Origin of the sequence: Natronosalvus vescus (assembly GCF_023973145.1) — an archaeon.
In the GTDB taxonomy this organism is placed as follows: domain Archaea; phylum Halobacteriota; class Halobacteria; order Halobacteriales; family Natrialbaceae; genus Natronosalvus; species Natronosalvus vescus.
Window position 1 is genome coordinate 3699329 of the sequence record NZ_CP099546.1, and the last position, 115062, is coordinate 3814390.

At 62.3% G+C, this 115062-nt stretch carries 108 protein-coding genes and 2 tRNA genes (2 of these 110 only partly in view); 51 read left to right on the forward strand and 59 right to left on the reverse strand.

The window, feature by feature from the left end; genetic code table 11:
• Positions 1 to 217: the 5' portion of an RNA polymerase Rpb4 family protein gene (locus NGM68_RS17480; RefSeq protein ID WP_252699496.1), read on the reverse strand. The gene continues 140 nt to the left of window position 1, outside the view; the window shows 217 of its 357 coding nt (coding positions 1-217); it begins with the start codon at positions 215 to 217; the stop codon falls past the left edge of the window.
• 2 nt (positions 218 to 219) lie between these two features.
• Positions 220 to 510, reverse strand: coding sequence for a 50S ribosomal protein L21e (locus NGM68_RS17485; RefSeq protein ID WP_252699497.1), 291 nt, complete (start codon positions 508 to 510; stop codon positions 220 to 222).
• Positions 511 to 809: 299 nt separating this feature from the next.
• Between NGM68_RS17485 and NGM68_RS17490 the strand changes: the two genes are divergently transcribed.
• Together NGM68_RS17490 and NGM68_RS17495 are read left to right on the forward strand one after the other, a co-directional pair.
• A complete protein-coding gene (locus NGM68_RS17490) occupies positions 810 to 1982 on the forward strand; it encodes a cystathionine gamma-synthase (protein ID WP_252699498.1) in 1173 nt (390 codons plus the stop codon).
• Between the two features lie 62 nt (positions 1983 to 2044).
• The gene (locus tag NGM68_RS17495) at positions 2045 to 2284 is read left to right on the forward strand and encodes a DUF202 domain-containing protein (protein WP_252699499.1); all 240 of its coding nucleotides are present in this window, start codon (positions 2045 to 2047) and stop codon (positions 2282 to 2284) included.
• Positions 2285 to 2385: 101 nt separating this feature from the next.
• Here the strand turns inward: NGM68_RS17495 and NGM68_RS17500 are convergent, their stop codons facing one another.
• From NGM68_RS17500 to NGM68_RS17535, 8 genes are all read right to left on the reverse strand, one after another.
• Positions 2386 to 2652 carry an elongation factor 1-beta gene (locus NGM68_RS17500; RefSeq protein WP_252699500.1) on the reverse strand — a complete coding sequence of 89 codons (267 nt, stop codon included), beginning with the start codon at positions 2650 to 2652 and terminating at the stop codon, positions 2386 to 2388.
• Positions 2653 to 2657: 5 nt separating this feature from the next.
• The gene (locus NGM68_RS17505) at positions 2658 to 2837 is read right to left on the reverse strand and encodes an HVO_2753 family zinc finger protein (protein WP_252699501.1); all 180 of its coding nucleotides are present in this window, start codon (positions 2835 to 2837) and stop codon (positions 2658 to 2660) included.
• Between the two features lie 177 nt (positions 2838 to 3014).
• Positions 3015 to 3164: a hypothetical protein gene (locus NGM68_RS17510; protein WP_252699502.1), complete on the reverse strand. Its 150-nt coding sequence runs from the start codon at positions 3162 to 3164 to the stop codon at positions 3015 to 3017.
• Between the two features lie 227 nt (positions 3165 to 3391).
• A complete protein-coding gene (locus NGM68_RS17515; protein WP_252699503.1) occupies positions 3392 to 4048 on the reverse strand; it encodes a DUF8159 domain-containing protein in 657 nt (218 codons plus the stop codon).
• 177 nt (positions 4049 to 4225) lie between these two features.
• Positions 4226 to 5467: a tripartite tricarboxylate transporter permease gene (locus NGM68_RS17520; RefSeq protein ID WP_252699504.1), complete on the reverse strand. Its 1242-nt coding sequence runs from the start codon at positions 5465 to 5467 to the stop codon at positions 4226 to 4228.
• Between the two features lie 358 nt (positions 5468 to 5825).
• Positions 5826 to 6161: a 50S ribosomal protein P1 gene (gene rpl12p, locus NGM68_RS17525; RefSeq protein WP_252699505.1), complete on the reverse strand. Its 336-nt coding sequence runs from the start codon at positions 6159 to 6161 to the stop codon at positions 5826 to 5828.
• A gap of 21 nt (positions 6162 to 6182) precedes the next feature.
• Positions 6183 to 7217, reverse strand: coding sequence for a 50S ribosomal protein L10 (locus NGM68_RS17530; protein ID WP_252699506.1), 1035 nt, complete (start codon positions 7215 to 7217; stop codon positions 6183 to 6185).
• A gap of 1 nt (position 7218) precedes the next feature.
• Entirely contained in the window at positions 7219 to 7851 is a 633-nt protein-coding gene (locus NGM68_RS17535) for a 50S ribosomal protein L1 (RefSeq protein ID WP_252699507.1), read from the reverse strand.
• 449 nt (positions 7852 to 8300) lie between these two features.
• On the opposite strand from NGM68_RS17535, the gene NGM68_RS18425 reads away from it, so the two are divergent.
• A complete protein-coding gene (locus NGM68_RS18425) occupies positions 8301 to 8909 on the forward strand; it encodes a DUF8173 domain-containing protein (RefSeq protein WP_484549498.1) in 609 nt (202 codons plus the stop codon).
• 400 nt (positions 8910 to 9309) lie between these two features.
• Here the strand turns inward: NGM68_RS18425 and NGM68_RS17545 are convergent, their stop codons facing one another.
• From NGM68_RS17545 to NGM68_RS17565, 5 genes are all read right to left on the reverse strand, one after another.
• Positions 9310 to 9786: a 50S ribosomal protein L11 gene (locus NGM68_RS17545; RefSeq protein WP_252699509.1), complete on the reverse strand. Its 477-nt coding sequence runs from the start codon at positions 9784 to 9786 to the stop codon at positions 9310 to 9312.
• Between the two features lie 143 nt (positions 9787 to 9929).
• Complete coding sequence (gene cutA / locus NGM68_RS17550) at positions 9930 to 10232, reverse strand: divalent-cation tolerance protein CutA (RefSeq protein WP_252699510.1); 303 nt, start codon at positions 10230 to 10232, stop codon at positions 9930 to 9932.
• 397 nt (positions 10233 to 10629) lie between these two features.
• On the reverse strand, positions 10630 to 11856 hold the full coding sequence (locus NGM68_RS17555) for an orc1/cdc6 family replication initiation protein (RefSeq protein WP_252699511.1): 1227 nt from the start codon (positions 11854 to 11856) through the stop codon (positions 10630 to 10632).
• Between the two features lie 811 nt (positions 11857 to 12667).
• Positions 12668 to 12853 carry an HEWD family protein gene (locus NGM68_RS17560; RefSeq protein ID WP_252699512.1) on the reverse strand — a complete coding sequence of 62 codons (186 nt, stop codon included), beginning with the start codon at positions 12851 to 12853 and terminating at the stop codon, positions 12668 to 12670.
• A gap of 161 nt (positions 12854 to 13014) precedes the next feature.
• Positions 13015 to 14778, reverse strand: coding sequence for a phosphoenolpyruvate carboxykinase (ATP) (locus NGM68_RS17565; RefSeq protein ID WP_252699513.1), 1764 nt, complete (start codon positions 14776 to 14778; stop codon positions 13015 to 13017).
• A gap of 265 nt (positions 14779 to 15043) precedes the next feature.
• Between NGM68_RS17565 and NGM68_RS17570 the strand changes: the two genes are divergently transcribed.
• From NGM68_RS17570 to NGM68_RS17605, 8 genes are all read left to right on the forward strand, one after another.
• Positions 15044 to 15373 carry an EthD family reductase gene (locus tag NGM68_RS17570; protein ID WP_252699514.1) on the forward strand — a complete coding sequence of 110 codons (330 nt, stop codon included), beginning with the start codon at positions 15044 to 15046 and terminating at the stop codon, positions 15371 to 15373.
• Between the two features lie 18 nt (positions 15374 to 15391).
• Positions 15392 to 17158 carry a thiamine pyrophosphate-binding protein gene (locus NGM68_RS17575; protein WP_252699515.1) on the forward strand — a complete coding sequence of 589 codons (1767 nt, stop codon included), beginning with the start codon at positions 15392 to 15394 and terminating at the stop codon, positions 17156 to 17158.
• A gap of 120 nt (positions 17159 to 17278) precedes the next feature.
• Positions 17279 to 18085 carry an MOSC domain-containing protein gene (locus tag NGM68_RS17580; protein WP_252699516.1) on the forward strand — a complete coding sequence of 269 codons (807 nt, stop codon included), beginning with the start codon at positions 17279 to 17281 and terminating at the stop codon, positions 18083 to 18085.
• A 375-nt stretch (positions 18086 to 18460) separates the two neighbouring features.
• On the forward strand, positions 18461 to 19429 hold the full coding sequence (locus tag NGM68_RS17585) for an NAD-dependent epimerase/dehydratase family protein (RefSeq protein ID WP_252699517.1): 969 nt from the start codon (positions 18461 to 18463) through the stop codon (positions 19427 to 19429).
• A gap of 119 nt (positions 19430 to 19548) precedes the next feature.
• Positions 19549 to 23112, forward strand: a complete 3564-nt coding sequence (locus NGM68_RS17590; protein WP_252699518.1) for a disk-shape morphogenesis protein volactin — start codon at positions 19549 to 19551, stop codon at positions 23110 to 23112.
• Positions 23113 to 23238: 126 nt separating this feature from the next.
• On the forward strand, positions 23239 to 25242 hold the full coding sequence (gene acs / locus NGM68_RS17595; protein WP_252699519.1) for an acetate--CoA ligase: 2004 nt from the start codon (positions 23239 to 23241) through the stop codon (positions 25240 to 25242).
• Positions 25243 to 25427: 185 nt separating this feature from the next.
• The gene (locus tag NGM68_RS17600) at positions 25428 to 25679 is read left to right on the forward strand and encodes an MTH865 family protein (RefSeq protein WP_252699520.1); all 252 of its coding nucleotides are present in this window, start codon (positions 25428 to 25430) and stop codon (positions 25677 to 25679) included.
• A gap of 927 nt (positions 25680 to 26606) precedes the next feature.
• Entirely contained in the window at positions 26607 to 28631 is a 2025-nt protein-coding gene (locus tag NGM68_RS17605) for a bacterio-opsin activator domain-containing protein (protein ID WP_252699521.1), read from the forward strand.
• 24 nt (positions 28632 to 28655) lie between these two features.
• Here the strand turns inward: NGM68_RS17605 and hutH are convergent, their stop codons facing one another.
• Entirely contained in the window at positions 28656 to 30320 is a 1665-nt protein-coding gene (hutH, locus tag NGM68_RS17610; RefSeq protein WP_252699522.1) for a histidine ammonia-lyase, read from the reverse strand.
• Positions 30321 to 30430: 110 nt separating this feature from the next.
• Between hutH and NGM68_RS17615 the strand changes: the two genes are divergently transcribed.
• Positions 30431 to 30784, forward strand: a complete 354-nt coding sequence (locus tag NGM68_RS17615; protein ID WP_252699523.1) for a hypothetical protein — start codon at positions 30431 to 30433, stop codon at positions 30782 to 30784.
• A 50-nt stretch (positions 30785 to 30834) separates the two neighbouring features.
• Here the strand turns inward: NGM68_RS17615 and hutI are convergent, their stop codons facing one another.
• From hutI to hutU, 3 genes are read right to left on the reverse strand one after another with little or no spacing between them, the layout of a single operon-like run.
• Positions 30835 to 32121 (reverse strand): imidazolonepropionase, encoded by a 1287-nt coding sequence (hutI, locus tag NGM68_RS17620; protein WP_252699524.1) that lies wholly within the window; start codon positions 32119 to 32121, stop codon positions 30835 to 30837.
• Positions 32118 to 33089, reverse strand: coding sequence for a formimidoylglutamase (gene hutG / locus NGM68_RS17625; RefSeq protein ID WP_252699525.1), 972 nt, complete (start codon positions 33087 to 33089; stop codon positions 32118 to 32120). Before hutG ends, hutI begins: the two co-directional genes overlap by 4 nt.
• On the reverse strand, positions 33086 to 34855 hold the full coding sequence (gene hutU, locus NGM68_RS17630; RefSeq protein WP_252699526.1) for a urocanate hydratase: 1770 nt from the start codon (positions 34853 to 34855) through the stop codon (positions 33086 to 33088). The genes hutG and hutU overlap by 4 nt, the downstream gene beginning before the upstream one ends.
• A gap of 83 nt (positions 34856 to 34938) precedes the next feature.
• On the opposite strand from hutU, the gene NGM68_RS17635 reads away from it, so the two are divergent.
• The 3 genes from NGM68_RS17635 to NGM68_RS17645 all read left to right on the forward strand — a co-directional run bounded on the left by NGM68_RS17635 (position 34939) and on the right by NGM68_RS17645 (position 36901).
• A complete protein-coding gene (locus NGM68_RS17635) occupies positions 34939 to 35601 on the forward strand; it encodes a helix-turn-helix domain-containing protein (RefSeq protein ID WP_252699527.1) in 663 nt (220 codons plus the stop codon).
• Between the two features lie 177 nt (positions 35602 to 35778).
• The gene (locus NGM68_RS17640) at positions 35779 to 36099 is read left to right on the forward strand and encodes a hypothetical protein (protein WP_252699528.1); all 321 of its coding nucleotides are present in this window, start codon (positions 35779 to 35781) and stop codon (positions 36097 to 36099) included.
• Between the two features lie 64 nt (positions 36100 to 36163).
• Complete coding sequence (locus tag NGM68_RS17645; RefSeq protein ID WP_252699529.1) at positions 36164 to 36901, forward strand: zinc metalloprotease; 738 nt, start codon at positions 36164 to 36166, stop codon at positions 36899 to 36901.
• Positions 36902 to 36909: 8 nt separating this feature from the next.
• On the opposite strand, the gene otsB is transcribed toward NGM68_RS17645, so the two are convergent.
• Both otsB and NGM68_RS17655 read right to left on the reverse strand, forming a co-directional pair.
• On the reverse strand, positions 36910 to 37782 hold the full coding sequence (gene otsB, locus NGM68_RS17650) for a trehalose-phosphatase (protein WP_252699530.1): 873 nt from the start codon (positions 37780 to 37782) through the stop codon (positions 36910 to 36912).
• A 5-nt stretch (positions 37783 to 37787) separates the two neighbouring features.
• On the reverse strand, positions 37788 to 39380 hold the full coding sequence (locus tag NGM68_RS17655) for an alpha,alpha-trehalose-phosphate synthase (UDP-forming) (protein ID WP_252699531.1): 1593 nt from the start codon (positions 39378 to 39380) through the stop codon (positions 37788 to 37790).
• A 308-nt stretch (positions 39381 to 39688) separates the two neighbouring features.
• Between NGM68_RS17655 and NGM68_RS17660 the strand changes: the two genes are divergently transcribed.
• From NGM68_RS17660 to NGM68_RS17670, 3 genes are all read left to right on the forward strand, one after another.
• Complete coding sequence (locus NGM68_RS17660; protein WP_252699532.1) at positions 39689 to 40834, forward strand: aminopeptidase P family protein; 1146 nt, start codon at positions 39689 to 39691, stop codon at positions 40832 to 40834.
• A gap of 164 nt (positions 40835 to 40998) precedes the next feature.
• Positions 40999 to 41784, forward strand: coding sequence for an Ntn hydrolase family protein (locus NGM68_RS17665; RefSeq protein ID WP_252699533.1), 786 nt, complete (start codon positions 40999 to 41001; stop codon positions 41782 to 41784).
• Positions 41781 to 42548 carry an archaeal proteasome endopeptidase complex subunit alpha gene (locus NGM68_RS17670; RefSeq protein WP_252699534.1) on the forward strand — a complete coding sequence of 256 codons (768 nt, stop codon included), beginning with the start codon at positions 41781 to 41783 and terminating at the stop codon, positions 42546 to 42548. The genes NGM68_RS17665 and NGM68_RS17670 overlap by 4 nt, the downstream gene beginning before the upstream one ends.
• Positions 42549 to 42573: 25 nt before the next feature.
• Here the strand turns inward: NGM68_RS17670 and NGM68_RS17675 are convergent, their stop codons facing one another.
• The gene (locus NGM68_RS17675) at positions 42574 to 43785 is read right to left on the reverse strand and encodes a DUF7351 domain-containing protein (RefSeq protein ID WP_252699535.1); all 1212 of its coding nucleotides are present in this window, start codon (positions 43783 to 43785) and stop codon (positions 42574 to 42576) included.
• Positions 43786 to 43846: 61 nt separating this feature from the next.
• Positions 43847 to 45352, reverse strand: coding sequence for a DUF790 family protein (locus NGM68_RS17680; RefSeq protein WP_252699536.1), 1506 nt, complete (start codon positions 45350 to 45352; stop codon positions 43847 to 43849).
• A gap of 301 nt (positions 45353 to 45653) precedes the next feature.
• Between NGM68_RS17680 and NGM68_RS17685 the strand changes: the two genes are divergently transcribed.
• Positions 45654 to 46280, forward strand: a complete 627-nt coding sequence (locus tag NGM68_RS17685; RefSeq protein WP_252699537.1) for a hypothetical protein — start codon at positions 45654 to 45656, stop codon at positions 46278 to 46280.
• 59 nt (positions 46281 to 46339) lie between these two features.
• Here the strand turns inward: NGM68_RS17685 and NGM68_RS17690 are convergent, their stop codons facing one another.
• The 4 genes from NGM68_RS17690 to NGM68_RS17705 form a co-directional block, all read right to left on the reverse strand.
• Complete coding sequence (locus NGM68_RS17690) at positions 46340 to 46768, reverse strand: universal stress protein (RefSeq protein ID WP_252699538.1); 429 nt, start codon at positions 46766 to 46768, stop codon at positions 46340 to 46342.
• Positions 46769 to 46905: 137 nt separating this feature from the next.
• Positions 46906 to 48078 carry an inorganic phosphate transporter gene (locus NGM68_RS17695; protein ID WP_252699539.1) on the reverse strand — a complete coding sequence of 391 codons (1173 nt, stop codon included), beginning with the start codon at positions 48076 to 48078 and terminating at the stop codon, positions 46906 to 46908.
• 222 nt (positions 48079 to 48300) lie between these two features.
• The gene (locus tag NGM68_RS17700) at positions 48301 to 49026 is read right to left on the reverse strand and encodes a helix-turn-helix domain-containing protein (protein ID WP_252699540.1); all 726 of its coding nucleotides are present in this window, start codon (positions 49024 to 49026) and stop codon (positions 48301 to 48303) included.
• A 129-nt stretch (positions 49027 to 49155) separates the two neighbouring features.
• Positions 49156 to 50235, reverse strand: coding sequence for a glutamate--cysteine ligase (locus tag NGM68_RS17705; RefSeq protein ID WP_252699541.1), 1080 nt, complete (start codon positions 50233 to 50235; stop codon positions 49156 to 49158).
• A 106-nt stretch (positions 50236 to 50341) separates the two neighbouring features.
• On the opposite strand from NGM68_RS17705, the gene NGM68_RS17710 reads away from it, so the two are divergent.
• Positions 50342 to 52132, forward strand: a complete 1791-nt coding sequence (locus NGM68_RS17710; RefSeq protein ID WP_252699542.1) for an NAD(+)/NADH kinase — start codon at positions 50342 to 50344, stop codon at positions 52130 to 52132.
• A 15-nt stretch (positions 52133 to 52147) separates the two neighbouring features.
• Here NGM68_RS17710 and NGM68_RS17715 read toward each other — a convergent pair whose 3' ends face one another.
• Together NGM68_RS17715 and NGM68_RS17720 are read right to left on the reverse strand one after the other, a co-directional pair.
• Positions 52148 to 52792 (reverse strand): fibrillarin-like rRNA/tRNA 2'-O-methyltransferase, encoded by a 645-nt coding sequence (locus NGM68_RS17715; protein ID WP_252699543.1) that lies wholly within the window; start codon positions 52790 to 52792, stop codon positions 52148 to 52150.
• A complete protein-coding gene (locus NGM68_RS17720; RefSeq protein ID WP_252699544.1) occupies positions 52785 to 53693 on the reverse strand; it encodes an NOP5/NOP56 family protein in 909 nt (302 codons plus the stop codon). The genes NGM68_RS17715 and NGM68_RS17720 overlap by 8 nt, the downstream gene beginning before the upstream one ends.
• 175 nt (positions 53694 to 53868) lie before the next feature.
• Here NGM68_RS17720 and NGM68_RS17725 point away from each other — a divergent pair, with 175 nt between their 5' ends.
• Positions 53869 to 54657 carry a TrmB family transcriptional regulator gene (locus tag NGM68_RS17725; protein WP_252699545.1) on the forward strand — a complete coding sequence of 263 codons (789 nt, stop codon included), beginning with the start codon at positions 53869 to 53871 and terminating at the stop codon, positions 54655 to 54657.
• 48 nt (positions 54658 to 54705) lie between these two features.
• On the opposite strand, the gene NGM68_RS17730 is transcribed toward NGM68_RS17725, so the two are convergent.
• The 5 genes from NGM68_RS17730 to NGM68_RS17750 form a co-directional block, all read right to left on the reverse strand.
• Positions 54706 to 55821 (reverse strand): DUF63 family protein, encoded by a 1116-nt coding sequence (locus NGM68_RS17730; RefSeq protein ID WP_252699546.1) that lies wholly within the window; start codon positions 55819 to 55821, stop codon positions 54706 to 54708.
• 253 nt (positions 55822 to 56074) lie between these two features.
• Positions 56075 to 56524: an Lrp/AsnC family transcriptional regulator gene (locus NGM68_RS17735; protein WP_252699547.1), complete on the reverse strand. Its 450-nt coding sequence runs from the start codon at positions 56522 to 56524 to the stop codon at positions 56075 to 56077.
• 57 nt (positions 56525 to 56581) lie between these two features.
• A complete protein-coding gene (locus NGM68_RS17740; protein ID WP_252699548.1) occupies positions 56582 to 57418 on the reverse strand; it encodes an inositol monophosphatase family protein in 837 nt (278 codons plus the stop codon).
• An 89-nt stretch (positions 57419 to 57507) separates the two neighbouring features.
• On the reverse strand, positions 57508 to 59247 hold the full coding sequence (gene ligA, locus NGM68_RS17745) for an ATP-dependent DNA ligase LigA (protein ID WP_252699549.1): 1740 nt from the start codon (positions 59245 to 59247) through the stop codon (positions 57508 to 57510).
• A gap of 56 nt (positions 59248 to 59303) precedes the next feature.
• On the reverse strand, positions 59304 to 59531 hold the full coding sequence (locus NGM68_RS17750) for a DUF7385 family protein (protein ID WP_252699550.1): 228 nt from the start codon (positions 59529 to 59531) through the stop codon (positions 59304 to 59306).
• Between the two features lie 118 nt (positions 59532 to 59649).
• Here NGM68_RS17750 and NGM68_RS17755 point away from each other — a divergent pair, with 118 nt between their 5' ends.
• From NGM68_RS17755 to NGM68_RS17765, 3 genes are read left to right on the forward strand one after another with little or no spacing between them, the layout of a single operon-like run.
• Entirely contained in the window at positions 59650 to 61254 is a 1605-nt protein-coding gene (locus NGM68_RS17755; protein WP_252699551.1) for a glutamate-cysteine ligase family protein, read from the forward strand.
• A gap of 48 nt (positions 61255 to 61302) precedes the next feature.
• Entirely contained in the window at positions 61303 to 62295 is a 993-nt protein-coding gene (cofD, locus tag NGM68_RS17760; RefSeq protein WP_252699552.1) for a 2-phospho-L-lactate transferase, read from the forward strand.
• A gap of 5 nt (positions 62296 to 62300) precedes the next feature.
• Positions 62301 to 63044, forward strand: coding sequence for a tRNA-dihydrouridine synthase (locus NGM68_RS17765; protein ID WP_252699553.1), 744 nt, complete (start codon positions 62301 to 62303; stop codon positions 63042 to 63044).
• Here NGM68_RS17765 and NGM68_RS17770 read toward each other — a convergent pair.
• The 3 genes from NGM68_RS17770 to NGM68_RS17780 are packed head-to-tail and all read right to left on the reverse strand — an operon-like array spanning position 63041 to position 66788.
• The gene (locus tag NGM68_RS17770; RefSeq protein WP_252699554.1) at positions 63041 to 63871 is read right to left on the reverse strand and encodes a metallophosphoesterase; all 831 of its coding nucleotides are present in this window, start codon (positions 63869 to 63871) and stop codon (positions 63041 to 63043) included. The two genes, NGM68_RS17765 and NGM68_RS17770, sit on opposite strands and share 4 nt — an antisense overlap.
• A gap of 8 nt (positions 63872 to 63879) precedes the next feature.
• The gene (locus NGM68_RS17775) at positions 63880 to 65502 is read right to left on the reverse strand and encodes an RPA family protein (protein ID WP_252699555.1); all 1623 of its coding nucleotides are present in this window, start codon (positions 65500 to 65502) and stop codon (positions 63880 to 63882) included.
• A complete protein-coding gene (locus NGM68_RS17780; RefSeq protein WP_252699556.1) occupies positions 65499 to 66788 on the reverse strand; it encodes a Single-stranded DNA binding protein in 1290 nt (429 codons plus the stop codon). Before NGM68_RS17780 ends, NGM68_RS17775 begins: the two co-directional genes overlap by 4 nt.
• Positions 66789 to 66924: 136 nt before the next feature.
• On the opposite strand from NGM68_RS17780, the gene NGM68_RS17785 reads away from it, so the two are divergent.
• Both NGM68_RS17785 and NGM68_RS17790 read left to right on the forward strand, forming a co-directional pair.
• Entirely contained in the window at positions 66925 to 67584 is a 660-nt protein-coding gene (locus NGM68_RS17785) for a 2,5-diamino-6-(ribosylamino)-4(3H)-pyrimidinone 5'-phosphate reductase (RefSeq protein ID WP_252699557.1), read from the forward strand.
• A gap of 217 nt (positions 67585 to 67801) precedes the next feature.
• Positions 67802 to 68236 (forward strand): hypothetical protein, encoded by a 435-nt coding sequence (locus NGM68_RS17790; RefSeq protein WP_252699558.1) that lies wholly within the window; start codon positions 67802 to 67804, stop codon positions 68234 to 68236.
• A gap of 129 nt (positions 68237 to 68365) precedes the next feature.
• On the opposite strand, the gene NGM68_RS17795 is transcribed toward NGM68_RS17790, so the two are convergent.
• On the reverse strand, positions 68366 to 69034 hold the full coding sequence (locus NGM68_RS17795; RefSeq protein ID WP_252699559.1) for an O-methyltransferase: 669 nt from the start codon (positions 69032 to 69034) through the stop codon (positions 68366 to 68368).
• A gap of 160 nt (positions 69035 to 69194) precedes the next feature.
• Entirely contained in the window at positions 69195 to 70262 is a 1068-nt protein-coding gene (locus tag NGM68_RS17800; RefSeq protein WP_252699560.1) for a polyprenyl synthetase family protein, read from the reverse strand.
• 109 nt (positions 70263 to 70371) lie between these two features.
• Here NGM68_RS17800 and NGM68_RS17805 point away from each other — a divergent pair, with 109 nt between their 5' ends.
• The gene (locus NGM68_RS17805; protein ID WP_252699561.1) at positions 70372 to 70626 is read left to right on the forward strand and encodes an MTH865 family protein; all 255 of its coding nucleotides are present in this window, start codon (positions 70372 to 70374) and stop codon (positions 70624 to 70626) included.
• Between the two features lie 232 nt (positions 70627 to 70858).
• On the opposite strand, the gene NGM68_RS17810 is transcribed toward NGM68_RS17805, so the two are convergent.
• Positions 70859 to 71347 carry a DUF309 domain-containing protein gene (locus tag NGM68_RS17810; protein WP_252699562.1) on the reverse strand — a complete coding sequence of 163 codons (489 nt, stop codon included), beginning with the start codon at positions 71345 to 71347 and terminating at the stop codon, positions 70859 to 70861.
• A 140-nt stretch (positions 71348 to 71487) separates the two neighbouring features.
• Here NGM68_RS17810 and NGM68_RS17815 point away from each other — a divergent pair, with 140 nt between their 5' ends.
• Positions 71488 to 71688, forward strand: coding sequence for a DUF2318 domain-containing protein (locus NGM68_RS17815; RefSeq protein WP_252701460.1), 201 nt, complete (start codon positions 71488 to 71490; stop codon positions 71686 to 71688).
• 99 nt (positions 71689 to 71787) lie between these two features.
• Here NGM68_RS17815 and NGM68_RS17820 read toward each other — a convergent pair whose 3' ends face one another.
• Positions 71788 to 73695, reverse strand: coding sequence for a glycoside hydrolase family 15 protein (locus NGM68_RS17820; protein ID WP_252699563.1), 1908 nt, complete (start codon positions 73693 to 73695; stop codon positions 71788 to 71790).
• A 309-nt stretch (positions 73696 to 74004) separates the two neighbouring features.
• Between NGM68_RS17820 and NGM68_RS17825 the strand changes: the two genes are divergently transcribed.
• Positions 74005 to 74973: a TIGR03885 family FMN-dependent LLM class oxidoreductase gene (locus NGM68_RS17825; RefSeq protein WP_252699564.1), complete on the forward strand. Its 969-nt coding sequence runs from the start codon at positions 74005 to 74007 to the stop codon at positions 74971 to 74973.
• 97 nt (positions 74974 to 75070) lie between these two features.
• On the opposite strand, the gene NGM68_RS17830 is transcribed toward NGM68_RS17825, so the two are convergent.
• On the reverse strand, positions 75071 to 75730 hold the full coding sequence (locus NGM68_RS17830; protein ID WP_252699565.1) for a type 1 glutamine amidotransferase: 660 nt from the start codon (positions 75728 to 75730) through the stop codon (positions 75071 to 75073).
• Between the two features lie 287 nt (positions 75731 to 76017).
• On the opposite strand from NGM68_RS17830, the gene NGM68_RS17835 reads away from it, so the two are divergent.
• The 3 genes from NGM68_RS17835 to NGM68_RS17845 are packed head-to-tail and all read left to right on the forward strand — an operon-like array spanning position 76018 to position 79116.
• On the forward strand, positions 76018 to 77148 hold the full coding sequence (locus NGM68_RS17835) for an ABC transporter ATP-binding protein (protein WP_252699566.1): 1131 nt from the start codon (positions 76018 to 76020) through the stop codon (positions 77146 to 77148).
• Between the two features lie 27 nt (positions 77149 to 77175).
• A complete protein-coding gene (locus tag NGM68_RS17840) occupies positions 77176 to 78135 on the forward strand; it encodes a carbohydrate ABC transporter permease (protein WP_252699567.1) in 960 nt (319 codons plus the stop codon).
• A 6-nt stretch (positions 78136 to 78141) separates the two neighbouring features.
• A complete protein-coding gene (locus tag NGM68_RS17845) occupies positions 78142 to 79116 on the forward strand; it encodes a carbohydrate ABC transporter permease (RefSeq protein ID WP_252699568.1) in 975 nt (324 codons plus the stop codon).
• A gap of 156 nt (positions 79117 to 79272) precedes the next feature.
• Here the strand turns inward: NGM68_RS17845 and NGM68_RS17850 are convergent, their stop codons facing one another.
• A complete protein-coding gene (locus NGM68_RS17850; protein WP_252699569.1) occupies positions 79273 to 79575 on the reverse strand; it encodes a hypothetical protein in 303 nt (100 codons plus the stop codon).
• Between the two features lies 1 nt (position 79576).
• Complete coding sequence (locus NGM68_RS17855; RefSeq protein WP_252699570.1) at positions 79577 to 80842, reverse strand: ABC transporter substrate-binding protein; 1266 nt, start codon at positions 80840 to 80842, stop codon at positions 79577 to 79579.
• A 572-nt stretch (positions 80843 to 81414) separates the two neighbouring features.
• Between NGM68_RS17855 and NGM68_RS17860 the strand changes: the two genes are divergently transcribed.
• From NGM68_RS17860 to NGM68_RS17895, 8 genes are all read left to right on the forward strand, one after another.
• Positions 81415 to 81497: transfer RNA gene (locus tag NGM68_RS17860), tRNA-Leu, on the forward strand.
• A 291-nt stretch (positions 81498 to 81788) separates the two neighbouring features.
• Positions 81789 to 82922, forward strand: coding sequence for a histidinol-phosphate transaminase (gene hisC / locus NGM68_RS17865; RefSeq protein WP_252699571.1), 1134 nt, complete (start codon positions 81789 to 81791; stop codon positions 82920 to 82922).
• 3 nt (positions 82923 to 82925) lie between these two features.
• Entirely contained in the window at positions 82926 to 83444 is a 519-nt protein-coding gene (locus NGM68_RS17870) for an adenylate kinase family protein (protein WP_252699572.1), read from the forward strand.
• Positions 83441 to 84055, forward strand: a complete 615-nt coding sequence (locus NGM68_RS17875; RefSeq protein WP_252699573.1) for a CDP-alcohol phosphatidyltransferase family protein — start codon at positions 83441 to 83443, stop codon at positions 84053 to 84055. The genes NGM68_RS17870 and NGM68_RS17875 overlap by 4 nt, the downstream gene beginning before the upstream one ends.
• A gap of 80 nt (positions 84056 to 84135) precedes the next feature.
• The gene (locus tag NGM68_RS17880; RefSeq protein WP_425493585.1) at positions 84136 to 84678 is read left to right on the forward strand and encodes a multiprotein bridging factor aMBF1; all 543 of its coding nucleotides are present in this window, start codon (positions 84136 to 84138) and stop codon (positions 84676 to 84678) included.
• 162 nt (positions 84679 to 84840) lie between these two features.
• Entirely contained in the window at positions 84841 to 85485 is a 645-nt protein-coding gene (tpiA, locus tag NGM68_RS17885; protein ID WP_252699574.1) for a triose-phosphate isomerase, read from the forward strand.
• A gap of 5 nt (positions 85486 to 85490) precedes the next feature.
• Positions 85491 to 85856, forward strand: coding sequence for a DUF8159 domain-containing protein (locus NGM68_RS17890; RefSeq protein ID WP_252699575.1), 366 nt, complete (start codon positions 85491 to 85493; stop codon positions 85854 to 85856).
• A gap of 45 nt (positions 85857 to 85901) precedes the next feature.
• A complete protein-coding gene (locus NGM68_RS17895) occupies positions 85902 to 86513 on the forward strand; it encodes a toll/interleukin-1 receptor domain-containing protein (RefSeq protein WP_252699576.1) in 612 nt (203 codons plus the stop codon).
• Positions 86514 to 86527: 14 nt separating this feature from the next.
• On the opposite strand, the gene NGM68_RS17900 is transcribed toward NGM68_RS17895, so the two are convergent.
• Positions 86528 to 87235 carry a J domain-containing protein gene (locus NGM68_RS17900; protein WP_252699577.1) on the reverse strand — a complete coding sequence of 236 codons (708 nt, stop codon included), beginning with the start codon at positions 87233 to 87235 and terminating at the stop codon, positions 86528 to 86530.
• Between the two features lie 534 nt (positions 87236 to 87769).
• Between NGM68_RS17900 and NGM68_RS17905 the strand changes: the two genes are divergently transcribed.
• Entirely contained in the window at positions 87770 to 87985 is a 216-nt protein-coding gene (locus NGM68_RS17905) for a DUF8015 family protein (RefSeq protein WP_252699578.1), read from the forward strand.
• A 52-nt stretch (positions 87986 to 88037) separates the two neighbouring features.
• Positions 88038 to 89042 carry an ornithine cyclodeaminase family protein gene (locus NGM68_RS17910; protein ID WP_252699579.1) on the forward strand — a complete coding sequence of 335 codons (1005 nt, stop codon included), beginning with the start codon at positions 88038 to 88040 and terminating at the stop codon, positions 89040 to 89042.
• Positions 89043 to 89159: 117 nt separating this feature from the next.
• On the opposite strand, the gene NGM68_RS17915 is transcribed toward NGM68_RS17910, so the two are convergent.
• From NGM68_RS17915 to NGM68_RS17935, 5 genes are all read right to left on the reverse strand, one after another.
• A complete protein-coding gene (locus tag NGM68_RS17915) occupies positions 89160 to 90692 on the reverse strand; it encodes a DUF7289 family protein (RefSeq protein WP_252699580.1) in 1533 nt (510 codons plus the stop codon).
• A 268-nt stretch (positions 90693 to 90960) separates the two neighbouring features.
• Complete coding sequence (locus NGM68_RS17920) at positions 90961 to 91740, reverse strand: enoyl-CoA hydratase/isomerase family protein (protein WP_425493628.1); 780 nt, start codon at positions 91738 to 91740, stop codon at positions 90961 to 90963.
• 47 nt (positions 91741 to 91787) lie between these two features.
• Complete coding sequence (locus NGM68_RS17925) at positions 91788 to 92690, reverse strand: 3-hydroxyacyl-CoA dehydrogenase family protein (RefSeq protein ID WP_252699582.1); 903 nt, start codon at positions 92688 to 92690, stop codon at positions 91788 to 91790.
• Between the two features lie 96 nt (positions 92691 to 92786).
• Positions 92787 to 94313, reverse strand: a complete 1527-nt coding sequence (locus NGM68_RS17930) for a zinc ribbon domain-containing protein (protein ID WP_252699583.1) — start codon at positions 94311 to 94313, stop codon at positions 92787 to 92789.
• Entirely contained in the window at positions 94310 to 95494 is a 1185-nt protein-coding gene (locus NGM68_RS17935) for a thiolase domain-containing protein (protein ID WP_252699584.1), read from the reverse strand. The genes NGM68_RS17930 and NGM68_RS17935 overlap by 4 nt, the downstream gene beginning before the upstream one ends.
• Positions 95495 to 95785: 291 nt before the next feature.
• Here NGM68_RS17935 and NGM68_RS17940 point away from each other — a divergent pair, with 291 nt between their 5' ends.
• The gene (locus tag NGM68_RS17940; RefSeq protein WP_252699585.1) at positions 95786 to 96196 is read left to right on the forward strand and encodes a hypothetical protein; all 411 of its coding nucleotides are present in this window, start codon (positions 95786 to 95788) and stop codon (positions 96194 to 96196) included.
• Between the two features lie 97 nt (positions 96197 to 96293).
• On the opposite strand, the gene NGM68_RS17945 is transcribed toward NGM68_RS17940, so the two are convergent.
• The 5 genes from NGM68_RS17945 to NGM68_RS17965 form a co-directional block, all read right to left on the reverse strand.
• Positions 96294 to 97037 carry an acyl-CoA synthetase family protein gene (locus NGM68_RS17945; protein ID WP_252699586.1) on the reverse strand — a complete coding sequence of 248 codons (744 nt, stop codon included), beginning with the start codon at positions 97035 to 97037 and terminating at the stop codon, positions 96294 to 96296.
• Between the two features lie 102 nt (positions 97038 to 97139).
• Complete coding sequence (dnaJ, locus tag NGM68_RS17950) at positions 97140 to 98291, reverse strand: molecular chaperone DnaJ (RefSeq protein ID WP_252699587.1); 1152 nt, start codon at positions 98289 to 98291, stop codon at positions 97140 to 97142.
• Between the two features lie 208 nt (positions 98292 to 98499).
• A complete protein-coding gene (gene grpE / locus NGM68_RS17955) occupies positions 98500 to 99936 on the reverse strand; it encodes a nucleotide exchange factor GrpE (RefSeq protein WP_252699588.1) in 1437 nt (478 codons plus the stop codon).
• A 142-nt stretch (positions 99937 to 100078) separates the two neighbouring features.
• Positions 100079 to 101989, reverse strand: a complete 1911-nt coding sequence (gene dnaK / locus NGM68_RS17960; protein WP_252699589.1) for a molecular chaperone DnaK — start codon at positions 101987 to 101989, stop codon at positions 100079 to 100081.
• 168 nt (positions 101990 to 102157) lie between these two features.
• On the reverse strand, positions 102158 to 102823 hold the full coding sequence (locus NGM68_RS17965) for an MBL fold metallo-hydrolase (RefSeq protein ID WP_252699590.1): 666 nt from the start codon (positions 102821 to 102823) through the stop codon (positions 102158 to 102160).
• A gap of 127 nt (positions 102824 to 102950) precedes the next feature.
• Between NGM68_RS17965 and NGM68_RS17970 the strand changes: the two genes are divergently transcribed.
• Both NGM68_RS17970 and NGM68_RS17975 read left to right on the forward strand, forming a co-directional pair.
• Positions 102951 to 103610, forward strand: a complete 660-nt coding sequence (locus tag NGM68_RS17970) for a helix-turn-helix domain-containing protein (protein ID WP_252699591.1) — start codon at positions 102951 to 102953, stop codon at positions 103608 to 103610.
• 77 nt (positions 103611 to 103687) lie between these two features.
• The gene (locus tag NGM68_RS17975) at positions 103688 to 104083 is read left to right on the forward strand and encodes a DUF7344 domain-containing protein (RefSeq protein ID WP_252699592.1); all 396 of its coding nucleotides are present in this window, start codon (positions 103688 to 103690) and stop codon (positions 104081 to 104083) included.
• 177 nt (positions 104084 to 104260) lie between these two features.
• Here NGM68_RS17975 and ddfA read toward each other — a convergent pair whose 3' ends face one another.
• On the reverse strand, positions 104261 to 104569 hold the full coding sequence (ddfA, locus tag NGM68_RS17980) for a DdfA family disk-determining factor (protein WP_311136044.1): 309 nt from the start codon (positions 104567 to 104569) through the stop codon (positions 104261 to 104263).
• A 367-nt stretch (positions 104570 to 104936) separates the two neighbouring features.
• On the opposite strand from ddfA, the gene NGM68_RS17985 reads away from it, so the two are divergent.
• Positions 104937 to 105602, forward strand: coding sequence for a DUF7344 domain-containing protein (locus NGM68_RS17985; RefSeq protein WP_252699593.1), 666 nt, complete (start codon positions 104937 to 104939; stop codon positions 105600 to 105602).
• 93 nt (positions 105603 to 105695) lie between these two features.
• Here the strand turns inward: NGM68_RS17985 and NGM68_RS17990 are convergent, their stop codons facing one another.
• Positions 105696 to 105971, reverse strand: coding sequence for a PadR family transcriptional regulator (locus NGM68_RS17990; protein ID WP_252699594.1), 276 nt, complete (start codon positions 105969 to 105971; stop codon positions 105696 to 105698).
• Between the two features lie 720 nt (positions 105972 to 106691).
• Here NGM68_RS17990 and NGM68_RS17995 point away from each other — a divergent pair.
• The 3 genes from NGM68_RS17995 (at position 106692) to NGM68_RS18005 (ending at position 112558) form a co-directional block, all read left to right on the forward strand.
• Positions 106692 to 108155 carry a flippase gene (locus NGM68_RS17995; protein ID WP_252699595.1) on the forward strand — a complete coding sequence of 488 codons (1464 nt, stop codon included), beginning with the start codon at positions 106692 to 106694 and terminating at the stop codon, positions 108153 to 108155.
• A gap of 149 nt (positions 108156 to 108304) precedes the next feature.
• Positions 108305 to 110176, forward strand: coding sequence for a class I SAM-dependent methyltransferase (locus tag NGM68_RS18000; RefSeq protein ID WP_252699596.1), 1872 nt, complete (start codon positions 108305 to 108307; stop codon positions 110174 to 110176).
• A gap of 210 nt (positions 110177 to 110386) precedes the next feature.
• Positions 110387 to 112558, forward strand: a complete 2172-nt coding sequence (locus tag NGM68_RS18005) for a hypothetical protein (protein WP_252699597.1) — start codon at positions 110387 to 110389, stop codon at positions 112556 to 112558.
• Between the two features lie 241 nt (positions 112559 to 112799).
• On the opposite strand, the gene NGM68_RS18010 is transcribed toward NGM68_RS18005, so the two are convergent.
• A tRNA-Lys gene (locus tag NGM68_RS18010) sits at positions 112800 to 112873 on the reverse strand.
• A 160-nt stretch (positions 112874 to 113033) separates the two neighbouring features.
• Between NGM68_RS18010 and NGM68_RS18015 the strand changes: the two genes are divergently transcribed.
• Positions 113034 to 114485 carry a DHH family phosphoesterase gene (locus tag NGM68_RS18015; protein ID WP_252699598.1) on the forward strand — a complete coding sequence of 484 codons (1452 nt, stop codon included), beginning with the start codon at positions 113034 to 113036 and terminating at the stop codon, positions 114483 to 114485.
• 87 nt (positions 114486 to 114572) lie between these two features.
• Here NGM68_RS18015 and NGM68_RS18020 read toward each other — a convergent pair whose 3' ends face one another.
• Complete coding sequence (locus NGM68_RS18020; RefSeq protein ID WP_252699599.1) at positions 114573 to 114866, reverse strand: PRC-barrel domain-containing protein; 294 nt, start codon at positions 114864 to 114866, stop codon at positions 114573 to 114575.
• Between the two features lie 170 nt (positions 114867 to 115036).
• Between NGM68_RS18020 and NGM68_RS18025 the strand changes: the two genes are divergently transcribed.
• Positions 115037 to 115062, forward strand: the start of a protein-coding gene (locus NGM68_RS18025; RefSeq protein ID WP_252701457.1) for an HD domain-containing protein. The gene runs 652 nt beyond the window's last position; the window shows 26 of its 678 coding nt (coding positions 1-26); its start codon is at positions 115037 to 115039; its stop codon lies beyond the right edge, outside the window.

Consider the following 115062-nt stretch of genomic DNA (forward strand, 5'->3'; position numbering starts at 1 on the left):
CGATCTTCTCGAGTTCCTGCAGGTCGTCGACGAGGGCCTGTGCGTCGTCGGTATCGAGGATAGCAAAGCGGTTGACGTGCTCGATTGCACGAGCGAGTTCGTACCGGAGCTCGCGGTCTTCATCAAGCGCTCGTTCGGCCTCGATGTCGGCGAGCAAGTCCTTCGTCTCCGAGACCGTCAGATACTCCTCGTCAACGATCTCTTTGAAGATAGTCATCGCTATTTCTGAGCGCGGAGGTGTGCGGCGGTGGCGATGAGCGTCTTCTCGACTCGCCCGTCAGTGATCTGGACTTTGAACGCGGTTCCCTGCTTGCCAACCACTTCACCGGTGTGGCCGTCAAAGCGCGGGTGGAAGCGTCCTTTCGGCACACTTGGGTCGATTTTGAGGTGGACTTTCTGGCCCACGTCGTACTCCTGAATCGCCCGCTGTGGTGGAGAGGTTCCGCGCTCTCGTGGTTTGTTCGCGAGTTTCCGCCGGGTTCCCTGTCGAGGTCCATTCGAGTTCGGCATAGTCGTACGACGCTCTTGATCGGTGACGGTTATAAAACGCACGTTATGGACTCGTGACAAGGCACGGTATGGACTTGCGACGTTCCTTCACGTGCGTGCCGCGCGGATTTCATGATGGGATCGCCTCAGTCACGTACCGGCGATCGCCGACTGCGGGGTAGTCAAACGACGGTACTAGTCAAACGACGGTACATTGGCACAACGTTCCCGATGAGGGTGCATTGGTACGACGTCTCCATGAGAGAACACCGCCTCGAGAAGTCGGCACCTATAATGAACTACCCCTACTTCACCCCAGTATGGAGAACGATCAGTTCCGGATCGAAACTCGCTCGATCCACGCTGGCCAGGAGCCCGACGACGAAACCGGGGCGCTCATGACCCCGATTTTCGCCAACTCGACGTACGAACAGGACGCACCCGGCGACCATCGTGGCTACGAGTACTCACGAACCGGGAACCCCACCCGAACCGACCTCGAGGAGAACCTCGCCAGTCTCGAGTCCGCCGACTACGGCCGCTGTTTCGCCAGCGGCATGGGATCGATCAACACCGTGCTCAACCTGCTCGAATCGGGCGACCACGTCGTCACCGGTAACGATGTCTACGGCGGCACCCACCGGATCTTCACCCAGGTGTACGACCAGTACGAGATCGAGTTCACGTTCGTCGATATGACCGACCTGGAGGCGATCGAGGCCGCCTTCCAGGACAACACCGAACTCCTGTGGCTCGAGACGCCCACCAACCCTCTCATGTCGATCGTCGACATCGAGGGTGCGACGGCGATCGCCGACGAACACGACGCCATCTCGGTCATCGACAACACCTTCGCCACGCCCTACCTCCAGCGCCCGCTCGAGCTCGGTGCCGACGTCGTCAGTCACTCGCTCACCAAGTACCTCGGCGGTCACTCCGACGTCGTTGGGGGTGCTTTGCTGACGAACGATCCGGACCTCGACGAGCGCTTTGGCTTCTACCAGAACGCCGTTGGCGCGACCCCCGGCCCGTTCGACTGTTTCCTCGTCCTCCGGGGAACGAAGACGCTCCCCGTCCGAATGGATCGACATTGCGAGAACGCCCGCACCATCGCCGACTGGCTGAACGACCACCCGGACGTCGAGCGCGTCTACTATCCGGGCCTCGAGGATCATCCCGGACACGACGTTGCGGCCAGCCAGATGGACGACTTCGGCGGCATGTTGAGTTTCGAACTCGACGGCACGCTCGAGCAAGCCTCTACCGTGGTCGAAGAAACAGCGGTTTTCACTCTCGCCGAAAGCCTGGGCGGCGTCGAGAGCCTGATCGAACAGCCCGCCCCGATGACTCACGCCGCTATTCCCCGCGAGGAACGACTCGAGGCCGGATTGACAGACAGCCTGATTCGCGTCTCGGTGGGCATCGAACACGTCGACGACCTGATCGGGGATCTCGAGCAAGCGATCGACGCGGCGCTCGAGGCCACCGACTAACCTGGTCTCGATTCTCATCGTTTAACCGAAACCGGTATCAAATATCCATCTGTGTTGATAGCATGGCAAATTCACTTTCCGACGACCAGCGGGTCATCGAACTCGAGGCGGTTCGTCTCGTCCTGTCGGCACTGGTGCTGGCGGTTCTCGCTGTCGCACTGATGCAGTTTCCGGACGGGCACGACCTCGGATTCGGTCTCGTAGTGATGGCCATCCTGGTGCTCTGCTACGCCTGGGTGAAGGCTCGGTATCGAAGCCGGGTCGCTCGAAGCCGGGCTGGTATCGACGTCGAAAATCGATAGGTGCGGGATAACTACTACGGATTGCAAGAAGCGACCAGTATCGATAGTCGAGTAGCAACCGCTCCTCGAGCAGGGATGTTCGAAAGAATCGAGTCGACGCCTCAGATACGGCCGACGTTCTCGACGGTGACGCTCTCGACGCCTTCGACCTCCGAGAAGGTCTCTTCGACGCCTTCGGTACCGCCCGCGCCGTCAGGGACGATCACGGTCGGGTAGAGCGCAACGAGGCCGAACGCGACTTCCTCGCGCTCGACGCCGTTGATCTTTGCGCCCTCGACGAGGGCGTTCTCGAGGCGCTCCTGGAGCGCGTCGAGGTCGATCTCAGGACTTTGCGGCATGACCTTGATTTTGGCTGCAACTTTTCCCATGGTATCTAGGGGCCGGTGAACCCGCAGTCGGGGCACTCATAGAGGTTGCTCTGTTTGCGACACTTGGCACACCGGTAGATCTGTGCGCCACAGTCTGGGCATTTGAACGACGCGGCGTTCGTGCCCGCGATGTTGATCCCACAGGAGACACAGGAACGAGTCTCCCGTCGATCCGTGGAACTCATACTCCTCACTTCCCGCCCGTCGCTTTTAACGGTTGTCTTTCGAATATGGAGGGTGGGACGGTTTGACAACCGAACTGGAAACCTTAGCTGGTGCAATCTGGGAGTCGTTATAGAAGCCGCTGCACGTCATTGCACACTTGATCGCCAGACGTGCCGGCGAGCAGTGTGCAAATCGTTTCAGTTGTCACGATAGCGTTCTCCCTCGAGTTCCTCGGCCCGGTCGACTTGCTGCTGAATCGACTGAACCTCCTTTGCGGCCGTGAACTGGCCGTTGTACACCTCGTCGATGATCGGATTTCCGGAGCCATCGATCTGTCGTGCGTCCAAATCGTCTTTCGGATCAGATTGACACTCACTCGGGTCATCAGGACTCGAACCCCGACCGATCAATTGGCAAACTCGAGTGCACAGTCGCTTAATCATCCGTGTTGGACATTGCGTGCCCCTCACAAAAAACTGGCTCGAACGCCAACCCCCGAGGAGGTCGGATCTGTGGTGTGGTTACCCTCAACAGCGCGGGATCGGTGGGTTGGGTCAAATCGACACATCGCAACTCAACCGAGGCTAGCCGTCTCTTGAATGCGATCGGCTAACTCGTCCTCCGAGAGTTCTCCCTCCATATAGGCCTCGGCCCATGCCTGTTCGACGTGCCACGAAGCCACCGTCGGCCCATTGCTGCTGGGCATCACCGAAACCGCCATTCGGTCGACGTCGTACCCATCTTGAATCAGATCACCGTAGGCTGCTGTGATCTCTCGGGCGTCTTCAGCGTAGGCATTCTGTGAACGGGTGTCAGTAACGTGTTCGACCTCGATCACCCCACGTTCGGTGTCGTAGACCGCCTGAATCTCGATTCCGTGTTCGTCGGCGAGCGTCGTCTCCATGGCGTCGAGACGTACTGACAGCTCGGACGTATCCTGCGATTGGGTCATTCCGTCCGCCGATTCCGATTCGTTTTCACCGCCCTCGGGTTCGGACTCCTGCTGGTGACTCGAGTTCGATGTCCGTTCGTCGTCGGAACTGGAACCTGGACTGGGGCTGGCACCATCGTCGATACCAGGCCCGGCAACGCCGAGGCCGATCCAAAGAAGCACTCCGACCAGAGCGAACACGACGCCGAGAACGATTACCAGACCGAACAGCTGGAGGGGTGTCGTCGTCGCTCGCGTCAGGCAGCTATCGGTACGTGAATCCGAGGCTGGAGGGCGCATCGCTCGAGGGCACGACGAACGGCGGTGAAAAAGGCGCATACCGATACAGTCCCAACCGGAGATTGTCCGTGTGGTAACCAGGACACACTGGTAGTACGTATCCGGAATCCGTTCGACTGAGTGTTTCCCCACCAAACCTCTCGTGAACAGCACCGTGGTGCCAATCTCGCCGACTACTCACAATCCGGCAAGTGTTAAGGGGCCGATTAACACTCCCATGAGGTGCACCCGCCGAGCTCTCAGCCGAACGGGAACGAGTCCAACGACCGCCGCGATCACAAAGACCCCGACACCGGTCAGCCCGGTGAACAGGTAGGAAAGACAGAGCAACAACGTCAACACGACCGCAGAGATTTTCCAGTACGCGATCCGTCCGACCAACTCGAGGTAGGCGTCGCCAATCAAAATCACCAGCGCGAAGCCAATTATTCCAGCGATGACGACCCCCGAGACGAGGATCGGCAACTCGAGCGGGGCGTTGGCGTTCTGAAAGGCGACCATCACCCCGGATCGTGGCTGGCCGATGGCGACGAGTGCGAACAGGGCGAAGATTGTGTTGGAGGTATCGACACCGCTGGTGGCCACGATGTAGCCACGGTCGTTCGCACCGCCAGGGAGGACGACGAGGACGGCCACCGCGGCGATTGCGGCCGAAATCCCCGGGAGGTAGCCGACGATTGCTCCCGCCAGTGCACCCGCAATAGCGGTGATCGTCAAGATTGGTCGTGTCATTCGGAGTTCTCGCCCACCCTGTGGTGGCACGCCGCCACCTCTGATCGCGTCGATCAATACGGGTGCGCCGAACAGGCCGGCAAACAACGGGGCGAGCATCCCTCCGGCCTCGAGCGGGGCGTCGGGCGATATGTCGAGGGTTGCCCAGCCGAGGACGGCTGCCAGCAGAAACGAGAGTGCTCCGGCGACACGTCTGAACCAGGTGTACTCGGATGCCACGAGCGCGAGGACGATCACCAGCAGAATAATCGAGAGGTTCGCCCGCAGCTGTGGATACACGGCGGTGACCGCCACAGTGACGGGGATGGCGAGCGGAATCGCGATCAGCACCGCCAGTAGGCTGCCCACCGCAGAGAGCCGAATCGCCTCGAACCCGCGGCCCTCGAGTACCATCCGATGACCGGGCAGGGCGGTCACGGCCATCTCGGCGTCCGGTACCCCCAGTGCCATCGCCGGGACGGCGTTCAGGAAGGTGTGGACGACGCCAGCCGAGAGCATGGCACAACCGACGAACAGCGGTGGGCCGGGCATCGACGGCACGACGCCTGCCAGCAGCAGGGCGAAGTTGTTGGCGTGCAGGCCGGGAATCAACCCGCTGATCGATCCGAGAGCAGCCCCGCCGAGGATCCAGCACAGTAGCGCCGCCGTAAACGACGGATCGACGCTCACCTCGACGAGAGCCAGCATTGGCCATTTTGGCTGCGTGCTGGTACTTAAACTCGAGTAACCTACGGTTTGCAACCAGACACCCACCGGTTGTACGATCCGAACTGGATGAGGTCAGTGTGGTATGAGCATTTTGCTGGGCGAACGTCGAGAAGTGGTCGTAATAGGTGGAATAGGTACAATAGGAGAGGTGGGGGAATTGGGTATGACGGCCAGATCGGTCGAAGCCAGCAGGTGAATGGACAGGCGCTGTCGAGTGTTTTCGATCGTTGAACCGACCAGGAAAAGGATAGTCAATGGGTGGTGACTATCGATAGTTCCGTGGCTCTCGCTCTCGAGCTACCATAAAAAAGTGGTGTGTGAAACGGCGAAACCCGACTTAACCGAAGAGTTCGCCGAGACCCTCGCCGCTGGCCTCTTCCTCTTCGTCATCGTCGTCGTCCGTCGTGTCCGGGACGTCGCTGGTCTCTTCGACCTCTTCGTCGCCCTCGTCGGCTGCGGCTGCAGCGCCACCGGCGGCGGCTCCAGCTGCGGGGACGGCGGCCGCCTCGGCGACGGCCTCGTCGATGTCGACGTCCTCGAGTGCTGCGACGAGCGCCTTCACACGGGATTCCTCGACTTCGACACCAGCGGCCTCGAGCACGCCGGTCAGGTTGTCTTCGTTGATCTCTTCGTCCGTCTCGTTCAGGATGAGTGCTGCGTAGACGTATTCCATTGTTGTGTTCCTCGTAAGTTGTTATCCGAACATCGCACCGAGTCCTTCCGCGCCGTCGCCGTCATCGTCTTCGTCGTCTTCGTCATCGTCGCCGTCGTCTGCGTCGGACTCGTCTTGGTCATCGGCCGATTCCGCTTCGTCGGACGCCGCCGCAGGGGCGGGCGCTTCGACGCCCTGGAGTTCCTCCGGGAGCGCGTCCTCGTCGTCGATCTGGGCCGCAATTGCGCGCAGTTGCGCGTCGGCTTTGCGGACGAGATCGGGCATGAGTTCCTCATCTTCGATCGCCGCGTGCAGGCCGAGGCTCTTTGCCTCGCCCGTCGCTTTGGCGATGATCGTCGGCACGGTCTGTGCCGTCGGGTAGCCCGCGTTGATCGAGAGGTTTCGTGCGAAGGCGACAGCCGTCTGCACGTCGCTCTCGTAGGCCTCGACGTCGATGTCGAGATCCTCGGGGTCGAACAGCACGCCCTCGGAGAAGACGGCGCGCAGGTCGAGACCCACTTCCTTGGGCTCGATTTCGAGCTCGTTGAGGACGTTCGCGAGATCCGCGGATACCTCCTCACCGGCTTCGAGGACGGTCGAGTCCTCCATGACCTTGATCGAACCCTCGTCGATCCGGGCGTTAGCACCGACCTGCTGGAGTTCGCCAACGAACGGGCCGGGGTCGACCCCCGTGTCACCTTCTGGGATGACGATGTCGTTCGGGGCGATTTCGCCAGCGTTGATCGGTGCGGGCGTCTTCGACGCCTCGAGCTCCTTGTAGAGCGCGAACGGGTTGGCGTTCGTCGCGACGATGCCAACCTGCCCGTCGACGTGCTCGACGAGGTCGTCGAGATCGGCCGTCTCGAGCGCACGCGTCTGCAGGGTGTTCCGACTGACGCGTACGACGGCCGTGCCGTGCAATCCGCGTCGCATGTCCTGGAGCTGTTTCGACGGAATCCCGGTGATGCCGACGACGCCGATGCTCTCGTAGTCCTCGATGAGGGCTTCGAGCTCGGCAACCTCTTCGCGCTTCCACTCTGGAAGGTTTTCGGTCTTGCGCTCTGCTTCAGCACTCATCTCAGGCCACCTCCACGGACGGCCCCATCGTCGTTTTCACGTAGACGGAGTCGATGTTCTGGGGGCCTTTCTCGAGGTCGGCGTGTAGCCGCCGAAGGATCACGTCGATGTTGTCGGCGATATCCTCGGCGGTCATGTCCTCGGCACCGACGCGCGTGTGGAACGTACGCCGGTCACGGGATCGGATCTGCACGGTGTTCTTCAGCCGGTTGACCGTCTCCACGACGTCGTCGTCGGGTGAGAGCGGATCCGGCATCTTCCCTCGGGGGCCCAGGATCGTACCCAGGTGCCGAGCGATGTCTTGCATCATCGCCTCTTCGGCAATGAAGAAGTCTGTCGCGTCTGCCAAATCTTTGGCATCGTCGTCCTCCAGATCGGCCACGTCGCTCCCCGAAAGCACCTGATCCGCAACCTCTTCGGCGCGGACGGCGGTTTCGCCTTCGGCGATCACGACGATCTGTGTTTCCTGGCCGGTTCCGGACGGCAACACGACGGACTCATCGACACGATTCGACGGTTCGTTTAGGTCAAGGTCGCGCAGGTTGATTGCGAGGTCGACCGTCTCGGTAAAGTTCCGATCGGGTGCGTCCTCGAGTGCGCGAGTGACTGCGTTTTCAATATCCGAATTTGCCATCGTTCACCTCCGTAGTACGCAGGGTGTGCTCCTACGGGTCAGTGAAACAGGCCATGCCTGTCTCGGTTTGAGAAAGTGTCATGGTGAACTTAAACCCGTCGAACTACGTGTCTGCGTTGCCACCACAGCACCTCGAGTGGGCATCGCCGACCGATGGTTGATCGAATTCCGTCCGCCCGAAGGCCATTTGTGTCGGTGAGAACCTCACAAATCGCTTGCATTGTGAAATATCCAGTACGTATACGTGACTCGACTACGGAACGTTTTGTTGGCGTGACTCGGGCGTCGAATCCGCCACCGAAACGGTGTCGCCTACGAGTAGTGCCACTCACGGGATTGTATCACTTGCGAGACGGTGGCCAGAATGTCACACCGACCCAATAAATTCCGTAGTGAAAATGATAGAAATACCGAAATATACATTATGCTTGATGTAGTTGGATGGGAGTATGGGGCCAGAAGATTTATACGTGGTGTCCAGCGAGGTGGGTGTCGAACAGGGAGACTCAATTGCGGTATACGAAGAGGTGTACACGCAATTTGCTGGACTCTCAGCGACCGAACAAGCCGTCGCACAGGGTGTTGGTACGGTACTGCTGGGCCTCCTTTTACTCGGACTGCTCAGACGGTTCGGTTTCCAAACTGTCGATACCTCCCACCGGAGCCCAATCATTTCTCTGTGTATCGGCGTACCAGCCGCACTGGTCGTGGCAGGACTGTTTTATACGGGATTGCTCCTGAGTGGATCAGGACTCGGAATTTTCTTCGCTATACCACTCGTCGTGACCGGCGTGCTCGTCCTCCCCGCTGGTGTGGCGCTCGGATACGTGAGCATCGGCGGCGTGATCGCATCTCGCTTCGGTTCGACCCATCGATCTCACTGGATTCTCGTCGGCGGACTGCTCAGCGGTCTCACGGCACTCGTCCCGGTTGTCGGTTTTTCACTGACGGCCATCGCGCTTGCCCTGGGGATCGGATCCGGGGCGCGCGTCCTCTTCGCCGGTGGGGGCATCTGGCGAGAGGACGAGCGAGTCGTTCCTCCCGCGAACAAGGTGTAAGTGGGACGCTGACTCGAGGAGCTATTTCATTCCCCACCCATCCTGTTTTTGAAGCGGCATGACGCGAGAGGTCGGGACGTTCGTCTACTATCGGACAACAGTATACCGTACACCGTACGTGACTGCTATCGGACAGCGAGGTGCTCGAGGCAATCACCACTGGAGAAGGAAACAGACGAAATAGCGGAGTCTGAGCGACGGGGTGAGAAGAGACCGGCCATGGAACAACGAGGCGGAGAGAAAAAGAGACTAGTATTGAGGCGGGAGGGGGTAGAGAAACGAAATGGATTGGACGTGAATCGGACAGGTGAACGATTCAGATCACACTATCGCTCGAGACAGACGGAACGAGGGCTATTACTCAAACCGTAAAGACAGAAAAGCGACCAGCGCAGTCGCGTTATTCGACGAGAACGTCGTCGTATTCGCCGTCGTCGACTTTCGCCTTGAATTCACGAGCGTCGACGCCTTCGATGGTGACGCCCATCGAGGCACAGGTGCCGACGACTTCCTTCGCCGCGTTTTTCGTGTCGTACGCGAGCAGGTCGGGTTTCTTCTGCTCGGCGATCGTTTTCACTTGCTCAATCGAGAGATCAGCGACGAAGTCCTTCTGGGGTTCGCCGCTGCCGGTATCAAATCCGGCCTCATCTTTGACGAGGGCAGCCGTCGGTGGGACACCGACGTCGATCGTGTAAGAGCCGTCCTCTTCGTACTCGACGGTAACCGGCACTTCGGTGCCGTCGAACGCTGCCGTCTGCTCGTTGATATCGCTGACGACCGCCTGTACGTCGACGGGCGTCGGTCCGAGCTCGGGGCCGAGTGGTGGGCCAGGGTTGGCCTGGCCACCCGGTACGAGCACTTCGATGGTTCCAGCCATACCCGAATGAATCCTCGCTCGAGTTTTAAGGGTTGCCATTCGGGTTAGTCGAGTCCTGTGACAGTGTGACGTGGTACCAGTCGAGAAACGGTCACGGAATTTCCTGTTCAGTCCGGAACCGAATCAGCCGGCAGTTAGTGGACTCAATGTGTAACGTCGTCACGCCACTCACTGAACGCCTCGAGGATGTCGTCTTCGTCGAAGCGCTCGATGCAAGGAACGTCGTGTGGATGGATATCGAGCACGCGGTCGACCAGATCGTCGTATCGGTCGGCACTCGTTTTGGCGAGCAATACGGTCTCATCCTCGCGATGGATGGTACCTTCCCACCGGTACGTTGACGTCGTAGCCAGCTGGTTGACACAGGCCGCGAGTCGCTCGGAAACGAGCGTTTCTGCGATTTCGGAAGCGGCGTCTGTGGGCACGGTGATGTAGACAGTTGGCATACGCGTTGATTGGCACTGCTCGAGGAAAAACGTACGCTGCCTCGCAACTGTGTCGGACTGATGGACGTCCAAACTGTACTTTCGGAAGGGGGCAGGGGATGACCCGTTCAGTGTTGCCAGGCCATTCGCGTACGTCTGTAAGTCACCCCCACCCCACTGCGTCGAGTGTTCTTGCTTAAAGATGAGAGATGATCAAATCGAGATATCTGACCGACCAAAATTCGACGTGATGTCACCCACACCCCACCATGTCGAGTGTTCGAGTACGAGGGTGGACGATAGGTAATTCGAGGTGTCTGACCGACCGAAACTCGACGTGTTGGTACCCTCACCCCACCGTGTCGAGTGTTCTGGCCCGTACCGAACCGTTGGAAAATCACGTGAGCGAAGATGAGCGTCAGTGGAGCCCGCGCTGACGAGCCTTGCGTACCGCCTCGTGCGAAATATCGACGTCCTCGAGTTCGTCGACCACGTCGAGGGCCAACTCGAGTGTCACGTCGAGATCGTACTCGTAGTATTGCCCGCCGGATCGACCGTGGTTACGAGCGTATCGTTTGAGAATTCCCTGCATTGCCAGATCCGAGAGGTGGTCGTGCATCCGCCGTCGCACGAGTGGCTTGGTACCAAACCGTTCAGCGATCGCGGAGTACTGTGGATAGATTTCCCGAACGCGAGCGGGCGTCTCCTCACCAATTGCGATGCTCAACACCGCGGCCAGCGCCAGATGACCGTGTCTGGTCAACTCCATCATTCCCTGACGGATCTGGCCGCGCTCGAGCGCTTGTTGGGCGTCCCGCACGTGTGCTTCCGTGATCGTCCCTTCGTCGGCTGCCCGCGCGATATCACCGGCCTTGTAGAGGAGATCCAGTGCCTGACGCGCACTGCCGGTATCCTGAGCCGCAAGGGCAGCACACAGCGAGAGAACGTTCGTCTCGTAGGCCGCATCGTACAGCGCGTTTTCTGCTCGCTGTTCGAGGATACTTCGCAACTCTCCAGCCGTGTACGGTGGAAAGTGAACTTCCTCCTCACAGAGGGTGTCCTTGACTTTCGGTGAAAGACTATCGTGAAAACTGAGATCGTTACTGATGCCGATGATCCCGGGTTTAACGGACGAAAGATAGCCGTTCGCTCGAGCACGTGGCAGCTCGTACAGAATACCGTCGTCGTCACCGATGTGATCGATCTCGTCGAGGACAATCAGGACGGTACCGCCAATTTTCTCGAGTTCGGTGTAGAGCATATCGAAGACGGTCTGTCGCGGGTAGCCAGTGGTGCTGATCTGTCGGTTCGCCGGCCGCAGTTCGTTAACGAGGTTCGCCGCGACCTGATAGGAGGAGGAGAGATTGTTACAGTTGAGCCAGACGACGGTCAGTTCGACGTCGTCGTAGGCGTCGACGTCCTGCTCGAGATGTGAGAGGAGATAGCGAGTGACGGCGGTTTTCCCCACACCCGCTTTGCCGTACAGAAAGAGGTTGCGTGGTTGTGCACCGTTGATGACGGGCTGAAGCGAGGCCATGTACGTGTCGATCTCTTCGTCTCGTTCCTGGATCGACTCCGGCTGATAGTCCTCGCGTAGCACGTCCTCATCGGAAAAAATCGACGTGTCCCGGTCGAACAGCGGCATGCCTTCTACTCCTCACCCAATCATATATAAAACCACCGTGTCGTGTGCGTCCAGTGTTTGTTGTTTCTGGGTAAAAACACACCCCACTATGTCGAGTGTTCGGAACGGTATGGTGAGTCAGCAGTCTCCCGAAGGGAGATTTGGAAGGGAACCCAGATTGCTCCAGCCACATTGGAAGCATCGATCCCATCGTCGTCTCAGATTTGCAAACGCGGTTTCACACGCCGATAGTACCCACGTCAACGCCGATCGTATCCATACCACGACGGAACATGCATACGACAGTAGCGAACCGTACTCGAACGGGTCGAACGGAACGATGCCATCCCCCACTCAACACGTCTATCCCCTCGAGTAGACTCTCCTTCAAACTCATCAATCACTATCTTTTCGATGTTGACTCGGCGTTTAGTCTCAGACGTATTCGTGATCTATTCTTACAATTGGACGCGTTCGTGGTTCTTCCTTACGTCCGAACGTGTCTGTGTCTCGAGTTTCATCACCCACCACCCACACAACCTACACAACTCACACACCCACCATCTGCACGAGCACACACCCACCATCTGCACGAGCACACACCCACCATCCGCACGAACATACTTCCTCCCATGCACCTGCCTACTGCCTGCTACCAACAATGCACTCGACTCCTCACCCCACCCCACCCGTACCCGACGGAACACTCGACACAGTGGGGTCTCTCTCCCCATTCCGACTCACCACTTCTATATACAACACTCGACACGGTGGGGTGGGTCACTCCTTTTCCGTTATACCGTTCCGTTGAACCGGTCATTCGAAGGCACGGTTACCGGGAGTTCCCCTCCTCGAATGGATAAAACGTCCCGTTGATATCCCACTCGTGGATACAGTGGGGACTCCCACAATCTCCACCGTCGGCAAGTTGCCAGGCCGACCGCCGCGTCGCCCACCGTTCCGTACGACCACAGCGCTCACAGGTTCGCTCGGTTGGTTTTCGTAGCTGTGCGCTCATTGGCTCCTCTTTGGCCTATTCGCATATAACGGTGCTCGAGACCGGCAAGACCTGCCCATCACTACACCGTCGAGCCCCTCGGCGTGTCGATCCGCCTACCATGTCGCTCCGCGTGTATTGTCGGTGCTATCGTCAAACAAGACCAGAATACAGAACCTAGATCAGTACACAGCGTTGATGATCGCCTCGTCTAGATGGTCGAACGACTCGAGATACGCGCGGCGTTCGGCCCGTAACGACTCGAGCGCCCGCTCGTACTCAGTGACGTAATCCGCTACCCGGTAGTCTTCGATTGCCAGTCCGGGAACCGCTGTAGGAACGGCGAGTCCCAACTGGTCATCACGTTCCCATTCAACTCGGTCGCGCGCGAGTTCCGTGAGGATCGTGACCGATTCTTTCACACCGATATCCTTTGACCCACCGAGCTCCGAGTCACCGATATCACCACAATCCGAAGAATCGACCATATCGCCACAATCCCGATTGCCAATCGATCCAGTGTTCAACACGAAACATTCGAGATCCAACGATTCGACGAGTGCTCGGAACCGATTTCCTTCGTCACCCTCCGGGCCGATAATGAAGGGATTCGTCCCAACGACGCGGATGTGTTCGCCGGCGCGTTCCGGGTCGCCGGCGCTGGTTTCGATCGATTCCCCCAGCATGAACGCAACGGCGGCCTGTTCGGGATCGAGTTTCGCAACCGGCGGCATCAACGGATTCCGTGTGATGAAAAAGAGGTGATCGACACCTTCGAGGTCGATATCGTCGCTCGCACTCGGTAACTCGGATCGTCGAATTACTGCCCGGGTGTTTCGCGTGTAACGATCGTCGGTGAAATCTACACTACCACCTTCCCCAACACCGACGTTCTCGAGAACGGCCGAGTCGTCGGTGACAGCGGCGTGGAGTCCGGGTTGCTCGGCCGCGTCGAGATCGATGGTTTTGACGTAGAGACCGCCGCCCTCGCTCCCGGCCACGGAGCCATCCGGCAACAGCGCACAGACGTCGTCCTGTACCATCTCGGCTCCCTCCGGTTCCTCGAGCCAGCACCCGTGAGCGGTGAGCGTTGACTTGCCAGTTGCGGAGAGTCCCATGAATAGCTGTCCGACCGTCCGGAGTTTTGACGACGGGTCGGAGATTATCTCCCCACTCGAGTCCGTTGGGTCGGTGGCGCTCGAGGCAGTCGTATCCGAGTCAGAATCAGTCGAACCACAGTCAGAATCAGCCGGATCCGAGTCAGATGCAGTCAAACCCGAGCCAGTCTGAACACACACGCGCTTGCTCCCGGCGTGGAGGCCAAGACCACCAGCTTGCTTGAGCCGATACATAAACAGCCGGAGGAAGGATTTCTTGGCTTCGCCCGTGTAATCACTGCCGAGAACCGCGGTGAACCCGTCGTCGGGGAGAATACGAATCGCCGTCTCCTGCTCGTCTGGGAGCTGGACGGTGACGAAATCGGGTTCGCGACCATCGGTCGGTTCGAACAACTTCGCCCACGCGTGGGCGATTCGGGCGTATGACGGTGGGACGTACAGTCGACAGCAAAACGTCGCACCAGGGTGGGTACCGACGAGCCGGTCGATACAGAGCAGTTGGCGGTTCTCCACGGCGGAAACCGCTCGATCGATGTGGGCGTAATCGGTGTCGTCGAACTGGTCATCGACCGCGTTTGCCGTCTTCTCGGCGGTCCGTGATCGGAACTCGCTTACGTACGCCGCAGATCCGAATTCGGTCGTCGTCTCGTCGTCGATAGCGAGTCGGCGCAAATCGTCGAATAGTGCCGTATCGGTCGAATGTGTCTCCGGATGCGGTGATTTCGGTTGTTCGCTGCCAACGCCACCAAAGTACTGGATGTTCGACGCCGTCGTCGGATCCGGAAGTGAGGTGCGTATCGGTCGAGGCTCCGACCCGGTTTCTGACATGGGTGAACGATCACTGTTCTGAGGTATAAACGTACCTGCTTCGTCATCCCGTGTGACACTACCTAACTCGAACACGACTCAGTGTGGCGGTTCCTACTAAAACACTCCGTTCAAAAAACGGTTATATTTGCATGCGAATATGTGTCCGTTTCATTATCAATTGTGGATATTTACTCGAGTTCGAAACAACATACTGTTTGACAGAGTGGCACGTTTTGTGAACCGACAGAGCAAAGGGACAACCCGAAGAGAGAACGCACGGAACATGATTACGTTCGTTAACCTCCTCGTTCGCAAGGAGGGGCTAACCCACGCGGACTTTCTCGAGCGCTGGCAGGGCGACCACATCGACCTCGCGACGGAACTCCCTGGACTCGAGCGGTATGCGACCTCGACGCCAACCGATCCGGCAAAGTCGCCGTACGACGGGATTGTCCGGTTGTCGTTTCCGGATCAACAGACGATGTCGGAAGCGTTCGACTCCGAGGTGGGCAAGGAGGTGCAGGCCGATGCCGCCACGTTTGCAGATATGGGGGCAAGCGAGATTCTCATCGTCGAGGAGACGACCCACGTCGAACGCGAGACAACCGAATAACCAACTATCGACGCTACAATGGACGACACACCTGCTTCGACAGCGGAGACGCAATCGACCACCGACCGCATCGTGGATACCCTCGAGGCCCTGGACGTCGAGTACATCTTCGGCTATCCCGGCGGTCGCATCATCGAACTGTTCGAGACTGTTGGCCACCGCGAGACGGACGTGACCGTCGTTCGCCCGCGCGACGAGCGCGAGGCGAGCGTCATGGCTGAGGCCTACGGTCGCATGACCGGTTCACCCGCCGTACTCGCCGGACAGGGCCCCTGGATTGGAAGCCTCGGAACGATCGGACAGATGGAGGCTCGACTCGGCTCCTCGCCGATGGTCGTCCTGACCGAAGCCTCGGAACGCGGCGATTACTCCACCCTCGCACCGTACCAGCAATCTCGAGGCGACTACGGCGGCCTGTCGCTTCCGAAGATACTGGACGGGGTGACCAAGGAGTGGTGGTTCCCGAGAACGCCCACCGAAACCGTCCGGACGGTGCAACTGGCGTTCAAACACGCCACTGCCGGTCGAAATGGCCCGTGTGCCGTCATCTTCGACGGGTCGGCGATTACCGACGACCTACCCGCCGACAGCACCCCAGCCGTTTGGAACGACGAGGCACAGGTCGAAAACTGGTCGTCAGCCCCAACCGACAGTGACGTCGAAGCGGCCGCGGACGCGCTCGCGAGCGCCGATCGACCGGTTATCCTGGCGGGTAACGGCGTCCACGCCAGTGCTGGAAAGGCCGATTCCACCGAAGACACCGCCTACGACCGCCTCGAGGCCGTCGCCGAGGCCTACGATGCCGTCGTTGCGACCTCCTATCTGGGGAAGTCGACGATTCCGGAAACCCACGAGCGAGCGGCCGGTGTGATCGGATCGTTCGGACACGAGGGAGCCAACCGAGTCGTGAGCGAGGCCGACGCCCTCCTCATCGTCGGCTGTCGAATGAACCCGATGGACACCAACTGGCAGGCGAAGTCGTTCATCCGACCCGACGAGCAAACGATTATTCACGCGGATATCGATTCGCGCAACGCCGGCTGGGTCTACCCGGCCGACATCGGTCTCATCGGGGATGCCAACGAAACGCTCGGTGCATTACTCGAGGCCGCCGACGACCGGGAACCGTCGACCCTGTCGAACGACTGGGCGCTCGAGCGGGCGGCGACCGCGCGCGAAGACTTCCACGCCTCGGCCTGCGACGACGACAGCACGCCGATCAAACCCCAGCGCGTCTGTGCGGCGATCCAGTCCATCGTCGACGAGGAGACGGTCGTGACGGCCGATTCGGGGAACAACCGCTTCTGGCTCCTGAACTACCTGCAGATGCCGACAACTGGAAGCTACTACGGCAGCGGTGGTGTCGGCGCAATGGGCTGGGCCGCCCCCGCTGCGGTCACGGCGGCCTTGCTCGGAAACGATGCGATCTGTGTCGCTGGAGACGGCGGTTTTGCGATGACGATGACGGCGCTCGAGACCGCCGTCGACTGCGACGTCGCCCCGACGTTCGTCATCCTCAACGACACCTCCCTCGGAATGGTTCGCCAGATGGACGACGCAATCCCCGGCGCGACGTTCCACGACACCGATTTCGTCGGCATCGCGGAAGCACTGGGCGGGGATGGCGTACGGGTCACCGATCCGACCGACCTCGAGGCGACGCTCACCGGTGCGAAAGCCGCGGACGTTCCGACGGTGGTCGACGTTCGGATCGATCCCGATGAAGAGATGGCCGACCAACTTTCGTCGTCGTTTTACGACGAGGTCGGCGGGCTCCACGAGTAACTTCCCTGGGTGAGACCCGGGTTTTCGTTTCGATTACCAGTTACACCAGCATCTCGAGGGTCGCTGTTGTCAGCATCGGTTGATGAAACGTTATTGCATCGGAGACCCACCTCCTTTCCAATGGAGCAGGTTCAGCTCGAGCGGCTCTCGGTCTATCCGATCAAGTCACTCGACGCGGCGTCCGTCTCGACGGCCAGGCTCATCGAAAATGGCGCGCTCGAGTGGGATCGCCGCTACGCGATTCTCGACGCTGCTGGGGAGTACGTCAACGGGAAGCGAGAACAACGAATCCACCGAATACGAACCGATTACGACCTCGAACGCGCAACCGTCACGATAAGGGAGAACGGGGGACGTCGGGAACGAACGTATCACCTCGATGCCGACCGCAGTGCCCTCGAGTCGTGGCTAGCCGAGTTCTTCGGGTACGAGGTACAGGTCGTCCGCAACGACGAAGGCGGATATCCTGACGATACGGATGCCTCGGGGCCGACGGTCATCAGCACTGCGACGCTCGAGGCGGTCGCCTTGTGGTTCGAAGAGATCGACACGGTGGAGATGCGCCGCCGATTGCGTTCGAACGTCGAACTCGACGTTCCGAACCCGTTTTGGGAGGATCGACTGTACGGGCCACCTGGTGAAACCGTTGGGTTCGACATCGGTTCCGTCACGTTCCACGGAAACAACCCATGTCAACGGTGTGTCGTCCCCACTCGAGATCCAGACACCGGCGAGCAAACCGCCGGATTTCGGGAAACGTTCATCGAGAACCGAGAGCGGACGCTGCCGTCGTGGGCGAACACGGACTGGTTCGATCACTACTTTCGACTCATGGTCAACACGCACATACCCGAATCCGAATGGGGCAAGCAGCTTGCTATCGGCGACCAAGTCGCCGTCGGTGCGGAAAGGTACCCAGAGAATTGAGTATCATCGAAAGGAAGACACTGTGGCGTGATTTTCGTCTTCGGGCGAGACGTTACCGTCCCATGCAATTTCCGTCCATTCGGTCAACTCCCGGATTAACCACGTTCGGCCCCCTGGATCCGTCTCACTCGATGCGCACGTCCTCTCTCGTTTGCTACCACCATACTCTCCGTCTGCAACCACCATACTCTCCCGTTTGCAACCACCATAATCTCCCATCTTTCGCCACTTCACTCCCAACTTTTCGAGCACCCCTCCAGTCACCAGATCGAACTACTGCACCACGAACTCAGGCGGTGGTGCTGCCTGCACGTCAGTCAGGTCGTTCGTCTCGTGTCAGAACGTTTTTAGCGTCGTCGATGGACGTTCGTGATAATGTCTGGAGCTACAGTGCTCGTTACAGGTGGTACGGGATTCATCGGGTCGTACGTGGTCGAAGATCTGGTCGCTGAGGGCCACGAGGTGGTCGCGTTCGACCTCTCGACTAACCCGCGCATTCTCGAGAAACTCGAGGTGGTCGACGACGTGGAGATCCGTCGTGGCGACGTCTCCGAGGTCACGGACGTCATCGGGGCCGTCCGCGAGACAGGAGCGACCCACATCGTTCACCTCGCTGCACTCCTGACAACGACCGCACGCGAGAACCCACGGGCGGCGATGCAAGTCAACATCGAGGGAACGAACAACGTCTTCGAGACCGCTCGTATCCTCGACGATCAGGTCGAACGCGTCGCCTGGGCGTCCTCGGCCGCGGTGTTCGCGCCGCCAACGAACTACACCGACAACGATGGCTGGGTCACCGAGGACGACCTCGTCTACCCGGATACGCTGTACGGCGCGACCAAGGAGTACAACGAGCACCAGGCTCGCGTCTACTACGACGATCATGACGTCTCCCACGTCGCCTTGCGCCCAACGGTCGCGTACGGCCCGTACCGGGAAACCGGCGGCTCCGCGTTCCTCGCCAACATCATCGAAAAGCCCGCTCTCGGCGAGTCTTTCGCGGTCGAGTACGGCGATCAGGTAATCGACTGGCAGTACGTTCGTGACATTGCGCAGGCGTTCCGGAAGGCGACGTTCGCCCCCGATGCACGACTCTCCCGTCGAGTGTACAACGTCCGTGGCACCGTCGCGACCATCCGGGAGGCTGCCGAAGCCGTCGAAGCGATCGTTCCGGACGCCGATCTCGAGGTCTCCGACGAGGGCGAACTCCCCTGGACACAGAAACTCGACATGACCGCGGCGAAGGACGACCTGGGCTACGAACCCGAGTACGACCTCGAGTCGGGCTTCCGGGAGTACATCGACGTGCTTCGAGCGGAGAACGGGCTCGAGCCGCTGTAAGGTAGCCCGGCCAGCCGCAGACGTCGTCAATCCGAAGCCGACCACTCCGTTCCCGCGCTGATTTTCACTTCTGGTATTCGGAGCCAAAAGGCAAAGAGCCCGCCACGTCATCCGGTCGCATGGACTTCGGTCTCGATATTGGAACGGGGGCCCTCCGGTCGGCACGCGGTGGCCACTCTGAATTGGTGGTGACGACACAGCCGGCGGTCGTTCTCTCGGTTGATAGCGACACTGACATCGACGAATACGACGCCGACATCGACGATCACGGCGTCGAAACCGGAACCGACGACTCGACGCTACGGTTCGAGCACGACGGGACGACGTACCTCGTCGGCGACGCCGCAGCGTCGACAGCCCGAGCGCTCGAGACGGAACCGATGCCACTGTTCTCGAACGGCGTCCTCGAGGTTGCGGAGTACGCTGAACCGGCCCTCGAGATCCTGATCGACGCGGTAACTGCGGACGCTGAGGGCGACTCCCTCTGGTATACGACGCCCGGGACGCTCGTCGATGCCTCGGAGCCGACGGCCGCTCACCGGGACGTCGTCGCCACGGCGATCGACGACCTCGGGTTCGAGGGAACCCCGATCAGCAAGGGGTTTGCCGTCGTGTACGACCAGCTCGAGGAAGACAACTATACGGGTCTCGGGGTGTGTATCGAATCTCAGTCGACGAGTCTCGCGCTGTCGTACTACGGCGTTCCCGTGCTCGTTTGCTCGCTCGCGAAAGGAAGTGAGTGGATCGTCGAGCAGGCCGCCGCCCAGACGGGTCATTCCCCCGACCAGGTTGCATCGGTGCTCGATGATTTCGCGCTCGACCCGAGTGCAGCCGCTGGTGGCATCGAGAGCGCACTGGCTCAGGCACACGATTCCCTCGCGGCAGCTCTCGTGGCAGCCATCGAACGCCAGGCCGTTGAGGCCGACCTCAAGCAAGGGATCAGCGTGCCGGTAGCCGTCGCCGGCGACGAGGCCATCGAGGGGATCGAGTTTCTCCTCGGCGGTCGGTTCGATGCCGCAGAGCTTCCGTTTTCCATCCGCGGAGTCCGTCTCGCTTCGGATCCTGCCGAGAGTCCAGTTCGTGGCGCACTCGCCGCGGCGAAAGACGATGTCGACGCGTACGAATCCGTTACGTGGAGTGACGTCGAGTCGGCGACCGACGCCCCCTCGAACGGTTCGGGTGGATCCACCGTCGTTCAGTCGTCGGCTCGAACCACCACCGCAGGTCAGGACGGCTCTGGTGGAACGGACGGCGACACAGGTGCGGCGTTCGAGTTCGACGAGACCGAAGCGAATGGCAGCGGTGGCCGAACCGACGACGCGATCACACAGTTGTTCGACCGTCTCGGGTCGCGAGACGAACGGGTCGACGCGTTACGGACGGAACTCGAGACGCTGTCCGACGACGTGGATGCCGTGGCCGAAGAGGTCGCCACCGTCGCCGATGCGAGCGCACCGATCGAGGACGTCGATGCACTCGCGGCGACCGTCGAATCGATTACCGACGACCTCACAGACCTTGGAGACGACCTGACCACCGTCACCGATACCCTCGAGACGCACGCCGATCGGATCGAGACGCGTGCGGCCGCCGAGACAGTCGCGGCTCTCGAGGAGTCACGTGACACCCTGCAAGCATCGGTCTCGGCACTCGAGTCGACCCTCGAGACGCTTTCGGAACGTGTCGACGACAATAGCGTCGATATCGAGTCCGTCGAGGAGTCGCTCACGGAGACGGCTAGCGACGTCGAGACCCTCAAAGCAGATCGGGATGCTCTCGAGGGGAGTATCGACGCCCTCGAGGCCGATCTCGGTGACCTCGATACGACGGTCTCGAGGATTGACGAGACTGTTACCGGTATCGACACGACTGTCGACGAAATCGACGACGACGTCCGTGCCCTCGAAGCCACCGCGGCAACCGAGGCAGCGCTCGAGACAGCGCTCGGGGCAGTCAACGAGGATGTCGAGGAGGTGTCGACGGATGTCGATGCGGTCACCTCGGAAGTCGAAGTGGTCACATCGAATGTCGAAGCCGTAACGACGGCAGTGGACGACGTCACAGCGACCGTTGACGACGTTTCAGGTACGCTCGAGGTGACGAGCGAGGAATTCGACGAGCGTATGACGAACATTTCGGCCCGGCTCGAGGAACAACGAACCGATCTCGAGACGCGACTTGCCGACGTCGAAACCCATCTCGATGATCGTGAGGAGGCGATAACGGATCGGGTTGACACCGTGGAGACCGACCTCGAGACGGTTCGATCCGAACTGCAAGCGACCATCCACGACCTGGATGCACTCGAGGAGACCGTTGTCGAGGTTTCGACACTCGAGGAGGCCGTCGACGGCGTTTCAGCACAACTGCAACGCTCACGGGAGGAACGCGAAACCGCGATTTCCACGCTCGAGGCGGATGTCACGGCCATCGAGGAGCACCAGGACTCGATCACCGACCGACTGGACGAACAGGGTACGACCCAGAAAGAACAGGGTGAGCGCCTCGAGGTGACCGCCGCAGCCCTCGAGAAACGAGGGGATGTTCTCGAGGAACAGGGCGAAACCCTCGACGTGCACGGCGAAACCCTCGACGAACAGGGCCAGACGCTCGAGGAACTGGAAGAAACGCTCGACGATCAGGGCGAGACGACAACAGCACTCGAAACAACCCTCGCCGAACAATTCGAATCGACCGAGACGCTACGAACGACGATCGAGGCGGTGCAATCCGATCTCGAGTCGATCCGAGCCGACCTCGAACAGGTGTCCGACGTCGACGAGTCCGAGACGGTTCAAACCGATCTGTTTTCGGTACGAGAGACGGTCGACCAGGCGTCTGGCACCGACGAACCCGCACCGAATCCTGACGAGTACGCGACCCGCACAGCACTCGACGCCCTCGAAACGACCGTACTGGAACTCGAGTCGACCCTCGAGACGGTCGAATCCGACCTGGCAACCCTCGAGACGCCCAACGACGACCCATCGGAAGACGCCGTGCTCGAGGCGACGATAACTGAGGAACTCGCCACGGTGGAGCGACGACTCGAGGAGACACGGGACGAACTCCAGTCGGTTCGGGATGAAACCAAAACGGCAGTGACAACGATCGAAACGAAGGTAACAGACGCGACCGACGACCTCGAGCACATCGACGAACTGGCGACGAACGCGGTCGACAGAACGGACACGCTCGAAGCCGAGGTCGAGTCGCTGACTGAAACGGTCGATTCGCTCGAGCACGAGCCAGCGCTATCCGCTGACGAACAGGCGCTGACGGCTGTCGAATCAACACTCGACGAACTCGACGCGGAGACGGCTACTCTCGAAACGAAACTCGCCGAACTCGAGGACGACGTAACCCAGCTCGACGTCGAGGGAACCGGCGACACCGACACGTCACTCGAGTCGGTTCGCGAGACGCTCTCGACACTCGAGTCCCGAGTGCAGTCGCTGGAACACGCCGAGAGCGGAACCACAGACGAATCCGAATCGGCAACGACGACACCAGCAGAGGGGGATCACTCGAGTTCCTTCGTCCCCGTTGCAGCGATCGGTGGTGGAAGCGCCGGGGTCGTCGCCGGCGCGACCGTTGTGTTGACGGAGGCGACCGTCACGGGTTCGATCGCGATCGCACTTGGTGTCGTTCTGCTCGTACTGGGCTTCGTCACGGCCGAGTGAGGGCGTTTCGAAACGTAAACGGATCGCCATCTCCACCTCGTTCGACGTTCGTGTCTCCGAAACCGTGGCACGATACGATGCTGAGGCGAAAGCTTATCCCCTTCATGACCATTGTTCCCGCTAACCATGCCAGACGAGTCATCAGAGCGTGAATCCGGGGATGACACCGAATCGGCACTCGAGGCGCGGCTAGCTGCGGGCGAAACGTACGAGCCGCCGGCATCGTTCGTCGAACAGGCGAACGTGAGCGACCCCGGCATCTACGACGATTTCGAGGAGAACTGGCCCGATTGCTGGGAGCAGGCGGCCGACCTGGTGAGCTGGTTCGACGAGTACGACACGGTGCTCGAGGACGAGGACGCGCCGTTCTATCGGTGGTTCACCGGTGGGACGCTCAACGCCTCGTACAACTGCCTCGACCGCCACGTCGAAGACGGCGCGAAAAACCGTGCGGCGATCAAGTGGGAGGGCGAACTCGGCGAGACGCGCACTTACACCTACGGCGACCTGTTGAACGAGGTCGAAGCGTTCGCCGCCGCCCTCCAGGAGCTTGGCGTCGAGGAAGACGACGTCGTCACGCTGTACATGCCGATGATTCCCGAGTTGCCAATTGCGATGCTCGCGTGTGCGCGCATCGGGGCGCCCCACTCGGTCGTCTTCGCCGGTTTCTCCGCGGACGCGCTCGCGACGCGGATGAACGCGGCCGAGAGCGAGTACCTCGTCACCTGCGACGGCTACTACCGCCGCGGTGATCCGCTGAACCACAAGGAAAAAGCCGACAAGGGGCTTCGCGGGGTCGACCACGACGTCGAAACGGTCGTCGTCGATCGACTCGGTGATGAACTCGAACACTTCCTCGGCGCAAACGCACACGACTACGACGAACTGGTGAGCGACCACGCGGGCGCCTCCGTCGAGCCGGTCGAGCGAGACGCCGAGGACATGCTGTTCCTGATGTACACCTCGGGGACGACGGGCCAGCCCAAAGGGGTCAAACACACCACGGGTGGCTACCTCTCGTATGCGGCGTGGACGTCTCACGCCGTCCTGGACGTGAAACCCGAGGACACCTACTGGTGTGCGGCCGACATCGGCTGGATCACCGGCCACTCCTACATCGTCTACGGGCCGCTCACGCTGGGCACGACGACGATGATGTACGAGGGAACCCCCGACTACCCCGACAAAGACCGACTGTGGGAACTTATCGAGACGAACACGGTCGACATCTTCTACACCGCGCCAACGGCGATTCGCGCGTTCATGAAGTGGGGCACCGGCTACCCTGACGCCCACGACCTCTCGAGTCTCCGCCTGCTCGGAACCGTGGGCGAACCGATCAACCCCAGAGCGTGGACGTGGTACTACGAACACATCGGCGGTGAGTCCTGCCCGGTCGTCGACACCTGGTGGCAGACCGAAACCGGCGGGATGATGATCACCACCCTGCCAGGGATCGGCGAGATGAAACCCGGATCGGCCGGCCCGCCCCTTCCGGGTATCGACGCGAAGATCGTCGACGCCGCTGGCGAGGAGGTCGGTGCGGGGAACGCTGGCTACCTCACGGTGCAGAACCCGTGGCCGGGGATGTTGCGCACGCTGTACAACAACGACGACCGCTTCCTGAACGAGTACTGGCAGGAGTACTCCGATCCGGACGCCGACGAGTGGGTCTACTTCCCCGAGGACGGCGCGAAGATCGACGAGGACGGCTCCATCACCGTGCTCGGGCGGGTCGACGACGTGATCAACGTCTCGGGCCACCGACTGGGAACGATGGAGATCGAGTCCGCCATCGTCGGTGTTGAGGGCGTCGCCGAGGCCGCCGTCGTCGGCGGTGACCACGAGGTGAAAGGCCAGGCCGTCTACGCCTACGTCATCCTCGAGGACGGCCAGGAGGCAACGGACGGAATGCACGACCGCATCGTCGAGGGCGTCGAGGACAGCATCGGGCCGATCGCCCGCCCCGAGGAGGTGCTGTTCACGCCCGAACTGCCGAAAACGCGCTCGGGCAAGATCATGCGTCGCTTGCTCGAGGACATCGCCTCGGGCGAGGAGTTGGGTGACACCTCCACCCTGCGAAATCCGGAGATCGTCGAAGAGATTGCCGATCAAGTCGGCGAGAACTAATAGGGAACGTTGTACGTCCTACCGATCGTCCGCCACAAAGTAGACGATCGGCGGTACATCGTCACAACATCCCCTATGAGGATTTGGTTCTTCGATCGGATGGCCGTCCGACGCATCGACTCTCGACGACCCTGGTGTTCGTAGTAAACAGGTTTATTATTTATCCGCTATAATATCCTGCTGGTATGGCAGACGAAGCTGAACTCCGCGAGCAGTTTACCGAGGCGTTCGAAGGCGCAGACTACCCCATCTCGAGTCCGATGGATCTCGTTCCAGCCCTGCCGAACGGGCCGGGGACGAAATTCGAGTCGGGGGACTTCTCGATGACGGCGATGGAACTGAACACGAAGCTGTCCGGTGGTGAGTTCCCGTACGAGAGCGTCGACGCGTTCGTCGACGACGTCATCGACGAGCTAAAAGACCAGGATCATATCTGAACACCCGGCGAGACGACGGTTCTCGTCTCGGATTGTGAACCGTTTTCGGTGCCGTTTCTCGGAGTACACGTCAGCCCCCGTGTGACCGATGGGTATCACGCTGATCGCCGCCGACAATCGGTTGGGTCACATCGTTCGCCGCACAGGTTTTCGGATGTTGCAACGAAGCGTCGTCTGCGCCACAACAGACGCCGCTCACAGTGCGAGAGTACGATTCCGACTGTGCGATCGAGACGCCACAGCAGTCGAGACCGTGGTCTCGGGGTGACGAGTGTCTGTGTCCGAGGGTGAGTGTGTGGACTCGCTATCGCTGCAGATGGAAGCGAACGATATCGTCGTTCCCACAGGCAGGACAGTCCGTCGTCGGCGAATCGACGTCAGTTCCACACTGTCGACACTCGTAGATCGTGGCTGTTCCGTGATCACGAAACAGCAGTGACTTAACGGTCTTAATCATCCCATCCCCACCACTTCGGTTGTAACCAACGACCATAAGTCCTGTTGACTGTTCACATAGACAGAGATAGTCGTTCTCGTCTGTTGTCGGCCGGATACTGGGCCGACTCGACGGGGGCTCGATCGAGGCGGGAAGGCGCCGTACACCCGGCTGTGTCACGGTGCTACAGGGGTACGGGTGAAGCGGCCTAGTGACTTATTTATTTGTAGATGCCATAACTAGTGGACACATACAGGCGGAGACACGCCCGACAGCCTGTTCGAACGGAGGGTGAACGGAAGTGGGACGCTGTTGGAGTATACATCCACGTTCACGCCCCGGCTTGATATCGCTGGTAACTGGGTCTTCACCGATCGTAGCTGCCGACTACGCTATCGTCGACTGTACCACTCAACTACACCGTCGTCGACCATAGCCACCGACTGCGCCATCGTCGATCGTACCTGCTGACTACGCCAACACCGATTACAATGTCATCGCCCCCTGGACGCGAGAAACCGCTCGTACTCGTTATGCAGCCCGCTCGAGCGACGGCATCGATCGAGCAACTCACCGAACACCTCACCGAGTACCAAGTTCGAGTCGCGAGTGCTAGGGTCGAAACCCGTCGGATTCTCGGCGACTACGAGGACGTCGTGGCGCTCTGTCACTCGAGTGAGCCCTCGTGGGTTCGATCCTGCCTCAAGACGCTCGCAGGGGAGTTCCCGGACAGACGGATTCCGACCATCGTCGTGCCACCGAGTGGGAGTGGAAGTGAGCGGTTGGCAACCATCACGGTGCGAGCGGGCGGCGACGACTACGTCTCACCGACGGCTCTCGAGGAGTTACCAGAACGGATAGACTCGTTATGGGCAGGAGTTGGCCAGACCGAACCGAGAGAGACAAAACCGGCCACAGACACCTTGGTCGATCTCCTGTCGACGACGTTCCCGGACGAAGTGTTCGTCCTCGGGGCAGATGGTACGTACCTGGATACGGAAGTGCGTCCGGATTCCGCCGATCTGTACACCGTCAGGCCCGACGAATTCGTCGGTCGGACGTTGTGGGATGCGTTTTCCGACCGGGAAGCCGATCGATTTCACGACCACATACAGCACGTTCTCGAGAGCAGAGAGATTGCACACGTGGAGTACGACGTCGAGACGACCGAAGGCACCCGTCAGTATCTGGGTCGCGTCGTCCCCATCGGTTCCTCGACATACGATCAGGAGGCCGTGTTGTGGCTCGCACGGGATACAACCGAACTCGAGAGCCGGGAAGCGGCACTCCAGCAACGACGAGAGCAACTCGAGTTGCTCAACCGGGTTAATGCGGTCGTCAGGCGGGTAATCAAGACCCTCGTGGAAGCGCCCACCCAGTCGGCAGTCGAGGAGGAAGCCTGCGAGCTACTCGTGGCCTCCGATCTGTACTGTGGGTCGTGGATTTCCCGCCCCACCGGCGATGGCAGTGTCGTGTACCAGACCGGCTGTGGTGACGTGTCGTCATACCTCGAAGCGATCAAAGCGATCGATTACGACGCCGACGACGACCGGCCGATTATCCATGCACTCCAGGAGAATACCATCCACTCGAGCACCGAGTTGCAGTCGATGCCGGAGATGCCGCCCGACCTCGCGGAAGCTGCTCGCGAACACGATATCAAATCAGCGATCGCGGTGCCGCTGTCACACGGCGATAGCGTCTACGGCGTGTTGACGGTGCTGGCTCGTCGGGAGGACGCATTCGGCTCCCGAGAAGAGGAGGCGTTTCGATTGCTCGGGGAAACGATCGGATTCGCGATCAATGCGATCAAGAACCGACGGCTGTTGTTCGCCGACGCCGTGACGGTACTCGAGTTCCGCATCGAGGGAGGGAACTCCTTTTCGTTCGATCTCTCGACGAAGTACGACTGTCAGTGTGCCCTCGAGTGGTCGGGGACGACGGCGAACGGACGCACCTACCAGTACGTCACGATCGATGGCGTCGACGGTCAGACGGTGTACGAGGAGGCGACAGCGCACGAGACCGTCGAGGAATGTCGGCTCGTCCACGACGGCGAGAACGAGGCAACGATCGAGATCCGACTCGCGGAATCCGCGGTTCGAACGCTCAAAGGGTACGGTGCAACGATTCGTGACGTCACCGTCGATGACGGCGTCGGACACATCACGGTCGAATTCTCACGCGAAACTGACACACGGGCGATCGTCGAAGCGCTACAGCGCGTCTACGAGGAGGCCGAACTCGTCGCGAAACGGGAGGTCGACCGACCAGTGACGACGGCGAGCGAACGGCGCAACCGGATCGCAGATCGATTGACCGAACGACAGCTCACCGCCCTTCGGTTGGCGTACTACGGCGGATATTTCGACTGGCCACGCGGCAGTACCGGTGAAGACATCGCCGAATCGATGGGCATCTCGCCACCCACGATGCACCAGCACCTGCGGCGTGGGCTCGAGGAGATTCTGGGGGACTTCTTCGAGGTCGGGCCAGAACCAACGTCCACGAAGTGAGCGCGGTCGATCGATAGCAGCACGTTACGAGGGGAGCCACTCGGAGAGTGAAGTGTCTACGCTGCCGTTCTCGATGGCCGTGGCAACTGCATCGAGTTCCGCATCGAGCACGCGGTCGTCCTCGAGCGGTGGAACGCGTTCTCGTACGCAATCGTAGAGCGACCCGGTGCCGCCACCGAGGCCGAGATGGTGTGGCTGGTCGCCGTCGGCGCTAGTCGACGATTCCTCATCCACGCCCAGTTCCTCGTCGAAGGCGTCCTCGACGTACTCGGCCGCCTGAGTCGCACAGATGGCTTCTGTCGCGACGATTCGGCGAACGTTCTCGAGAGTACGCCTGGCGTTGAGTGCCGCCTGGGCACTCATACTGACGTGGTCTTCCTGGCCGCCGCTCACGGGCGTGTTGTCGCTCGAGGCGGCCCCGATCGATCGACACTCGTTGAGGAGGGCAGCGGCCGTATACTGCGCGATCATGTACCCGGACTGCAATCCACTTTCGGGGGCGAGAAACGGTGGCAAGTGTGGTTCCTGCAGGTTCGGATTCAGTATTCGATCGACCCGGCGCTCGGAAATCGCCCCCAGGTCGATGAGCGCGAGGCGCGCGTACTCGAGGCGGAGGGCCAACGGTTGCCCGTGGAAGTTGCCGCCGGAGATGACGGCGGCGCTGTCGGTACCCGAGGCCCGATCGTCGACGCTGTCGGCGGGGAAGACGAGCGGGTTGTCGGTCGCGCTGTTTAGCTCGATTTCGACGCCCGCACGGAGGTGTGAGAGGGCGTCGCGAACCGCACCGTGAACCTGTGGGAGACACCGAAGCGAGTAGGCGTCCTGGACGCGGTCACAGTTCCGATGGGCGTCGACGATTTCGCTCTCGCTCGTCAGCGCTCGAACGGTCGCCGCACTCTCCTGTTGCCCGGAGTGAGGGCGAACGTCGTGGATCGCGGTATCCGAGGTGGCCGTCGTCCCGAGCGTGACCTCGGTCGTCAACGCGCCAGCAGCGTCCGCAGCGTCGATCACGCGTTCGCCGTCGACGACGAGCAGCGATGCCAGCCCGACCGTCAGCTGGGTGCCGTTGATGAGGGCGAGGCCCTCCTTCGGAGCCAGCGAGAGCGGCTCGAGACCGACCGCCTCGAGGGCGACGTCGCCGGAGACGCGAACCCGTTCGTCGCCCGCACCGTGTACCGCCTCGCCCTCACCGATGAGCACCAGCGACATGTGCGCGAGGGGAGCGAGGTCGCCGCTGGCACCGAGACTGCCGCGGGATCGAACGACGGGGGTGACCCCCTCGTTGAGCATGGTGAGCAGATTGTCGATCACGACCTCACGAACCCCTGAATAGCCCTTGACGAGGGCGTTGATGCGTGAAACCATCATGGCCCGGGTCTCCTCCGTGGTGAGTTCCCGGCCCGCCCCGGCCGCGTGACTGCGAAGCAGGTTCGTCTGCAGGCGCTGGATCTGGTCGGCCGGAATTCGCTCGTCGACGAGTTCGCCGAACCCGGTGTTCAGCCCGTAGACGGGTTCGCCGCTGTCGACGACGTCTCGAACGCGCTCGCGAGAGGCCCGAACTCGTTCTCGCGCGTCGTCGGTGACAGCGACGGGAGTGCCCGCTCGAGCGACGGCGACGACGTCCTCGGGCCTGAGCGTTTCGCCGTCGAGTTCGATCGGGTTTGTTCGCTTGACGTCCTCTGCGGTCATTGGATTTCACCACCGCTTACCGGCGTGTAACGGTGTCGATCCAGCGCTTGTGGATGGACCATGCACGATCGCACAACTCGGGTACCTCTCCGGGAACTACGGGTGATCGTATGCCAGATGCAGCAATCGTCGTCCTCGCTGGAACCGACGCCCCAAGTGACCTCGGCCGCGTCGTCAACGCCTTGCAGACGACGAAAGAGTTCGCCGATAATGGGGACAACGTCGAACTGATCTTCGACGGTGCCGGAACGCAGTGGATCCCCACCCTCGCCGACGAGGATCACGACTACCACGCCCTCTACGCCGCCGTCGAGGAACACGCGCAGGCGTGTGACTACTGCGCCGACGTCTACGGTGTCGAGGAGGAGATCGAAGAGGAAGGCGTGGATCAGGCGGCGTCCTTCGAAGGCCACCCGAGCATCCGGTCGCTCGTCGTTGAGGGTTACGAAATTATCACCTACTGACGGACGCTTGGTCGAATTTCCGCGATTCGAAGCCGGCATCGTCGCGACAGTCATCTCGACTGACCCTCCGCCATCGAATCGACGCGGCCGTCCCGGGCAACGATCCGTCCGTCTTTGACCACCGTCTCGATTGCCGTCGTGTCGAATCGATAGGCCAGGTGAGCGTATCGCGGTGCGTCGAGCACCAGGAAGTCGGCGGGTGAACCGGGATCGAGCGCGCCCGTTCCGTCGGCTTTCCCGATCGCCGCCGCCGCGTTGGTCGTCGATCCCAGCAGCGCCTCCGCAGGGGTCATCCCCATCTCGACGCACGCCAGCGTCTGGACGAACTCCATACTCCGCGAGTGACAGTTCGGATTGAAGTCCGTCGCGAGTGCGACGGGGACGCCGGCCTCCAGCATCATCCGTGCGTCGGCGTACTCCTCGCCGAGTCCGAACGCGGTTCCCGGGAGCAGGACGGGAACGGTGCCGGATTCCTTCATCGCCTCGACGTCGTCGTCGGTCGCGTACAGGAGGTGATCGGCGCTCGCCGCGCCGACCTCGGCCCCGAGTTTCGTCCCGCCCAGGTGTGAGAGTTCCTCGGCGTGCACCTTGGGCGTCAGACCGTGGTCGAGGCCGGCCTCGAGCACCCGTCTGGACTGCTCGACCGAGAACGCGCCCTCCTCACAGAAAACGTCACAGAACTCGGCGAATCCCTGATCGGCGACGGCCGGAAGCTGTTCGTCGACGATTGCGTCGACGTAGTCGTCCGCGTCGGCCCCCTCGGGTACGGCGTGGGCACCCAGGAAGGTCGCCACGAGGTCGACCGGATGGCGCTCGTTCGCAATTTCGATCGCCTCGAGCATCCGCAGTTCGGTCTCGGTATCGAGTCCGTAGCCGGATTTGACCTCGACTGTCGTCGAGCCGTGGGCGAGCATGACGTCGAGGTGAGACAGCAGGTTTGCCACCAGCCGATCGGTGGACGCTTCCCGCGTCGACCGGACCGTTCTGAGGATTCCGCCACCCTGGGCGAGCAACTCCTGGTAGGTCGCCCCCTCGAGTTTGGCCTCGAACTCGTCAGATCGGTCGCCGGCGAAGACCGCGTGGGTGTGTGGGTCGACGAACCCCGGGACGACCGCCCGTCCGTCGGCGTCGATAGCCGTCTCGGCGTTTTCGGGCGGGTGTTTTCGCGTAATCTCGTCGCTCGGGCCGACCTCGCGTACCTCACCGTCGACGGAGACGAGCGCCCCGTCCTCGAGTACTGAAAGCGTGGAGTCGCCACCGTTCTCGTCGACCTCGGGGCCGACGACCAGTTCGCTCGAGTTGTAGACGACCGTTTTCTCGCTATCGTCGTGACTCATCGCGACCACCCCGCGAGGACGTGTGCGATTGCCCTCGCGGCAGCGTCGCTCGTCCGTCCGTCGATGTCCAGCGGTGGTGCACACTCGACGACCTCGAAGCCGACGACCCGTTCGTCGGCCGCGACGCGCCGCAGCATCGCGTACAGTTCCGTCGTCGTGACGCCGCCCGGGGTCGGTGCGCTCACGCCTGGTACCGCCGACGCATCGAGCACGTCGATATCCAGGCTGACGAATATCTGGTCGACGCCGGCCATCGCCTCGAGTGCGCGCTCGACACTCGCCTCGACGTTCTGGCGAACGGCTTCGGCCGTCACAATCGTGCCGCCCTGCTCGTGGATGTACTCGGCGTAGGTGCTCGATGTTTCGAAGTGGCGGGCCCCGGCGACGGCGAACGCGTCCAGCCCGCGTTCGTGGAGCTGGTAGTATGGGGTGCCACTCGAGGGACCGTCGATCGGTTGCCGGCAGTCGAGGTGGGCGTCGAAGCTGACGACGCCGACCGTACCGTCCTCGAGTAGCGGTGAGACGTTGGGGACGGTCAGCGAATTATCCCCGCCGAGGAAGATGGGGCGTGCGCCAGCGTCGTACACCGCCGTCGTCGACTCCTCGAGGTCGGATTGCACGGTCGAAACGTCGCCCTCGGGTACCTCGAGGTCGCCGAGGTCACCGAACGTCGACTCATGAACCCTCGCAGGATTTTCCGCGCTCGTCGAACCGGCGGCAGCCGATCCGACCGGCCCGGCGTCGAAGTGATGGGTTTTCACGCCCGCCAACGCCGTCCGGATTTCTCGAGGCCCATCGCGAGCACCGCGGCGACCGATGACCGCCCCGTCGTAGGGCTCGCCGACGAACACGGCCAGGTGATCGGCTGCGTCCTCGAGCGTCGTCGCCGACACCACGTCGCCAAACGTCTCGTCGTTCGGGTCGCTCGAGGGGCTCTTCCAGCCGGGTGGCGAGGCGAACCGGCTCACTGTCCATCACGCTCCATCGGAATCGTGACGTTCGATTCGCGGGCGGTCTCGAGGGCTTCCTCGTAGCCGGCGTCTGCGTGGCGAATCACGCCCATCCCGGGGTCGGTGGTGAAGACTCGGCGAGCCTTCTCGGCGGCCAGGTCGGTTCCGTCGAGGACGACGTGGTTGTTTGCGTGCAACGAGTTTCCGATCCCGACGCCGCCGCCGTCGTGAACGCTGACGATGTCCGCCCCCGCGGCGGTGTTGAGCAGGGCGTTCAGGATCGGCCAATCGGCGACGGCGTCCGTCCCGTCGCGCATCGCTTCGGTCTCGCGGTTCGGACTGGCGACCGAGCCGGCGTCGAGGTGGTCTCGTGTAACGACAATCGGTGCCGAAATCTCGCCGGCTGCCACGAGTTCGTTGATCCGCAGGGCGAAGCGAGCGCGTTCGGTCAGCCCGTCCTCGTCTCGTTCGAACCCGAGCCAGCAGACCCGAGCAGGGAGCCCCTGAAATGCGACCTGTTCCTGTGCGAGGTCGATCCAGCGTGCGAGATGTTCCTTTTCGGGGAACAGTTCGCGAACGGCGTCGTCGGTACGGTGAATGTCGGCCGGATCGCCCGAGAGGGCCGCCCAGCGGAAGGGCCCTTTGCCCGCACAGAACAGCGGTCGGATATACGCCGGCACGAAACCGGGGAAGTCGAACGCGCTCTCGTGGCCGCGGTGTTCGACGACCTGGCCGCGAATGTTGTTGCCGTATTCGAACGCGATGGCCCCGGCGTCCTGCATCGCCAGAATCCCGTCGACGTGGCGTTCCATCGTGTCGAGGCTCTCATCGACGTAGGTCTCGGGGTCGCGTTCCCGAAGGTCGTCGGCCTCCGCGACGGTGTACCCCGATGGGTAGTACCCCTCGAGTTCGTCGTGGGCGCTCGTCTGGTCGGTGATCACGTCCGGGACGAACCCCATCTCTTGCATCGACTCGAGCATGTCGGCGGCGTTCACGTGGACGCCGACGCTGTAGGCCTCGCCCGCTTGGGCTGCCGCTTCGGCGCGTTCGATCGCGGTCTCGAGATCGGAGACCTTCTCCTGGCAATAGCCGGTCTCGAGCCGGCGATCGATGCGGGTTTCGTCGACTTCGGCGGCGATACAGACGCCGTGGTTCATCGTGACGGCGAGCGGTTGAGCACCGCCCATCCCGCCGAGGCCGCCGGTGACGACGATTTTTCCCTCGAGGCCCTTCGCGTCGGGGAAGTGCTGACGGCCGAGTTCGGCCAGCGTCTCGTAGGTGCCCTGGATGATCCCCTGGGTGCCGATGTAGGCCCACGATCCGGCGGTCATCTGGCCGTACATGATCTTCCCCTGGGCCTCGAGTTCGTGGAAGTGTTCCCACGAATCCCAGCGCCCGACGAGATTCGAGTTCGCGATCAAGACGCGGGGTGCGCGCTCGTGTGTGGTGAACGTCCCGACGGGTTTCCCGCTCTGAACGAGCAGCGTTTCCTCGTCGCCCAGTTCGCGAAGCTGGGTACAGATCGCGTCGTAGGCGTCCCACGACCGGGCCGCGCGTCCGGTTCCGCCGTAGACCACCAGCGATTCGGGCTCCTCGGCGACCTCGGGGTCGAGGTTGTTGTTCAACATTCTGAACGCCGCCTCCTGTCGCCAGCCCTGACACTCGAGGTCGATCCCGGTCGGTGCGCCTCGGTAGGACTGCCACTGCTCGCTTGGGTCGCCGACACCGTCCCAGTCGGCTACCGATTCGTCCCGGCATTCTTCGGTTTCGGAGAGATCTGACATACACACGCATTCGTGACGTACCGGCAAGTGTTTCCAGCAGCCGTGTGGTGGGTATTATATATACCCGGGCCGATTAGCTGGCCGTGCACGAAGCGACGTTTCGACTTTCGGGGTCGACATCGTACGACGCCATCACCGACGAGTTCGAGGCATACATCTCGCTGTGGTGTAACGATCACAGCGACCTGTTGCTCGTCGAATGCGCACCGGATCGCCTCGAAGCCGCGCTCGAGCGAATCGATTCGTTCGCCGGGGTCGAAGACGCCATCGTCGACGGCGAGACGGCCGTCGTCGTCACCGGAAGCTGCGTGAAAGCCCACGATACGTCCGCCGTCGACGCCGATCTGGACGAGACTGGCTGTCTGCTGTTGCCGCCGATTCGGTACCACGACGGCAACCGTTCCATCCGGGTTCTCGCCCTCGAGAGCGAACAGCTTACCCGATTCTACCACGCGCTGCTCGATGATTTCGAGGTAATCGTCGAGTCGAAACGTGATCTCTCGCTCGCACGGTTCGACCGCGACCGAACGCCCGACGGAATTCGCGAACCGTTTCCAACCCTCTCGCGTCGCCAGCGCCAGGTGTTTTCGACTGCCTACGAACTGGGTTACTACGAGGTACCTCGAGGGACGTCGATGGAGTCAGTCGCCTCGGTCGTCGGAATCGATCGGCGCACGGCAGACGAACACCGTCGACAGGCCGAACGGAAGCTACTGGGGGCGATTGCGGGCCAATATCTCGGGTAGGGCGGCGGTGGCACGAGCGTACCACTGCACTTCGAAGAGCATGGAGTGAGTGACCGCCACCGTCACTCACAGAGACTGGTCTCCCAGCCGGACTCTCACCCCCGGGTGACGTTTAAATGAGCACTATATTCACCCGAGCGTGGATGTTCGGGCGGTACAGATCCATGGTAGACGCGAATGAGCGAACTCGATTCGGGTGGGTTTGGAACGGTGTACGCGGGATCGAACGGTCGCTTTTACACCAGCTGGGAGGTACTGGTGAAACTCCGGCGACGCACCTGGCGGGCGTGTCTCCGTCACGACGACGGGAGGCGACTGGTGGGCGTCGGGGATCAACTGTTGTTATTGACGCCAATCACCGTCGCAGAACTGCCCGACTGGATCGAAATTCGCGTCCACACCGGACGGCTACAGACACACACCCCAAAGACGCGGGCCATCGATACCCGAAGACGGACTACTTCCAGGACGGCGGCTTCACCCGTTTCAGGACGGTAAACGACTAAATGGGTGTGTATATGAAGGCATTCCCTCTCGAGACCACCGTCCTAACGGTGGGGATGTGAAGCGACGGGCGTTCATCGCTGGTGTCGGTTCGGTCGGGACACTCGGTGGGATCAGGTACGCTACTCGCGACCCCGTCACCGAACTCGAGGTAGGGTTCTGGATGAGCGAGGGGGCAGCACAGTACGACACCGTCGTCGACCGCGTCACCGAGTATCTCGAGCTCGCGCTGGGGCTCGACTTCTGGACGGTGACGATCACCTACGGTGGGACGATTCCGGTCGAGTCAGAAGATGGAGTCAGACCGGTACGGCGAGGCCGTTGGCCGGCGCAAGTTGCGATGGGTGCGATGGGCCCCGGGTCGCTCGAGTCGGCGGTCGACGCTAACGTGCTCGTCACGGACGGTCAGATGCGGCAGGCACCGACTGGGATCGCGATTCCCCACGTGGCCTCAGTCGGAGGGGCCCGTTACATCGACCAACTCGACCCACCGTCCGAAACGCCGGATCCCGACGCGTACTCGCTCCCGTCACTGTCGATCCAGGTGTTGATTCACGAGATCGGGCACACGCTTGGGTTGCGACACGGCCACGGAACGGTGTATCAAACCGACGAGGGAACCGTCGCGACACCGATGGTGAGCGCCTACGCCTGGGATTCATCCTTCGAGACGACGGAATCGCTGTGCGGCGATTCGTACGAAACCCAGCCTGTGTCGCCTCGACTCCTCACCTATCAGTTTTCCTCGTGTGCCCGAGAGCGTCTCGCCGAGTACAGCGGCGGCGTTCGTCCCTGACCTGCAGCTCACTCGAGCCGATCCGTGGCCACGTCGACCAGCCACTGCAGTAACCGACACACAGCCTGGGGAGATTCAAGCCGGAACGACGCGTCCGTTTCGGCCGACGCGCCAACGCGGACGCCACAGCCACTCGAGTCGAGGCGACGAAATACCGTTTCGTCGGTCGTATCGTCACCCAGATAGAGGACGAACGGGTCAACCGCCTGGGTCGACTCGAGCAACGACACCGCATCCCCTTTCGTCCAGGAGATGTTCGGGCCGATTTCGAAGATCGACTTCCCTTCCGAGATGACGAGGGCATCACCGCCGATCCGGTCGACGACGGTTTCGACCTCGTGTCTGATAGCTGGGCGTTTCCAATCGGCAACGTGTCGAACGTGGACGGTGCCCGTCAAGCGTTTGTTCTCGACCGTACACCCCAATATGGGGGCTAGCCGAGACTCGAGCGCACGGCAACATCGCGTGACGAGCGAGGCCCGCCGCTGCGCGATAGGGTGGATTGCCAGCGAGCCGTCACGCTCGAGTTCGAGCCCGTGATTGCCGGCGTAGGCGTCCGCCCCGTCGATTCGGTCGGCGACGTCCGAGAGGGCGCGCCCGCTGACGATGGCCGTCGTTACGCCGTCGATCGACGCGAGGGATGCAACCCCACGTCTGGCGGCTGGGAGCGGACTCGCTGCAACCGGGTCGTCGACGATTGGCGCGAGGGTGCCGTCGAAGTCGAAACAGGCCAACAGTTCGTCGTGCTGATTGAGACCCGCCCGAATTTGCGATCGGAGGTCGCGGGGTATACGCTGGGTCGATGCCCGCCGCCGTTTCGAACGTTGGAGATCGCTCGAGACTACCGGTCGCTCGGCAAACGAGAATTGCTGACGTACCATGGTGTTCAGGCGGATCGAAACGGCCCGTTCGGTTGCTTGACGCTCGAGTTCCCACGATGGCTGGCCGTGATGTGAGATAACTGCTCGTCCATCCACCACTCGAGGTCGTGGTTCGTCACGTACGCGCGGAGGGCAGCCATGCGGGTGCGCTGCTCGCTTTCCGGCGTCGATAACGCGTCGACGATCGTTTTGGCGAACTCCTCGGTGTCCGTGGGGTCGAACGTGAACGACGGATAGCCGAGGACGTCTGCGGCCCCGGTCTCCGAACTCAACACGAGTGCCCCGCGATCGTTGACTGAGGCGGCGACGTACTCCTGAGCGACGAGGTTCATCCCGTCCTGAAGCGAACTGACGATCTGGAGATCCGCCTCACGATAGCACGTCGCGAGCGTGTCGTGATCCAGATAGTCCTCGGTGTACACGATTGGCTGCCACCCGTCGGTGGCGAACCGGTCGTTGATGCGCTCGACCGCGGATCGTACCTCCTCGCCGAGGCACTGATACGCCGGGATGCTCGTCCGACTCGGCGTCGCCTTCTGGACGAACGTAAAGGATTCCTGCCACGAGGGATACGCCTCGAACAGTCGCTCGAGGGCTGCCAACCGTTCCGGGATCCCCTTCGTGTAATCGAGTCGCTCGATACCGAACCCGATCTTGCAGCCACTCGGGATGTCGTACCGCTCGCGGAACGACGCCCATCGGTCGTCTTCTCCTTCGCTCTCACCTCCGACATCACCCGCCTGTGCCCGCCGTTCGAGACTGCTGACGTCGACACCCATCGGCGTGGCCGTAATCTGGGTTCTCGAGCCCTCGAAGCTGACGGTGCGCGCACGGTGGTCGACCGAGGCGTCCGGGACAAACTCCTCGACACAGGCCAGGAATTTCGTGCCGTAGCGTTCGACGTGAAAGCCGAGGACGTCCGTCCCGAGCAAGCCGATGAGCAGTTCCCGTCCGTTCGGACAGTCCGCAAATTCCGACGGACTGGGCCAGGGAATGTGCCAGAAGTGAGCGATCGTCGAACCCGCTGGAAGGCTCGATCGAATCATCCCTGCAACGAGCCCGAGGTGGTAGTCTTGGAGCCAGATCACCGAGTCCTCGTTCGCTTCTTCGAGGATCGCATCCGCGAACTGACGGTTGACGCGCTGATACCACTCGAGATCGGCCGGTCTGAACTCGACCCGATCAGACAGCTCGTGACAGAGCGGCCAGAGCACGCGATTGCTGTAGCCCAGGTAATACCCCTCTTCGGCGGCACTCGAGAGCCACACGCGACGAAGGGTGTACTGCTGCTCGCCGTCCGGTGGAACGGACACGCGATCGTCTTCGTCGACGACGGCTCGGTCGGCGCTGCCGTCACCCCAGGCGATCCACGTTCCGCCGGCAGTCTGCATGACCGGGTCGAGGCCGGCGGTAAGTCCGCCGGTCGGTTCGTCGACGGAGATCCGGTCGTCGTTCGGCGCGACGGGAGCGTCGTCAGCGACCGGCTCGCCGCCATCGCTTCGATCGACGTCGTCCGCCCACTCGTGACGATACGGCTGACGGTTCGAGACGACGATCACCGACTCGGGAACGTCGAGTGAGGTTCCGCCATCGGTCATTACACTTCGATGTAATCGGTTATCACCTGTTCCCTGTCGTGATGAGTCCCGTTGGCTCGCCCGCCGGTTTGTGCGATCTGTGCCCGTGAAATCCGCGTCCCGCTGTCGATGCTGCGCTGTCGCTGACCAGTCCGTAGTACGCATCTAATCCAGACATCACCACACCGACGTGTTCGTACGCGGCCTGCGCACTCAAGGCATTGATATAGCCTCCCGTTTGCGGGGAAAATCATCCATATTATCTCCCGACATACACTTTTTCCGCGGTTTCGGGTAACGTTCATTAGGGTTCTCCGAAACCATCTGGCATGGATACACCATTCGCCGATCGCGTGAATCGGTGCCAGGGACGCCTCGCCGATTACGGGGCTGACGTCGCCGTGATCGCTCCCGGCCCGAATCTCACCTACCTCGCCGGACTGACGGAGTCACCGTCGGAACGTCACTTCCTGTACGTCATCCCGCGGACGGGCGCGGCCACGATACTCGCGCCCGCGATGTATCGGGCCGAACTCGAGGAAGCGCCGATCGACCGCGTCCGCCTCTGGGACGACGGCGACGAGCCCGTCGCGATGCTTCAGACGGTTCTCGAAGACGTCGAACAGACCCTGTCCAACCCCGATCCCCTCAACATCCTGCTCGACGACCGCATGTGGACGACGTTCTCCCAGGACGTACGAGCCGTCCGTCCCGATGCGGAGTACGGCCTCGCGAGCAGCGTCCTTGGCCCGCTCAGGCTCCGAAAAGACGCCTTCGAGCGCGATACCCTCCGCACCGCTGGCTCTCTCGCCGATCGCGTCTCGATGACTCTTCGAGACCGTAGCGATGAGGTCGTCGACCTGACCGAACGTGAACTCGCGGAAGAGATCAATCGCCTCCTCGAGCGCGAGGGCGGGGCGGGCCCGGCGTTCGACACGATCGTGGCTGCGGGGCCAAACGGCGCTCGTCCCCACCACCGACCGGACGAGACGGTCATCGAAGCGGGTGATCCGGTCGTGCTCGATTTCGGTGCGTACGTCGACGGCGGCCTCGAGTCCGGTGCAGCGCCGTACCCGGGCGACCAGACGCGAACGATCGTCTTCGATGGCGAACCGCCAGCGGGTTACGAGGAGATACACGAGACGGTACGTCGCGCCCAGCGGGCCGCAGTCGACCACGTCGAACCCGAGGTGACGGCCGAATCGGTCGACGCCGTCGCCCGGGACGTCATCGAGGACGCCGGCTACGGGGACGAGTTCGTTCACCGAACCGGCCACGGTGTCGGCCTCGAGGTGCACGAACCACCGTACATCGTCGAGGGGAACGACCAGATCCTGGAACCTGGCATGGTTTTCAGCGTCGAACCGGGGATCTACCTCGAGGGTGAGTACGGAGTTCGCCTCGAGGATCTCGTGCTCGTGACCGAGGACGGCTCTGAACGGTTGAACTCGTCGCCGATGCGCTGGGAGGCCTGATAGGGGGCGAAGACGATGTACCCCGCCGGTCGGCCGTGGCGGGGTCGTTACTCGGCAGTGCGTGACGAAACGACGCCGCTGAAGCGACACGAGGATTGCTTCATTTCCCCGCTAAAATATATTTTAGCTTTCACTTATCCGCCGATGGAGCCTGTGTTGAGTCGATGCACCCCAATCGACAGGAACAACGTCCAATCGAGAGTGGGCTCGAGTTCGGAACGGAATTCGCTCGAGGAACCCCCACGACCATAGATCAGCATCGCACCGACAACCCGGAACCCGTCGTCTCGACCGGAACGACGATCGTCGGCGTGGCAGGCGACGAAAGTGTCGTTCTCGCCGGTGACACGCGTGCCAGTCTCGGCGGCCGATTCGTCACCAATCAGGACGCCCGGAAAGTCGAACGAATCGGGGAACGTGCCGCGGTCGGCTTCACCGGCAGCGTCAGTTCGGCACAGGCACTCCTCAGACAGCTTCGGGCCGAATCACGTCTGTACGAACACCGTCACAATCGCTCCCCATCCACCTCGACGCTGTCGTCGATGGCGGGATCGCTCCTCCGGAGCGGTCGCTTCCCGATGCTCGAGCTCGTCCTCGTCGGGATGGACGACCAGCCAGCGGTGTACAGCGTCGGCCGTGGTGGCTCGATCCTCGACTCGCCGTTCGCCGCCGCTGGCAGCGGGATGCAGGTCGCCTATGGGGCACTCGAGGATGCCTTCCGCGACGACCTCTCGATGGCCGAAACGCGCTCGATCGTCGCCAGTGCCGTCGCCGCCGCGACCGAACGGGACACCGCGAGCGGCGACGGGATGACCGTCGTGACGATTCAGGGTGGCGACGAGATATCCCTCGAGGAGTCGGGATACGACTCGATCGAATCGGCGCTCGAGACGTGTTCGCACGATAGCGGCCCCGCGAACCACCGCTCTGAATCGGAGGGTAAGCGATGAACGGAAACGCCAGGCAGCAGGCCTACGACCGCGGCCACACCATCTTCTCGCCCGACGGGCGACTGTACCAGGTCGAGTACGCCAGGCAGGCGGTCGAACGCGGTGCGCCGAGCGTCGGCATCCGCACGGACGACGGCATCGTTCTGGCCGCCCGGAAACGGATTCGATCGCCACTGCTCGAGGCCGATTCCATCGACAAGATTCACGCCGTCGACGACCACCTCGCTATCGCGTCGGCGGGCCACGCCGCCGACGCACACCGACTCGTCGATGAGGCTCGCCTCGCGAGTCAGCGCCATCGGCTCAGCTACGACGAACCAATCCCATTCGAGGCGCTCGCGGACGCGGTCGCCCGACACGTACAGGAACACACCCACGCCGGTGGATCGAGACCGTACGGTGCGGCGCTCCTCGTCGGCGGGATAGACGCAGCGCCACCGACCATCTCGTCCGAGGGGCCGACGCCTCGATTGTACGAAGTCGACCCGAGCGGGACCCGATACGGCTGGCACGGGGTCGCCATCGGCGACGGCTCGACGGGATGTCGGGAGATTCTCGAGTCGTCCCTCCCGGAATCGACGTCGACAGGTGAAGACGAACTGCCGCTGTCAATCGACGACGTGATCGGTGTCGCGTTCGACGCGCTCGAGGCCGCCAGCGACGAGGCGATTACCGTGGATACGGCCGAATGTTCACTACTCCGAACTGACGGTGAACGGCCAGAACACCTCTCGAGCGAACGCCTCGCTGGGTACCTCGCCTGAATCGATCGACCCTGCGTACGTGTGATCAGTCCCGGTCGATCGCTCCCGATTCGTCGGAAGCGCTTCGCTGGGTTTCGACGACCTGACTGGTGCCGTCGACGTACAGCGCCAGCACGTCACCTGCTCGTTCGGTTACGACGCGAACGCAGATCGGCTCCTTCGAGAGAACCGTTTCGGCCCACTCGGGCCCGACGTTCCACAGGGGCCGGTTGCGGATGTCGATCCCGTGATCGTGGTAAAACGAGATGACGCTCGGATGCTCGAGGATGGAGAGCGTGACGGGGCATCGGAGTTCGTGTTGGCACTGATTGCAGGTGTGAACCACCTGTGGCGGCGTCTGGCTGTGCTCGCCCGCGGTCTCGCCCCCAGTTGAACCGGCTCCCGATTCCGTCGAGAGAGTCGATACCCGACTCGCGACGTCGCCGCCACACTCCGGACAGACGCCGTCACTCATCGTCGCGAGCCGATATCGATGATGTCGGTCGAAGGCTGCGGGAAGGTCGTCGCCGTGGCTCTCGAGCCCGGACGGTGGAAACTGCAGTCGGAGAACCTGCCGGTCACAGTCTGGGCAGGTGATCGTCACGACGTTGTCCACGGTCTGTGCCTCGAGCGTCGGTAGTTCGTGTTCGTGTTCTCGTTCGTCTTCGGGTTCGAATGCGGATCCCGATTCGGCAGATACGGATGAAGATGTGGACGCAGATGATCGATCACGGGTACAGAACGGGCACGGGTCGTCGAGTTCGATCGGCGGACTGTCGATTCGCCTGGTGTACGCCCCCGTCTGGATTGCCCGGGCGATTTTCAGTCCGGCGTAGGTAAACTCGTAGCCCGGTTCTCGGCGGCCGTCATCATCGCCGTCCGAATCGTCGGTAGCGTCGACCTTCCGGAGAAACGGGCCAACGAGTTTCTCGAGATGGTAAGCGAACCCGGCCGAGGTGTCGGCCGAGCTGGCCGCGAAGAGGTCGGCGAACGTCTGCCTCGAGAGGCCGTCGTCCTCGAGCGCGTGCAACTGGTTCTCGAGGATTTCCGCTCGGATCTCGTGTCCGACGGCCTGGAATGCGCTCGAGGAGTCAATGATCTCCGTCCGCTCGAGGGAAACGTCGCTCGAGTCGCCACCGGTGCGCTCGTCGCTCGAGTCGCCACTCGTGCTCCTGTCGCGATTGGTACCCGCCCGCGATCGTTCACCAGTGGCTGACGTAGCGAACTGGCCGTCGCCGTCCGCGTCGGACTGGGTCACACGCGAGCTACTCCAGCCTGCCACATGAGTATTGTGCCCCCACGGCGCCGAGAAAACCTCCTCACGACCGTTCCCGCAAAACTCCACCGCCGAGTCCTTCCCACTCGACGCGATAGCCCAGGCGCGAAAGTGCTGCACTCGATTCTTCGATGCCGACGTTCTCGAGGACGGACTCGGCCGCCGACAGCGAACAGCCGGCCTCAAGTTCGTCCGCGAGGCGCTCGAGCACCGCGGGCCTGACGAGGGTACGTCCAACGCGTTCGTGTACGGGAAAGTGAACCGATTCGATGGCGTCTTCGCTGACGCCGTGGCTTCCGGCGACGTCGGCGAGCGTGATCACGTCCGCCTCCGGAACCAGTTCAGCTGGGAGGGTCGAGACGCTCGCTTCAACCAGGTCGGCCTCGTACTCCCGGAGGACATCGGCGACGTCCTTGATGCGCACCGTTCCCCGGTACGGAATCGCCCGGTGGTCGCGGGCTTCGATCGCTTCCCCGGCACCGAGCGATTCGTCGACGGCGACAAGCATGTCTACGTCCTCGAGTTCCGCGAGTTGAGCGAGCTTCTTCTCGACGTATTCGGGCGTCCAGAAGCCCATAATTTCGAAGTACACCCGAAAGTCGGCGTGGCGATAGTCGAAGGCGAAATCGGGAATCATCACCCGCGTTCCCGTCGCGAGTGGCTCGGGTTCCCGGCGCAGTTCCCACTCGAGGTCGAGTCCCCCGAACCGGGCGGCGAAGTCGGCTTCGACGTCGCTGTCGAAAGAGACCTCGGCTATCGGCTCGGCGTCCGGGACGCGAATCGGATCGTCGTCCGACAGCGAGAGCGTTCGCTCCGTTCCCCGGTCGTCGATCGTCGCCTCGAGCGACCACTCCCTCGCGTTCACGAGCGTCCGAAGGAGGCGAGCGAATCCCGTCCCGTAGCGTCTTGTCGCCCGAAAGAGGGTCGTCGGACCGGTGACGACGACTACCCGTCCCTCATCTGTTCGCTCGATCTCGTACATCAACCGGAGTCGTTTGACCGCCGACACGAGCGTCTTCGGATCGCCCGATCGGATTCGAACCTCGGTAGCGTCGAACAGCGCGGTCTGTGCCAGCGAGAGGTTGTAGCGTGCCAGGAGTTCGTCCGGCGTCCACGGGACGTCTATCTCGCGGAGTACCTGCCGCTCCTCGAGATCGGCGTACAGCGCCCCCTCGAGCGTTGGGACGGACAGGTCGAACCGATCGGCAGCCTGCTCGAGCGCTCGCTCTCGCTCGGTCTCGGTCACGACGCCGACGGTTTCGGCCGCCTCGAACACCCGCGGTCGAAGCCGTTCGGGATCGACTGGAGCGTCCGTTTCGAAGGCTGCCTCTCGCTCGAGCAACGTGGCGAAACCACGAACCAGTTTGAAGTCGGGAGCGTCGGCCTCGAGGTCAGCGAGCGCATCCTCGAGCGTTTCGCGTGTCTCGCCGGCGTGCCCCTGAAACGTCCCGATAACGCGGGCGGCGAGCGGCCGGTGCTCCCGGCGAGCGAACTGGGGATGGTAGCCGCCGCCGGCCCTCGAGACGCGAAGCAGTTCCTTGCGCAGCATCCGATCGGTTCTCGGGGTGCTGACGGCAAAAGTCGTCCGCTCGAGGGGCCGATTCGGGTCTGGTGCTGAGATTCGTTCCCAGGGACGACGTAGAATCTGGGAGGCACGTCCCCAGCCGGAAACCCACACATGGCCAACACCAAACCCAAAACGTTTCACTTGCGCGTGACGTCCATTTTGGTAGCATGTCACGCCGAGTGAGTCGTCGCGTCCGAACGCCAGTTCTCAACCTGCGGGGCCGCTCGCGGTCGCCAGTAGACCGAACCGTTGTCTCCGACTCCCGTGTGAGGTGGATCTCGCTATGAGGCCGACTCACATCGATGCGATCGTCGACCTCGCCTACGGGGCGTTGATTATTCTCTCGGTCGTGTTGATCGCGAGGCTCGACACGAACATTGGTATCGCGTTCGGGGTCGGGGTCTTCGCATCCTATGTCATCCACGTCGTCTGGAAGATGGCGCGGTTCGACCCCGAGTGGATGACTCGAGTCGTCGAGGAAACTGTCGGCGAGACCGTCGAGGAGACGGTCGAGAAGGAGGTCGGCCCACGGGTCGAACAGACGGTCAGCGAAACCGTCGAGAAGGAAGTTAGCCCGAAGGTCGAACAGACGGTCAGCGAAACCGTCGAGAAAGAGGTTGGCCCGAAGGTCGAACAGACGGTCAGCGAAACCGTCGAGAAAGAGGTTGGTCCGAAGGTCGAACAGACGGTCAGCGAAACCGTCGAAGAATCGGTGACGAAACAGGTTCAGGAGGTGCAGTCACAGGTCGAATCGGTCGAAGAACGCGTCGACCGCCGACCCCGAGAGGATCAGGTCGAGGCCTTGATCGAGGAGTCAGTCGAGAGCAATCAGGAGAACGAAGGACGTGGCGGCGAGACCGACGACGGCGAGACCGACGACGGCGAGACTGACGACGACGAGTCCGAGTAGCCACCTCCTTTCAGCACGATTTTGCGTCCTTTCAGTGGTGTGGTGCTGATATGGATCGTTCACCTGACGACCGTCACCGGTATCGGGGCCCGCTTGACTACTGTCTCGGCGACGTTTCCCACGAGGATCCGTCGAGTGACGCCTTCGCTGTGTTTCCCGTGGCTGCCGATTACGATCGTCTCGTAGTCGTCCGCCCGGTCGACGATCGCACGGGCCGGGTGCCCGATTGCGACGGCCGTCTCGATCTCACGATCACGGTTAGCTGCGACGTTGCGTGCGCGCTCGAAGACGGATTCGGCCCGCTCGGCAGCCGCCTTCTCGATGTCCTCTTCGAGGGCGAGGCCAACCGCGTCGCCCATCATCATGGATGGCACGCCGACGACGTTCAACACCGTTACTGCGGCGTCGGGATGGTTCTCGAGCGCGTAAACGAGAGCGTGTTCGGCGGGCCTCGAGTCGTCCATCGGGACGAGGATCTTCGAGAGCATGGGTGACATTCGACATCTGTGACCATAAGGACAGGTCTGGTCGCGAACGGGCGGAACGGCGACGTCACTTGCCCGCGAGTGAAGCCCTGAGCACGTCAGCGACCCCCACTGGAATCAGTTCGTGCGTCCTGATTCGTTTACGCGACGCCGGGAAGCACCGTGAAGAACCCGTACGCAAGGAGGGTGGACATCGACGGCCCGATGATCCACATCGAGACGTATTTCATGACGGCTCGTGGGTTGAACAGGTCGCTCGCGTCGAGCACGTCTTCGGTCTCCTCCTCCCCGATCGCCGGCGCTTTCTCTCCGGACTCTTCTGCCGTGAGCGCCCCCATCGCGATTTCGGTATCGCTCGTGTCGCCGGCAATCGCTTCCCGAGCCGTGATGGGTCGGGTAGCTCGCCCCCAGCCGAGACCGACGATCGTCATCACCGACGCCATCACGAGGCTGATCGGGATGCCCATCCACGAGAGTGTCGTCGTGATCGACGCCGCCGTAACCATTACGATGAGGGCGGCGAGCAGCGGGATGTCGCTGAGTTCGCCGCCGACTGATTCCATCGTCCGGCGAGCGATGGTAAATCCGCCGAGACCGATCGCGACCGTCGCGAGGAGAATGGCCGGTGTCGGCTCGAGCGCGTTGCTGCTGACGAGTGGTGCGACGGCATTGGGGACGTTGCTGGCCCCGGCGCTGAACGCCATGTAGCAGCCGACGGCCATGACGATCATCGTACTCACAAGTTCACGATACGTCGTGTTCGGGCCGAGAACTGGTTTCGGGAGCGTTGTCGTTCGATCGAGAGCCAACAGCGCCCCATCCGACTTCTTAATCTGGTATCGACGATTGAGTTCCGGGTAGATGTACCGTCCGATGGTCGCGCCGATCCAGAACCCGATGATCGGGGTAACGACCCACCACGAGATGATCCAGGCGATCGTCTCGTAGTTGAGCGTTCCCGTCGCCAGTCCCAGCCCAGCGATCGCCCCAACCGTCGTCATCGAGGTCGGAACGGGCACGCCGAAGACGTTTGCAATCAGGATGCCGAGGCCGATGAAAAAGAGGACGGCGACCCCCGCAGCCAGGGAGATTTCGATCGTAATGATGTCCCCCGACAGCGTGTCCATGACGTTCTGACCGACGGTCGCCCCGCCGAGAAAGACGAAAAACGTCATCACGGCGGCGGCGGTCGTCTTTCGAATCAGCCCTGCCCCAACCGCAGGCCCCCACGCGATCCCGGTCGACGAACCACCGATGTTGAAACCGACGAAAAGAGAGGCGACGATGCCGATCGCCAGTACGGTCGAGATCATTGCATTATAGATTACGTGAACGGACAGAAATAGATTATGAGACCATCCGTCCCGTGTGCAGGATTTCGAGATAATTTGTCAAAGTGGGTGTAATTCTTCGAGGCGGTGAGTACGGCTTCGAATCGATGGCAAACCGTTTCGGGTGGACACGTCATTAAAATGGTCGGAGGACACGAGCGCGTTCCGTAGGGCCTGCTCGATCGGTTCAACCGACGGACTCGATCAGTGTCGCGGCGGTGAGTGGTCGTCGTCCGGATCGTCGGCATCGACGCCAGATACGTCGTCCGCTGCCGTCACGTCTACATCATCTGCAGCTGTCACATCGTCGTCGGTGTCGTCCTCGAGTTCGATATCCCCCTCGTCGTTGACGACGATCGTCACGGGTTCGACGTCATCGTCGAACTCGTCCGTGTCCTCGCGATCGAAGAGTCGATCGAGCGTGAAGATCGTGTTGAGTTCGCGCTGTACCTGGTCGACGACGCCGCCAACGAGCTCGCTCGGTTGAATCGCCGTGTACTCGTATGGGTTGTTTCCAGCCCCTTCGCTGGCACGCTTCTGCCGAATCACCCGATCCTCCTCGTGGAGTTCCGCCAGGGCTTCGCGAACCGTACTCGGATAGAGGCCCGTCCCCTGTGCGACCTCTTCGGACGTGCTGCCAGGATTGGCTAATAAGTGCACGTAGATCTTCGCCCGCGTCTCGGTGTCGAGAATCCACGACAGGAGGTCGACGATCCGCTGATCGACTTCGTCGGCGGTTGCCGCCATTCGTGTCTGCTCATCCGTCCGTTCGAGTTCCCCCGTCGTCTCGACGTCACCCGACCGTTCTTCCTCCTCCAGTGATTCGTCCACGCCGGCTGTCCCGCCCGATTCGTCCGTGTTTCCCGCCTCGAGATCCGGGTCGTCGTCGGTTACCCGGTGCTCGTGCTCGTTAGAATCATCAGAAACCATGTGTCCTCTCGTGTAGGACAAAGTCTGCAACGGTGTTAAACCTTTGTGGGTCGTCGTCGCGGCGAGTACCCACGGAAACGGTTCATTCAGCGCTGAGATTCCATCCGGTCGAGAAGCGGATTAGGCCGATCAACACTCGAGCAGTAACGACTCACACAGCGCATCCGCTCCGTCCTCCTCCCTGATTCGGCGCTGGCGTTCAGCACCGCTCTCGCGCTCGTACACCTGACGGATGCCGTCGATATCGAGACGTTCACACTCCCGATCGACGACCTCGCCGAGGGTGACCGTTCCCTCGAGGTCGCGGTCGATGAAGCTGGCGTCGTGGCCGTGGCGGATCGCCCGCCACTTGTTTTCGTCGAGGAGTTCCCGACGGTGGTGGTGTGTACGGCCACCATCCTCGTATTCCTCGGCGAGCGTCGTCACGAGCGTGTGGGTGTACTCGACGAACGCCATCACGACGTCCGGATCGGCCTGTCCGTCCGGTGTTCGAACCTCGACCGTTCCGTGGCCGGTGTGCGGGCGGACGTCGTACCAGAGTTCGCCACGGTCGCGGATCGAGTCGGTCTCGAGCATCCGGCGTTCGAACGCGTCGAACGCTTCAAAATCCTCGAAATAGGTCGGCATTCCCGTGTTCGGGAGTCCCTCGAAAATCTTGGCTCGAGCGGAGTGAAGACCGGTGTCGAACCCGTCCCAGTACGGCGAGTTCGCCGAAAGCGCGAGCATGATCGGGACGAACCAGCGTAGTTCGTTCGCGATCCAGACCGCCTTGTCGGCGTCGTCGACACCCACGTGGACGTGGACGCCTGCGGTCGTATTTCGATGCTGGGTGTACTGGATCCGGTCGAGCTGTGACCGGTATCGCGACTTTTCGGCGTGCTCGAGTTCGCGCCAGCGTGCGAGCGGGTGTAAGCCGGCCGCTGCGACCTGATAGCCGTGGGCCGCTGCGTGGTCGATCAACGCCCGCCTGACCTCCAGCAGCGACGATTCGGCGTTCGAGGGCCGCTCGATCAACGGCGTTTGCGTCTCGATGACGCACTTGAACAGTTCGTGATCCAGCCGATCCTCGAGTATCGCAGGCGGCTCGTGATCGTACACCAGCGTATCCGTTCCGCTCGTGGGACGGCCGCGCTCGTCGACGACGAAGTATTCCTCCTCGATTCCCAGCGACCCCATTCGCGTGAACGATTCCGACGACCCGCGTTCCATCGGCCGGGACTTGCATCCCCGATGCTAAATACCGTTTGGAGTCGGCAGCGACCTCCGAATGGTCGCGGTGACTTTATACGAGGGGGGACAAGACAGGGCAGGAACCATGCACGGCCGGAGATTGGCGACGACGGAGGCACTGATCGCCGTCGTCAGCCCGGAGAGTCAGGGGGTACTCGATACACTCGAGTCGATCGCCGCCGACCGCGACATCGGTCTCGAGGCGGTCGACGTCGGTACGGACATCGATCGAGTCTACGACGAGGACACGGCAACGCTCGGGGTAACCATCGGCGGTGACGGAACGTTCTTCGAAGGCGTCAAAACGTTCGCTCCGCGTGGGATTCCCGTACTGGGGGTAAACACGGGCACCCTCTCGTTTCTGGCACGCGTCGAACCGGAGGATCTCGATGCCGCCCTCGAGGAGACGCTGAGCGGTCGGGCGACCGTCGACAACCGCCAGCAGGTGGCCGTCAAGACCGACGGGCTCGAGGCGACGGGGCTCAACGAGGTCATGGTACAACACGTCCCACCGCAGAGCCCCATCGATCGGAAGGTTACCCGTCTGGACGTGTTTGCGAACGACGAGTACGTCGGGGAGTTCGAGGGGACGGGACTTGCAGTATCGACGCCGACGGGATCCACCGGGATCTCCCTCTCGGCCAACGGACCGATCCATTACCCGGTCAACAACCAGTCGATCCAGCTCGTGCCCCTCCACACCCACCAGATCGGCGTTCGCCCGGTCGTCATGGCACCGTCGACCGAGATTCGGGTCTACCCCGTCGGCCCAGCAATCTTACAGGTCGACGGTGGCCGTATGTACACGACCGTCGCCGAGGACGACGAAATCCTGATCACGGGGGCCGAAACCCCCGCACACATCGTACGAACGAGCTACGACGACCACTTCTTCACGGCGATAACGAAAAAACTCGGCTGGGACGTTCGATCCGAAGATGGTCGTCCGCTCCGACCCGACGCTGATCGCGTCCGCCGGACGCGGTTCGCTCGGCGCGGTCGGGACGCTGGATCGCTTTCAACCAGTGCCGACGTCGCTCACCTCCTCGACGAGGAGTCGTTCCCGCCGGAACACCCGATCAGACGGGCGCTCGAGGTCGCGATCGAGGCTGCCCAGAGCGCGGGCGAGCCGTTACGGGAGCTTCACGGTCGGGTGGAGTCGGTCACTTACAAAACGGATAAGACCGACATCGTGACCGAGGCCGATCGGCAGGCCGATCGCATCATCACGACCACCATCGCGACGGAGTTTCCAGATCACGGCATTTTCTCGGAGGAAAGCGGCCACCGCGAGCGATCGGGGCCGTACACCTGGGTGATCGATCCGCTCGATGGTACCGGCAACTTCGCCCACGGCAATCCGAACTACGCGATTTCGATCGCGCTCGCGATCGACGATACGCCGGTCATCGGCGTCGTGTACGTTCCCGAGACCGACGAACTGTTCGCCGCGGTCGACGGTGGCGAGGCCTGGCAAAACGGTAACCCCTTGCGGACGACAAGCCGCGAGCGCCTCGACGAGAGCATGCTCCTCTCGGGGTACGACCCCGACGGATCGTTTCTCGCGAACTTTTACCAGCAGACGCGTGGTGTCCGGCGACTCGGCTCGGCAGCGCTGAACCTCTGCTATCTCGCGAGCGGGAGCGCCGACGCCGTCTGGGAGTACGACACCTACCCGTGGGACGTCGCCGCCGGTCTCGTCATCGCCCGCGCGGCCGGTTCCCGAGTGACCGACGCGCGGGGGGCCCCGTTCGCGTTCGACCTCGAGACGGATACTCGAAAGGAACTGCTCGGCTCGAACGGTCCGCTCCACCCGTCGCTCCTGTCCCACCTCGATTCGGGCGTCGTCAATTCCGCCAGCCGCCAGGACGGGTAGTGTCACCGGAAGGAGTCAGTCTCGAGGCCGGGCGATGATTCCCAGGTGGTCGGTATGATACTCGTCCAGTCGACGCGCCTCGAGTACCTCGTACCCTTCCTCGAGCTGCTCTCGAACGTTCGAAAAGACTGCATCCGGCGCCGCAGTCACGTCCTCGCTGCGGGCTTTGATCGCGAGGACGAGCCGTCCGTCGTCCGCGAGGAACTGTCGGTTTGCGAGCGCGACGTCGGCCTGTCCCCGGGTCGCGACGTCCTGGACGATCACGTCCACGTTCGCTTCGACGACGTGTGCGTACGTTTCCGGCTTTCTGGCGTCTTTCAACAGCGGGAACAACCGTGGTCGACTTTCGGCTGCCGCGAGCAAGTCCCGCGTCGGTCGTGGCGCGAACTCGATAGCATAGGTCGGCCCAGCGAAGTCCGCGACGTGACTGACGGTCGTCCCGCTCGCCGCGCCCAGATAGAGGACGGTTTCGCCGCCCTCGAGGCCGGTGTCCACTCCGAGATCGAACATCGCGCCGAGTTTCGACCGGTTCGGATCCCAGACGCGCCACTCCCCATCTGTCGGCTCGCCGTACACCGGGTCACCGCGGGTGACGAGCCGTGACTGACCGTCGACGTCGCGGCGTTCGACGCCGGTCGGCAGCGTCGGTTTCTCACGCATCGTCCGATCCTCCGTCGTCCGCTCGAGCCTGTATCGTCTCGATCCGATCGGCGAGTTCGGCCTCGAGTTCCGGACGGTATTCACCTGAATAGTGGTCGATCCGAGCCGCTATCGACAGCTTGCCTGCCAGGGCGCGGGCGGCCGACCCCCGATCGTCCAGTCGCGTCCCACGAACGGCCTCGTGGGTGAAGATAATCCCGTGCTTCGGCGAACTCGCGTGGCCTCGAAGGTGGGCGAACAGCGCTTCCTCTGCGCCGAGCACCTGGACGGTACCCGAGGGTTTCTTCGCAAGCGATTCGAGTCCACCCGCCAGCGAGAGCAATCTCGCCGCGAGCACCGGGCCGGCCAGCGCCGAGAGGTTCGGTGCGACGACCGACGCGCGACGCTTCACGTACGCCTCGAGGCGGTCGGCTTCGGCGGCGAGGTCATCGACCCGCCGGGCCAGTGAGATGACAGGCTCGAGGGGATCGTCCGGCTCGAGATCGGCGTCGGTGGTGGTGGTGGTGTCTTCCCGTTCACGTCCACGCTCACGCTCACGTCCACGTTCGCGCTCGACGAGCGTGCGGGCGTAGTCAACTCCGGTTTCCGCCTCGGGGTCGACCGTGCCACCCCACTCGGCGAGTCGTTCGGCGAGTTCGTTCGCCGTTCGCTGACAGTCATCCAGGGCGCGGATCGCGTGGACGAGCTGTTGATCGTCGGCTTGCTCGCGAGCCGTGACCGCAGCCCGGGTGGCCGCCATCGTGGCGTCGTAGAGGGCGTCGTAGTAGGCGTCTTCGTCGGCGGCGAACCCGGACTCGACGGCCCGTGCCGGCCAGTCGGTGGGGGCCAACGTTGATCCAGCACGGATTCGATCGTGTCGGTCTGCCTCGTCGGCGTCGACGAACCACCCATCGTCACTCATAGCTGTCTCTTTTGGACGCGAGCGATTAACTCTTTTCTCACGGCTGGCAGCGGTGTCGAGCGTCGGCATCCCCTCCGTATCGACCTAAGTTATACACTCTGCAGAGACAATTTTATTACTCAATTGCTAAACGATATCAATAAGTCATTCGCTCACAAACCCCGCACCGACACCCATGGATGCCGATCACGTCGACGAGCTCACCACGCTCGGGCTCTCGAGTTACGAAGCGCGCGCGTACGCGACACTCGTCGAAAACGGTGTCATGACGGCTGACGACGTCGCGTCGACGGCCGACGTCCCGCTAGGTCGAATTTACGACGTCCTCAACACACTCGTCGAGCGAAGTCTCGTGCGAGCGGACGATGGTCGACCACGAACGTACACCCACGTCGATCCGTCAGTCGCCATCGACCGATTGCTCGAGCGCCGACAGAGCGAACTCGAAGCCAAACACAGCGAGTACGAACGGACGGCTGCGACCGCCCGACAGGTGCTCACCGAACTCACCGACCGGGACCAGACCGATCAGTTCGCAGCCAGCGCGCTCCACGACGACGCCGCACGCGAACTCGTCCTCGAGCAGTTCGTCCGGGCAACCGATACGATTCGGATCGGACTCACCGATGTCCCCTTCGAGCCTGCGTACAGAGACTCGTACATCGGACAGCTCGAGGAGTGTGCACACGCGGGCATTACCGTCCGGATTCTGGGTGGGACGATCGACGACAGATCGAACGACGTCGCTCGTCTGTACGATGCGGGTGTTCGCTTTCGACGGATCGAACGCGATCCTGCCCGTCGCGTCGTCGTCATCGACGGCCGTGAGGCCTGTGTCGAAGTTCTCGACCCGTTCCAGGCGACAAACCGACTCGCCGTCGTCAACTTCCGTGACGAGGCCGTCGCCACCGATCTCGCCGCACGCTTCGACGAGTACTGGCGACGAGCGGGGCCCGGACTGTGATTGTTCAGTTCGCGCCGGGATCGAAATGCGATCGTTCGAGTCGTCAGTTCAGATACCGAACGTCGCCCTGAGCATATCTCGCGTCCCGGGGCCGAGACCGACGGCGACCACGGTGATGAGCAACAGGATGGCGTAGCGGGGACTCTCCTCGAAAATTTCCTCGTCGAACACCCAGATGATGAACACTGCGGCGGCGACTTTGACGAGGAGGAACGGCCACGCCGCGCCGGTGACCTCCACGACCGACTGGGGCAAGACCGTGCCGGTCGTGTTGACGATCCACTCGTTGACCGGGTGTTTGGGCTCGTAGCTCAGCCCGAACAGGCCCGCCCAGTCGAGGCCGAGGACGTTCGCGATGCCGTCGACGCTGTGGGCCCAAATGATGACGGCACCCATGAAGCCGGTTCCACGATTGAGGTGTGGAGCGAACCGCCGAATCGCCTCGTAGGTGATGGCCGTGACCACGGTCGCGCCGACGAGTGTGATGACCGACACCATCGGGTAGAAGTTCGCCGTCTCGTGAGTCGCGGTGAAATAAACCAGGTACGCGAGCGTGACGGTGAGTGCGGCCGTTCCGATGCCGAACAGCGGATACTCGTAGCCGGAGACGTAGTCGTTACGATCCAGCCAGACCGACACGACGACCGCGATGAGAGCGATAAGGAAGACGGTCACGTAGATGAACGGACTGATCAGAAACGCTACCCACGGCAGTTCGATCGCCATCTCGCCGGACTCGACGAGCGACCGAACGTTCGCGTCCTCGACGGTTCGAAGCGCGCCGCCGAACAGCATGAACGGAAACAGGCCGTAGAAGCCCGCACGGTAGCGATCGATCTCGAGGCGCTGTAACAGGACGATGATCCCGATCAGCATGATCACCAGCGTGGGGACGTACCCGGCGTAAGACTGCCAGGTGTAGCCCGGACTGGCTTCGGGGCCGGTTGTGTCGGGGCCACACGCAACCTGTGCACCGCCGTCCCAGGCGATACAGCTGTAGTTCTGGGCGTCGGCGACGACCGGCCCCCAGTAGTAGTGCCAGAGGATCTCGACGGCGACTCGCTGTGGGAACACCACCGCCGCCAGCGTGATCACCGCGACGAGCGAACCCACGACCGCCAGCCAGATTCGTCCTGCGCCATAGCGGTCGACGTACTCTTCCATACCTCTAGTCCTGCGTGGTTATCGCTTACCGTTTCCGGTTTTTCGTTACTCGGGTGAGTCGATACTCGTTCAGGGTGAGCGGGTGATCTTCCTCGGGCAATGCATTCGATCGGTAGTTGGAGCTCGAGACGCTGTTCACTGAACAACTATAGTAGCCACTGAAAGTCACTGTACGCTCGATTGCAAGCCGTGTCTGCGATCGATGTATGAATCGTTTCAGAGGTTACTACAGCAGAATCGCCACCCGTCTCACCTACATCGGTAATTCCTGACTATCGTAGGTCGTCCCGAGAATAACCATCGTCTGCGAACGCGAAAAGCCGTCCATCTGGGCGATACGATCGAACATCAGTTCACGAAGCGCATCCGCGTCGGAGGCGTACACGCGCATCATGACGTCCCACTCGCCGGTCGTCAGGTGTACCTCCTGGACGCCTTCGATATCGGTCAGGCGCTCGAGGGTGTCCTGTTCGCGCCCCTGTTCGACCCGGAGGCCGACGATCGCGGAGATGCCCAACCCGATCGCTTTCGGGTTGACCTGAGTGTGATATCCCTCGATGACACCGGCTTCCTCCATCCGGTTGACTCGATCGTGAACGGTCGCACTCGACATATCGATCTGGCGCGCGATTTCGCTGAACGGCGTGCGTGCATTTTGCTGTAACTGGCGGAGAATAGCCCGGTCTGTGTCATCGAGTTCCATACTCTCGTTGGGGGTATGGCTCTTAAAAATACTTCTGTCGTCGAACGCGTTCCGTCGTTACTGTCCGTTACCAGCGTCGATCGCCTGCGTCGCCGCCAGCACCTCGTCGTGGACGACGCCGTTGGATGCGACCAGGCCAGTCGAATCGTAGCGCCACGGGTTGCCGTCGATGTCCGTAACAGTCCCGCCGGCTTCGCGGATCAGGTGAACCCCGGCGACCGAATCCCACGGGTTCGCCTGGACGTTAGTTATCACGCCGTCGAGGCCGCCCGCGGCGACCATCGAGAGGACGGCCTGGGCGCAGCCGAACCGGCGCATGTCGCCGAAACGCTGGACGATCTCTCGAGTAGCCGCGGCGTACTGCTCCCGTTCGTCGAAATCCCACCAGATCGTCGGACACACGGTGCAGGTCTGGGGATCGTCTCGATCGCTTACCGTGATCGAGTCACCGTTTCGGGTGACGCCGTCCGGCCCGGCCAGGTACGTGTCCCCGAGCGCCGGCAAGACGACCGCCGAGCCGACCGGTTCGCCGTCGATGACGGCGGCGACCGCCGTTGCGAAGACGCGGAGTTCGCGGACGTAGTTGTTCGTCCCGTCGATCGGATCGATGATCCAGGCGGGCCCCTCCGGAGGAACGGTCTTTCGCTCGTCGTCCTCCTCCCCGACGATCGGATCGTCCGGGTACGTCTCGTGAATCACGTCGATAACCGCTCGCTGTGCGTCACGATCGGCCTGGGTTACGACGTCCGTCTTGCCACCCTTCACCTCTACCGGGATGTTCCGTCGGAACGACTCGTGGGCGACCGCCGCTCCGGCCTCGGCCGCTTGAGCGGCGACCGTTGCCCGATCACGTGCCCTTGCCGTGTCGTCGACGCCTCCGTTGCTCTCGCTCATTATCTACTGTGGACTGGCCGACGGGGAAAGGGGTGCCGATTTACGGCCGCTCGAGGCGAATTCTCCTCGGCTCGACTCCCGAGAGAAGTTTACGACCGCAGCCGTTCGACGCGCTCGAGCGAGTCGGCGTCCGCGGGCTCCTTGTCGTCTCTGACCCCGATAAACCGGGGGAATCGGAGGGCGAACCCGGAGGCGTACGTCGGCGACGTTTGGATCTCCTCGTAGCCGACTTCGAAGACGACAGCCGGCTCGAGGTCGACCGATTTCCCCTCCTCGGCGCGGATATGTGGCTCGAGCAGTTCCGTCAGATCGGCTAGCGTCTCGTCCGTGATCCCCGTGGCGACCTTTCCGATGGGTTCGAATCGCGTGTGACTCGATTCACCGCCCCCGCTGTCGACCCGAACGGAGAGGACGAACGTGCCGAGAAACGTCGCCCGGCGTCCCTCGCCCCACTCGGCCCCGGTGACGACGCAATCGAACGTCTCGACGTCGGGTTTGCGTTTCAGCCAGTGTTTGCCCCGTCGCCCGGGGGAGTACGTCGACGTCGGATCCTTGAGCATGATCCCCTCGTGGCCGGCCTCGAGCGCTGCCGCATCTATCGATTCGATCGCCCTGGGGTCGTCTGCCAGCTTCCACCGTGCGAGGCCGTCGACACCCGAATCGGCTCCGAGAACGTCCTCGAGCCGTCTGCGACGATCGACGAGTGGGATGGCGAGCAGATCCACGCCGTCGGCGTGAAGGCAGTCGAAAAAGATCGGTCGGACGGTGACGTCCTCCCGGGTTTTGGCGACGTCGTGTTTGCGGCGGAACCGGCGAAGTACCTCCTGGAAGGCCATGGGTGCGCCCTCGTCGTCGACCGCGACGACCTCACCGTCGAGAATCGTCGGCACCTCGAGGGCGTCCTCGGCGAACTCCACGACCTCCGGGAGCGCGTCGGTCACGTCCTCCATGTTGCGGGAGAACACGCGCGTCGTCTCGCCGGGAACGTGGTGCAACTGCACGCGCGCTCCGTCGTACTTCCACTCGACCGCCGCCTCGTCCCAGCCCTCGAGGGCGTCCGTGACGCTCCCTGCCTGGGCCAGCATCGCCTGGATCGGCCGGCCGACCTCGAGGGAGAGGCTTGCGAGCCCGTCGATGCCATCGGAGCGAGCGACGGCAGCCACGTGCCCGTAGTCGTTCGTCACCTGCAGGGCGCGCTCGACGTGTTCGACCGGCACGTCGAACGCCTCGGCGATGGCGTCCCGGACGGTTCCCTCGCCGACGCCGATGCGCATCTCGGCGAGGACGAGACGCGCGAGATACCGGGCCTCGAGCGGCTCACACCGGTTGAACAGCGAAAAGAGCAGGTCGACTTTCGTGTCGTGACTCCCGCTTCCCTCGGTTTCGGCGACGGCCTCGAGCGTGTCGTACACGGACTCGAGGGTGAGGTCGGAACCGCCGCCACTGCCGTCGGAACCACGACCGCCGCCGGCACCGGCACCGAACGCCGCCAGCCCTTGCTGGCCGCCGAACTCGTAACTCGCCGCGACTTCCCCGATGTCACCCACCTCGGCGACGCCGGCTTCGATGTCGGCGACCGTCACGTTCGGGCCCGCTGCGCGAGCGATCGCCTCGTAACACGTTCGAGGCCCGATGTCGATCTTTCGTGCGTCCCACGCCGGGAAGACGCGTCCTTGCACGAAGCGGGCGACGACCTCGAGATCCGGCGTGCCGTCATCGCGTTGCCCGTCGGCGTCCTCGAGGAGTGCCCTGACCTGATCGACGATCTCGAGGTCAGCGGACTCGGCTTCGATGGTGGCGGCGCGGTCGGCGAACGTGGCGAACTCCATCCTGTGGGAGTAGACGACGGGGAGCGCTTAAACGGTTCGAGATGCAGCGCTCGGGGTTAGGGTTTGTGCGTGAACAACACCGGCTTCCTGTCCTCGACGGCCGTACAGAGATCCAGCGGAATCGTCTGGTTGAGGCTCGTGTGCTCGTCCTTGCAGACGACCATGTCGTCGAACGGCTCGTCACAGGCTGGGCAGGTCAGTCCGACGGTGTTCTGATACAATTTGATCGATCCATTTTCCTCCCGAAGCGTCGCCGAGGAGACGAATTTCTCGAACTGCTCCATGATACACGTGGGATCACCTGACAGAAACGTGTTTCCCCGATTCCCAACACCGTGAGAGTGGCTCTCGCAACCGCCTCGAGTAGCGAAATTTAACCGCCTGGAGCGAGCAGGAAGCGCTATGGGAGCCGAGGAACTCGCGACGAGGCTGGAAACCGTCCTCGCGGTCGACGCCGAATCGTTCCGCGATCGGGCGATCGAGGAAGCCGACGTCATCGTCGATGCCATCGAAAATGGCGCATTCGACAACCCGCAAGCGATCGTCGGCTTCGAGTACGAATTCTACGCGGTCGACGCGGAGACTGTCGCGCTCCGCCGCGTTCCACGGCGACTGCTCGAGTTGATGGGGTTCGAGAAGGAACTCGGCCTGCACAACGCGGAGATGACGACCAGCCCGCAACCGCTGAACGCGGACGGCCTCCGGGCGCAGGAAGCCGAAATTCGCGCGCGTCTCCGGGCAGCGCAGGACGTGGCGGCGACGGAAGGGATGCGCCTCGTGAGCGATGGCCTCTGGACGCAACCGCCGGCAGGAGAGATGGCGCGGGCGTATCTCACGGATCGAATCGAACGGACGATTTCGGTCGACGGTGGCGAGATCGGCGGGGGTACCGACGATGATGGAATCGATGGCGCTACTGGGGAGCGACCGGTCACCCTCGCCACCAACATGAGCGACTCGGCCCGGTACCACGCGATGGCCAACACCGACCGAGCCGACGTGGCCGGGATGCTCCTCGAGTGCCCCAACGTCTCCCTCGAGGCCGAGACGGTGATGCCCGAGAGCCTGATCACGTCGATCCAGCCCCACTATCAGGTACCCCACGCTCCGGATCTCCCCGCGTACTTCAACTACGCTATCCGGATCGCCGGCCCGTTGCTCGCTCTCGGCGTCAACTCGCCGTTCCTGCCGGCGGATCTGTACGACGATGCCACCGCAGAAGACGTCCTCCGGGACGCCTGGATGGAACACCGTATCAGCATCTTCGAGACCGTGTTGAACGACCCATCGGCGGGGGCTGGAAAGGTTCGCTTCCCACGCGACCTCGAGAGCGTCGACGAGGCCGTCGAACGGATCGCGACCGACGATACGATCGTTCCCATGCCCGTCGACGCGGGCGACCGCTTCGACGATCAGTTCGCGCACTTCCGACGCAAACACGGCACCTACTGGCGGTGGGTCAGGCCCGTGTTCGACGGCGCGAGTCGATCTGCGGCGAACGCACGGATCGAGTTTCGTCCCATCCCGTCCCAGCCCACCGTCCGGGACTCCGTCGCATTCCTCGCCACTTACGCGGGTCTCATGGAGAGTCTCACCAGTCTCGAGCACCCCGTTCGCGACCTCGACTGGGAGATCGCGCGTGAGAACTTCTACGGGGCAATGCGCGACGGTCTCGACGCTGAACTCGAGTGGATCACGAACGACGGGAGGGAGACCGACGACGTCGAAGCAATCTACGAGGATCTCTTCGCCCACGCCGAAGACGGTCTCTCGAACCGCGGGCTGAACGACGACGAAATCGCGGCCTACCTCTACCCGCTTCGACGGCGCGTCCGCCAGCGTCAGACGCCGGCTCGCTGGAAGCACGACCGCGTTCGTGCGGCCGTCGACGACGGGCACTCGCTGGGGGCGGCGCTCGAATCGATGCAACGGGAGTACGTCGAGCGACAGGCTGAAACGCTCTATACGGGAAGTTTCGCCGAGTGGATCGGTAAAACTCGCGACTAACGCGGACGGGCCGCAATTGATTAAGTCCCCCCGCGGATAGTGGGGCGTATGGTTACGTTCCTCTCCGGGGGCACCGGAACACCGAAGCTCCTCGACGGTGCCGGAGCGTCGTTCTCGCCGGAGGAGATCACGGTCGTCGCCAACACCGGCGATGACATCGAACTCGGTGGTCTGTTCGTCTCTCCGGACGTCGACACACTCCTCTTTCAGGGCGGCGGCGTCCTCGACCGCGAGCGGTGGTGGGGGATCAGAGGCGACACCCACCGAACACACTCCGCATTGACCGACATCGCGAAGGCAGCAGGACTGCCCGACGGACCGCAGTATCTCGAGGCCGAGAAACAGACTGATGGAAGGCCCCTCGCACGGTGGCGTCGCTTCTCCGGCGTGGCGGAGTTCATGACCATCGGCGACCGCGACCGGGCCGTTCACCTCACCCGTACCAGTCTGCTCGATCAAGGTCATACGCTCACCGAAGTCACGAAAACTCTCGCCGACGGCTTCGGACTGGCGATCGACGTGTTGCCGATGAGCGACGACCCCGTCGCGAGTCTCATTCACACCGACGAGGGGCTGATGCACTTCCAGGAGTACTGGGTGGCCAATCGTGGCGAACCGACGGTGTCGAACGTCGAATTCCGCGGGTCGTCGTCGGCCGAGCCGGCACCGGGTGTCCTCGAGGCACTCGACGACGTCGTCGTCATCGGGCCGTCCAATCCGGTGACGAGTATCGGGCCGATGCTCGCGCTGCCCGGCGTCGCGAAGGCGTTGATGCAGACGCCGGTCGTCGCCGTCTCGCCGTTCCTCGGTGACACCGCCTTCTCGGGGCCCGCCGGCGACCTGATGCGTGCCGTCGGGGCGACGCCGAGCACCGCTGGCCTGGCGACCGCCTACCCCTTCGCGGATGCGTTCGTCATCGACAGCGACGACGACACCGAGTTCGATCGACCGACGATCCAGACCGACATCACGATCGACTCGCCGAAGGACGCCGGCCGCGTGATCAGCGCCATCTCGGAAGCACTCGCCCTCGTCGCGTGACTCCCATGTTCTCACCACCACTCGCGCTCGCGAGTCTCAGCGGCGAGTCCGATACCGAGTGGGCCATGGCCGGGCGCGAGTGGGCCGGTGCGGCGTTTCTCGGCGGCATCGCGCTCGACGAGCCAGCACGGGAGGCCGCGCGAATTCTCGTCGCCCGCGACCGCTCGGAGTTTCTCCCGAACGACCCCGTTGCGTTCGTCGACGACCAGCTCGCTGCCCTCGAGGACGAGCCGATTCAGGCCGCCATCAACGTCAGAGCAGCTAGCGCGGACGCGCTCCCGCCAGTCGCCCGGATCTGCCGCGAGCGCGACGCCTTCCTCGAGATCAACGCCCACTGCCGTCAGCCCGAACTGTGTGCCGTTGGCTGTGGGGAGACGCTGCTGGCCGACACCGAACGCCTTCGTTCGTACGTCGACACCGCTACCGAACACGGAGCGACTGTCGGCGTCAAGGTTCGGGCAGCGGTCGACGACGTCAATCTGCCGACCCTGTGTCGGACGCTCGAGCGCGCCGACGCGTCGTTCGTCCACGTCGACGCGATGGACTCGGAGGCCGTCATCGCCGACATCGCTGGCGCCTGTGAGCTGTACGTGATCGCCAACAACGGCGTTCGCGACGAGGCCACCGTCCGCGAGTACCTCGAGTACGGTGCCGACGCGGTGAGCGTCGGCCGGCCGAGCGATAACCCGGTCGTCCTCGAGCGAGTTCGGCAGGCGCTCGAGCGTTGGCAACAGACACGGTCGCCTTAAATTCGATCGAGGGGGCCGAGCCGCGTGCCGTCGAGCAGGTACGCCTCGGTGTCAGCGATCCCTGCCGGAATAAACGGGGTCAGAAACGACTGTCCCTCGAGGTTCGTCCACGTCCCACCGGCGAGGTCGTTGAACGCGGGTACGACCACGACCTGTGGAGTCGGTTCCTCCCCCTCGAGCCACGGTAGCCCAGCGTAGACCTCGCGTTCCAGAAACGGATCCGGTGCGAGTCGGCCGCGCAACCACACGCGTTCGACGCGAGCACCCCCGACCTCGTCCTCGAGTCTGACACAGGGATGTTCGTGGCCCAGACAGACCACGTCTGCCTCGAGGACGCTGCGATCCGGCCAGGTGTGACCGTGACAACAGCCAAGATCGCCGAGGCGGACGCCGCTCCCGTCGGTGATTCGCAGCGTCGTTCCTCCGATACGGCCGACGACGCCAAACACGTAATCTTCGAAACCAGCGGCGTCGGTGTCGATCCACGATTCGATCGCCCCGTCGTGGTTTCCACGCACCAGCGTCACCGTCACGTCGCTCGGAACGGACTCGAAGAGCACCTCGAGTTCCCCTCGCTCTGCCCCACCGGGGTCGCCGATGGCGTGCATCAGATCACCGAGGACGATCAACTGGTCTGCGTTGCTTCGCTCGAGCAGTCCACAAAGTCGCTCCCGGCGAGCTGACGCCTGACTGGGGACGTCGACACCGCGCTCGTATCGCAACCCGACCTCGTAACCGGCGTGGTAGTCGGCGACGACCAGCGCCCGGTCACCGTCGAGTGTCGCGATGGCTGCTGGTTCGTCGGGAACGGGCTCGAGGAGGGCCATTGGGAGGGTTAGATCGCCTTCAGTTTGTCGTCGCCGGGCTCGTAACACTGTCCGCCCATCAGGGCGTCGTCGATGGCCGCTTCCACGTCTTCGGCGTCGGCACCGGTGTCGTCGACGACGGTGTCGATGACGGCCGAACGGTCGGCCCCGTCGCCCTCGTCGAGTTCGCCCATGGTTTCGACGACGAGCGACTGGAGGTCGAGATCCTCGAGGTCGGCTTCTTCGTTTTCTTCCACCTCGCCCGTCTCTTTGCCCTCGGAAACTTCGGCCTCCGGTTCGTCCCCTTCGACAGCTTCGGCCTCCGGTTCGTCCGTCGCACCACTCTCGTCGCCGTCCGGTACGTCGATGTCCGCCTCGCCCGCCTCGTCGACTTCTGCGCCAGTCGAGAACTCGGCCCCGAACTCTGCCTCGAGCTGTTCGCGCTCCTCGTCGTCCATCTCGTACATGCCGACGCTTCCGTCCTCGCCTTCGAGGTCGTTCGCGGCTTCGTCCGGGGCCGATGTCGAATCCGTCTCCGAGACAGTGTCGTCGACATCGCTCTCAGTGGCAGTCGTGACGGCATCAGCGCTGTCGTCGGACGGTTCCGTATCGACTTCGGCCGCATCGGTTGGCTCGCCGTCAAAGCCGCCGCCATCGAAGTCACCGAGGTCGTCCTCGGTGTCACTGCCACTGGTTTCAGCAGTGGCCACATCGGAGACGTCGGATTCGGTGCCTGGCTCGGCCGAGGGAGTGTCGACGTCCGCTGTACTGGATTCGACGGCGTCGGCCTCCCCAGCATCGGTAGGTTCCACCGCTTTGGCGTCGGTGGCCTCCCCAGCATCGGTAGCTTCCACCGCTTTGGCGTCGTCGGACTCCGGTGTCGCGGCTACAACGATGTCGTCTGGCAGGGGTGGGCCATGAGCGTCCGCGAGCGTCCTGAAACTCGAGGTCGCACCACCGTCACCCTCGTCTGGCTGTCGATCGAGTCCGCTCACCTGGTCTGTCTCCCCAGCAACGACACGGGCCGCCTCGAGGGCAAGGTCGCGCACCGACTGGAGGTACGCCGGCGTCGTGCCGTAGTGGTTCTGTGCGAGCGGAATGCCGGCCGCCAGACCCGGTTCGACACCTGCTTCGACCAGTGCGTCCGCGAGTGAGTCACCCGTGGCGTCGAGTTCGGCGGCGGCCGCGTACGTGCCGACGCGCTCGAGGGTCTGTTCGGCCGCCGAGACCACCCAGCGGTCGCGGGTGTCGGCGTCGACGGTTGCGATGCTCTCGGGCCGGATCGAGGTGTAGATCACGTCCGAGTCCTCCGGCTGGAACGTCCGCGCTTTGCCCGTGACCGAGACGAACGCTGGCGGTTCGATTCGCTCGAGGAAGGCGAGTGCGTCGGGCTGGTACTGGCCGGCGTAGACGACGAACGCGCCGGTCGGATCGACCACGCGCGCCCGAAGCATGTCGTCGTTGACCGACGTCACCTCCGTCAGCGCGCCGACGACGAACAGTCGGTTGAGCCGCGCACCGGTGGGCGTGACGACGTAGTTCGGTGCGCGTTCTTCGTCGCTCTCGGTGTGTGAGAGCGTCGAATCGTCGAACTCCGCGGCGAAGAGCCGGTAGGCGACCTCACGGCCTGGAATCGGCTCGTCGGCGCTCATGCGTCCACCTCCGTCCCGTCGACCGTCGCAAGGAGCGCCGTGGCTCGAGCGACCGGGTCATCGTCGCTTTCGTCGAACGTGCTGGCGTCGAGGTTGGCGCCGTACTCGTCGACCGAGAGGTGCCCGCGGATGCGGTACTCGGTGCCGACGATCCGTTCGCGGATCGTGTCGGCGACGGCCTCCTGATCCATCGCGTCGCGCGCCTCGGCTTTGGCGTCTTCGACGTCGCCGCCGTACACCGCCTCGGTGAGTTCGTCGTCGAGGATGACGGTCACGGCTCCAGTCCCGTCGTCGAGGATCGCCTTCACCCGCAGGTCGTCGATGCCGTCGACGGAGCCGTGGGTGCGACACTGCCCCTTCTGAATGACCCGATTACACTCCGGGCACCGCTGGATTAACCCGGAGCCGTCGCGGACAGCCAGCACGTTCCCGACGAGTTCGACGTCGTAGACGCCGCCGGTCGCGACTGCCTCGCCGATTCCCAACTGTGGGGCGTCGCTCCCGACGTCGACGCCGTCCTCGAGCGTGGTAACCGTCGAGAACGCGGAGACGTTCACCTCAGGGACGCCGCGGAACTCACGGACGTAGGCGTTCTCGATGCGAACGGCGTTCCCCTCCTCGATCGCCGGCACGGGATCCCAGTTCGTGAAGGGGAGTCGGCCGCTCTCGTCGCCGAAGACGCCGCTGAGAATCGTCGTCTCGCCGTCCCGGCCGTTGATCGTCCGCTCTTCGCACTCGATGACGGCCACTTCGATCGTCTTCGCGCGGTCGCCGGTGCGAAGGCTGGCGAGGTCTGCCTCGCCGCCGACGTCGTAGGGCACCTCGAGGGACTCCTCGAGCGTGGAGAGCGACGTACTCTCGCCGAAGTTGAGCTCCGGTTCGCCGTCCCACTCGCGGACGCCAGCGTTCCCGGCGGTGATCGTATCCCCCGGCGCGAGGCCGAAGTCCTCCCAGGCGGTGAAATCGATGACGCCGCTTTCGTCGGCGAGTTCGCCTTCGACGATGACGTGGTCGTCGCCCTGATAGCGGATCGATCGCTTGCCTGCGGTGAGGACGACGCCGGTGACGGTCACCGAGCCGTCGTCAGGCGTGATGTCGCCGACGTCTTTTGCGGACGGCGCACCGCCACCGCCGCTCGACCCGTCGCCGTACTTTCGGCGCAGGCTCTGGGTCGCTTCGTCGAGCGGGACGCTGTACTCGAGTAGGTTCTGCAGGTCGGTTTTGACCTCCTCTTTGTCAATACCGAGATCGGAGGCAAGATCCTCGGCATGGGTATCGATATCCATCAGTTCCATTTCGAACGGCTGGGTAAAAAGCGTTCCCGCAGTGGAGCGAAAGTAGAACGGGTTGGTTCGGGCGAGAACGCCGATATCCGATGATCCGTACACGTGGGTTCATTAGCCAGGAGTTCCGACAACCGGTATGCACGTCGTCGTCAACGCGGCCATGAGCGCCGACGGGAAACTCTCCTCCAGCGCCCGCGAGCAGGTACGAATCAGCGGCGAAGCCGACTTCGACCGGATGGACGCGATTCGGGCCGAAAGCGACGCAATCGTCGTCGGTGTCGGCACCGTTCTCGCGGACGATCCTCACCTGACGGTCAAAGACGACGACCGGATCGCCAGCAGACTCGAGTCGGGCGAGCCAGCCCACCCCGCCCGCGTCGTCGTCGATTCTCGAGGGCGAACGCCGACCGACGCGGCCGTCCTCGACGACGCCTCGGAGACCTACCTCTGTACGACGAATGCCCTTCCGGAGACGCGACGGGAAGCGTTGACACCTCGGGCGACGATCGTCACCGCAGGCACGGATCGCGTCGACCTTCGGGAGGCGTTCGGCGCCCTCGAGTCGGCCGGGCTCGAGTCGATTATGGTCGAAGGCGGCGGCGAACTCATCTTCTCGATGTTCGAAGCAGATTTGGTCGACGAACTTCGGGTGTTCGTCGGCCCGCAGATTATTGGCGGCCGGGACGCCCCGACGCTGGCCGACGGTGACGGGTTCCTCGAGAACTGTCCCACACTCACGCTCGAGTCGGTCGAACGGCTCGACGACGGCGTGATACTCGTCTGGAACGTTCAGTGAGAGGGATCGATGTCGCCACGTACCGCCATTTACCGACTCCGCTGGCAACCGGCGGTACATCGACACAACGTTCCCAATGAGCGTGAACGGATTCGTGACACCCGGGGATCCGTCGGAATTCGTGAGCCAAAAACGTGTGAAGGGGTCACAACGGCTGTCGCAGCCAACAGCTATATAACCGGCCGAATGCTGCACCAACCAACGACCGGTGCCCGACGTGAATATTACCCGAATTCGCTCGGTTTGGACGGTACTCGCCCTCTCGATGGCCGCTTTTGGCGTAGCTGGCATTGCGAACGCAGCACCTGGAACGACATGGAGCGTCCTCGCCGCAACCCTCGCGATCATGGGTGTGTACGGCGTTGCCAGGGTTGCTCGAGGCATTTCGCGACCGATACTTGCCAGGCTCTCACTCGGCCTCTGGCTGGCGTTCATCGGCGTCGCCGCCTTTCACCTGCCGGGTCTCGAAACGGTCGCCGTAACCACACCGGGTTCCGACACCGCAGCGGTCGCCGGGTTGACCGGCCTCACCTGGGCGACCCTCATCGGGGCCTGTTCGAGCACGGCGTTTCTGGCCATCGAAGAAGCAACGATGGGCACGGAAACGACCGCGATCGAGGACTCCGTCGTCGAACAGGAGTACGATTTCTGACGGGGACGCCCGAACCGTGGTGTTTTCGCCCAGGCACGCTGCATCTCGAGTGACGTCCCGAGTGCGGAATCGTCGGTAACCGACGCTTCTGACGGCGATACGGATTGCAGTTTCCAGGATTGAATCGACTCACTGCACGCGGTAGCTCACGGCAATCCCCTCACCGAGGGGCAATACCACCGTCTCGAAATCCGGATCGGCACGAACGGTCTCGAGGTAGGTCGCGATCCCTTGCGTGTTCTCGTTGACGTCGTCGGGTTCGCCTCCCTCGACGATCTCGAGGAGTTTGTCGAACTGGATGATCCCTGCGCGCATCGCGTTGTCCGCGACGATCACTCCACCGACCGTCAGCTTCGGTTTGATCGCCTCGAACGCATCCACGTACCGGTGTTTCTGGTGATCGATCAGGGCGACGTCGAACGACCCTTCGTACGCCTCGATCGTCTCGAGGGCATCGCCAAGTTCGTACCGCGCGAGGTGGTCGTACCCGCCGTTCTCGAGGTAGGTCTTCGCTAGCTCGAGTTCGTCTGCGTCGACCTCCGTGAGAACGATCTCACCGTCCTCGGGTAACGCTTCCGCGAACCAGTAGGCGGAGTAGCCGTAGCCGGAGCCGAACTCGAAGATTCGGTTCGCATTGGCGAGTCTGGCGAGCATTCGAAGGAAGCCGCCGACTTCGGGGCCGACGTGCGGAAACCCCTCCGCAACCGCGTACTCGTCCATCTCGATGAGCGTCTCGTCCGGATCTGGGCCGGTCGCACGAACGAATCGGGCGACCTCGTCGGGGAGTATCTCGTCCATGATCGTCGATTGACGCGGATTCGAATAAAGGACAGGGGTGGCCACTGGGCCCCAGCGCAGATCGGGGAGCTACCGAATCAGCGGGAACGTTGTACCAATGTACCGTCGGTTGCTCACCCCGGAATCGGCAAACGGCCGCGCGTCACTACAGCAGACCGTATCAGACGTCGCGGTCGACGACGAACTCGGTGAACGAGCGGAGCTTAGCCTCGGCAGCCGGCTCGAGGCCATCGAGCTCATCGACCGCCGCACGCGCCTGCTCGGCGAACTCGAGGGCGCGCTCACGAGCGTACTCGATGCTGCCGGCGTCTTCGATGATCGCGAGCGCGTCGGTGACTTCCTCGTCGGTGTTGGTTTCTTTCTGAAGGATCTCCTCGAGTCGCTTCGCGTCGGCAGGATCGGCCGTCTCGATCGCGTGCAACACGAGAAGCGTCTTCTTCCCTTCGCGGATGTCGTTACCAAACTCCTTGCCGAAGTCGCCGGCCCGGCCAAGGGAGTGTTCGACGTCGAGGATGTCGTCGCCGATCTGGAACGCGATGGACGTCCGCTCGGCGTAGCGGGCGACGGCGTCTTCGATCGCTTCGGATTGGTCGGTGACGATCGCCGCCAGGCGGGCGACGATCCGACCGAGACAGCCCGTCTTGCAGGCGCTCATCTCGAGGTACTGATCGGTCGAGATGTCGGTGGCGTCGTCGTTGTGCCAATAGATGTCCATCCCCTGTCCCAGGTGCGTTCGGTTGAGTTCGTACATGAGCATCTCGTAGGCCCGGAGCCTCGTTTCCGGTGAGAGGTTTGCCGGATTGTGCGTGAGGATCTTCAGCGGCAGAAAGTACATTGCATTGCCGGCGTTCAGGGCGACGTCCTCGCCGTAGATGTGGTGCAGTGCGGGTTCGCCCCGTCGGATCGTCGCGGCGTCTTCGACGTCGTCGACGATGATCGTGCCGTTGTGGAGAATCTCGGGGATACACGCGTAGGGGAGATACTCGCGTGGATCCTCGCCGAAGGCCTCGACGAACACCAGAAAGAGGACGGCCCGCCACCGTTTCCCGCCACGGTCGAGTAAGTCCCACAGCGGGTCGGCCAGCGCCTGTTGAATGGCTTCGTCATCGTATTCGAACGACGGCTCGCCGAAGAACGACTCTAGGTACGCCGCGTCGACGTCTCTGGGAAGGAGGTCGGCGATCACCTCGTCGACTACCGGCCGCCACTCGGCAAGCGCGTTTCGCATACGTAGAGGAGGTTCGAGCGACGACAAAAACCTTCAGATTTGGTTTGAACACCAAATTAGTTTGTTGTTGTTCCAGAACGTTTAGGATGGTCGGCCTGTGAATAGGGCCATGGCAGACGAAGCCGAACTTCGCGAGCAGTTGACCGAGGCCTTCGAAGGCGCAGACTACCCCGTGTCGAACCAGATGGGACTCGTTCCCGCGCTCCCCGACGGCCCGATGACGAAGTTCGAATCCGGCGACGTGAGCTTTACCGCGATGGAATTGGGCACCACACTCTCGGGTCACCAGGAGTTTCCCTACGACGACGTCGACTCGCTCGTCGATGACGTCATCGAGGGGTTGAAGGCTGAAGGTGAGTTGTAGCCCTCGTTACGACCACCTGTTTCGTATCGTTGTATCGCTCGTATTTGTATCGTTGTATCGTTGAATCGCTCGAATCGCGTGAGCACCCGCGTCAGGGAATCCGGGAAACAACCGATTCCGAGATAACAGCAGATCCGGGATAACAACTGATTCCAAGAGACCCACCGAGTGCCAACACGAGCGAAAATACCCTCGAGTGTCGAAACCCCCACTCAAGGACGTCGAGAGTCCCTCACTCGAGTGCTTCTGCGTACTCGAAATCGGCCTCGGTGGCCGTTGGTCGATTCCCGTCGAGCATAATTTTCCAGCCGTCGAGACCGATTGGATCGTTTCGCGCATTGGTCAGCGTCGTACGGACGTCCAGCAGGTCGACACCGTAGAAATCGTTTGGCACACCGTGGAGATACTGTAGTGCCGTTCGAAAGAGGCTGTCCATTCCATCGTCGTCTTCGAAATCGACGTGTTTGTACGCGCCAGCGGCTACCTGTACCATCCCGTGAAGGTACTGGCTCTCGATCGTTCCACGGCCGTAATTGTACCATTCGTCCTCGAAACAATCGTGGCTCTCGTGGAATGCCCCGGCGTTGAACAGACGGATACCGTGTACCGTGGCTCGTCGGAGCGTCTCGTGTTCCCACCGACCGACGTCGGGAAGCCACCCCGTGGGCCTCCTCATGGGGGGCGGTGGATCGACAGACGGATCGCGGGTGTGTTCGTCCATACGTACCGTTTCGGCGCCACGAGAATAAAAACAGGGTCAGGGTAGCGTCGGGTTCCAAAGACCTATTACTGTAGCTGAAGATTGTCGTGATCTTGCATCGGGCGTAGGGTTTATGGAGGCAGCGTTCTGAATGACAGGTGATGATTTATCCGCACGGGGCATGTCAGGCGTGTGGCGAGCGCGTGTACACCCACATCGACGGCGGGAACGTCTGTCACAACTGTGGTAGCCGAGAACTCGGGGACGACGACGGGGGCAAACCCGAGACGATGTCGGTACCTCAGGCGGACGAGAAACCGGAACGCAACCGGCGGCGACTCCAGTCACCTCCGTCGATGTAGGCCGGCCATACCGGCATCGACCACCCGAAACCGGCACTCGAGGCATTTTAGGCTCCACTCACCGTTCGACCACTCATTATCCATTATCCATTAGAGCGGTCAAAAGAACGGTTGTCGATCCGAATTGGCTAGTTGCGGGTCGTGTTCGAGCACGGCGCCTTCGGTGCGGGCACTCGCAAGATAGATCGCGTTGTTGATCACCCCGATGTGGCTGAATGCCTGGGGAAAGTTGCCGTAGAGTTCGCCGGTTTCTGGATGAATTCGTTCGGACAGCAAGCCGAGCGGCGTCATCGCGTCGAGCACGTTCGTGAAAATCTCCTCTGCCTCCTCGACGCGACCGGCCAGAACCAGGGCGTCGATCAACCAGCAGGTGCAGAACACGAACGTGCCGTGTACCTCCGATACGGCTTCGCTTCCCTTCGTTCGATACACGAACCCCTCGTCGGTCGCAAGCTCCTCACGGATGGTCTCGAGCGTCGACTGAACGCGCTCATCGTCAGGTGGGAGGAACTCGTAAATGGGGATCAACAGACACGCGGCGTCGATCGCCTCGTCGGTCTCGAAGTGCTGGACGAAGCTCCCTCGTTCGTCGCTGTAGCCGTGCTCGAGAATCGCCGTCCGCACCGCCTCACGTTCGCTCCGCCAGCGCTCGAGGGGAGCCTCGATCTCGTTCTTCTCGGCGAGTTCGATTCCGCGGTCGAGGGCGACCCAGCACAGCAGTTTCGAGTGGACGTAGTGGCGGGGCTGGTCGCGGTATTCCCAGATTCCACAGTCCGGTTCGTCCCAGATGTCACAGACGTGGTCGACGATGGCACAGATCGAGTCCCAGTCGGACTCCGAGAGGCTGCCGTCGACGAGCAACGTCTCGTAAACCGCCTGAACGATCGCGCCGTAAATGTCGTGCTGGGCCTGGTCGGCGGCGCCGTTCCCGATGCGGACGGGGGAAGAGTATCGGTAACCGGAGAGATGAGACAGTTCGTACTCCGTCAGTTCGGTCTCCCCGTGGACGCCGTACATGGGCTTGATCTCCGCTGGAGCCTCGTGAGAGAGTTCACGGAACCACTCGAAGTAGTCCCGTGCTTCCTCTTTCCGGCCCAGATTGTACAACGCCTGGACGGTGAACTTCGCGTCCCGGATCCAGTTGTACCGGTAATCCCAGTTGCGATCGGTGCCGTACTTCTCCGGCAACGAGGTCGTTGGCGCGGCGTAGATCGCTCCCGTTCCCTCGTTGATCAACAGCTTGAGCACGAGTCCCGATCGAAGGACGCTCTCTCCCCAGGGCGTGTCGTCGATGAGTGCGCCGGCGTCCTCGAGTAGTGACGCCGTCCACTCCTTCCAGTACTCGACGGTCGACTCGAGGGCGTCCTCGCACGACTGTCGCGTCGCCGGTTCGTTCTCGCCGTACTGACAGCGAAACCAGACGGTGTCGCCCGCCGCGAGCGTCTCTGTTCCGACGACCCGGTCGTCGACAACCCGGGCATCGAAGTCGCCACAGCAGTGGAGAGACAGCGACTCGTCGTGTGTTCCGCTCCACTCGGCGAGGCTCTCTGTGTCGGCTGCTGCCGCGACGAATCCGTCACCACCCGTCATCCGCGAGACGGTGGTGTCGGCCAGAGCGTACTCGAGCCGGGGGCGAAACTCCAATTCGACGGTGACCGAACCCTCTGTACAGGAGGCGCGTCTGTACACGGCGCACTGATCCGATTCGTCGTGGTTTCCCCCGTTCCACAGCGGCATGAAATCGGTGAGTTCGAGCGTGCCGCCGGGCGTCGTGAACGTCGTCTCGAGCACGTTCGTATGCTCGAGGTACGTTCGCTCGACGTCGGCACTGTCCGTCGGTCGTATCGCAAAGTAGCCGCCACGGTCGTCGTCGAGTAGCCGGGCGAACACACTCGGGGCTGCCACGTGGGGGAAACAACACCAGTCGATCGACCCAGTTCGGTCGATGAGAGCCGTTCGGTCGTCGTTGCCAATTATCGCGTAGTCGCGAAGTGAGCTGAATCCCATAGGTACGGTGATTGTGAGTCGGTGAATCGAGTTGCGGAACGGTCGTCTCGAGGGGGTCGACCGGCTGTTGTGTGACCGGTCGATGGACTCGAGAACCGATCGTGAGCCCACGCTCGAGACAACGGGTACACGGTCACTACCCATTGGACGATTCCGTCCATAAACGTGGTGCCAGAAACCGCCGCTTACTTTCGTAGATGGCTCTCAAGTGAGCCGTTCGAACCCACCCGTTCCCCAGTGTTATAACATCACTCCCGTGGTCAGGGATGGTGTTCTGGGACGCCACGCGTCTCCGGAGTGAGTGTACTCATGTCGATCGGCTACCACGCTTCTCACGAACAGTTCGCCCCCAGCGACCTCCTCGAGTACGTCCAACAGGCGTCGAACAGCGGATTCGAACACTGCCTGGCCTCCGATCACTTCCATCCCTGGAGTGAACGCCAGGGGGAATCGGGCCACGTCTGGTCGTGGCTCGGCGCTGCGATGCAGGCGACGCCGATGACGTTCGGGATGGTCAACGCACCTGGCTACCGGTATCACCCTGCAATTATCGCTCAGGCGGCGGCGACCCTCAGGGAGCTATACCCGGAGCGACTCTGGATGAGCGTCGGAAGCGGACAGTTGCTCAACGAAGGAGTTGCGGGCGTCGACTGGCCGGTCAAGGCCGACCGAAACGAGCGCCTCGAGGAGTGTGCCGAGATCATGCGACGCCTCTGGGACGGCGAGGAGGTCACCCACGACGGACACGTGACGGTGGAGCGAGCGACACTATACACTCGGCCCGAGTCGCCGCCACCGCTCCTCGGTGCCGCGCTCTCCGAGGAAACCGCCCGGTGGCTCGGCACCTGGGCCGACGGGATGATCACGCTCGGGACGCCCGACCACGAGGCCGACGCGGCGCGCATCGAGGCGTTTCGCGAGGACGACCCGGACGCGGAGAAACCCGTTTACCTGAAGGTGCAGCTCTCGTACGACGAAAGCCACGACGCGGCTCTCGAGGGTGCCTACGACCAGTGGCGCACGAACTGTATTCCCGGATCCGTCACTCAGCAACTTCGGACGCCAGCGGAATTCGACGAACTGGGCGAGACCGTCGACCGAGCGCAGGTCGAAGAGAACGTCCGCGTCTCCGCCAGCCTCGAGGAGCACGTCGAGTGGCTCGAACGGGATTTCGACCACGGCGTCGACCGAGTGTACCTCCACAACGTGAACACGAACCAGGAAGCCTTCATCGAGGATTTCGGTGAGGGTGTGCTGAGCCAGGTTTCCGGTACTTGAGCTGTCGAAGTCCGAGTGCAGTTTGATTGGGTCCGGTCATCGTTCCACGCACACTGCCTTCACATTCCACCAGCGCTGCAACCTCCTTCCCCTCGCCCTACCGACTCGAGCCACCCTCTTCGACGAGCGTCTGAAAGTTCTCGAAGACCCGCACCGCGTTCACGTCGGCGAAGTCGTGTTCGGTCTCCGTCCAGCCGAAATCCGCCTCGAGCCGATCGCGCAGATCGGCCGTGAACTCTGGGTGGAACTGCGTCGTCCACAGCGGCGCATCGCGGTGGCGGGTGGCGAACGCGGGATAGTACGACGCGCTCGCGATCGGTTCCAGCCCCAAACCGAGTTCAGTGACGACGTCGCCGTGTACCGCCGGAAAAATGGGTTCGACGTCGTCGAAGAGCGGATCCTCCGCGAGGTCGGCAGTGACGAGCTTGGACGTCGTTTCTCCGGCTTCGACGGTGCCGCCGAGTGCCGCGTTGACGATCTGGTGGCCGAAACAGACGCCCAGCGTTGGAATTTCGCGCTCGAGCAGGTCGCGAACGAGCGATTCCTGGTCGGCGATCCACGGTTGGTCGTCGACCTCGTACACGCCAGCGGTGCTCCCGGTGAGGATGACACCGTCGACGCCCTCGAATGCGGGTCGCTCACCGGCCGGGAAGTCACACTCGAGCGCGTTCGGAACGTACGACGCGAGCGCGTCACAGTGGTAGGCGTACTCGTCGTCGACCTCGTTGTGGACGACGAGGATCGTCGGGTCGGCCATCGTTCACCGTGTGGTGGCGTGTCGGCAAAACGCTAGCGGTCTGGTCGATGTGTATCGGTTGGGAGTGTCACTCGAGCCAGCGAACAGGTTGATAGGTAGGGCCCGGAATTCGAGGTCTCTCCGTCGACCCTCCGCTCACGAAACACCGGTCGCACGGAGCGATGACAGTTCGTGCTACCCGCCCGAGCGAGTATCGTTTTTGCTGAACCATCCATTCTGCCGCACTATTCAAAAAAACAGCCAGTAGAGTAGGGATTAATAATGATATCCGTCTTTAAAGAGGGTGAATGGTCGCCATTACGCTCGAAAACGTCAGCAAATACTTCGGGGATACGGTGGCGAACTACCAGGTGAGCCTCGAGGTAGAAGACGCCGAGTTTCTCGTGATACTGGGGCCGTCCGGGTGTGGGAAGACGACGGCGCTACGCATGATCGCCGGACTCGAGCAACCGTCGGAGGGGGCCATCTACTTCGACGACGACCGCGTCGACAATCGGTCACCGAGTGCCCGAAACGTCGCGATGGTGTTTCAGAACTACGCCCTCTATCCGCACATGACGGTCGGGGAGAACATCGGTTACCCGTTGAAAGTCCGCGGCTTTTCTCCCGACGAGCGTGACGAGAAAGTCGAGGAGGTAACCGAACTGCTCCACATCGAAGATCAGGTCGCGAAAAAACCGGGGGAGCTGAGCGGCGGACAGCGTCAGCGAGTGGCGCTCGCCCGAGCCATCGTCCGGGAGCCGTCAGTCTTTCTCCTCGACGAACCCCTGTCGAATCTCGACGCCAAATTGCGACAGGAGATGCGCATCGAGCTGAAACGCCTCCAGAACGAGCTCGACATCACGACGGTCTACGTGACGCACAATCAGGAGGAGGCGATGGGCATGGCTGACACGGTCGCGGTCATGAACCAGGGAACGGTTCAACAGGTTGCCCCACCGCAAGAGCTCTACGACCGACCCAGGACGGCATGGGTCGCCCAGTTCATCGGATCGCCGCCGATGAACCTGTTCGAGGGAACTCGCCGTAACGGTTCGATCGACCTCGGAGCGGCTGGTACCGTCGATCTGGGGGGCGTCATCGAAGCCAAGGGAGCCGTTGTGGAGACGGGTGAACGGGAAGACGTCGGAACCGCCAGTGTGGTGGCGGCCGATTCCCAGGGCGAGGTCTCACTCGGTGTTCGACCCGAGAACCTGACCCTGACCACCACGCGTCCGTCATCGGGGAACGTCATCGAAGGAACGGTCGACACCGTCGAACCGCTTGGGGAGTACATCCTGATCAACGTCACCGTCAACGAACAAATCGTCAACGCGAAGGTGGCTGATCGTTCCGTTTCGCGGGGCGATCGAGTGTACCTCACGTTCGACGCCGACGACGCCTACGTGTACGACACGAACGGAGAGCTGGTGGCATGACGCTGCCCGCTCAAGACGGGTAACCACATGAGCCTACAGGATCATATCGACAGCATAACGGTCGACGACGAGACGGAGGGAGTGCTTGACTTCGACCGGGAGAAGGCGGTCGCACTGGCAGTGTTCCTGATCCCCGGGTTGACACTCTTCGGGATCTTCTCGGTCGCTCCAATCGTCTATTCAGCGGTCGGGAGTTTCTTCTCGTGGGACACCTTCACGATTGAGAGCTTCGTTGGCCTCGACAACTGGATACGTTCGCTTACCGACCCGTTGATCGTCCACTGGACGAACATGCAGCAGTTCCGATATCCGATGGGCGCGCTCACACACAACCTCCTCTGGGTCGTCCTTCACGTCCCCGCGAGCACGTTCCTGGGGCTCGGGCTGGCGTTGTTGTTCGCCGACCTGAAGGGGCGACAGATCCTGCGATCGATGGTCTTCGCCGGATTCACCGTTCCGCCCATCGTCATCGGGCTGGTTCTCATGTTCATCTACGATCCCCAGGCCGGGATATTCAACGAGGTACTTCGCGTGGTCGGTCAGGAGGGGTGGGTTCGAAACTGGACGCAGTCGCCCCAGGTCGCGATTTACGCCCTCATCGTCGGCGGGATCTGGATCCACACGGGATTCAGCATGTTGCTCTACAGCTCCGCGCTGTCCGCCATCGATCCATCCCTGATCGAGTCGGCTAAAATCGACGGGGCCGGGCCGTGGCGACGGTTCTGGGACATCGTTTGGCCGCTGGTTAAGCCCGTAACCGCAGTGGTCGTCATCATGGGCATCATCTGGGTGATGCGGATGTTCGACATCGTCTACGCTGCCGGGGGCGCTGCTGGCGGCCCGAACCACGCCTATTCGGTGCTCGGTATCGAAGTGTACCGGGCCGCGTTCCGCCCGCCGATAGATTACGGGATGGCGATGGTGGTAGCGTTGATACAGCTGTTTATCGTCGCCCCCCTCGCGCTGTACATCGCCCGCATGAACTGATTCGCCATGGTAGAAGACGACCCCCTCGAACCGACAGGCATCGACGCTGGCCCCGAACGATCAACCGATCACGATCGGTACCCGTCGGTCGCCGACGTTCCGGACGTTCCCCCGACGGCTGACCTGACCTGGCGGACGCGTATCGCCGAATCTATTCCCGGGAAGCGTCGAACCCTCAAGTACGTCGTCGCCATCGCCATCGCCGTCCTCTGGATAGTGCCGTTCATCGGGTTGTTCATGGCGTCGATCCGACCCCTTCCGGAGATCATCGGCGGCTGGTGGCAGCTCGAGGGGATGACTGTCACGTTCGAGAACTACTCCCGGGCGTGGGACTACAGCACTGCGCCGATGCGACAGGCGTTGCTCAACACGTTCATCGTCACCATCCCGGCGGTGCTCGTCGTGATGCTACTCGGCGTGATGGCGGCGTACCCGTTCGCCCGATTCGAGTTCCCGCTGAAGACGACGCTGTTTTTCCTGATCCTGCTGGTCATGGCCGCGCCGCCGGAACTCATCGCGATGGGAAACTACAACGCCCTCCGTGAGTTCGGATTGTTCGATACCTACATGGGACTGATACTGATCCACATCGGGTGGGGGCTCGGCTGGGTCGTGCTGTTCCTGCGAAACTTCCTCCTCGGCATTCCGGAGGAGCTCGAGGAAGCCGCACGCGTCGACGGAGCCTCGCGCTACCAGATCTTTCGGACGATCATCCTGCCACTCTCGACGCCGGCGCTCGTGTCGGTCGCGGTCATCCAGTTCACGTGGGTCTGGAACGCCTTCTTCTTCCCCCTGGTGTTCATGCGCTCGCCCGAACTCTACCTCGCACCACAAGTTCTTCCACTCATGCGCGGACGGGTGCAGGTCGAGTGGGGACTCATCGCTGCCGGATCGATCATGACGATGGCGGTGCCGGTAATTCTGTTCCTGGTGCTCCAGCGGTACTACAAGCGCGGGATGGTTGCCGCGGTGGCGGATTGAGGGTCGCGTCGTCGCTCGAGCGACGGACGACGACGGTCTCGCGGTCTCGCACGTTCGCTCGAGCAACGAGCGACGGTGCCTTGACACGGGTCACGAACGTCACAGATCTCCCGATCTTTCCTACGAGTCACAGTGGACAACTTCGCGACACGAACGTCACAACGGCATCATCCCGGCCCGCGTCAGCCACACCGCTATAACGGCAACGATGAGATTCGTGATGAGAAAGAATCGAGAGGACATCCAGGCGAACGAGAGCAACACCGCGATCGGGAGGGCAGCGATGAGTGCCGGCCAGAGACCACGCACTGCCAGGGAGGCGAAAAATGCCGTGGTGAAGACGTACAGGACGTCGACAGCGACGGCGTTCACACTGCTTCGACGGATCTCCTGGCCAATGATGACCAGCGTCTCGAGGACGCTGCGTCCGTCGTCCACACCGCTGCCGACGTCGGCCACGTTATGCCTCGTCGTCCCCGACCGTCTCCTGGAGCACGTCGTCGAGCGCCTCGGTAATCGGCTCGACGTCTTGATCCGGTTCCGCCCAGAACCCGAGCAGTTGCGACCAGAACTCCGCCTGGAACGGATCACCGAGCGCGTCGTCCAGGTCGGGGACGAGTTCGACCTCGTCGGCCTCCTCGGTGAGATCGCGCATGACGTCGAGTTCGTAGGCGTCCTCGGAGACGTCGACCGCCGTGGGGACGAAACCGCCGCGTTCGGTCCAGACCTCCTGTCCGTCGGCCGAAATGATCGCCTCGAGCGCGTCTCTCGCCGCATCTGGGTCGTCGACGTACGCGGGGATGGTGAACCAGTTGATACTCGTCACCATCGCTTCCGCCCCGGGGAGCATGAAGTAGTTCAGATCCTCGGGATCCTCGATCGCGCCGAACGCTGGCGTCCACGACCCCATGAAGTACAACGGCGTCTCGTTCGACCAGAAGAACTCGTACTGGATCCCGAAGTCACGAACCTCGCTGAAGTATCCCTCGAGGTGGAGTTCCTGGAGCTCCTCGAACGCCGTGATGATCCGGTCGTCAGTGAAGTCGGCTTCCCCCTCGATGAGGTCGACCTGAAGCTCGTGGCCGTCGTCCTGTCGAAGGATGAAGGCCTCCGTGACGTCGCTGAGCGGCCATCCGTCGCCGTTTCCTGAAGCCAGCGGCGCTTCGACGCCGTCTATTCCGTCGATCTCCGCGAGCAGGTCGAGGAACGCGTCGTAGTCGTCCGGTTCCTCGAGGTCGTGATCGTCGAAAAACGACTGGCGATACCAGAATCCCGGCTTGAGATCGCCGCCGAACGGCGCGGCGTACACCTCGTCGTTCACCGACACCGTCGCGTGATCGGTGGTGTAGTCGTCCTCGTCCCAGAGGTCGCCCACCGGCTCGAGGTGGCCGGCTTCGCCGTCGCGTCGAACCCGACCTTCCATCGGCAACACGACGATGTCGGCGGTCGCGATTCCCGTCTCGTAATCCATGAGGGTTTGCGACAGGAGTGTTTCGGTGTCCCGGGGTGCGTAGGAGATGTCTATGCCGGTCTCCTCCTCGGCGTAGTCGACGACGGCGAGGAAGTCTTCCTCCTCGTCGTCTGTCCAGACCGCAGTGACGGTGACCTCACCCTCCTGCACGGTCGAACGAGCCTGTACGTTGGTCGCCCCTGCCAGACCCACGGTGCCAATGCCTATCGCTTCCAGTACGGTACGTCGATCGATTTGCCAGTCGGACTCGCCCATAGCTGTACGGGCCGATGTCGTCGAATATAATGTGTTGAGACGGTTGTCATCGAAACTATACCTTTCCGATTAGACGTCTCCACTCAACTGAACACATATCGAACTGTTTCGGCTGTTCTGTCTGTATCACGAACACTCTGCAGGCCATCACGGTATCGAGTGCCATTCGCGGCACAGAAGGACAGCCACCCTCGAGCAGCGAGACGTGATTCAATCGTCGATGGAACCGTTCGACTCGTCCGGGGTACCGTGACCAGTATCGCCGTCGGTCACAATTTGAAGCGTCCCTCTCATTCTACTTTCTTGAGGAGTACAGCGATATTACTCGATGAGCAGCGCTCGAGACCCAGCGTAAAACTGTGTTCACGTGGTGACGATCGGTCACTCGAGGCGTGACGTCAGCCACGTTACTGTCGAGATCCACACGGTTGGAGGCGTACAGTACGGGCAGACACGTCCGACAACAGCTATCGTGGTTCATTTCACCGGACGATTTCCTGAGACATCTGCATCGTTCAGGGTAATCGAAATCGGTTCGTTTAACCTGCTGAGGCGAGAAGCCCGAACCGCGTGCGAGGGTAGCCAAGCGGCCAACGGCGGCGGACTCAAGATCCGCTCTCGTAGGAGTTCGTGGGTTCGATTCCCTCCCCTCGCATCGTAACGAAGCGCATGCACGCGCTGAGTGAGATGCCGGAGGGATTGAATCAGGGAGCAGGTTTCCTGCGACCGTGGTTCGATTTCCTCCCCTCGCATCCCAGTGCGGCGCGAAAGCGCCCACCAGGGATGCAGAAGGTCCTACGCGGGATCTTCCCTCGCAAAACTACTTTCGATACCACTCTCGAGGAGCGACTGCGCTCGTCGGCCACCCCACCCGAGCGACTGTGCCCTCTCTCGAGCGCTCGAGTCAGGTAAGCATCCTTAAGCGTCGCGACGAAAAGGGTCTCGTATGCACCCACGCGATCTGTCCGACCACGTCGCCTACCAGGCGGGTCGAGGCATCGAGGAGGTCGCCCGTGAACTCGGGCGCGATCCGTCGACGTTCGTCAAACTCGCGTCGAACGAGAACGCCCACGGCCCCTCACCGGCGGCCGTCGAGGCCATCGAAGCCGCTGCACCAGGGGTCAGCTCCTATCCAAAGGCGACACACGCCGACCTCACCGCTGCAATCGCCGACCGGTGGGACGTCGAGTCGCCGCAGGTCTGGCTGGCGAACGGCGGCGACGGTGCGATCGACTACCTCTCGAGGGCGATGCTCGAGCCGGGTGACGACGTGCTCGTTCCCACGCCGGGATTCGCCTACTACGGCATGAGTGCCCGATTCCACCACGGCGACGTCGCCGAGTACGAACTCGAGCGAGCGAACGACTTCGCCCAGGACGCGGACACCATCCTCGAGGCGTACGACGGCGAACGAATCGTCTACCTCACGAGCCCGCACAACCCATCGGGCTCGACGATCGACCTCGAAGCGGTCGAGGAAATCGCCGGCGAAACCGACGAGGAGACGCTGGTCGTCGTCGACGAGGCCTACGGCGAGTTCGCCGACGTCGACAGCGCCGTGGCCCTGCTCGAGGGTCGAGACGGTTTCGCGAAACGCGACGATGTGGCCGTGATCCGCACGTTCTCGAAGGCGTACGGCCTCGCCGGGTTACGTCTCGGCTACGCCGTCGTTCCCGAGAGCTGGGCGGACGCGTACACGCGGGTGAATACCCCGTTCGCCGCGAGCGAACTGGCCTGCCGGGCCGGACTGGCCGCCCTCGACGACCACGAACACGTCGAACGGACGATCGAGACGGTGACCGCCGCTCGAAAGCGGATGTCAGAGGAGATCGATGCCCACGTCTGGCCGAGTGCGGGCAACTTCGTCCTCGTCGACGTCGGCGAGGCGACGCCGGTCGCTGACGCGATGCAAGAACGCGGCGTTATCGTCCGTGACTGTACGAGTTTCGGGCTGCCTGGGTGTATTCGGATCACCTGTGGCACCGATAGGGAGACCGGGCGAGCGATCGAGACGCTCAACGAGGTTCTCGAGGCGGGCGCGACGAACCTATCCAACCGTCCGCAGACGGGAGGTGCCTGACCCATGCGCGTGGCCATCACCGGCACGCCCGGAACGGGGAAGACGACGGCCTCGTCGCTCCTCGAGCCCCGTCTCGAGGGTTACGACGTCATCCACCTCAACGAGGTACTCGAGCGGGAGGGGCTGTACACCGAGGTCGACGAGGAGCGAGACAGCAAGGTCGCCGACCTCGACGCGCTCGCGGCGTGGCTCGAGGGACGGAAGGACGTCCTCGTCGAGTCGCACCTGGCTCACCACTTCGAAGTAGACCGGGTCGCCGTGTTGCGGTGTGAACCATCGCAACTCGAAAATCGGCTCCGCAATCGGGGGGAATCCACGGCGAAAGCCCAGGAGAACGCCGAAAGTGAGGCCCTCGACGTCGTCCTCGCGGAAGCAGTCGATATCCACGGGCAGGAATCGGTCTACGAAATCGACACCACCGACCGTGACCCTGAAGCGGTGGCGGACGACCTCGAGGCGGTCGTTCGCGGCGATCGGGAACCGAGCGCTGGCACCGTCGACTTCGTGGGGTACCTGGCATGACGCTGGATAAGCTTCGTCCGTACATCTCTGGGTTCCTCGATCCGTTCGTGAACGGGTTCGATCGGGTGGGGATGACGCCAGACGCCGTGAGTGTGATTGCCGGATTGATGGCAGTCGCCGCGGCGGCCGCGTTCTACCTCGGCGGTGTCGCCCATCCGATCTGGTACGTCGGCGGTGCGATCTTCGTGTTCCTGAACGGGTGGCTCGACATCATCGACGGCGCCCTCGCACGGAAACAGGAGGTCGCCTCCGCCGCTGGTGACCTGCTCGATCACGTCCTCGATCGCTACGCCGACATCATCGTCATCGGCGGCCTCGCCGCCGGTATCGGCGACTATCTGCTCGGCTTTCTGGCGGTCACTGGCGTCGTCATGACCTCCTACCTCGGCACGCAGGCGCAGGCCGTCGGCATGGATCGCGTCTACGGCGGGCTGGTCGGTCGAGCCGACCGCCTGGCGATCATCGGCATCGTCGGCTTTCTCGCCTATCCGCTCGAGACGGTGGACATCGCGGGGCTGGGTCTGATCGGCTGGCTGCTGGTCTTCCTCGCCGTCATCGGGCACATTACGGCCGCCCAGCGGTTCTTCTACGCCTGGAACGTACTCGACTAGGTGAACGGATTGCACCCTCGTGTAGACGGAACAGTCCCAGCGCCGTATCCTTTATCACGAGGGACGCGCTAGGGTCGATCATGGTTCAGTGCGAGATGTGTGGCGCCGAGACGTCGTCCCCGAAGACCATCAAAGTCGAAGGCGCGAAGCTGGACGTGTGTTCGAACTGTACTGATTTCGGAACCGAGGTGAAAACACAGTCCACGAGTTCGAGCACGTCGACGAAGTACTCGACGGGATCCGGTAGCGGGTCGGGATCCCAGTCGAGCACCAGTGCGTCGAGTTCGGGCGGATCGAGCGGATCCGGGCGATCGCGTCGCCGGGACATGTTCGACGACATGGACGAGATCGTTCCCGACTACGACGATCGAATTCGCAACGGACGGGAGCAGAAAGGCCTCAGCCAGTCTGAGCTGGCGAACGAACTCAACGAGAAGGCCAGCCTGATCCACAAACTCGAGCGCGGCGACACGCTTCCAAGCGACCGCGTCCAGGGCAAACTAGAGGGGTTCCTCGAGATCAGCCTCACCGGCGGGGGTGGCTCAGCCGAGGATTCCGACTGGGACGGTGGGTCGTCGACGGGCAGTTACACGCTCGGTGACGTCGTCAAACGGAAGGACTGATACGGTTTACTGTTACTTTTCCGGTGATTGCCGATCTGATAGGGCAACTACCGGTAAGAGACTACAGCAGACCATATGAGCGACGGGCTGGCGGGCGCTGACAGCTATTCGGGAGTCAGCGATCTCACAAACTATTTTGCGTGCGGGCACCGCGTCTCCAGTATGTTCGTGCTGATCAATCTCAAGACCTATCCGTGCGACCCCGTTTCGGTCGCCCAGGCCGCTAGCGACGTCAACGAGACTACCGATGCCCGCATCGGGGTCGCAGCCCAGGCACCACACCTCGAGCGCGTCGCCGCTACTGGCGTTGAAACATGGGCCCAGCACGTCGACCCGATCGAGTACGGGAGCAACACCGGACACACCCTCGCCGAAGCGGTCGACGACGCCGGGGCCGTTGGCACGCTGATCAATCACTCCGAACGCCGACTGACGCTCGCCGATATCGACGGCTCCGTCCGGGCGGCCGAGCGAGCCGGCCTCGAGACGGTCGTCTGTGCCAACAATCCGGCCCAGATCGGTGCCGTGACCGCACTCGGCCCCGATTCAGTCGCCGTCGAACCGCCCGAACTGATCGGCACGGGAACCCCCGTGAGTCAGGCCGATCCGGACGTCGTCGAAGACGCCGTCGAGGCAGCGGCCCAGGTCGACCCCGACGTGACCGTCCTGTGTGGTGCCGGCATCAGCACCGGTGAGGACGTCGTCGCCGCCGGCGAACTCGGCTCGAGCGGCGTCTTGCTCGCCAGTGGCGTGGCGAAAGCCGACGACCCGGCGGCAGCACTGGCCGACCTGGTCGACCCACTCTGAGAGCGATGAGCCAGGAGAACCCGATCGAGGTCACCCTCGAAAATCGCCTGATGAGCCAGGGCGTCTACATCGAGGCGTACGAATCGACCGAGGGAGGCACTCGGATCGAGTACGAGATGGTACACGACGCGCCGGGCGTTACCACACACGAGGTCAGCATCGTCGTTCGGACAGTGCTCACCATCGTCGAAGAGCGCCCGGAGTGGGAGCCGGGGAGACTCGAGGCGGTTTCCACAACGACCGACGGAGCTATTCGTGGTACCTGGTTCGTCGACGCATCGTGGTTCGAGCAACTCGGAACCGAACTGAGTGAGGTCGAGTTCTCCCAGCGCGTGCTCGATACGGTCAATAATAAATATTCTGATAGTTAGACAGATTCATTATTGAGCACTGTCTTGAGGGCTGTAGACTAGCCAATGACCGGAGAACAGGTGTTCGTGTCCCACGCACCAGTCGACCTCGAACTGGTACAGGAGCTGTTCTCGACGGTCAAGAACTTCCCGTTCGGCGTCCACATCGCGCTCGAGGAGGTCGAATCTGGCCGGTCGAGAAAACGGTTAGAGGGGAGACTCGCTAACAGCGACGTCGTCGTCGCGGTGTTGACCGACAATTCTGCGAACAGCCGGTGGGTCAACCAGGAGATTGGATACGCGCTCGCAAAAGGAATACCGGTGTTGCCGTTATACGACGACGAAACCCTTCGAGGTGGGTTCATAGACGGCGTCGAAGGCGTCGCAATCGATCGAGAGAATCCGTCGTTTACGATCTTCAACCTCCTCTGTCGGTTGCGAGGAGAACTTGCCCCACTGGGGGCGCTCTCGGTACCCAACTGGTACATCCGCTTTCCCTGTACCGTCCCCGACTGTGGGCATCCAGTGACGCTCGATATCACGTCGGGACAAACGAAACTGTGGAAACTCTCCCAGCACGGACAACGTCTCGAGACGTCGTGTGACGTCTGTGCAACGTCGTACTACTTCGATCCGGCGACGATCGGATTCCTCGGGCGAACCGAAGGCAGTGTCTGATCTGCACCAACCAGCTATTTGAGCCGATCGTAGGCTTCCTTGACGAGCTTGAACGCAGACTCGCTTCCGCTCCGTTTGTCGGGGTGGGCGTGTTTGATCTGGGTGAGAAATGCCTGGCGAATTTCCTGGGTCGTCGCGTCGTCGTCCACACGAAGAATCTCCCGCGCTTCGACCGTTCGCATTTTGACCCCGCTGACGACCCCTTTCTCTTCGGCCAGTTCCTTGCAGTCGGCACACATCTCCTCGGTCCGACCGTCGATCGTCGTCACGTGATAGCGCTCTTCGGTAACCCACTCGTGGCACTGACTACAGAGCTGTCGCCGCGTTGCGAGTTCAGTCGTTTCCACCCCTGATCCGGTATCCGGGTGAGTACGGCCACCCTCACCCTCAGTAGACCCGGGTGAATCGTCAGTTTGCCCTCTTCCCGCGCCGTGGCCGGGAACCTCTTCGAGGCACGCAGGACAGCAGGTGATGACGGTGCCATCGGTGAGGACGACGTCCTCGAGGTCGTTTCGCGAGAACGTCGACCGACAGCCATCGCAGGTGGCGTGCGTGTGCTCGAGCGAATCGAGTTTTCTGGCCGCCTCGCGGGCGTGTGGTTCACAGGAGGGACAGCAGGCCAGTCGTTCTCCATCCGGCATCGTCACGGTCGTGAGATGCTCGAGGGTGACGGCTTTCCCACAGCCGTCACATCGCTCGCGACGTTCGTCGACCACAGCCATCTGCCATTGGGTTCGTATTCGTGCTATATTAGTCCTCTCTTACCCAGACACGGTCGTGCGATCGGGACAACACTGGCACGGACAGTCCGGGACGGTACAGAACTGTTTCCATCGCGCGGTCGAACGGGTACGCAACGAGCGGCGAGAGTGGACTCTTCGCGCTGATCGTACACGATATCGGAACCGATTTCGATTGTCATTTGGATTCGTTACATACCTGGTGTGACAAATCTGAAACAGGCCGTCGAATGTATTCACTGATTAATCATTTTGAATGTGCCACTGGCACTCTCGGTTGGTAGCCAATTTAAGTCGTCCCAGTCATGCGGTTAATATCCTCCACCAATTATTTAATACAGATTTTATGTCATAACTGCCCGATAATCAGTGTTTGTTTCTAGCCCATGTGCGCGTGTATAAATGCTTCATAAGTTATGGCGATAATACGCTCTAAATACTGATTAGGGACGAATCCTATATCGGCTAATTATGGGAAACGCTTATATGCATATTCCTCATAGAATGAGATAGATTATGGCTGGATATTACGACATTGTTCTTGGACTTATCCCGGTCGCACTGCTCGGAATCACTGCCGCACTGACTGTCGTCGGTATTCCACTGACGACAGCGGTTCCGGTCAGTGCCCTCGTCGCGATTGGTGTCATCGGCCACGCAATGTTCGTCAACGCTCCGATCGATTCGTCGGAAGAGACTCCAGCCACCCATCCGACGATCAATTCCGACTAACGTCGTCTTCTGAGCCACGCTCTTTTTTATCGATCGCGCGCTTCGTGTTCGTATGACCGACCTCGTCTTTCTCACCAGTGAGGACGTCACCGGGCTTGCAACGGCAGCCGACTACGTCGACGCCGTTCGCGAGGCGTATCGACAGCGCGGTCAGGGCGCGCCAGCCGAACCACGAACCGCCCTGTTTAGATCGGAACCTGGCGGCCTTTTCACCAGCTATACGGCCCTTCTGCCCGAAACCGGCGCAATGGGTGGATACATGTACAGCGCCGGCTTCGGTGCCAAGGACGCCTGGTTCATGACGCCCCTTTTCGACGCCGATAGCGGCGAACCGCTGGCGCTGCTCGACGGCGCACACATGAACCCGTTCAAGACGGGTGCTGCCGGGGCCGTCGCCGTCGACGCACTCGCCCGGACGGACGCGCGTACGCTCGCGGTCATCGGTACCGGCCCGCAGGCACGCGGACAGCTTCAGACGACCGCGACTGTCCGAGACTTCGAGACGGTTCGCGTCTTCTCACCCACAAAATCGAACCGCACTGCGTTTGCCGCCGACTTCGACGACCGCCTCGAGGCCGACGTGGTCGCCGTCGACTCCAGCGCGGCGGCCGTCGAGAACGCTGACGTCGTCATTACGGCGACGACCGCGACCGAACCCGTCTTCGACGGCTCGTTGCTCGAGCCCGGAACCCACGTGACGGCGATGGGTCAGTACCACCCGAAAAAGCGCGAACTCGACACGACGACGATCGAACGGGCGACGTACGTCCCCGACCTCCGCGAGCGAGCGACGTCCGATGCTGGATCGTTTCTGGCGGCGCTCGAGGCCGGGGTCGTCGATACCGATCACATTCATGCAGAACTGGGAGAGGTCGTCGCCGGTGAACACCCAGGACGAACGAGCGACGACGAGATTACGGTGTTCGACAGCGGCGGGACGGGAATCGAGACCGTCGCTGCGGCGGCCATGTTGTACGAACGGGCGGTAGAACAGGGGCTGGGAACGACGCTGTCACTCTCACCGGCGAGCGAGGCGTTGACCGGGGAGCGACCCTGACACTGATACGGTCGGCTGTAGTCTCTTACCGGTGATTTCCCTCCCGGGTGGGCACTCACCGATAACAAGGTACAGCAAACCGTATGACTGCTCGCGGCTCGATTCCGTCTACCGGCGTCAGTCGCTTTCGACGCCGACGTCGTGGGCGACGATGGTGAGGTGGGTTAGTTTGGGCGGCAGGTGTTCGGGTTTGATGTCGATGGTCGGCTCGACCGTTTTCAGGAGCGGGTCGTAGGTCAGTTCCGCGTTCTGAGCGATCGCCATCGGCCCAGAGATGATCGAGCCGGTGAAGTCGACGCTCCCCGTGCCGATACAGACGTCCGCCCAGTCGGCATCGGGTGAACAGTCTGCATTGGGGGCGTACTCCTCGACCACGTCGTTCGTCCCCTCAGCCGGTTCGTCACGCGGTGCGTAGATCGTTCCCGTGAACTCCCCTTGCCCGATCGCGAATTTCATCTCGGAGGTCCCATAGAGCTGGAATCGCGACGGATCGTCCGATTCGACGGAAACGCCGCTGCTTCCGCCGCCGATCGCGACGTCGCCAGTGGTATAGACCCGGGCGACATTATTCGTTCCTTCCGCGCCAATAACCTCGATCTTCGCGTTATTGAGCCCGATGTAGCCGTCGACGACGAGCGTCACGTTCCCTTCGCTCAGATCGATCGTCAGGTCGTCCGGCAGCGATAGGTTATCCGTCAGGTAGGTGCCGTTCTCGAGCGTCGATCCTTCGATCGGTTGCGCGTCGTCATCGACCGTCTCGAGGAGGTACGCGATGTCTTCGTCGAGCGGACGCAAGTCGAACTCTTCACCGCCGGTACAGACGGTCGGTTCCTCGCAGGTGATATTGACGTCCCCGCTCGCCGTTATCGATCCGTTGACCGAGGGCGTTCCGCCGTTGTCCTTCACGTCCCCCTGTGCGTAGACGGCACCGTCGTAGGAACCGTCTGGCTGGGGTTGTCCAAGCAGAACGGTCACGGTCTCGGATTCGTGATCGACGCGTACGTACGACGCATCGACCTGGCGCTCGTAGTGTTCGGCCCAGCCGACGTAGTAGGGACTCTCGATCGTGATCCTGACGAATCGACCCGCAACGTTCGGGCCGTCGCGCGTCAGATCCTCGCTCCCGAGCTTCGATAGTCGAATCCGGTCGTTCGACACCGACTCGACGCCATTGAGGCGCGTGACCGGGAGATGCAAGGTTTCCTCACGGAACTCGACCTGCGGCCCGGAGAGGAGGCGGGTTTCGGTGCCGCTGCCGCGGAACACCGCTCCGCCCTCGTAGGCGACGACGGTGTCGCCGTCGCGGTACTCGATCGACCGGAGCGGTTCGTCGATAATCGGGTCGTCGACACCCGCAACCGTGATTGTCATATGGCCGGAGTCGACGAGCGAGACGTCCCCTTCGGCATCCTCGAGCCCAAGTGCTACCGTCCGCGTGTCACTGCTCGAGGCGGCGACCGTGTTCAGATCGGCACCGAGTTGCGTAAAGGATTGCTCAACCCGTTCGTCCTCGAGTCCATCCGCGGACGAGGACAACGAGGCGCTGCTGACGAGGAAGATTCCGATGCTCGCAACGGCGACCATGCCGATCAGCAGCGTCAGTCCGAGCACCGGTGTGAGCCCACGGCTATCACGCCACCGGCCGGTCATCGTGTCGCACCGTCCAAGCCGATTTCCTGTTCAAAACGTCGATACGAAAACCCCCGCTCTATGCCCCCCGAAATCCCCCGATTGAGTTGGCGCAAGCGGATCATATACGAATGAAACAACGTCACGGGTTATGATGTTTCCGCTACCTTCCATTTCGTGAACAAGAACGTTTCACCGATATCGATCGTAAAACCAACGTCGACTGGTGGACTCACTCTCGGCCGATTCGACCCACAGATCTCGTTCTCGAGACCGTGGCAGCGACCGGTTATCGGCCCTCCCAGTCGGGCGTTCGATCCTCGAAGAAGGCGTCGATCCCTTCGTTCTTGTCGGCGGTTCCGAATAACTGGGCAAACAACTCGGCTTCGTACTCGATACCCGTCTCGAGTTCCATCCGCGAACTCGCTCGAACCGCCTGTTTCGCGAACTCGAGGGCGATTGGACTCTTCGTCGCCATCGACTCCGCCAGGTCGTAGACGTGCTCGTCGAGTTCCTCGGGTGGATACATCGCGTCCACTAGACCGATCTCCCTGGCCTCCTCGGCGTCGATGAGTTCCCCGGAGAGGATCAGACGCATGGCCTGGCCCTCACCGACGAGTCGTGGCAGTCGCTGTGTCGCGCCACCGCCTGGGATGATCCCCAGGTTGATCTCCGGCTGGCCGAGTTTCGCGCGCTCGCTCGCGATGCGAACGTCACAGGCCTGGGCGAGTTCACAACCGCCACCGAGCGCGTGGCCGTTCAGGCGGGCGATGACGGGTTTCTCGAGATCGTCGACGTATTCGTAGACCCGCGGCCGCTTGCTCGCCTCCCGCTGTTCGATCGGCCCGCGCTCGCGAAGCTCCGCGACGTCCGCCCCGGCGACGAACGCCTTCGCCTCGTCCGCGCCGGTGAGCACCACGACGCGCACGTCGTCGTCCGTTTCCACGGCCTCGAGCGTAGCCTTCAGCTCCCGGCGAACCTGTGCGTTGAGCGCGTTGCGCGCATCCGGTCGATTGATCGTGATTGTCGCCACGTGCTCGACTCGTTCACCGATCTCGAGGTCGACCACCTCGCGCTTACTCCCGCCATTGTGCTCACCGCTTTCGTCATCGTCGCTCACTGCTCGTCACCCCCAGGTGCTGACGCGTACTCCCCGCTCACGCCGACGATTTCGCCGTCCTCCCACACGTAGAACCCTTCACCAGATTTGCGACCGAGCTTTCCTGCCCGGACTTTCTGGCGCAGGATCTGTGGCGGCCGGAACCGCTCGCCGAGTTCCTCGCGCAGGTGCTCGAGAATGTCGAGACGGACGTCGAGACCTACCACATCGCCGAGTTCGATCGGTCCCATCGGATGATTGTACCCCAGTTCCATCGCTGCATCGAGCGCCTGCGGGTCGGCAACACCCTCCTCGAGCATCCGCATCGCTTCGACGCCGAGGGTGACGCCGAGGCGGGAGGTCGCGAATCCGGCCGAGTCACGAACGACGACGGGCTCTTTATCGATCCCTTCGACGAAGGATTCGGCCGTCGCGACCGTCTCCTCGCTCGCCTGTTCGGGGACGACGATTTCGACGAGGCGCATCAGGTGAACCGGGTTGAAAAAGTGCAGGCCGATTGCCCGTTCCGGGCGCTCGAGCGCGCTGGCGATCTCGGTCAGCGATAGCGAGGACGTGTTCGAGGCGATGAGCGCGTCGTCGGGAGCCAGCGACTCGACGTCTTCGACGGTCTCCCGCTTCAGGGACATGTCCTCCGGGACGGCCTCGATCACCAGGTCGGCCTCTTCGACCGCTTCGGCCAGATCGATCGTTCCGTCGATGCGCTCGAGGGTGGCCGCTTTCGTCTCGGAACTGACTTTCTCCCGGTCGACACCCTCCTGCAGATTTGATTCGATGGAGTCGATCCCGCGTTCGACGAACTCGACCTGGATGTCCCGCATGACGACGTCGTGGCCGGCCATAGCGACGACCTGGGTGATGCCGTGGCCCATGGTTCCGGCTCCAAGTACACCAACGTTCATGTACGAAATGCCCGCGGCTGGCGGGTTAAACGTTTATCTCCGGCCTGGCGCGACTCCCAATCTACGCGAAAAGGAGGTGTGTCGTCCCGCTCTGGCTCACTCGAGCGGCCGAACCTTGAACCCGTAACGGGTGACGCCCTCCTGGGTGTAGATCCGCCTGATCGTCGGCTCGACGCGTCCGCCGACGCTGAATTCACCTGGTTCGGCGTCCGTTCCCATCGCCGGCGCTGAAACCGTCCCACCGGAACCATCCTCGGCCTCGAAGGCGACGATCACCGCGGCGTACTCGCCGGTCTGGGACTGGTACTCTGCGAACTCCGGCGGTGCACCACCCTGTGAGATGGTCGTGACGGCTTCGAGCCTGGCTTCGCCGGCGAGTCGGGTTTGCTCGTAGCCCTCGAGTTCCCCGCAGTCCGGACAGGCGCCCTCGGGAGGGAACGCGAGTGCGTCACAGGAGAGACAGCGTCCCGCGACGAGTCGGTACCGCTGGGGAAGCGACCGTTTCCACGTTGGAATGCTGACGTACGCACCACCCCCCGACGGTGGCCCCGACGTGACGACGCCACGCTCGCGGAGGTACTCGGCGTAGGAAACCGACGTCCCGTCCTCGAAACGGGTCTCGACCGGCACGGTACCATCACACTCGAGGACGAACGCGTCGCTTCCCGCTCCGCTTCCGTAGGAGACCCCGAGAATCGACTCCGCGCCGTTTTCGAGCGCCTTCGCCAGAGTCATTGGTACGCTTGCAGCACCGAGATCCCCGAGTTCGTGGACGGTCGCGTACTCGGTGATCGGCTCCGTCTCGAGGCCGAGCGCGCCGGCGACTCGATACGGGCGCTTGCCGTCGGGTGACTGGATCGCGGCCGCGTCGACGGCTCCGAGATAGTCGCTGTCGGTTTCGAGCGAGTCGACCGCGCCGGCCGTCGTTTCACGAAACGCCTGTCTATCGTACGCAGTGACGCCGAGTTCCGTGGCGGCGGCCGACCCAGGTTCGCGAAATCGGGTGCCAGGATACGCCGCGGTGTACTCGCCACGGTCGACGATTGCTGCCTGGCCACCGACCTCGAGGACGAACGCTGCTGCCCCCGCTCCGGCGGCGTGTTCGATGGCCTCGTCGGGGTGGCCCGCGGGGGCGTCAGCGGCGACGACCAGCGCACGGGTCGCGTTGCCGGCCTCGAGCGCGTCAATCGCCCCCCAGAGCGCGCGCGTGCCAGCGCGCGTACTCCCCGTGTACTGGTGAGTCGTCGCGTCCGCGGGGATCCCGCACATCGCTCGGACTCGGGCCGTCAGGTCGCCTTCCTCTAGTGGCGGGGTCGTCGAGGCGAAACCGAGCCAGTCGATCGAATCGACGGGGGCGGTACTGGAACCGCTCTCGGCCTCGAGTGCACCGGAATCGCCACCTACCTCGAGCGCCCGCCGAGCGGCTTCGACGGCCATCGTGAGAGCGTCCTCGTCCGCCGCAGGCACGGCTTTCTCGGTGACGCCTGGAGCCTGGAACTGGCCCCAGGCGTCCCGAAACTCGTCGGCGCTGATCCGAAACCGTGGGGCGTAGGCTCCGGCGGCGCTGATGCCGACCTGCCCCGGTTCGTCGTGTTCGCGGTCACGATCGGTATCGACGCTCATGCGCCCACCTCCTCGAGCGGCTGTCGTTCGAACACGTGCACCACGGCCGCGCCGCCGCTGCCGCCGACGTTGTGCGTGAGTCCACGTCTCGCTCCCTCGACCTGCCGATCGCCGGCCGTTCCCGAGAGCTGTTTGAACGCCTCGACGACCTGGCCGGCCCCCGTCGCACCGATGGGGTGCCCCTTCGATTTGAGGCCGCCGGAGGTGTTGACCGGGAGGTCGCCCTCGAGCGTCGTCGTGCCGTCGTCGATCAACTCACCGGCGTCGCCGCGGTCACAGAAGCCGAGATCTTCGTAGGCGAGCAGTTCCGCGATGGAAAAGCAGTCGTGTACCTCCGCGAAGTCGACGTCCCTAGGAGCGATGCCCGCCATCTCGTAGGCTCCCTCGGCCGCGCGTTCGGATGCCGGGATCGATGCGAAGTCCGCCCGCTGGAACAACCCCACGCGATCGCTGCCCGCGCCGACGCCGGCGATCCTGATCGGGTCGTCGGTGTACTCGGCGACCACGTCCTCGCTGACGATGAGCGCACAGGCCGCACCGTCGGAGGTCGGACAGCAGTGATACAGCGTGAGCGGATCGGCGACGACCGGCGCGGACTCGGCGTCCTCGAGCGAACACTCGAACCCGAGCTGGGCGTGCGGATTGGCCGCCCCGTTGGCGTGGTTCTTGACGGCGACCTTCGAGAGTTGCTCGCGCGTGGTGCCGTACCGTTCCATGTGGACGCTGGCCATCTGCGCGTAGGTGCCCGAGAAGGTCGTCCCGGAGAGTCGTTCCCACTCGGTTTCCCCGGAGACGCCGAGCCAGTACTTCGTCGCGTCGGCGCTCGTATCGCTCATGACCTCGAAGCCGCCCGCGAGGACGACGTCGGCCATCCCCGACCGCACCGCCTGGACGGCGTTTCGCACCGCGAACCCGCTCGCTGCACAGGCGTTTTCGACGCGCGTACAGGGAACGCCGTGGAGTCCGACGTGTTCGGTGACGGCGGGCCCGGAGAGCCCGAGTTGGCGCCCGCCGACGCCGAGGGTACCGATCACCGCTTCGTCGATTGCCTCGGGCTCGAGCCCCCGCGGCACGCTCCCAATCGCCGCCTCGAACGCCGTCTGAAACAGGGTTCGGTAGCTCTCCTCCGGGAACGCCCCAAAATCGGATTGCCCCGCACCCACCAGATATACCTCTCGCATACCCTTTCGTGGAACCGCCGGGACAAAATACGTGCCGGAGCCACGTGGCGAGGTCAGTACTTCGTGCGGAACCCGGTTCAAGGGTCACCATCGGATCGTGTCCGTTTCCGCGGAAATCAGGCTTGACGCTCGACAGAATGAGTTATATACTTACTATAGCAAATTACTATAGTTTCTGTAGTCCTGCTCAAGAGCGTGAAATAGGGTGTCCCGACACGACGACTCCCGGAATCTCAAATCATACGTCGGTGTACCGAAACGATTACCACCCGCTCGACCGACGGGCGGAATATGACTGGAGTCGACGGCGCTCGAGCGAGTGACAGCCGGTCACGCCGCTGGATGCAGATGCTCGCCATCGGACTCGTCGCCGGCCTCACGCTCCTCGTCCCCGCCCTCCGCCCGTTTCTGGCCGGGCTGCTCGTCCTCGCCGGGCCACTCACCGTCTACGGCGGCCTTCTCGCCTTCTTGCGTGGTCATCTCGGGATGCGGAGTGCGAGTCGACTGATGGCCGGATTGGTGTGTGGCGCGCTCACGCCACTGCTTCTCGGTCTGGCGCTGATCGTCGACTCGAGTACGGCCACCCTGATCGTCGGGCTCGCCGGGGTCGCCTGTAGCGCGCTCGCGCTGTTTTTCGCCGCCGCGGCGTTTACCCGCGAACGGACGACGACTGAGCGGTACGTCCCGCCGCTCGACGGGTGAGGGCGGGTTCGAGTCCATTCTGATCCCCGGCTTGACTGTTGGGACGATATCGATTGGTTTGTTCCGAACCACTCGAGTTCGACCGGTTCGTTCCGGACTACTCGAGTTCGACCGACGACACCGGTCGGCGGCGTCCCGCAGTAGCTCCGTGTCGTTCGGTACTTGCACGATCAATGAGAATTTCGGCTCCCTCGTATTTTGTCTCCGTGCCGGGAAGGACGGTGATGGCGTCCACCAGCAACGGTGCAACCACCCCGGCGACGACCGTCCGCGGATCCGACAACGGTGCTTCCACAACGACCCGATCGCCCGTCTCGAGTCCCCAGTCCTCGACCACCTCCCTCGCTGCAGCGAGCACCGTCCCGTGGTCGTACGTTCGTGTTCCGTTCGTGAGTAGCGGCGTCTCCGGATCGATCTCGAGCGGCGGGAACGACGGGTTCTCACTCCAGAGGCCGGCATCGAAGTGGTGGACGGCGGGATTCGTCGGCTTTCCGCCGTACCCCACCCGCTGGGCACCGGGTGGGAGATCGTACGTATCCAGTTCGTCCACGGGCGCGACGACGGTTCGAAGCCCGTCGATCGATCGACCATCTCGCGGCGGATCGAACCGAACCGTTCCCTCGAGCAGCCCAGTTCCGAATAACGCGAGGAGCGCGAGTGGCCCCGACCCCGAAATGCCGACCGTTACCCCGCGTCGAACGCCCGTGTGACGCAGAAAGTTCCCGGCCTTCCACGCCGACGTCCGCAACCAGTGGGCGTCGAACGTCCGTCCGGTTCCGTCCTCGAGAACCGGTCGCTCGCTCCGGCGATCGCGTTCGAAGCAGCCTCCGAGCGTGTCCATATCCGATGCTTGCCGGTACGGTTACAAAAACGCCTCCACTTCGAACCTGGTGACGACAGCCACTGCAACGGGCTGGGAGCCAATACCCACCCAGAAGAGCGCTCAGAAACTCCGTTTGATCTTCTCGAAGAAGCCCTCGCTCACTTCGATCTCCTCGCCGCCGGCTTCCGCGAACGCCTCGAGCGCTTCACGCTGCTCGTCGTTCAACGATTCCGGGGTGACGATCTGCACGCGGACGAAGAGGTCACCCTGACCGTAGCGCTGGAGCCGAGGCATTCCTTTGCCCTCGAGGCGGAAGGTCTCGCCGCTCTGGGTCGCCCTGGGAATCTCGAACTCGGCGGCACCATCGAGCGTCGGTACTTCGACCGTGTCGCCGAACGTCGCTTGCGGGAACGAGATCGGGAGCGTGTAGTACAGGTTGTCGCCGTCGCGTTCGAAGTCGGGGTGGTCGGCGATCGAGATATCGATCAGGAGATCGCCGTGGGGGCCACCGTTCGGACTCGGCGCCCCCTCGCCTTCCATGCGGAGCGTCTGCCCGTCGTCGATCCCGGCCGGCACCTCGACCGTCAGCGAAGCCTCGTTGCGGACGTAGCCCTCCCCGCGACAGTCGCCGCAGGTCTCGGAGTACAGCGTCCCTTCGCCCTCACACCGCGGACACGTCGTCGTCTGCTGGACGCGTCCCAGCGGCGTCTGCTGGATCTGGGTAACCTGCCCCCGACCCTGGCACTCCGGGCACGTGGAGGCATCCGCATCGGCCGGATGGCCCGCGCCGTCACAGGTATCACACTCCTCCGGTCGCTCGACGGTGAACTGCTTTTTGACTCCCTCGAACGCTTCCTCGAGGTCGATCTCGAGGCCCGTCCGCAGGTCACGGCCTTTCCGTGGTCGGTTTCGGCCGCGACCGCGACCGCCGCCGAAGACCTGTTCGAAGATGTCGCCGAGGCCGCCACCCATGCCGCCCATGCCGCCGAACGGATCGCCCCCAGCGCCGCCGAAGGGATCCTGGCCCGCGTCGAAACCGTGCTTTTCGGCCTGTTCGAACCGGTCGTGACCCATTCGGTCGTAGGCCGCTCGTTTGTCCTCGTCAGTGAGAACCTTCTTCGCCTTCTGGATTTTCTTGAACTTCTCTTCGGCGTCCGGCTCGTCACTGACGTCCGGATGGTACTCCGTGGCCTTCTTCCGGTACGCCTGTTTGATCTCCTCGGCGGAGGCGTCTTTGCTCACGCCGAGCACGTCATAGAAGTCCTCGCTCATTCGTTATCATCCGATATAGCGTTGAGACACTTGAAACGAACGTTCCTGTGCGCACCACGAGACTCGAGGGTAACCCGATCAGATCGACGTGACCACACGCAGGCACAGCCAGCTCGTACGGACTGATGAAACAGTTTACGGATACTATCGCGGGTTGGTACCCGTACCCACCGGCCGGGACGACAGACCGTCTCACTCCTTGCCTTGCTCAATCCTCGCCGCTACTCACGCGTACGCGGGCCGGACGAATCACGTAGTCCTCGAGTTCGAATCCCGGCGCAAAGACGTCGACGATCGTCCCCGCAGCCCACTCGCTCTCGACCCGCTCAATGGCTTCGTGGCGGTGCGGATCGACCGACGATCCCGGCTCCGGATCGAGCCGCGTGACGTCGGCCGACTCGAGTGCCCGATCGAACCGCTGGAGCGTCAACTCGACCCCCTCCCGAAGCCCGTCTCCGACGTCCTGCTCGAGGGCGCGAACCAGGTCGTCGCGAACGTCGAGAAACGACGAGAGCACCGACCCCGCCGTGCGCCGATCGCGATCCTGCTGTCGGGCTTCCGTACGGCGCTTGTACGCCCGCGCGTCCGCCCGGGACTGCTCGAGAGCCGACTCGAGGTCGGCGATACGCTGATCGGAGGCCTCGAGTCGATCCTCGTACACCTCGATCGTTTGCTCGCGGTCGTCGAGGGCATCTTCGAGTTTCTCGATGTCTGCCTCGAACTCGGCTGTGAGCTCCTCGACGTGTGTCGTGAGTTCTTCGATGCGTGCCTCGGGGGCAGCGGTCGTCGCCGCGGATCGGGTATCTGACCCCGAGGTCGACGTCGACGGCGACGTGTCCAGTTCGGCGGAAGTCGACTGGGCCGGTGACGATGATGAGACTTCAGCGCCGAAACCGGCTCCCGTAGCCTCTACGGGAGTACTCTCAGCAACGCTCCCGCCGCCAACGCTCTCTCCGGCACCCCCCTCGTCAGCGCGCTCGACGCCGATCGCCACGTACAGATCGCCGTACCCGTCAGCATCGAGTCGCGGCATCCCCTTCCCTTCGAACCGGAAGCGATCCTCGCCGTCCGTGTCGGCCGGGAGATCAAATCGGACGCCGCCGTCGAGTGTCGGTACCTCGATTGAACCGCCCTCGACTGCTCGCGCTCCTGATACCGACAGGTCGCAGAGAAGGTCGTCACCGTCGCGCTCGAACCGATCGTGCGCCGTCACGGTGACCTCGAGGAGGAGATCACCGGGGGAATCCCCGCCGTTGGCGGGTGTCCCCTCACCTTCTACCCGGAGTACGTGTCCGGACTCGACCCCCGGGGGAACCTCGACGGCGAGCGTCGCCTCCTCGAGGGTGGTACCCGCTCCCCGGCAGGTGGGGCATCGATCAACGACCACGCCGGCACCGTCACATCGTCTGCACGTCGTCGCATTCAGCCCGAATCGGCCCCTCGATCGGCGTGTGTTGCGTCCCCGACCACGACAATCCGGACAGCGTCGACTCGTCGCCGTCGATGGATAGCCCAGTCCGTCACACTGTGAACACGTTGCTGGCCGCTCGAGGCGTACCTGCTTCGTCGTTCCCGAGTAGGCGTCCTCGAGATCGATCTCGAGGGCCTTTCGGACGTTCTCCCCGGATTGTGATCGTCGTTTCATCGTCGCCTCGTCTCGTACTCGTTCCCAGTCGATTCGTCGAGTCCACAGTGAAGCGCTGGCTCAGACCTGACTCGATACCACTTGCTCGCGAGGTATCTCGAGCGGTGTCGAACGAATCAGTGAGCAACGAGGCAGCGGCGGACTACTCGTCCTCGTCCTCTTCGACGTCTTCGAAGTCAGCGTCGACGAACTCCTCGCCCTCGTCGTCACCCGCCGGGCCAGCGCCTGGGCCAGGGTTGGGGCCGTCGCCCATGTCTGCGCCAGCGCCAGCACCAGCACCGGCACCAGCGCCGCCAGCACCCGCTGCGGCGGCTTCCTGGTAAATCTGCTTGCCGATTTCCTGCAACTCGTTGCTCAGCTCTTTGGTCGCGGCTTCGATGTCCTCGGCCTCGGCGTCCGAATCGTCGATCGTCGCCTCGAGTTCGTCGACGGCGGCCTCGATGTCCTCGCGCAGCTCGTCGTCGACCTCGTCGTTCTCCTCGAGGAGCGTCTCAGCGCGCTGGATCGTCGCCTCAGCCGTGTTCCGCGCTTCGATGCGGTCACGACGCTGCTTGTCCTCTTCGGCGTGCTCCTCGGCTTCGCGCTGCATGCGCTCGATTTCGGCGTCCGACAGTCCGGCACCACCCTCGATGGTGATCTCCTCGCTGGTGCCGGTTCCTTTGTCCTCGGCGCTCACGTTCACGATCCCGTTCTCGTCGATGGAGAACGTGACCTCGATCTGGGGCGTTCCGGCCGGCGCTGGCGGGATGCCGGTCAGGTGGAACTCGCCCAGCAACTCGTTTTTGTTGGCGAGTTCGCGCTCGCCCTGGAAGACTCGTACCTGGACGGAGGTCTGGTTGTCCGCCGCGGTGGTGAAAATCTTCGACTCTTCGGTCGGAATCGTGGTGTTCTTCTCGATCAAGCGCTCGAACAGGCCACCTTTGACCTCGATCCCGAGACTGAGCGGCGTGACGTCCAGCAGGACGATGTCGTCGACTTCGCCGCCGAGAACGCCACCCTGAATCGCTGCACCCAGCGCCACAGCCTCGTCGGGGTTGACGTTCTTCTGGGGTGCCTCTCCGATGAGTTCCTCGACCTGTTCCCCGACCTGGGGCATCCGGGTCGATCCACCGACGAGAATGACTTCGTCGATGTCGTCTTTGCCGTAGCCTGCGTCCTCGAGCGCCTGTTCGGTCGGTTCGACGGTTCGCCCGATCAGATCCGACGTCAGGGATTCGAACTTCGCGCGCGTGAGCGATTTCTCGAGGTGGATTGGGCCGTCGTCGGTGGCCGTGATGAACGGCAGGTTGATCTCTGTCTCCTTGCGCGAGGAGAGTTCGATCTTGGCTTCTTCGGCGGCGTCTTTGAGTCGCTGGAGGGCTTGTCGGTCGTCGCGCAGATCCATGCCGTGTTCGGCCTCGAACTCCTCGGCCAGCCAGTCGATAATCGCGTGGTCCCAGTCGTCGCCACCGAGGTCGTTGTCCCCGTTGGTCGCGACGACTTCGTAGACGCCGCCACCCAGGTCGAGGATAGAGACGTCGAACGTCCCGCCACCGAGGTCGTAGACGAGCACGGTCTGATCGGAGTCGTCGTCGAGGCCGTAGGCCATCGAGGCCGCTGTCGGCTCGTTGATGATCCGCTCGACTTCGAAGCCGGCGATCTCGCCCGCGTCTTTGGTCGCCTGGCGCTGTTTGTCCGAGAAGTACGCCGGCACCGTGATCACGGCCTTCTCGACGTCGTCACCCAGGTAGTCCTCGGCGTCGCGTTTGATCTTCTGGAGGATCATCGCCGAAATCTGCTGTGGCGTGTACTCCTCGTCGTCGATCTCGACGGTGTAATCGTCCTCGCCCATGTGGCGCTTGATCGAGGCGATCGTCTTCTCCGGGTTCTGGATCGCCTGATTCTTCGCCGGCTTCCCGACGAGGCGCTCGTCGTCGTCCGTAAAGGCGACGACGGAGGGTGTCGTTCGATCGCCTTCCGCGTTGACGATGATCTCCGGGTCACCGCCTTCCATCACCGCGAAGGCGCTGTTCGTCGTCCCAAGGTCGATTCCGAGAATCTTGTTACTCGCCATCTACTACCCCTATTGTGCGCACTTTGTTTTAAAGGTTACTACACCGGCCGAGGTGACGAATATAATTCAGATTCGGACGGTCGTTGTGACCCGTCGAGCACGGCTCGAGGCGATTACGCACCGTGATTTGACACCGAGAAATGAAGTTCTCTGCTGGCCGGTCGGATCTCAGAACAACTCGACGGCTATTCCGTCCGCCTCGAGTTCCGTTTTGAACGCCTCGGCATCAGTTTCGATCGGGTCGAACGTATCGTAGTGAACCGGCAGGACTAACTCCGGTTCGACAGCCCGGGCGAAGGCCGCTGCCTCGTGGCGATCCATCGTATAGTGGCCGCCGATCGGCGGGATGAACACGTCGGCTGAAACGGACTCGTGATGGGGCAGAAAGTCCGTATCCGATGGGAAGTAGACGGACGTCCCGCCCATCGTCAGAAGGAGGCCGATCACTTCGCCCTCGGCGTGGAACGGATTTCCGTCGTCGTCGACGTGTGCTCCGTCCGGGTCGTTGTAGGCTGGCACGGTACGGACATCAATCCCCGAAACGGTCACCGCTCCGTCCTGGGGAAGATCGACGACGTCACCCTCGAGAGTGGTGGAATCAACGGCCTCGTATACCGCGACGGTCGTCTCTGCTGTCGAGACGGCCGCAATGGCTTCGGGGTCGTAGTGATCGAAATCGTCGTGGGTAACGAAGACGATGTCCGCCGCCGTCGGGTCGTCCTGAAGGACGTCCGACCAGGGATCGATGTAGACGACCGTTCCGTCCCCGGCTTCGATGCGAACGCTGGCGTGACCGAGTCGCTCGAACGCGAGTTGGTTGTGCGTGATTGCCATGCTCGAATAGACTGTTCACGCGATTCGTCTTAGACCCCACCGTGCCGATACCACTGATTGCCCATGTCTCGTCGCTCGAGGTTGTCAAGGGCAACCCCTACATACGTGGCTGGTCTGTCACAATTCAATGAGTGTTATCCTCGAGTTCACCGTCGACAACGAGCAGTTCTTACTTGGACGGGTACTGTCCGGCGCACCGCCGATGCAAATCCAGCTCGAACGTATCGTCCCGACAGGCGACACTGTTATACCCTTCCTGTGGGCGACCGGAGACGACTTCGAGACCTTCGAGCGAACGGTGTTTGATCACCCACACGTTGAAGATTTCGTCGCCATCGACAACGTAGAGAACAGCACCCTCTATCGTGGCGTGTGGGTCGACAACCACGACAATCTAATCCAGGGAATTGGGGACGTTGACGGCACGATTCTCGAGGGGCGGAGTGCCGATGGGCAGTGGGAGTTCCACCTTCGATTGCTCGACCACGATAAACTCTCGCAGTTCTACAACTATTGTTCTGACCACGGGATCAGTATCCACATTGTTCGGACATTTACACTAACTGAACGAACGGAGAGCGTCAAGCAGTTCGATCTCTCGGAAGAACAGCGGGAGGCGCTTATCCTGGGTCTTCGTGAAGGATATTTCGACACACCGAGCCGAGTCGATCTGGACGAACTCGCCGATGAACTCGGCATCTCCCAGCAGGCGCTCTCGAATCGAATCCGCCGGGGGACACAATCCGTTCTCACAGAAGCCCTTCTCTCGTCGCCAGACACCGACTGACCTCGGATCACTTAACTGCATTGTTCAAACAACGTCTACACTTTACAGGAGTGGTATATTACCCTCTTGCAAGAACGATGGCTAACGACAATCGTGCACCCCCCGGCGGAATCAATTCCATAGATCGGTTGTTCTCGGCCCTCTCAACGGAATGTGCGCTCCACACCGTGCACTACTTCAGGGAAACATCCGAACAGGTTTCTTCACTGGAGGATCTTGCCGATTACGTGGCTAGCCGTAACGGTGAAACAACCCCCAGTGACCCGGAGGACGCCGCCATTCGTCTGTATCACTGTACCCTCCCGATGCTGACCAAAGTAGGAATCGTGGACTACGACCGGCGACAGCAAACCGTCAGGTACAGAGAACATCGGGCAGTGGAGGAGTACCTGTCGTGTCTGGAGGAAGCCGACGAGAACGTGCCGCTGCAAACGGTGTTGTCGAACGTCTCCGCAATCTCACTCGAGGAGTAATACGACCGCATAGCAGGCTTTCTTCGTTCGGTTTTCTTATCGGCGGCGTGAGAAACTCGTCCCTTCCCGCCGTTCGCCGATCCTGGCTGGACTATCGGCGGTAAATTGTTACAACATCTCCTACGAGATGGTGTCCCCGGCACCACACGCCCTCACGCTCGTTCGCAAAATACAACCTCAGTCTTCCAAACCGGGGTCGAGACGAACGTCACCGTCTCCGTCGACGACGACTTCGTATCCGGCGTACTGAAAGGTAACCCGCTGTACGGTTGTAATGGGTCGAGAGGCAAATAGCGCGTTCAACGCGTCCGGATCAATGGCGCTGGACAACGGTGGCAACTCGAGCGGATCAGTTCCAGTTGCCGCAGCTATTTCAGCGACTACGGCGACCACCGGCGAGTTCGTGGACGATCGATCCCACGTGGTCGAGAGTGTCGTCGACGGTGAAGAGTCGTAAGTCTTGACAATAGGAATATCTTTTGACACGTCAGTTGCTGTCTCGATCAGGGATAAAAAGCTTTCCAAAACAGCCCAGGTTATGGATCATCGATCAGAGTCGATCGAGGCGTTGGATAATGGCTGTCCGTTCATCGCGAACGAACGTCGTTACCCAGTAAACACGGTTTTCCGCGGCCAGTAAACACAGTATGCATCAGCCACAGGCAAGTAACTGGAGACGGTGGAACGGTAAGTGGCGTATACAGACCAGCAACAGCGATAGAATCTCCGTGCCGCCGGGAATCATTTCGGTAATCACAACCGTCGGTTAAGCTGAAGTTTCTGGACAACTGGATCAATTTCAAGTTATTTTGGGAGTACCCTTATCGACGTTCTGTCGTAAGTCTTGGTTACGATGACAGACGGAATCGGCGAGACGGACGGTCGCCATCAACGGACGATTTACCAAGCACTGAGTCACCACCGGCGACGACAGATCCTCGACGTCGTTGTCACGTGCAACCACTCGATCACCGACACCGAACTAGCCGAACGAGTTCTCGAGGGATGCTCATCCACGGACGACTCGATCCAGCGCCTGCTCGTCGATCTCCGTCACGTACACCTGCCCATTCTCGACGACGTGGGTCTTCTCGAGTGGGAGCGAGCGAACAACACGCTCACACTGACCGAACAGCTCTCAGAATCGACGTTGACGTCGCTTCTCGAGGCGGCCGACGCGCTCGGCGACGAGCAACTTGCTCTCGTCACCCACTCCCGGCGACGGCGAGTTCTCTCGACTACTCGAGAACGATCATCGCCGGTTTCCATCTCAGAACTGGTGGACGATCTCCTCGAGGCTGAGCATGACGGTTCCGAAGCGGCGAACACACCTGCGCGTCGTCGGGAGCTACGCCTCTCACTCGCTCACACCCACCTTCCACGCCTCGACGACGCAGACTTCCTCGCGTTCGATCCGGCAGATGACACCGTTACGTTCGACGGCCACGACGATGGAAGCACGACGCAATTGACTGCGAAGCACTCGCGAGTATTATTCACCGCACCGTCTCTCACGTGAGACAGAAGCGTTCGACCGGATCGACAGGAACGGTGCTCGAGGCTCGAGAACCCGAGGTCAGGAGTAGTCTATCAGACTCTACACAGATAGACTCTAGACATCGACGTACTGCGCTTCCCACGTTCGACGGTCGTCGATTTGTCCCCGGCCAGCATCAGTGATGGCGTAATAGTTCGTCCGGCGATCGAGTTGCCCTTTCTCGACGAGTTCTCTGTTGACCAACGTGTCCAGGTTCGGGTAGAGCCGCCCGTGATTGATGTCGCTGCTGTAGTACTGTTCGATCTCTGTTTTGACCTCCTGTCCGGAGGGTCGGTCGGCACCAGCGATTACGTACAACAGGTCTCGTTGAAACCCTGTGAGGTCGTGCATGATACTGAACTGGGCCACCTATCGAGTAATTGTAATAAATAGCATACACACCAATTCCCATTCGTTGTCAGTCCCTACTGCTCGAGGATCGAGAATGACAGGTTGTGACTGCTCCCACGACTAAAGTCGCGGGCTTTCTCCTGAATCCTGTGTACCGGCGTCAGTCGTGAACCTGTCAGTGGATGCCCCTCTGCTGTCGAAGTGGCGGAAGCGTGGCAATCGTGTTCGGGTTCAGCGTCCCTGACGTCAGCGTACACTGACAGAGTGCGCCTCCACTCGAAGACGTCTGCCCCGAGTGGAGTCGGTTCAAGAACTTGGAAGCGATGTTCTGACTCGCAGTGTGAAAGACGGCCAGGCACGTTTTACACCACGGCCGAGGTCCGCTCGTTCGTGACTCCACTCGGCGTCCGAGCGGTATGTCGTCACTTCTTGCCGAGGTTCTCGGGTTGGTGACCGCCTACGCTGTCGGCGAAAACAGAACCCGGGGGTAGTCGTGGCATTACCTTACCGGGTGAGGACAATATCTTCGTCTGGGTACCATCAGGTGACCGTGACACTCGACGTATCGAACAGGTGCCGGATTGCGAGACGACGATCGCCAAGTTCTCTAGCGGCGATTGCGTGGTTGGAACCGGCCCGGCCCGCCCGAAATAGACGCCTGGTCGGACGCGAGCAGGGCTGGGGATGGTACCGAGAATCTGACCAGCGAGGTGAGCTGCCGTGACCACACTCGAGGAAATCGTATCGCGATTCAAAATCGAATTCGTCGCCCAGTTCGTCGCCGTCGGTGCTGGGGGGCTATTGCTCGTGTTACTCGCTCGATTGCTCGAGCCGGCCGAGTACGGCCTGCTGTTTCTCGCGATTGCCGTCTTTGGCGTCCTCGGCGTCGTCAGTAAGCTCGGCATCGCGAAGTCCGGAGCCAGGTACGTCGCCGAGTACAAAGAACGAGATCCGAGCCAGCTCCCCCACATTCTCCGCACCTGCCTCCTCTACAATCTGGCGACGATCGGCATCGTCGTCGTCGCACTTGCCGTCGGCCACCAACTCATCGCAGACGCCCTCGGCGAGCCGGCACTGGCTCCGCTGTTGGTGCTCGGGATCGGTTACGTCGTCGTCGAATCGCTCAAGGTGTACGTCCGGCTCGTTCTCCAAGGATTCGAATCCATTCAGTTCGCCGGAACGATCTATGCACTCGATCAGGCGAGCCGGCTGGTGTTCGCCGTTACCTTCGTCTTGCTCGGGTTCGGCGCGCTAGGTGCATTAGCGGGTTACATCCTCAGCTTCACGCTCGCGGCCGGCATCGGCTTGATCGTCATCTACGTTCACCACTACCGGCCTCATCGTGGCGAGGGGGCTGTCGAACCGGGACTGCGACGCCGGATCGCCGAGTACACCGCGCCCCTCACCGCGACGAGTACGGCGAACGTCCTCGACAAGCAAATCGACACCGTCCTCGTCGGGTTCTTTCTCACCCCCGTCGCCGTCTCGTACTACGTCCTCAGCAAACAGATCGTCCACTTCGTCGAAACGCCGGTGAAGGCGCTCGGATTTACCATCTCGCCGACGTTCGGTGCGGAGAAAGCCAGCGGCAATTCGGCTCACGCGGCGAGAATCTACGAACAGGCCCTGATCCACACGCTCTTGCTCTACATCCCGATCGCCGTGGGACTCGTCCTGGTCGCCCGGCCGACAATCGCGTTGATCTTCGGCAGCGAGTATCTCGAGGCGGTGGTCGTCCTCCAGGTGCTTTCGGCGTACATCGTCCTCCAGTCGATCACGACGCTCACGAGCAACAGTCTCGATTACCTCGGCCGCGCCAAATCGCGGGCGATCGTCAAGGGGGTCACCGCCGTGATGAACGTCGTCCTAAACGTCATCCTGATCCCCAGGCTGGGCGTCGTGGGCGCGGCCGTCGCGACCGTCATCACCTACTCGCTGTACACCGTGGCGAACGTGGTGATCATCCACCAGGAATTTCCATTGCAACTCGGCCGCGTCGCTCGTTCGATCGGACAGATCGTAACGATAACGGGCGTGATGGCTGCCGTCGTGTACATCGTTCGCGATGCGGTTCACGGATTCGTCTCGCTGTTTAGCGTCGTCGCCCTCGGCGTCGTCGTCTGGGCGGTTCTCGCCATCGCGACTGGCTTGCTTTCCAGACAAAAACTGACTTCGATAGCATGAGTGACTCACCGTCGTCCACATCCGTCCACGACCCTTCAACCGAGGTATCGATCCCGTATCACTGCCCGCACTGTGATCAGCGGCTCACACGAGACGCCCTCGCCTGTCCGGCGTCGAACTGTCGCGGTGGCGGCACCTGGCATAAGTCCGTGGCCAGTTTTATCGAGGATTCCGGGCCCGTCGACGCGTTCGGGCAGGATCTCGAGACGGTCGCGATGGCGTTCGAACAGGAGCCGACTCGAGACGCCGTCGGTTCTGCTATCGGCGGCCAGTCCATCTCATCTGAGCTCCGGTCGGAGCTGTTCGACGTCACCCGAGAGAGCTGGCGGGTTCTCACCAGTCGGCATATTGGCGGCCAGTGTCTCGAACTAGGCGCTGGCCTCGGGCGTCGATCGATGCTCCTGGCCGAGCAGGCCGACACCGTCCACGCGGTCGATCCTTCGCTGACGAAACTCCGAATTCTCGAGGCGCGGACGGATTACGATAGCGCCTCGCGCGTTCAGTCGGTTCACGCGACCCTCGACCGGCTGCCGTTCCCGGACGGGACGTTCGATACGATCGTCGCCGATACGACGGGATCATCGGGGCCAGCTCCCGTCGACCGTCTCGAACGGTTTCGAAATCTGCTCGACGACGACGGGAACCTCCTGTTTTTCGCTGACGGATGGAGTCGCCGGCTCGGGTTCAGTCAATTGCTCGGGCTCGAGTCCGACGATCGTCGGGACGGCGGTGTGACGGGGATAGAATCGTCCATTCGCGTGGGAACGCCCGCACGATATGCGTCGCTCGCGCGCGAGGCCGGGTTCGATTCGGTCTCCGTCTACGCACTCTTTCCGAGCGCGAGCAACCCGCTGTTCGTCTTCGACGTCGGCCACGACGACGCCATCCGGACGATGATCGATCTCCTCGAGGGAGAAACCACCGATGGCCTCAAATCCTTGCTCATGCGGCTTGGGCTCTCTACTGCCGTCTCGAGCGGAGTATTCGAACGGGCGTTGCCCAGTTATCTGATCGCGTGTTCGACTGGCGACCCGCCGGCTTCGGATCCGTTCGCGTTCGAACAGCCGCTGGTCATTTCGGGTCGGGCTCGATCGGTCGTCCTCGATACGCCCGACGGCTCAGTTCGCCGAGCATGGAAGGTCCCCAATCGGAAGGGCCACGCCCCGCTCACCGAACGGGAGCACTCGGTACTGTCAATGTTGAACGGAAGCGATCAGCGAATCGGACAGACGATCCCGAAAGGCGAGCGACGACGGACGCCGTTCGGCCTTGCCCGCGTCGAAGAGCCCGTCTCCGGCACTCGACTGGCCGACTCGTTCGACGGCAGCGTGGACTCCTTCGAGTACGTCCTCCGACAGGGGTTCGAGTGGCTCATCAACTTCCAGCGAACTTACGGGAGCGACCCGGTCGTCTGGTCGCCCGAGTTCGTTCGCGATCAGCTTCGCTTCGAACCGGCCGGGGTCTACCCACCCGCAGTCGAGGAGCCGGTGTCACTTTTCACCACTCCAGTTCACGGCGATTTTATCGCACAGAACATCCTCGAAGCGGACGGGCGGGTGTCGGGCGTCATCGACTGGGAGTACAGTGCACCCGAGGCGAATCCGATTATCGATGCCGGCTTTCTCGTCCTCAACACACTGACGTTCCTCGGCGGGGATCCGCGTGCGGCCTACCGAACGCTCGTTTGCGACCCCGACGACGAGTACGCACGGGTGGCTCGACGATGGATCGAACGATACTGCGACGCAGTGGACGTTCCCGTCCGAACGTTCTCCCTGTTTCTCCCGGCGGCCTATCTCCACCGTCTCGAACTCGACTGGCGATTCGACGCGGTTAGCACCTACACCGACAAAATGGCCGCCAGAGCGGAACTGGTCGAGTACTTCCACCAGCGCTGGTCGGAACGAGAATCGACCGGACTCACAGCGCCACCTGTGGGCGACGATCAGCGAAAATGGCTCCCGACCAGCAAGCCGGACACAGACCCGGACGAGTACGGGGGATCCATCGTTAACGATTGATTACCCGCGTTGTTGATGACGGGAGTAACTGACACGCTAGCATCATAGTATTGGTGGAAGCGCAACCATCTCGAAATCATATGAGTTCAAATACTGTGTTAATATATGGATCATTTTTTAGTAGATGGTCAGGAATCCATGAGTGTTCGATGCATTTATTCAGTATATGCCGATAGACTTATGATCCAATACCTTCAGTGATCGTACTGCATGGCACGCGAACAGGCGGATTCAGACCGAGAGACATCTGTAGATCCGGATTCTGGACGAGTTGAACAATCGACAAAACATACCCTCAAGCGCCGATCCTACCTGACCCTCGCCGGAGCGGTCATTGGCGGCGGTGCTATCGCCGGTAGTGCGAGTGCGAGCGAAGACTACGACGTGATCACGCTCAGCCGCAACGAGCGTCGCGTGGTCCGAGTCGGCGACAACGAGACGTTCGAAAACGTCATCTTCGATCAGACAGCATCCGGCGCTGCAGCCGTACTGGTCGCCCACGGGACGAACTGGACGGTTCGAAACGTTGGCTGGCGCGGGCCGATCTCGGGCGAGAACCGGGCGTTCACCTGCTCCGATCGGGGTGGGAACACGTCCGTCGCGGAGAACCTCTACATCGGCGATGGCGTAGTTCGAGACTCCGCCTCCGACCGATACGATCCGAGCCTGGGGATCTGGGTCTCCCCAAAACACTCCGGGCACATCGACTTCCGAAACATCTACATCGAGGGCGCACTCGACAACGCGTTCTACTGCTCCGCGCCGGGGTACACCGGTGCGGGCGGCACCGTCCACATCGATAACTGTTACACGAAAGACAACGACATCTCCCACTACCGGATCTCCTCGAGCGGCGACAAAGTGACGAACTGTGTCGCGGTCAACACCAGCGGCTACAACGGTCGCGGCGTCTGGGCGTGGGGTCCTGGACCGGTCGAACTGGAGAACTGTCACCTCGACGCCGGCTCTCGGAATTACGCGATCGTCGCGGGTTCGGGCAACAGCGGTGGGTGTGACATCGACTGTACCGACGTCCAGTACAACACCGACTTCAACGGCGGGATTCGCGATGGATACGGTTCGACGGTCTCGTTCAATGGTAATTCCGGAACGAATCCGCGAGACTTCGTCCCCGAGGGGGTTCCAACCTCACCCGAAGAGGCTGCAGCCGGTATCTCGTCCGGTTCCGGGAGTCTGGAACCCAGCGAGCCCGAAGGTGACGTTCTGCGAATGGAAGGCGCCGGTTCGTATTCCTTCGAGACCGATGGCACGGTCGAACCGTCGTCCGCGCTTTCCCGGTACCTCACCGAGGGCGAAGCCCACGGCGACGACTGGGCCGACTGGTACCTCACTGGGTCGTGGACGGAGTGGCACGTCACCGGCGACTTCACGACCTTCGAGGTCGACACGTACGAGGATCTCGATCTCGATCTCACGTTCTACCTCAACGGCGACGAGGTCGAACCAGCGGAGTTGGGCGTTAGCGGGCTCGAGAAACGCCACGATGACGACTCGAGCGAGTCGATCCTCCGAATGGAGGGGGCCGGCGACTACGCCTTCGAGACCGACGGCTCGGTCGAGCCGAGCCCCGAGCTGGCACAGTACCTCACCGAAGGCGAATCCTACGGTGACGACTGGGCGGACTGGTACCTCACTGGATCGTGGACGGAGTGGCACGTCACCGGCGACTTCACCTCCTTCCAGGTCAGTGAGAACGAAGACGGCAACCTCGACCTGACGTTCTACCTCGACGGCGAGGCGATCGATCCCGAGGAACTGGGTGTGACCGGCCTCGAGGACGGCGGCTCGAGCGAGTCGATCCTCCGAATGGAGGGGGCCGGCGACTACGCCTTCGAGACCGACGGCTCGGTCGAGCCGAGCCCCGAGCTGGCACAGTACCTCACCGAGGGCGAGTCCTACGGCGACGACTGGGCGGACTGGTATCTCACTGGTTCGTGGACGGAGTGGCACGTCACCGGCGATTTCACCACCTTCCAGGTCGCTGCGAACGAAGACGGCAACCTCGACCTGACGTTCTACCTCGACGGCGAAGCGACCGATCCCGAAGAGTTGGGCGTTAGTGGGCTCGAGAACGACGGCACCGGCGCCGACTCGAGCGATTCGATCCTCCGAATGGAGGGGTCGGCGGACTACTACTTGGAAACCGACGGCTCGGTCGAACCCGACCCGAATCTGGCACAGTACGTTACCGAGGGCGAGGCCTACGGCGAGAACTGGGCGGACTGGTACCTGACCGATTCCTGGACGCAGTGGAAGGTCTGCGGCGAGTTCACCGCGTTTGAACTGAGCGACGTCGACGGACAGGCCCCCGACGTGACGGTCACCCTCGACGGCGAGGAAGTCGACCCGTCGTCTCTCTGAATCCCACACCGTTTTGCACTCGAGTCGAGTCGTGTGACTCACAGTTTCCGAATCTTCGACCACCTCGATCCGAACAGAAGAATGAGGAGCGGGCCGGTTCCGTTCCCTGTCCCTCACGGAAATGTCCGCGTCAGCAAAGCGGGCCGGGCGCGATTTGAACACACGGTCGGAGCAAAGCTCCTCCCTGCGATTCAAATCGCGTAATGGCCGCTTCGCTCGTCACGTCCGTTCCTCGCAGAAGCGGGCCGGGCGCGATTTGAACACGCGACCGTCTGATTAAGAGTCAGACGCTCTGCCTAACTGAGCTACCGGCCCTGTACCCCGGACTTTTTCCCCGCTGGTAAAATAGGTTTCCTTTGAACACCGTTATGCCACGTATCGACACTCTAAAACGGCGGTCACAAATTCGACGTGCAACGGAAACCGTAACGGTCTTCGGGAACGTTAAGTACAGTCGGTTCAACCAGACTGTCACATGAGTACGGGGGTTACGATCTCGTCGATCTCTGACTACGCGATTCTCGGCTGTGGCAGCGTCGGGTACGCCGTCGCCGAAGAACTCGTCGATCAGGGGAAAGACGTCCTGATCATCGACCGCGACGAAAGCCGCGTCGAATCCCTCCGCGATCAGGATCTCGACGCCAGAACCGCCGACATCCGCGAACCCGAGGCCGCCGAGCTCGTCGCCGACCGCTCGGTCGTCCTCATCCTCGCCTCCGATGTCGAAGCGAACAAACAGGCCGTCGAGCGCATCCGCGACACCAACGGTGACCGCGATCAGTTCATCGTCGCGCGCGCGAGCGACCCCGTTTCGGGTGACGAGCTCTCGGATCTCGGCGCGGACATCGTCATCAACCCCTCGACCGTCATCGCCGACTCCGCCCTCCGGGCGCTCGAGTCCGGCGAACTCGAGCACAACGCCGCGACGCTCGCGGACATCGTCGAGGAAACGAGCGGCCGACTGGCGATCGTCACCCAGCCCAGCCCAGATCCGGACTCGATCGCGAGCGGGGCCGCCCTGCAGGCGATCGCATCCCATCTGGGCGTCGAATCCGATATCGTCTACCTCGGCGATATCGGTCACCAGGAAAACCGAGCGTTCGTCAACTTACTCGGGATCGAACTCCTGCAGTGGGACGACGTCGAGGAACCGTCGATCTACGATACCGTCGCGCTCGTCGATCACGCCACCACCGAGGAGATGGAACTCGAGGTCGACATTCTGATCGATCACTACGAACCCGACGAGGAGTTCGAACCGCGCTTTACGGACATTCGACCCAACATGTCCTCGACGTCGACGATCATGACGAAGTACATCCAGGAGTTCGACATGAACGTCTCCGAGGAGGTCGCCACGGCCCTCCTCTACGGCATTCGCGCCGAAACCCTGGATTTCAAGCGCGACACGACCCCAGCAGATCTCACCGCCGCCGCGTACTTGTATCCCTTCGCGAACCACGACACGCTCGAGCAGGTCGAATCGCCGTCGATGTCGCCGGAGACACTCGACGTGCTCGCCGAGGCCATCGCAAACCGTGACGTCTCGGGGAGTCACCTGGTCTCCAACGCGGGATTCGTCCGCGACCGGGAGGCACTGATGCAGGCCGCGAGTCACCTGTTGAATCTCGAGGGCGTCACGACGACGGCCGTGTTCGGGATCGCCGAGGAAACGATATTCCTCGCGGCGCGCTCGAAGGACATTCGAATGAACATCGGGAGTGTGCTGGCCGATGCCTACGGCGAAATCGGAGATACGGCGGGCCATTCCACCCAGGCTAGCGCGGAGATTCCGCTCGGGATCTTTACGGGCATCGACATCTCCGACGACACGCGCGAGACGCTCCTCATGCTCGCCGAGGAAGCGGTGAAGCGAACCCTGTTCGACGCGATGGGCGTCGAAGGCGAGGGGTCGAACGGCAGCTAAACCGGCTACTGGATCGTTGTCGTGACGTATCGCCGACCGCCGACGACAACGTCGACGATCGGTAACCACCTGTTACGAAAGCCCTCCTCAGGCGACGATCTCTTCTTCTTCCTCGTCCGGTTCCTTGACCCGCTCGACGACGTCGGTGACGAGGATCACGTCACCGACCGCGCGAACCCACCGGTACGGGACGATGACGCCGCGTGCGGTGGTCACGTCGTTGCCGAAGAGAGTGTAGTTGAGATTGCCGAGCGCTAATCCGGTGACCGCTTCGCCACCGACGTTCAGTCTGAGGTCTTCGACTTCGCCGACGAAGACGCCATTGTTCGAGTAGACCTCGCGGCCGACGAGCGAGGTGATCTCCTGTGGTGTGTCGTCCATAGTACCGACCATGTATGGCTCACTCTTAATTGTTAGTCAGACGGTCGCGGTTCGCCATGGATGTCGACCTACCGGTGGCGGGTCGGTGTGTGGGTCCAAGCCGCCATCGCAGCGCCGTCCCAGTACCGAACGACTTTGGAAGCCGCCTCGAATGTGCGGGTATGACCTCGCTGCTCGAGCAAATCCGCCCGATCGC

Coding starts and splice junctions, on each gene's coding strand:
- cutA (WP_252699510.1), bottom strand. CDS start 10,232: ATGCCAACTGTCTACATCACCGTGCCCACAGACGCCGCTTCCGAAATC.
- NGM68_RS18005 (WP_252699597.1), top strand. CDS start 110,387: ATGGCACGCGAACAGGCGGATTCAGACCGAGAGACATCTGTAGATCCG.
- NGM68_RS17970 (WP_252699591.1), top strand. CDS start 102,951: ATGAGTGTTATCCTCGAGTTCACCGTCGACAACGAGCAGTTCTTACTT.
- NGM68_RS17780 (WP_252699556.1), bottom strand. CDS start 66,788: ATGGATATCGATACCCATGCCGAGGATCTTGCCTCCGATCTCGGTATT.
- NGM68_RS17520 (WP_252699504.1), bottom strand. CDS start 5,467: ATGCTGGCTCTCGTCGAGGTGAGCGTCGATCCGTCGTTTACGGCGGCG.
- NGM68_RS17755 (WP_252699551.1), top strand. CDS start 59,650: ATGGGAGCCGAGGAACTCGCGACGAGGCTGGAAACCGTCCTCGCGGTC.
- NGM68_RS17495 (WP_252699499.1), top strand. CDS start 2,045: ATGGCAAATTCACTTTCCGACGACCAGCGGGTCATCGAACTCGAGGCG.
- NGM68_RS17720 (WP_252699544.1), bottom strand. CDS start 53,693: ATGAGTGACGATGGGTGGTTCGTCGACGCCGACGAGGCAGACCGACAC.
- NGM68_RS17680 (WP_252699536.1), bottom strand. CDS start 45,352: ATGCTGCGCAAGGAACTGCTTCGCGTCTCGAGGGCCGGCGGCGGCTAC.
- NGM68_RS17690 (WP_252699538.1), bottom strand. CDS start 46,768: ATGCTCTCGAAGATCCTCGTCCCGATGGACGACTCGAGGCCCGCCGAA.
- NGM68_RS17870 (WP_252699572.1), top strand. CDS start 82,926: ATGCGCGTGGCCATCACCGGCACGCCCGGAACGGGGAAGACGACGGCC.
- ligA (WP_252699549.1), bottom strand. CDS start 59,247: ATGGAGTTCGCCACGTTCGCCGACCGCGCCGCCACCATCGAAGCCGAG.
- NGM68_RS18015 (WP_252699598.1), top strand. CDS start 113,034: ATGAGTACGGGGGTTACGATCTCGTCGATCTCTGACTACGCGATTCTC.
- hisC (WP_252699571.1), top strand. CDS start 81,789: ATGCACCCACGCGATCTGTCCGACCACGTCGCCTACCAGGCGGGTCGA.
- NGM68_RS17585 (WP_252699517.1), top strand. CDS start 18,461: ATGTCTGGAGCTACAGTGCTCGTTACAGGTGGTACGGGATTCATCGGG.
- NGM68_RS17730 (WP_252699546.1), bottom strand. CDS start 55,821: ATGGAAGAGTACGTCGACCGCTATGGCGCAGGACGAATCTGGCTGGCG.
- NGM68_RS17715 (WP_252699543.1), bottom strand. CDS start 52,792: ATGCGTGAGAAACCGACGCTGCCGACCGGCGTCGAACGCCGCGACGTC.
- NGM68_RS17735 (WP_252699547.1), bottom strand. CDS start 56,524: ATGGAACTCGATGACACAGACCGGGCTATTCTCCGCCAGTTACAGCAA.
- hutI (WP_252699524.1), bottom strand. CDS start 32,121: ATGAGTCACGACGATAGCGAGAAAACGGTCGTCTACAACTCGAGCGAA.
- NGM68_RS17805 (WP_252699561.1), top strand. CDS start 70,372: ATGGCAGACGAAGCCGAACTTCGCGAGCAGTTGACCGAGGCCTTCGAA.
- NGM68_RS17935 (WP_252699584.1), bottom strand. CDS start 95,494: ATGCGAGAGGTATATCTGGTGGGTGCGGGGCAATCCGATTTTGGGGCG.
- NGM68_RS17985 (WP_252699593.1), top strand. CDS start 104,937: ATGACAGACGGAATCGGCGAGACGGACGGTCGCCATCAACGGACGATT.
- NGM68_RS17900 (WP_252699577.1), bottom strand. CDS start 87,235: ATGGCTGTGGTCGACGAACGTCGCGAGCGATGTGACGGCTGTGGGAAA.
- NGM68_RS17555 (WP_252699511.1), bottom strand. CDS start 11,856: ATGCCGCTGTTCGACCGGGACACGTCGATTTTTTCCGATGAGGACGTG.
- NGM68_RS17700 (WP_252699540.1), bottom strand. CDS start 49,026: ATGGTTTCTGATGATTCTAACGAGCACGAGCACCGGGTAACCGACGAC.
- NGM68_RS17795 (WP_252699559.1), bottom strand. CDS start 69,034: ATGGACGAGATACTCCCCGACGAGGTCGCCCGATTCGTTCGTGCGACC.
- NGM68_RS17845 (WP_252699568.1), top strand. CDS start 78,142: ATGGTAGAAGACGACCCCCTCGAACCGACAGGCATCGACGCTGGCCCC.
- NGM68_RS17570 (WP_252699514.1), top strand. CDS start 15,044: ATGATTACGTTCGTTAACCTCCTCGTTCGCAAGGAGGGGCTAACCCAC.
- NGM68_RS17605 (WP_252699521.1), top strand. CDS start 26,607: ATGTCATCGCCCCCTGGACGCGAGAAACCGCTCGTACTCGTTATGCAG.
- NGM68_RS17565 (WP_252699513.1), bottom strand. CDS start 14,778: ATGTCAGAAACCGGGTCGGAGCCTCGACCGATACGCACCTCACTTCCG.
- NGM68_RS17895 (WP_252699576.1), top strand. CDS start 85,902: ATGACCGGAGAACAGGTGTTCGTGTCCCACGCACCAGTCGACCTCGAA.
- NGM68_RS17925 (WP_252699582.1), bottom strand. CDS start 92,690: ATGAACGTTGGTGTACTTGGAGCCGGAACCATGGGCCACGGCATCACC.
- NGM68_RS17685 (WP_252699537.1), top strand. CDS start 45,654: ATGAGGCCGACTCACATCGATGCGATCGTCGACCTCGCCTACGGGGCG.
- cofD (WP_252699552.1), top strand. CDS start 61,303: ATGGTTACGTTCCTCTCCGGGGGCACCGGAACACCGAAGCTCCTCGAC.
- NGM68_RS17825 (WP_252699564.1), top strand. CDS start 74,005: ATGTCGATCGGCTACCACGCTTCTCACGAACAGTTCGCCCCCAGCGAC.
- NGM68_RS18020 (WP_252699599.1), bottom strand. CDS start 114,866: ATGGACGACACACCACAGGAGATCACCTCGCTCGTCGGCCGCGAGGTC.
- NGM68_RS17990 (WP_252699594.1), bottom strand. CDS start 105,971: ATGCACGACCTCACAGGGTTTCAACGAGACCTGTTGTACGTAATCGCT.
- NGM68_RS17975 (WP_252699592.1), top strand. CDS start 103,688: ATGGCTAACGACAATCGTGCACCCCCCGGCGGAATCAATTCCATAGAT.
- hutH (WP_252699522.1), bottom strand. CDS start 30,320: ATGACCGCAGAGGACGTCAAGCGAACAAACCCGATCGAACTCGACGGC.
- NGM68_RS18425 (WP_484549498.1), top strand. CDS start 8,301: ATGGGGCCAGAAGATTTATACGTGGTGTCCAGCGAGGTGGGTGTCGAA.
- NGM68_RS17875 (WP_252699573.1), top strand. CDS start 83,441: ATGACGCTGGATAAGCTTCGTCCGTACATCTCTGGGTTCCTCGATCCG.
- NGM68_RS17600 (WP_252699520.1), top strand. CDS start 25,428: ATGGCAGACGAAGCTGAACTCCGCGAGCAGTTTACCGAGGCGTTCGAA.
- NGM68_RS17490 (WP_252699498.1), top strand. CDS start 810: ATGGAGAACGATCAGTTCCGGATCGAAACTCGCTCGATCCACGCTGGC.
- NGM68_RS17785 (WP_252699557.1), top strand. CDS start 66,925: ATGCACGTCGTCGTCAACGCGGCCATGAGCGCCGACGGGAAACTCTCC.
- NGM68_RS17945 (WP_252699586.1), bottom strand. CDS start 97,037: ATGGACACGCTCGGAGGCTGCTTCGAACGCGATCGCCGGAGCGAGCGA.
- dnaJ (WP_252699587.1), bottom strand. CDS start 98,291: ATGAGCGAGGACTTCTATGACGTGCTCGGCGTGAGCAAAGACGCCTCC.
- NGM68_RS17740 (WP_252699548.1), bottom strand. CDS start 57,418: ATGAGCGAGAGCAACGGAGGCGTCGACGACACGGCAAGGGCACGTGAT.
- NGM68_RS17665 (WP_252699533.1), top strand. CDS start 40,999: ATGCACCCCAATCGACAGGAACAACGTCCAATCGAGAGTGGGCTCGAG.
- NGM68_RS17810 (WP_252699562.1), bottom strand. CDS start 71,347: ATGGACGAACACACCCGCGATCCGTCTGTCGATCCACCGCCCCCCATG.
- NGM68_RS17485 (WP_252699497.1), bottom strand. CDS start 510: ATGCCGAACTCGAATGGACCTCGACAGGGAACCCGGCGGAAACTCGCG.
- NGM68_RS17800 (WP_252699560.1), bottom strand. CDS start 70,262: ATGCGAAACGCGCTTGCCGAGTGGCGGCCGGTAGTCGACGAGGTGATC.
- NGM68_RS17545 (WP_252699509.1), bottom strand. CDS start 9,786: ATGGCTGGAACCATCGAAGTGCTCGTACCGGGTGGCCAGGCCAACCCT.
- NGM68_RS17660 (WP_252699532.1), top strand. CDS start 39,689: ATGGATACACCATTCGCCGATCGCGTGAATCGGTGCCAGGGACGCCTC.
- NGM68_RS17725 (WP_252699545.1), top strand. CDS start 53,869: ATGGATGCCGATCACGTCGACGAGCTCACCACGCTCGGGCTCTCGAGT.
- NGM68_RS17930 (WP_252699583.1), bottom strand. CDS start 94,313: ATGAGCGTCGATACCGATCGTGACCGCGAACACGACGAACCGGGGCAG.
- NGM68_RS17695 (WP_252699539.1), bottom strand. CDS start 48,078: ATGATCTCGACCGTACTGGCGATCGGCATCGTCGCCTCTCTTTTCGTC.
- NGM68_RS17580 (WP_252699516.1), top strand. CDS start 17,279: ATGGAGCAGGTTCAGCTCGAGCGGCTCTCGGTCTATCCGATCAAGTCA.
- NGM68_RS17590 (WP_252699518.1), top strand. CDS start 19,549: ATGGACTTCGGTCTCGATATTGGAACGGGGGCCCTCCGGTCGGCACGC.
- NGM68_RS17880 (WP_425493585.1), top strand. CDS start 84,136: ATGGTTCAGTGCGAGATGTGTGGCGCCGAGACGTCGTCCCCGAAGACC.
- NGM68_RS17765 (WP_252699553.1), top strand. CDS start 62,301: ATGTTCTCACCACCACTCGCGCTCGCGAGTCTCAGCGGCGAGTCCGAT.
- NGM68_RS17915 (WP_252699580.1), bottom strand. CDS start 90,692: ATGACCGGCCGGTGGCGTGATAGCCGTGGGCTCACACCGGTGCTCGGA.
- NGM68_RS17535 (WP_252699507.1), bottom strand. CDS start 7,851: ATGGCAAATTCGGATATTGAAAACGCAGTCACTCGCGCACTCGAGGAC.
- NGM68_RS17835 (WP_252699566.1), top strand. CDS start 76,018: ATGGTCGCCATTACGCTCGAAAACGTCAGCAAATACTTCGGGGATACG.
- NGM68_RS17530 (WP_252699506.1), bottom strand. CDS start 7,217: ATGAGTGCTGAAGCAGAGCGCAAGACCGAAAACCTTCCAGAGTGGAAG.
- NGM68_RS17515 (WP_252699503.1), bottom strand. CDS start 4,048: ATGCGCCCTCCAGCCTCGGATTCACGTACCGATAGCTGCCTGACGCGA.
- NGM68_RS17500 (WP_252699500.1), bottom strand. CDS start 2,652: ATGGGAAAAGTTGCAGCCAAAATCAAGGTCATGCCGCAAAGTCCTGAG.
- NGM68_RS17710 (WP_252699542.1), top strand. CDS start 50,342: ATGCACGGCCGGAGATTGGCGACGACGGAGGCACTGATCGCCGTCGTC.
- NGM68_RS17640 (WP_252699528.1), top strand. CDS start 35,779: ATGAGCGAACTCGATTCGGGTGGGTTTGGAACGGTGTACGCGGGATCG.
- NGM68_RS17815 (WP_252701460.1), top strand. CDS start 71,488: ATGATTTATCCGCACGGGGCATGTCAGGCGTGTGGCGAGCGCGTGTAC.
- NGM68_RS17670 (WP_252699534.1), top strand. CDS start 41,781: ATGAACGGAAACGCCAGGCAGCAGGCCTACGACCGCGGCCACACCATC.
- NGM68_RS17750 (WP_252699550.1), bottom strand. CDS start 59,531: ATGGAGCAGTTCGAGAAATTCGTCTCCTCGGCGACGCTTCGGGAGGAA.
- rpl12p (WP_252699505.1), bottom strand. CDS start 6,161: ATGGAATACGTCTACGCAGCACTCATCCTGAACGAGACGGACGAAGAG.
- grpE (WP_252699588.1), bottom strand. CDS start 99,936: ATGAAACGACGATCACAATCCGGGGAGAACGTCCGAAAGGCCCTCGAG.
- NGM68_RS17575 (WP_252699515.1), top strand. CDS start 15,392: ATGGACGACACACCTGCTTCGACAGCGGAGACGCAATCGACCACCGAC.
- acs (WP_252699519.1), top strand. CDS start 23,239: ATGCCAGACGAGTCATCAGAGCGTGAATCCGGGGATGACACCGAATCG.
- otsB (WP_252699530.1), bottom strand. CDS start 37,782: ATGGTACGTCAGCAATTCTCGTTTGCCGAGCGACCGGTAGTCTCGAGC.
- hutU (WP_252699526.1), bottom strand. CDS start 34,855: ATGTCAGATCTCTCCGAAACCGAAGAATGCCGGGACGAATCGGTAGCC.
- NGM68_RS17940 (WP_252699585.1), top strand. CDS start 95,786: ATGACTGGAGTCGACGGCGCTCGAGCGAGTGACAGCCGGTCACGCCGC.
- NGM68_RS17840 (WP_252699567.1), top strand. CDS start 77,176: ATGAGCCTACAGGATCATATCGACAGCATAACGGTCGACGACGAGACG.
- NGM68_RS17855 (WP_252699570.1), bottom strand. CDS start 80,842: ATGGGCGAGTCCGACTGGCAAATCGATCGACGTACCGTACTGGAAGCG.
- NGM68_RS17965 (WP_252699590.1), bottom strand. CDS start 102,823: ATGGCAATCACGCACAACCAACTCGCGTTCGAGCGACTCGGTCACGCC.
- NGM68_RS17775 (WP_252699555.1), bottom strand. CDS start 65,502: ATGAGCGCCGACGAGCCGATTCCAGGCCGTGAGGTCGCCTACCGGCTC.
- NGM68_RS17830 (WP_252699565.1), bottom strand. CDS start 75,730: ATGGCCGACCCGACGATCCTCGTCGTCCACAACGAGGTCGACGACGAG.
- NGM68_RS17890 (WP_252699575.1), top strand. CDS start 85,491: ATGAGCCAGGAGAACCCGATCGAGGTCACCCTCGAAAATCGCCTGATG.
- NGM68_RS17820 (WP_252699563.1), bottom strand. CDS start 73,695: ATGGGATTCAGCTCACTTCGCGACTACGCGATAATTGGCAACGACGAC.
- NGM68_RS17770 (WP_252699554.1), bottom strand. CDS start 63,871: ATGGCCCTCCTCGAGCCCGTTCCCGACGAACCAGCAGCCATCGCGACA.
- NGM68_RS17910 (WP_252699579.1), top strand. CDS start 88,038: ATGACCGACCTCGTCTTTCTCACCAGTGAGGACGTCACCGGGCTTGCA.
- NGM68_RS17560 (WP_252699512.1), bottom strand. CDS start 12,853: ATGAGCGCACAGCTACGAAAACCAACCGAGCGAACCTGTGAGCGCTGT.
- NGM68_RS17655 (WP_252699531.1), bottom strand. CDS start 39,380: ATGACCGATGGCGGAACCTCACTCGACGTTCCCGAGTCGGTGATCGTC.
- NGM68_RS17705 (WP_252699541.1), bottom strand. CDS start 50,235: ATGGAACGCGGGTCGTCGGAATCGTTCACGCGAATGGGGTCGCTGGGA.
- NGM68_RS17505 (WP_252699501.1), bottom strand. CDS start 2,837: ATGAGTTCCACGGATCGACGGGAGACTCGTTCCTGTGTCTCCTGTGGG.
- tpiA (WP_252699574.1), top strand. CDS start 84,841: ATGTTCGTGCTGATCAATCTCAAGACCTATCCGTGCGACCCCGTTTCG.
- NGM68_RS17905 (WP_252699578.1), top strand. CDS start 87,770: ATGGCTGGATATTACGACATTGTTCTTGGACTTATCCCGGTCGCACTG.
- dnaK (WP_252699589.1), bottom strand. CDS start 101,989: ATGGCGAGTAACAAGATTCTCGGAATCGACCTTGGGACGACGAACAGC.
- NGM68_RS17615 (WP_252699523.1), top strand. CDS start 30,431: ATGCCAGATGCAGCAATCGTCGTCCTCGCTGGAACCGACGCCCCAAGT.